101 protein-coding genes are annotated in these 114,333 nt (G+C 61.1%); 71 read left to right on the plus strand and 30 right to left on the minus strand.

The features are described 5' to 3' along the window. Positions 1–598: 598 nt before the first annotated feature. Entirely contained in the window at positions 599–1,066 is a 468-nt protein-coding gene (locus tag FIV38_RS16305; protein ID WP_029296170.1) for a VUT family protein, read from the plus strand. A gap of 69 nt (positions 1,067–1,135) precedes the next feature. After that, positions 1,136–2,317: a formate-dependent phosphoribosylglycinamide formyltransferase gene (gene purT / locus FIV38_RS16310; RefSeq protein ID WP_092233883.1), complete on the plus strand. Its 1,182-nt coding sequence runs from the start codon at positions 1,136–1,138 to the stop codon at positions 2,315–2,317. Between the two features lie 79 nt (positions 2,318–2,396). Here purT and FIV38_RS16315 read toward each other — a convergent pair whose 3' ends face one another. From FIV38_RS16315 to FIV38_RS16325, 3 genes are all read right to left on the minus strand, one after another. Continuing rightward, positions 2,397–3,707: an MFS transporter gene (locus tag FIV38_RS16315; RefSeq protein WP_029296174.1), complete on the minus strand. Its 1,311-nt coding sequence runs from the start codon at positions 3,705–3,707 to the stop codon at positions 2,397–2,399. A gap of 341 nt (positions 3,708–4,048) precedes the next feature. After that, on the minus strand, positions 4,049–5,287 hold the full coding sequence (locus FIV38_RS16320) for an HlyC/CorC family transporter (protein ID WP_029296176.1): 1,239 nt from the start codon (positions 5,285–5,287) through the stop codon (positions 4,049–4,051). Positions 5,288–5,299: 12 nt separating this feature from the next. Beyond that, positions 5,300–6,112 carry a cytochrome C assembly family protein gene (locus tag FIV38_RS16325; protein WP_029296177.1) on the minus strand — a complete coding sequence of 271 codons (813 nt, stop codon included), beginning with the start codon at positions 6,110–6,112 and terminating at the stop codon, positions 5,300–5,302. A gap of 234 nt (positions 6,113–6,346) precedes the next feature. Between FIV38_RS16325 and ffh the strand changes: the two genes are divergently transcribed. The 12 genes from ffh to FIV38_RS16385 all read left to right on the plus strand — a co-directional run bounded on the left by ffh (position 6,347) and on the right by FIV38_RS16385 (position 20,387). Beyond that, on the plus strand, positions 6,347–7,723 hold the full coding sequence (gene ffh / locus FIV38_RS16330) for a signal recognition particle protein (protein ID WP_029296179.1): 1,377 nt from the start codon (positions 6,347–6,349) through the stop codon (positions 7,721–7,723). Between the two features lie 250 nt (positions 7,724–7,973). After that, positions 7,974–8,225 carry a 30S ribosomal protein S16 gene (gene rpsP, locus FIV38_RS16335; protein WP_003175899.1) on the plus strand — a complete coding sequence of 84 codons (252 nt, stop codon included), beginning with the start codon at positions 7,974–7,976 and terminating at the stop codon, positions 8,223–8,225. 5 nt (positions 8,226–8,230) lie between these two features. Beyond that, positions 8,231–8,767, plus strand: a complete 537-nt coding sequence (gene rimM / locus FIV38_RS16340; RefSeq protein WP_092233886.1) for a ribosome maturation factor RimM — start codon at positions 8,231–8,233, stop codon at positions 8,765–8,767. Beyond that, positions 8,749–9,522, plus strand: a complete 774-nt coding sequence (gene trmD, locus FIV38_RS16345) for a tRNA (guanosine(37)-N1)-methyltransferase TrmD (RefSeq protein WP_169852258.1) — start codon at positions 8,749–8,751, stop codon at positions 9,520–9,522. The genes rimM and trmD overlap by 19 nt, the downstream gene beginning before the upstream one ends. 45 nt (positions 9,523–9,567) lie before the next feature. Further along, positions 9,568–9,918, plus strand: a complete 351-nt coding sequence (gene rplS, locus FIV38_RS16350; RefSeq protein ID WP_003175895.1) for a 50S ribosomal protein L19 — start codon at positions 9,568–9,570, stop codon at positions 9,916–9,918. Between the two features lie 82 nt (positions 9,919–10,000). After that, entirely contained in the window at positions 10,001–10,414 is a 414-nt protein-coding gene (locus tag FIV38_RS16355; RefSeq protein WP_070994760.1) for an acyl-CoA thioesterase, read from the plus strand. Positions 10,415–10,522: 108 nt separating this feature from the next. After that, complete coding sequence (xerD, locus tag FIV38_RS16360; protein WP_092233889.1) at positions 10,523–11,419, plus strand: site-specific tyrosine recombinase XerD; 897 nt, start codon at positions 10,523–10,525, stop codon at positions 11,417–11,419. 141 nt (positions 11,420–11,560) lie between these two features. Further along, positions 11,561–12,292, plus strand: coding sequence for a thioredoxin fold domain-containing protein (locus FIV38_RS16365; RefSeq protein ID WP_029296279.1), 732 nt, complete (start codon positions 11,561–11,563; stop codon positions 12,290–12,292). Positions 12,293–12,419: 127 nt separating this feature from the next. Beyond that, positions 12,420–13,724, plus strand: coding sequence for a homoserine dehydrogenase (locus tag FIV38_RS16370; protein WP_029296281.1), 1,305 nt, complete (start codon positions 12,420–12,422; stop codon positions 13,722–13,724). Between the two features lie 66 nt (positions 13,725–13,790). Beyond that, positions 13,791–15,200, plus strand: a complete 1,410-nt coding sequence (thrC, locus tag FIV38_RS16375) for a threonine synthase (RefSeq protein ID WP_029296283.1) — start codon at positions 13,791–13,793, stop codon at positions 15,198–15,200. A 289-nt stretch (positions 15,201–15,489) separates the two neighbouring features. Next, positions 15,490–19,071 carry an ATP-binding protein gene (locus FIV38_RS16380; RefSeq protein ID WP_235860986.1) on the plus strand — a complete coding sequence of 1,194 codons (3,582 nt, stop codon included), beginning with the start codon at positions 15,490–15,492 and terminating at the stop codon, positions 19,069–19,071. Positions 19,072–19,157: 86 nt separating this feature from the next. Continuing rightward, the gene (locus tag FIV38_RS16385; protein WP_092233892.1) at positions 19,158–20,387 is read left to right on the plus strand and encodes an EAL domain-containing response regulator; all 1,230 of its coding nucleotides are present in this window, start codon (positions 19,158–19,160) and stop codon (positions 20,385–20,387) included. A 58-nt stretch (positions 20,388–20,445) separates the two neighbouring features. On the opposite strand, the gene FIV38_RS16390 is transcribed toward FIV38_RS16385, so the two are convergent. Next, positions 20,446–21,108, minus strand: coding sequence for a response regulator (locus tag FIV38_RS16390; protein ID WP_029296289.1), 663 nt, complete (start codon positions 21,106–21,108; stop codon positions 20,446–20,448). 206 nt (positions 21,109–21,314) lie between these two features. Between FIV38_RS16390 and FIV38_RS16395 the strand changes: the two genes are divergently transcribed. Then, positions 21,315–21,599, plus strand: a complete 285-nt coding sequence (locus tag FIV38_RS16395) for a DUF3509 domain-containing protein (RefSeq protein WP_070994768.1) — start codon at positions 21,315–21,317, stop codon at positions 21,597–21,599. A gap of 170 nt (positions 21,600–21,769) precedes the next feature. Here FIV38_RS16395 and FIV38_RS16400 read toward each other — a convergent pair whose 3' ends face one another. Further along, positions 21,770–22,654 (minus strand): TIGR02285 family protein, encoded by an 885-nt coding sequence (locus FIV38_RS16400; protein ID WP_092233895.1) that lies wholly within the window; start codon positions 22,652–22,654, stop codon positions 21,770–21,772. Between the two features lie 25 nt (positions 22,655–22,679). Further along, positions 22,680–23,879: a CaiB/BaiF CoA transferase family protein gene (locus tag FIV38_RS16405; RefSeq protein WP_092233898.1), complete on the minus strand. Its 1,200-nt coding sequence runs from the start codon at positions 23,877–23,879 to the stop codon at positions 22,680–22,682. 147 nt (positions 23,880–24,026) lie between these two features. Between FIV38_RS16405 and FIV38_RS16410 the strand changes: the two genes are divergently transcribed. From FIV38_RS16410 to FIV38_RS16420, 3 genes are all read left to right on the plus strand, one after another. Beyond that, entirely contained in the window at positions 24,027–24,569 is a 543-nt protein-coding gene (locus FIV38_RS16410; RefSeq protein WP_057438005.1) for a YaeQ family protein, read from the plus strand. A gap of 161 nt (positions 24,570–24,730) precedes the next feature. Beyond that, positions 24,731–26,440 carry a single-stranded-DNA-specific exonuclease RecJ gene (recJ, locus tag FIV38_RS16415; protein ID WP_029296300.1) on the plus strand — a complete coding sequence of 570 codons (1,710 nt, stop codon included), beginning with the start codon at positions 24,731–24,733 and terminating at the stop codon, positions 26,438–26,440. Between the two features lie 170 nt (positions 26,441–26,610). After that, on the plus strand, positions 26,611–27,717 hold the full coding sequence (locus FIV38_RS16420; protein ID WP_092233901.1) for an NADH:flavin oxidoreductase/NADH oxidase: 1,107 nt from the start codon (positions 26,611–26,613) through the stop codon (positions 27,715–27,717). Positions 27,718–27,796: 79 nt separating this feature from the next. Here the strand turns inward: FIV38_RS16420 and FIV38_RS16425 are convergent, their stop codons facing one another. Both FIV38_RS16425 and FIV38_RS16430 read right to left on the minus strand, forming a co-directional pair. Beyond that, on the minus strand, positions 27,797–28,975 hold the full coding sequence (locus FIV38_RS16425) for a DUF418 domain-containing protein (RefSeq protein WP_092233904.1): 1,179 nt from the start codon (positions 28,973–28,975) through the stop codon (positions 27,797–27,799). A gap of 2 nt (positions 28,976–28,977) precedes the next feature. Then, positions 28,978–29,574, minus strand: coding sequence for a TetR/AcrR family transcriptional regulator (locus tag FIV38_RS16430; RefSeq protein ID WP_070994765.1), 597 nt, complete (start codon positions 29,572–29,574; stop codon positions 28,978–28,980). Between the two features lie 253 nt (positions 29,575–29,827). Between FIV38_RS16430 and FIV38_RS16435 the strand changes: the two genes are divergently transcribed. Then, positions 29,828–30,013: a hypothetical protein gene (locus FIV38_RS16435; protein WP_029296308.1), complete on the plus strand. Its 186-nt coding sequence runs from the start codon at positions 29,828–29,830 to the stop codon at positions 30,011–30,013. 47 nt (positions 30,014–30,060) lie between these two features. On the opposite strand, the gene FIV38_RS16440 is transcribed toward FIV38_RS16435, so the two are convergent. Then, positions 30,061–31,686: a glucan biosynthesis protein D gene (locus FIV38_RS16440; RefSeq protein WP_070994766.1), complete on the minus strand. Its 1,626-nt coding sequence runs from the start codon at positions 31,684–31,686 to the stop codon at positions 30,061–30,063. A gap of 1,024 nt (positions 31,687–32,710) precedes the next feature. Between FIV38_RS16440 and FIV38_RS16450 the strand changes: the two genes are divergently transcribed. From FIV38_RS16450 to FIV38_RS16525, 16 genes are all read left to right on the plus strand, one after another. Beyond that, a complete protein-coding gene (locus FIV38_RS16450) occupies positions 32,711–33,421 on the plus strand; it encodes a tellurite resistance TerB family protein (RefSeq protein ID WP_029300194.1) in 711 nt (236 codons plus the stop codon). Between the two features lie 147 nt (positions 33,422–33,568). Next, positions 33,569–35,191 (plus strand): methyl-accepting chemotaxis protein, encoded by a 1,623-nt coding sequence (locus tag FIV38_RS16455; RefSeq protein WP_092233910.1) that lies wholly within the window; start codon positions 33,569–33,571, stop codon positions 35,189–35,191. Then, positions 35,191–35,712, plus strand: coding sequence for a chemotaxis protein CheW (locus FIV38_RS16460; RefSeq protein ID WP_092233913.1), 522 nt, complete (start codon positions 35,191–35,193; stop codon positions 35,710–35,712). Before FIV38_RS16455 ends, FIV38_RS16460 begins: the two co-directional genes overlap by 1 nt. Beyond that, positions 35,712–36,977 carry a CheR family methyltransferase gene (locus tag FIV38_RS16465; RefSeq protein ID WP_092233916.1) on the plus strand — a complete coding sequence of 422 codons (1,266 nt, stop codon included), beginning with the start codon at positions 35,712–35,714 and terminating at the stop codon, positions 36,975–36,977. The genes FIV38_RS16460 and FIV38_RS16465 overlap by 1 nt, the downstream gene beginning before the upstream one ends. Next, on the plus strand, positions 36,974–37,672 hold the full coding sequence (locus FIV38_RS16470; protein WP_029300185.1) for a chemotaxis protein CheW: 699 nt from the start codon (positions 36,974–36,976) through the stop codon (positions 37,670–37,672). The genes FIV38_RS16465 and FIV38_RS16470 overlap by 4 nt, the downstream gene beginning before the upstream one ends. Then, entirely contained in the window at positions 37,669–39,966 is a 2,298-nt protein-coding gene (locus tag FIV38_RS16475) for a hybrid sensor histidine kinase/response regulator (protein WP_092233919.1), read from the plus strand. The genes FIV38_RS16470 and FIV38_RS16475 overlap by 4 nt, the downstream gene beginning before the upstream one ends. After that, positions 39,963–40,973 carry a chemotaxis response regulator protein-glutamate methylesterase gene (gene cheB / locus FIV38_RS16480; protein WP_029300181.1) on the plus strand — a complete coding sequence of 337 codons (1,011 nt, stop codon included), beginning with the start codon at positions 39,963–39,965 and terminating at the stop codon, positions 40,971–40,973. The genes FIV38_RS16475 and cheB overlap by 4 nt, the downstream gene beginning before the upstream one ends. Before the next feature lie 51 nt (positions 40,974–41,024). Beyond that, a complete protein-coding gene (locus tag FIV38_RS16485; RefSeq protein ID WP_092233922.1) occupies positions 41,025–42,026 on the plus strand; it encodes a diguanylate cyclase domain-containing protein in 1,002 nt (333 codons plus the stop codon). A 236-nt stretch (positions 42,027–42,262) separates the two neighbouring features. Further along, positions 42,263–43,358 (plus strand): peptide chain release factor 2 gene (gene prfB, locus FIV38_RS16490; protein WP_104911704.1). Its coding sequence is split into 2 segments (ribosomal slippage): positions 42,263–42,334 and positions 42,336–43,358, totalling 1,095 coding nucleotides; the frame shifts between segments, so codons are not numbered across the junction. Positions 43,359–43,451: 93 nt separating this feature from the next. After that, the gene (gene lysS, locus FIV38_RS16495; protein WP_029300176.1) at positions 43,452–44,954 is read left to right on the plus strand and encodes a lysine--tRNA ligase; all 1,503 of its coding nucleotides are present in this window, start codon (positions 43,452–43,454) and stop codon (positions 44,952–44,954) included. A gap of 108 nt (positions 44,955–45,062) precedes the next feature. Beyond that, positions 45,063–45,779: a TetR/AcrR family transcriptional regulator gene (locus FIV38_RS16500; RefSeq protein ID WP_092233925.1), complete on the plus strand. Its 717-nt coding sequence runs from the start codon at positions 45,063–45,065 to the stop codon at positions 45,777–45,779. 155 nt (positions 45,780–45,934) lie between these two features. Further along, entirely contained in the window at positions 45,935–46,483 is a 549-nt protein-coding gene (locus FIV38_RS16505; protein ID WP_092233928.1) for a hypothetical protein, read from the plus strand. A 21-nt stretch (positions 46,484–46,504) separates the two neighbouring features. Then, entirely contained in the window at positions 46,505–47,782 is a 1,278-nt protein-coding gene (locus FIV38_RS16510) for a flavohemoglobin expression-modulating QEGLA motif protein (RefSeq protein WP_029300170.1), read from the plus strand. Between the two features lie 133 nt (positions 47,783–47,915). Continuing rightward, entirely contained in the window at positions 47,916–48,830 is a 915-nt protein-coding gene (locus FIV38_RS16515; protein WP_092233931.1) for an alpha/beta hydrolase, read from the plus strand. Continuing rightward, the gene (locus FIV38_RS16520) at positions 48,827–49,153 is read left to right on the plus strand and encodes a PA3694 family proteiin (RefSeq protein WP_092233934.1); all 327 of its coding nucleotides are present in this window, start codon (positions 48,827–48,829) and stop codon (positions 49,151–49,153) included. The genes FIV38_RS16515 and FIV38_RS16520 overlap by 4 nt, the downstream gene beginning before the upstream one ends. A gap of 98 nt (positions 49,154–49,251) precedes the next feature. Continuing rightward, positions 49,252–49,572 (plus strand): hypothetical protein, encoded by a 321-nt coding sequence (locus FIV38_RS16525; RefSeq protein WP_092233938.1) that lies wholly within the window; start codon positions 49,252–49,254, stop codon positions 49,570–49,572. Positions 49,573–49,664: 92 nt separating this feature from the next. On the opposite strand, the gene lptF is transcribed toward FIV38_RS16525, so the two are convergent. The 3 genes from lptF to FIV38_RS16540 all read right to left on the minus strand — a co-directional run bounded on the left by lptF (position 49,665) and on the right by FIV38_RS16540 (position 51,565). Continuing rightward, positions 49,665–50,447 carry a lipotoxin F family OmpA-related lipoprotein LptF gene (lptF, locus tag FIV38_RS16530; protein WP_029300161.1) on the minus strand — a complete coding sequence of 261 codons (783 nt, stop codon included), beginning with the start codon at positions 50,445–50,447 and terminating at the stop codon, positions 49,665–49,667. A gap of 54 nt (positions 50,448–50,501) precedes the next feature. Further along, complete coding sequence (locus tag FIV38_RS16535; RefSeq protein WP_029300159.1) at positions 50,502–50,927, minus strand: DUF4398 domain-containing protein; 426 nt, start codon at positions 50,925–50,927, stop codon at positions 50,502–50,504. A 293-nt stretch (positions 50,928–51,220) separates the two neighbouring features. Next, positions 51,221–51,565 carry a pilin assembly protein gene (locus tag FIV38_RS16540; protein WP_070996167.1) on the minus strand — a complete coding sequence of 115 codons (345 nt, stop codon included), beginning with the start codon at positions 51,563–51,565 and terminating at the stop codon, positions 51,221–51,223. 201 nt (positions 51,566–51,766) lie between these two features. On the opposite strand from FIV38_RS16540, the gene ppc reads away from it, so the two are divergent. The 7 genes from ppc (at position 51,767) to FIV38_RS16580 (ending at position 59,240) form a co-directional block, all read left to right on the plus strand. Further along, a complete protein-coding gene (ppc, locus tag FIV38_RS16545; protein ID WP_092233941.1) occupies positions 51,767–54,412 on the plus strand; it encodes a phosphoenolpyruvate carboxylase in 2,646 nt (881 codons plus the stop codon). A gap of 293 nt (positions 54,413–54,705) precedes the next feature. Further along, positions 54,706–55,353, plus strand: a complete 648-nt coding sequence (gene adk / locus FIV38_RS16550) for an adenylate kinase (protein ID WP_029300155.1) — start codon at positions 54,706–54,708, stop codon at positions 55,351–55,353. 90 nt (positions 55,354–55,443) lie between these two features. Then, entirely contained in the window at positions 55,444–56,130 is a 687-nt protein-coding gene (gene tsaB / locus FIV38_RS16555; RefSeq protein ID WP_092233944.1) for a tRNA (adenosine(37)-N6)-threonylcarbamoyltransferase complex dimerization subunit type 1 TsaB, read from the plus strand. A gap of 374 nt (positions 56,131–56,504) precedes the next feature. Then, positions 56,505–56,825, plus strand: coding sequence for a hypothetical protein (locus FIV38_RS16565; protein ID WP_029300152.1), 321 nt, complete (start codon positions 56,505–56,507; stop codon positions 56,823–56,825). Beyond that, positions 56,825–57,685 carry a DUF72 domain-containing protein gene (locus FIV38_RS16570; RefSeq protein WP_092233953.1) on the plus strand — a complete coding sequence of 287 codons (861 nt, stop codon included), beginning with the start codon at positions 56,825–56,827 and terminating at the stop codon, positions 57,683–57,685. The genes FIV38_RS16565 and FIV38_RS16570 overlap by 1 nt, the downstream gene beginning before the upstream one ends. A gap of 25 nt (positions 57,686–57,710) precedes the next feature. Beyond that, a complete protein-coding gene (locus tag FIV38_RS16575) occupies positions 57,711–58,538 on the plus strand; it encodes an isocitrate lyase/PEP mutase family protein (protein WP_092233957.1) in 828 nt (275 codons plus the stop codon). A 3-nt stretch (positions 58,539–58,541) separates the two neighbouring features. Then, entirely contained in the window at positions 58,542–59,240 is a 699-nt protein-coding gene (locus tag FIV38_RS16580) for an extensin-like domain-containing protein (RefSeq protein ID WP_092233960.1), read from the plus strand. A gap of 3 nt (positions 59,241–59,243) precedes the next feature. Here FIV38_RS16580 and FIV38_RS16585 read toward each other — a convergent pair whose 3' ends face one another. Further along, positions 59,244–59,864: a hypothetical protein gene (locus FIV38_RS16585; protein WP_029300145.1), complete on the minus strand. Its 621-nt coding sequence runs from the start codon at positions 59,862–59,864 to the stop codon at positions 59,244–59,246. Between the two features lie 95 nt (positions 59,865–59,959). On the opposite strand from FIV38_RS16585, the gene FIV38_RS16590 reads away from it, so the two are divergent. Beyond that, positions 59,960–60,742, plus strand: coding sequence for a class I SAM-dependent methyltransferase (locus FIV38_RS16590; RefSeq protein WP_092233963.1), 783 nt, complete (start codon positions 59,960–59,962; stop codon positions 60,740–60,742). Positions 60,743–60,837: 95 nt separating this feature from the next. Here FIV38_RS16590 and FIV38_RS16595 read toward each other — a convergent pair whose 3' ends face one another. Continuing rightward, the gene (locus FIV38_RS16595) at positions 60,838–61,473 is read right to left on the minus strand and encodes a TetR/AcrR family transcriptional regulator (RefSeq protein ID WP_029300141.1); all 636 of its coding nucleotides are present in this window, start codon (positions 61,471–61,473) and stop codon (positions 60,838–60,840) included. A 92-nt stretch (positions 61,474–61,565) separates the two neighbouring features. Here FIV38_RS16595 and FIV38_RS16600 point away from each other — a divergent pair, with 92 nt between their 5' ends. After that, complete coding sequence (locus tag FIV38_RS16600; RefSeq protein WP_092233966.1) at positions 61,566–62,669, plus strand: efflux RND transporter periplasmic adaptor subunit; 1,104 nt, start codon at positions 61,566–61,568, stop codon at positions 62,667–62,669. Positions 62,670–62,675: 6 nt separating this feature from the next. Then, positions 62,676–65,741, plus strand: a complete 3,066-nt coding sequence (locus FIV38_RS16605) for an efflux RND transporter permease subunit (RefSeq protein ID WP_092233969.1) — start codon at positions 62,676–62,678, stop codon at positions 65,739–65,741. A 446-nt stretch (positions 65,742–66,187) separates the two neighbouring features. Here FIV38_RS16605 and FIV38_RS16610 read toward each other — a convergent pair whose 3' ends face one another. From FIV38_RS16610 to plsB, 3 genes are read right to left on the minus strand one after another with little or no spacing between them, the layout of a single operon-like run. Continuing rightward, positions 66,188–66,874 carry a DUF4197 domain-containing protein gene (locus FIV38_RS16610; protein ID WP_029300137.1) on the minus strand — a complete coding sequence of 229 codons (687 nt, stop codon included), beginning with the start codon at positions 66,872–66,874 and terminating at the stop codon, positions 66,188–66,190. Between the two features lie 25 nt (positions 66,875–66,899). Next, positions 66,900–67,304 carry a YbaY family lipoprotein gene (locus FIV38_RS16615; protein ID WP_092233972.1) on the minus strand — a complete coding sequence of 135 codons (405 nt, stop codon included), beginning with the start codon at positions 67,302–67,304 and terminating at the stop codon, positions 66,900–66,902. A gap of 51 nt (positions 67,305–67,355) precedes the next feature. Next, positions 67,356–69,860 carry a glycerol-3-phosphate 1-O-acyltransferase PlsB gene (gene plsB, locus FIV38_RS16620; protein ID WP_092233975.1) on the minus strand — a complete coding sequence of 835 codons (2,505 nt, stop codon included), beginning with the start codon at positions 69,858–69,860 and terminating at the stop codon, positions 67,356–67,358. A gap of 179 nt (positions 69,861–70,039) precedes the next feature. Here plsB and FIV38_RS16625 point away from each other — a divergent pair, with 179 nt between their 5' ends. Then, a complete protein-coding gene (locus FIV38_RS16625; RefSeq protein WP_003189131.1) occupies positions 70,040–70,249 on the plus strand; it encodes a cold-shock protein in 210 nt (69 codons plus the stop codon). Positions 70,250–70,379: 130 nt separating this feature from the next. Here the strand turns inward: FIV38_RS16625 and FIV38_RS16630 are convergent, their stop codons facing one another. The 4 genes from FIV38_RS16630 to FIV38_RS16645 form a co-directional block, all read right to left on the minus strand. Continuing rightward, the gene (locus FIV38_RS16630) at positions 70,380–70,757 is read right to left on the minus strand and encodes a hypothetical protein (RefSeq protein WP_029300131.1); all 378 of its coding nucleotides are present in this window, start codon (positions 70,755–70,757) and stop codon (positions 70,380–70,382) included. Positions 70,758–70,830: 73 nt separating this feature from the next. Next, a complete protein-coding gene (locus FIV38_RS16635) occupies positions 70,831–71,640 on the minus strand; it encodes a putative RNA methyltransferase (protein WP_029300130.1) in 810 nt (269 codons plus the stop codon). After that, entirely contained in the window at positions 71,640–72,791 is a 1,152-nt protein-coding gene (gene dapE, locus FIV38_RS16640) for a succinyl-diaminopimelate desuccinylase (protein ID WP_029300128.1), read from the minus strand. Before dapE ends, FIV38_RS16635 begins: the two co-directional genes overlap by 1 nt. Positions 72,792–73,035: 244 nt before the next feature. Then, positions 73,036–75,627, minus strand: a complete 2,592-nt coding sequence (locus FIV38_RS16645) for a glycosyltransferase (RefSeq protein WP_092233978.1) — start codon at positions 75,625–75,627, stop codon at positions 73,036–73,038. A 217-nt stretch (positions 75,628–75,844) separates the two neighbouring features. On the opposite strand from FIV38_RS16645, the gene tcdA reads away from it, so the two are divergent. Further along, positions 75,845–76,654, plus strand: a complete 810-nt coding sequence (gene tcdA, locus FIV38_RS16650) for a tRNA cyclic N6-threonylcarbamoyladenosine(37) synthase TcdA (protein ID WP_167362627.1) — start codon at positions 75,845–75,847, stop codon at positions 76,652–76,654. 238 nt (positions 76,655–76,892) lie between these two features. On the opposite strand, the gene FIV38_RS16655 is transcribed toward tcdA, so the two are convergent. The 6 genes from FIV38_RS16655 to FIV38_RS16680 form a co-directional block, all read right to left on the minus strand. Then, the gene (locus tag FIV38_RS16655; RefSeq protein ID WP_092233981.1) at positions 76,893–77,306 is read right to left on the minus strand and encodes a SufE family protein; all 414 of its coding nucleotides are present in this window, start codon (positions 77,304–77,306) and stop codon (positions 76,893–76,895) included. Next, the gene (locus FIV38_RS16660; protein ID WP_092233984.1) at positions 77,303–78,508 is read right to left on the minus strand and encodes an aminotransferase class V-fold PLP-dependent enzyme; all 1,206 of its coding nucleotides are present in this window, start codon (positions 78,506–78,508) and stop codon (positions 77,303–77,305) included. The genes FIV38_RS16655 and FIV38_RS16660 overlap by 4 nt, the downstream gene beginning before the upstream one ends. 70 nt (positions 78,509–78,578) lie before the next feature. After that, a complete protein-coding gene (gene dapD, locus FIV38_RS16665; RefSeq protein WP_092233987.1) occupies positions 78,579–79,613 on the minus strand; it encodes a 2,3,4,5-tetrahydropyridine-2,6-dicarboxylate N-succinyltransferase in 1,035 nt (344 codons plus the stop codon). A gap of 32 nt (positions 79,614–79,645) precedes the next feature. Further along, positions 79,646–80,008: an ArsC family reductase gene (locus tag FIV38_RS16670; RefSeq protein WP_070995735.1), complete on the minus strand. Its 363-nt coding sequence runs from the start codon at positions 80,006–80,008 to the stop codon at positions 79,646–79,648. A 104-nt stretch (positions 80,009–80,112) separates the two neighbouring features. Then, positions 80,113–80,415, minus strand: a complete 303-nt coding sequence (locus FIV38_RS16675; protein WP_070995736.1) for a helix-turn-helix domain-containing protein — start codon at positions 80,413–80,415, stop codon at positions 80,113–80,115. A gap of 10 nt (positions 80,416–80,425) precedes the next feature. Continuing rightward, positions 80,426–80,767, minus strand: coding sequence for a type II toxin-antitoxin system RelE/ParE family toxin (locus FIV38_RS16680; protein WP_092233990.1), 342 nt, complete (start codon positions 80,765–80,767; stop codon positions 80,426–80,428). Positions 80,768–80,958: 191 nt separating this feature from the next. Here FIV38_RS16680 and FIV38_RS16685 point away from each other — a divergent pair, with 191 nt between their 5' ends. Beyond that, positions 80,959–82,602, plus strand: coding sequence for a Na+/H+ antiporter (locus tag FIV38_RS16685; protein WP_092233993.1), 1,644 nt, complete (start codon positions 80,959–80,961; stop codon positions 82,600–82,602). A gap of 58 nt (positions 82,603–82,660) precedes the next feature. Here FIV38_RS16685 and dapC read toward each other — a convergent pair whose 3' ends face one another. From dapC to map, 3 genes are all read right to left on the minus strand, one after another. Beyond that, on the minus strand, positions 82,661–83,860 hold the full coding sequence (gene dapC / locus FIV38_RS16690) for a succinyldiaminopimelate transaminase (RefSeq protein ID WP_092233996.1): 1,200 nt from the start codon (positions 83,858–83,860) through the stop codon (positions 82,661–82,663). Positions 83,861–84,009: 149 nt separating this feature from the next. Further along, entirely contained in the window at positions 84,010–86,712 is a 2,703-nt protein-coding gene (locus tag FIV38_RS16695) for a [protein-PII] uridylyltransferase (protein WP_092234000.1), read from the minus strand. Between the two features lie 68 nt (positions 86,713–86,780). After that, entirely contained in the window at positions 86,781–87,563 is a 783-nt protein-coding gene (map, locus tag FIV38_RS16700) for a type I methionyl aminopeptidase (RefSeq protein WP_029297294.1), read from the minus strand. Between the two features lie 386 nt (positions 87,564–87,949). On the opposite strand from map, the gene rpsB reads away from it, so the two are divergent. The 23 genes from rpsB to ispD all read left to right on the plus strand — a co-directional run bounded on the left by rpsB (position 87,950) and on the right by ispD (position 114,094). Continuing rightward, complete coding sequence (gene rpsB / locus FIV38_RS16705) at positions 87,950–88,690, plus strand: 30S ribosomal protein S2 (RefSeq protein WP_029297291.1); 741 nt, start codon at positions 87,950–87,952, stop codon at positions 88,688–88,690. 191 nt (positions 88,691–88,881) lie between these two features. Beyond that, on the plus strand, positions 88,882–89,745 hold the full coding sequence (tsf, locus tag FIV38_RS16710) for a translation elongation factor Ts (protein WP_092234003.1): 864 nt from the start codon (positions 88,882–88,884) through the stop codon (positions 89,743–89,745). A 211-nt stretch (positions 89,746–89,956) separates the two neighbouring features. Continuing rightward, positions 89,957–90,700 carry a UMP kinase gene (gene pyrH, locus FIV38_RS16715; protein ID WP_003172271.1) on the plus strand — a complete coding sequence of 248 codons (744 nt, stop codon included), beginning with the start codon at positions 89,957–89,959 and terminating at the stop codon, positions 90,698–90,700. After that, positions 90,697–91,254 (plus strand): ribosome recycling factor, encoded by a 558-nt coding sequence (gene frr, locus FIV38_RS16720; protein ID WP_070995741.1) that lies wholly within the window; start codon positions 90,697–90,699, stop codon positions 91,252–91,254. The genes pyrH and frr overlap by 4 nt, the downstream gene beginning before the upstream one ends. A gap of 17 nt (positions 91,255–91,271) precedes the next feature. Next, positions 91,272–92,027 carry a polyprenyl diphosphate synthase gene (gene uppS / locus FIV38_RS16725; protein ID WP_029297283.1) on the plus strand — a complete coding sequence of 252 codons (756 nt, stop codon included), beginning with the start codon at positions 91,272–91,274 and terminating at the stop codon, positions 92,025–92,027. Next, positions 92,027–92,833: a phosphatidate cytidylyltransferase gene (locus tag FIV38_RS16730; protein ID WP_092234006.1), complete on the plus strand. Its 807-nt coding sequence runs from the start codon at positions 92,027–92,029 to the stop codon at positions 92,831–92,833. The genes uppS and FIV38_RS16730 overlap by 1 nt, the downstream gene beginning before the upstream one ends. Further along, a complete protein-coding gene (ispC, locus tag FIV38_RS16735; protein WP_029297278.1) occupies positions 92,830–94,020 on the plus strand; it encodes a 1-deoxy-D-xylulose-5-phosphate reductoisomerase in 1,191 nt (396 codons plus the stop codon). The genes FIV38_RS16730 and ispC overlap by 4 nt, the downstream gene beginning before the upstream one ends. A gap of 35 nt (positions 94,021–94,055) precedes the next feature. Continuing rightward, positions 94,056–95,408 (plus strand): sigma E protease regulator RseP, encoded by a 1,353-nt coding sequence (gene rseP, locus FIV38_RS16740; protein ID WP_029297276.1) that lies wholly within the window; start codon positions 94,056–94,058, stop codon positions 95,406–95,408. A gap of 74 nt (positions 95,409–95,482) precedes the next feature. Continuing rightward, complete coding sequence (gene bamA / locus FIV38_RS16745; protein WP_029297274.1) at positions 95,483–97,870, plus strand: outer membrane protein assembly factor BamA; 2,388 nt, start codon at positions 95,483–95,485, stop codon at positions 97,868–97,870. 45 nt (positions 97,871–97,915) lie between these two features. Beyond that, positions 97,916–98,419 (plus strand): OmpH/Skp family outer membrane protein, encoded by a 504-nt coding sequence (locus tag FIV38_RS16750; RefSeq protein ID WP_003219314.1) that lies wholly within the window; start codon positions 97,916–97,918, stop codon positions 98,417–98,419. A 3-nt stretch (positions 98,420–98,422) separates the two neighbouring features. Beyond that, complete coding sequence (gene lpxD, locus FIV38_RS16755) at positions 98,423–99,478, plus strand: UDP-3-O-(3-hydroxymyristoyl)glucosamine N-acyltransferase (RefSeq protein WP_070995742.1); 1,056 nt, start codon at positions 98,423–98,425, stop codon at positions 99,476–99,478. A gap of 110 nt (positions 99,479–99,588) precedes the next feature. After that, positions 99,589–100,029: a 3-hydroxyacyl-ACP dehydratase FabZ gene (gene fabZ, locus FIV38_RS16760; protein WP_029297270.1), complete on the plus strand. Its 441-nt coding sequence runs from the start codon at positions 99,589–99,591 to the stop codon at positions 100,027–100,029. Further along, the gene (lpxA, locus tag FIV38_RS16765; RefSeq protein ID WP_029297268.1) at positions 100,026–100,802 is read left to right on the plus strand and encodes an acyl-ACP--UDP-N-acetylglucosamine O-acyltransferase; all 777 of its coding nucleotides are present in this window, start codon (positions 100,026–100,028) and stop codon (positions 100,800–100,802) included. Before fabZ ends, lpxA begins: the two co-directional genes overlap by 4 nt. Positions 100,803–100,804: 2 nt before the next feature. Then, entirely contained in the window at positions 100,805–101,944 is a 1,140-nt protein-coding gene (lpxB, locus tag FIV38_RS16770; RefSeq protein WP_092234009.1) for a lipid-A-disaccharide synthase, read from the plus strand. Beyond that, the gene (rnhB, locus tag FIV38_RS16775) at positions 101,941–102,573 is read left to right on the plus strand and encodes a ribonuclease HII (protein WP_029297264.1); all 633 of its coding nucleotides are present in this window, start codon (positions 101,941–101,943) and stop codon (positions 102,571–102,573) included. The genes lpxB and rnhB overlap by 4 nt, the downstream gene beginning before the upstream one ends. 77 nt (positions 102,574–102,650) lie before the next feature. Continuing rightward, entirely contained in the window at positions 102,651–106,172 is a 3,522-nt protein-coding gene (gene dnaE / locus FIV38_RS16780; RefSeq protein WP_029297262.1) for a DNA polymerase III subunit alpha, read from the plus strand. A gap of 139 nt (positions 106,173–106,311) precedes the next feature. Continuing rightward, positions 106,312–107,259 carry an acetyl-CoA carboxylase carboxyltransferase subunit alpha gene (locus FIV38_RS16785; protein ID WP_029297260.1) on the plus strand — a complete coding sequence of 316 codons (948 nt, stop codon included), beginning with the start codon at positions 106,312–106,314 and terminating at the stop codon, positions 107,257–107,259. 159 nt (positions 107,260–107,418) lie between these two features. Further along, a complete protein-coding gene (gene tilS, locus FIV38_RS16790) occupies positions 107,419–108,738 on the plus strand; it encodes a tRNA lysidine(34) synthetase TilS (RefSeq protein ID WP_092234012.1) in 1,320 nt (439 codons plus the stop codon). A 273-nt stretch (positions 108,739–109,011) separates the two neighbouring features. Beyond that, entirely contained in the window at positions 109,012–110,643 is a 1,632-nt protein-coding gene (locus tag FIV38_RS16795; RefSeq protein WP_029297256.1) for a CTP synthase, read from the plus strand. Between the two features lie 5 nt (positions 110,644–110,648). Continuing rightward, a complete protein-coding gene (gene kdsA / locus FIV38_RS16800) occupies positions 110,649–111,494 on the plus strand; it encodes a 3-deoxy-8-phosphooctulonate synthase (protein WP_010212442.1) in 846 nt (281 codons plus the stop codon). Positions 111,495–111,650: 156 nt separating this feature from the next. Next, entirely contained in the window at positions 111,651–112,940 is a 1,290-nt protein-coding gene (gene eno, locus FIV38_RS16805) for a phosphopyruvate hydratase (protein WP_029297253.1), read from the plus strand. A gap of 171 nt (positions 112,941–113,111) precedes the next feature. Then, on the plus strand, positions 113,112–113,390 hold the full coding sequence (ftsB, locus tag FIV38_RS16810) for a cell division protein FtsB (protein WP_029297251.1): 279 nt from the start codon (positions 113,112–113,114) through the stop codon (positions 113,388–113,390). Further along, positions 113,387–114,094: a 2-C-methyl-D-erythritol 4-phosphate cytidylyltransferase gene (gene ispD / locus FIV38_RS16815; RefSeq protein WP_029297249.1), complete on the plus strand. Its 708-nt coding sequence runs from the start codon at positions 113,387–113,389 to the stop codon at positions 114,092–114,094. The genes ftsB and ispD overlap by 4 nt, the downstream gene beginning before the upstream one ends. Positions 114,095–114,333 lie beyond the last annotated feature (239 nt).

The raw sequence follows: 114,333 nt of genomic DNA on the forward strand, positions 1-114,333 counted from the left end.
ACGCCGCATCGCCCGCGCTGGGCTGCGCAGCAGCCCCAATAAAACCTCCGCGGACGTTCAGGTAAACCGCAGCGCCTGTCTTTAGGGCTGCTACGCAGCCCAGCGCGGGGCAAGCCCGCTCGCCACATTAGGTCCAGTGGTCACAACAAGTCCGCTGGCCACAAAAATAACTGTTGAGCTGTCGCCGGCTGGCGCGGTGTGTCTGGAGTACCTAGGGCGCTTGGAGAGGGCCTCTGTGGCGAGCGGGCTTGCCACAATAGGTCCAGTGGTCACAACAAGTCCGTTGGCCACAAAAATAGCTGATGAGCTGTCGCCGGCTGACGCGGTGTGTCTGGAGTACCTAGGGCGCTTGGAGAGGGCCTCTGTGGCGAGCGGGCTTGTCGGAACGCCGCATCGCCCGCGCTGGGCTGCGCAGCAGCCCCAATAAAACCTCCGCGGACGTTCAGGTAAACCGCAGCGCCTGTCTTTAGGGCTGCTACGCAGCCCAGCGCGGGGCAAGCCCGCTCGCCACAATAGGTTCAGTGGTCACAACAGGCCCGCTCGCCACAGGGTTTCTTGTGCAGTACCCTGTGGCCCTTGCCCACAGGTCCATCGCCCCATGCTCTTCCTGATCGCCTATATCAGCAGCGTTGTGCTGATCAACTTCGCCTTTTCCACTGCCCCGCATCTGGATGTCATCTGGTCCGCCTGGGGTGGCCTGGTGTTTATCCTGCGTGACATGGTGCAAACCCGCTTCGGCCACGGGGCGATCATCGCCATGCTCGCGGCGCTGGTGCTGTCCTATATCACCTCCGATCCGTCTATCGCCTTGGCCAGTGCCACGGCGTTCGCGGTGTCCGAGTGCATCGACTGGCTGGTTTTCAGCATCACCAAGCGCCCATTGCATGACCGGCTGTGGATCAGTTCGGCGCTGAGTATTCCCCTCGATACCTTTATCTTTTTTGGCCTGATCGGCGCGTTGACGCCCGCTGTGGTCGGCACCGCCCTGGCCTCGAAATTTGCGGGGGTCACCGTGGTGTGGCTGGCCATGGCCTGGCGTTTGCGTCGCCAGCGTGTCGCCAACTGAGGCCAACGCCTGCGGTTCATGTAAAATGCCGGCCTTTCTCCCCCTGATCCGCTCCCCTGAGGACCTGAGATGACCCGAATCGGAACTCCATTGTCGCCAACCGCGACCCGCGTATTGATGTGTGGCTGCGGTGAGCTGGGCAAGGAAGTGGTAATCGAGCTGCAACGCCTGGGCGTTGAAGTGATTGCCGTGGATCGCTACGCCAACGCGCCGGCCATGCAGGTGGCGCATCGCAGCCATGTGATCAACATGCTCGATGGCGCGGCCCTGCGTGCGGTGATCGAAGCGGAAAAACCGCTTTTCATCGTCCCGGAAATCGAAGCCATCGCCACCGGCACCCTGGTGGAGCTGGAGGCCGAAGGCTTTACCGTGATCCCCACCGCCCGCGCGGCGCTGTTGACCATGAACCGCGAGGGCATCCGCCGCCTGGCCGCTGAAGAGCTGGACCTGCCGACCTCGCCGTACCACTTTGCCGACACCGTCGAAGACTACCGCAAGGCCGTCGAAGACCTGGGTTTCCCATGTGTGGTCAAGCCGGTGATGAGTTCGTCGGGCAAGGGCCAGAGCCTGTTGCGCAGTGCCGATGATGTGCAGAAAGCCTGGGACTACGCCCAGGAAGGCGGCCGCGCCGGTAAGGGCCGGGTGATCATCGAAGGATTTATCGATTTCGACTACGAAATCACCCTGCTGACCGTGCGTCACGTGGGTGGCACCACCTTCTGCGCGCCAGTGGGTCACCGCCAGGAAAAGGGCGACTACCAGGAGTCCTGGCAGCCCCAGGCCATGAGCCCGGCGGCACTGGCTGAATCCGAGCGCGTCGCCAAAGCCGTGACCGAGGCCCTGGGTGGTCGTGGCCTGTTTGGTGTCGAGTTGTTCATCAAGGGTGATCAGGTGTGGTTCAGCGAAGTTTCGCCGCGCCCCCACGACACGGGCCTGGTGACCTTGATCTCCCAGGACCTGTCGCAGTTTGCCCTGCATGCGCGGGCGATCCTGGGCTTGCCGATTCCGTTGATCCGTCAGTTCGGGCCATCGGCATCGTCGGTGATCCTGGTGGAAGGGCAGTCGACCCAAACCGCTTTCGCCAACCTCGGCGCAGCCCTCAGCGAGCCAGATACCGCGCTGCGTCTGTTCGGCAAGCCAGAAGTGAATGGCCAGCGCCGCATGGGCGTGGCGTTGGCGCGGGATGAGTCGATCGAGGCTGCCCGGGCCAAGGCGACCCGTGCCTCGCAGGCAGTGGTTGTAGAGCTCTAAAAGCATCGCGGGCAAGCCCGCTCCCACATTTGGAATACATTCCCAGTGTGGGAGCGGGCTTGCCCGCGATAGCGGTCTATCAGGCGACCTTGTTCAAATCATTATCCCGCGTCTCTTTCAGGCACAGCACCGCAATCAAACTCAGCAACGCTGCCGCCGACACATACCCGCCGACATAACTCAGCCCACCCATTGCCACCAGTTTGGTCGCAAAGAACGGTGCGGCCGAAGCCCCGACGATCCCGCCCAGGTTATACGCCGCCGAAGCCCCGGTATAACGCACGCGTGTCGGAAACAATTCCGGCAACAATGCCCCCATCGGTGCAAATGTCACGCCCATCAGGAACAGTTCCAGGCACAGGAACAACGCCACCGCCCAGGTCGAGCCATGGGTCAGCAACGGTTCCATGGTGAAGCCCGAGAGAATTGCCAGCACCGCACCGACGATCAGCACCGGCTTGCGCCCGTAACGGTCACTGGCCAGGGCCGCCAGCGGCGTGGCGGCGCCCATGAACAGCACGGCAAAGCACAGCAGGGCGAGGAAGGTTTCGCGGCTGTAACCCAGGGTGCTCACACCGTAGCTCAGGGAAAATGCCGTGGTGATATAGAACAGCGCATAACACACCACCATCGCCGCGGCGCCCAGCAGCACCTGCAGCCAATGCTGGCTGAACAGCTCCACCAACGGCACTTTCACCGGTTTTTCCTTGGCCACGGCGTTGGCGAATACCGGGGTTTCGTGCAGTTTCAGGCGTGCATACAGGCCCACCATCACCAGCGCGGCGCTGAGCAGGAACGGAATGCGCCAGCCCCAGCTGCGGAATTGCTCATCATCCAGGTTCATCGCCAGGATCAGAAACAGCCCATTGGCCGCCAGGAAACCAATGGAAGGCCCCAACTGCGGGAACATGCCGAACCAGGCGCGCTTGCCCTTGGGTGCGTTCTCGGTGGCCAGCAGGGCGGCGCCGCCCCATTCCCCGCCCAGGCCCAGGCCCTGGCCGAAACGCAGCACACACAACAGGATCGGTGCCCAGGCGCCAATGGTGTCGTAGCCCGGCAGCAAGCCGATCAAGGTGGTGCACACGCCCATCAGCAGCAACGAGGCCACCAGCGTCGATTTGCGCCCGATGCGGTCACCGAAATGGCCGAACAGCGCCGAGCCCAATGGCCGGGCGATAAACGCGATACCGAAGGTCAGGAACGCCGCCAGCATCTGCGCGGTGCCGGAACTCTGCGGGAAGAACACCGGGCCGATCACCAGCGCAGCGGCCGTGGCGTAGATATAGAAGTCGTAGAACTCGATGGCCGTGCCGATGATGCTCGCGGTCGCGACGCGGCTGGTCGAGTTGGTCGGGGCGGCGGGAGCGGCCTCGTTATAGGTGGTGCTCATTGAGGTATCCCTGATGGTCATTGCGCCTTTGGCGCGGATTATTATTGGTCTTGCACCCATGGATCAGGGCATTGCGCGGCATCGGCTCGGGATGGGAGCGAGTACCGGTCAGACACGATAAAGCGGTGCCTGGACACGCTCAGTGCGGATAGCACGCGGTCGGGCGGGGCTTGGGTAAGCGGGATCGATTATAGGAAGGCGCGCGCGGATACAACAAGAGGTGCGAACGCAGGAGATCAAATGCGGGCTTGCCCGCGATGCAGGCGCCTCGGTGTATCAGTGATACCGAGGTGATGCTATCGCGGGCAAGCCCGCTCCCACACAAGCCCAGCCGCGGTGAGTCAGGTGGCTATCGGTGCCGAGCCTATATGCCAGATCAGTACCTTGCTCACCCGGTTGTCCTCGGTCTCGAGGATTTCCAGGCGATAGCGGCCGATTTTCAGGCACACCGCGCAATCGGGAATGGTTTCCAGCGCTTCGGTCACCAGGCCGTTGAGGGTCTTGGGGCCGTCGCTGGGCAGGTGCCAGCCCAGGCACTTGTTGAGTTCGCGGATCGACACCGCGCCATCAATCACGTAGCGACCGTCTGGCTGGGGCTGGATCAGCGGGTTGTCCAGGCTCTGTTCGCTTTCGAATTCGCCGACGATTTCTTCCAGGATGTCTTCCAGGGTGACGATGCCCAGCACTTCGCCATATTCGTCCACCACCATGCCCAGGCGGCGTTGCTGTTTGTGGAAGTTCAGCAATTGCAGCTGCAGCGGCGTGCTCTCCGGCACGAAGTACGGCTCGTGGCAAGCCGCGAGCAGGGCGTCCTTGGTCAGGCTGGCGTCGGGCAGCAAGTGCTGGATCTGGCGGGTGTTGAGCACCGCCTCGACCTGGTTGATATCGCTGTGGAACACCGGCAGGCGTGTGCGCTGGGAGGTGCGCAGCTGTTCGATGATGTCTTCGATAGGGTCATCGAGGTTGATGCCGTCGACTTCACTGCGTGGCACCAGGATGTCATTGACGGTGATGTTGTCCAGGGCGTGGATGCCGGGCATGCCCGGGGCGCGGTCTTCACTGTCGTCCGTGGCCTGCTCGTCGGAGCGGTCGGGCTGAGGCTCGTCGCTATTCTTGACGATCCCCGACTTGCGGGCGAAAGGGCGCAGCAGCAGGAGGCTGATGCCATTGAGCACCCAGGCCAGGGGGTAGAGGATCTTTAGCGGGATGCCCAGCAGTGTATTGCCAAACCCCAGCACCGCGTGCGGATAGCGGGTGGCCAGGGTGCGGGGCAGGTAGTCGGCCAGTACCAGCAACAGCCCGCTGGAGATCAGCCAGCCGAGCCAGGGACCGTTTTCGGCCCAGACATGGATCGCCAGCAGGGTGCAGAGAATGACCACCACCGCGCGGCACAGGGTGTTGCACAGGATCAGGCTGTTGCGCGGGAAGCTGAGGCGGGCAGCGGCCTTGTCGCCCTGGCGTGTACCAGGGCGCAGGGCCAGCAAATGATGCTGGGCGGCTTCGATGGCGGTAAACAGCGCCGACCACAACACCAGCAGCGCGACTACCGCGAGCATTGGCTCAAGGGGCAAGTTGTCCATGATCGTTGCCCGTCAGATATGCAGGATGAATTCGCGAACCAGCTTGCTGCCGAAATACGCCAGCATCAGCAGGCAGAAACCGGCCAGGGTCCAGCGGATCGCTTTGTGCCCACGCCAGCCCAGGCGATTGCGGCCCCACAGCAGCACGCTGAACACCACCCAGGCCAGGCAAGCCAGCAGGGTCTTGTGGACCAGATGCTGGGCGAACAGGTTCTCGACGAACAGCCAGCCGGAAATCAGCGACAGCGACAGCAGCGTCCAGCCGGCCCACAGGAAGCCGAACAGCAGGCTTTCCATGGTCTGCAGCGGCGGGAAGTTCTTGATCAGCCCCGAAGGATGCTTGTGCTTTAGCTGGTGGTCCTGCAAAAGCAGCAGCAAAGCCTGGAACACCGCGATGGTGAACATGCCGTAGGCGAGGATCGACAACAGGATATGGGCGAGGATGCCCGGCTCCTCATCGATCACCTGCACGGTGCCGGTGGGGGCGAATTGCGCCAGCAGCACCGTCAGCATCCCCAGGGGGAAGAGCAGCAACAGCAGGTTCTCCACCGGGATCCGCGCACAGGCGAGCAGCGTCAAGGCGATGACCGCGGCGGCAATCAGGCTGGCGGCGCTGAAAAAGTCCAGGCCCAGGCCCACCGGCGTCATCAGGTGGGTGAACAGGCTGGCGGCGTGGGCCAGCAAGGCGAGCACGCCAAGCCCGGCCAGCAGGCGTTTGTCCGCCCTGGCGCGTTGAGCCAGGCGGGTGCCCTGATAGAGGGTCGCAGCGGCATACAAGAGTGCGGCGGCGAGACTGGGTAGCAAACTGGGTGACAAAGGGAGCATAAATCCTGTTAGGCAAGCCCGAAAGCCGATGAGTTTGGCACACACCTGCGTTCCACGAAAGACCACCGGGCCAGACAGCGGGTGTGCATGGCGGCAGTCTTCGCTATAATCCGCGACCTGCCCACGCCGCAGGCTCGCCGAGCGCTGTTTTTAATAGCGATTTATCACAGCCTGGGCCGCCATTACCTCGGTCTACCAATGCATTTCGATGAATAGGGCCTGAAAGGATCGCGCATGTTTGAAAATCTGACTGACCGTCTCTCGCAGACGCTGCGCCATGTCACCGGCAAGGCCAAGCTGACCGAGGACAATATTAAAGACACCCTGCGCGAAGTGCGCATGGCATTGCTGGAAGCCGACGTTGCCTTGCCTGTGGTCAAGGATTTCGTCAACTCGGTCAAGGAACGTGCGGTCGGCACTGAAGTGTCCCGCAGCCTGACGCCGGGCCAGGCCTTTGTGAAGGTCGTCCAGGCCGAACTCGAAAGCCTGATGGGCGCGGCCAACGAAGACCTGAACCTCAGCGCCGTGCCGCCGGCCGTTGTGCTGATGGCCGGTTTGCAGGGTGCGGGTAAGACCACCACCGCTGCCAAGCTGGCGCGCTTCCTCAAAGAGCGCAAGAAAAAGTCCGTGATGGTGGTCTCGGCCGACGTATACCGTCCGGCCGCGATCAAGCAGCTGGAAATGCTCGCCGGTGAAATCGGCGTGACATTCTTCCCGTCCGACCTGAGCCAGAAGCCGGTCGACATCGCCAACGCGGCTATTAAAGAAGCCAAGCTCAAGTTCATCGACGTGGTGATCGTCGATACCGCCGGTCGCCTGCACATCGATGAAGAGATGATGGGCGAGATCAAGGCGCTGCATGCCGCGATCAACCCGGTAGAAACGCTGTTCGTGGTCGATGCCATGACCGGCCAGGATGCGGCCAACACCGCCAAGGCCTTTGGTGATGCACTGCCGCTGACCGGCGTGATCCTGACCAAGGTCGACGGTGATGCCCGTGGCGGTGCCGCACTGTCGGTGCGCGCAATCACCGGCAAGCCGATCAAGTTCATCGGTATGGGCGAGAAGACCGAAGCGCTCGAGCCGTTCCACCCTGAGCGTATCGCCTCGCGTATCCTCGGCATGGGCGACGTGCTCAGCCTGATCGAGCAGGCCGAACAGACCCTCGACAAGGACAAGGCCGACAAACTGGCCAAGAAGCTGAAGAAGGGCAAGGGCTTCGACCTCGAAGACTTCCGTGACCAGCTGCAACAGATGAAGAACATGGGCGGCCTCGGCGGCCTGATGGACAAACTGCCGAACATCGGCGGCGTGAACCTGGCGCAAATGGGCAATGCCCAGGGTGCGGCAGAGAAGCAGTTCAAGCAGATGGAAGCCATCATCAACTCCATGACCCCGGCCGAGCGCCGCGACCCTGAGCTGATCAGCGGTTCGCGCAAGCGTCGGATCGCCATGGGTTCCGGCACCCAGGTGCAGGACATTGGTCGCTTGATCAAGCAGCACAAGCAAATGCAAAAGATGATGAAGAAATTCTCGGCCAAAGGCGGCATGGCCAAAATGATGCGCGGCATGGGCGGTATGATGCCCGGTCGTGGCATGCCGAAGATGTAAAGAATTCGCGCAAGAGTTCGCTCTTGTGCAGACCCACAGGGACGTGGGATCTCCAGCAAACCCGCCGTTGGCGGGAGCTGACTCGCCGTTTTAACCGACGGCTCTATAGCAGATCTGAATGGCACGCGGTCAGGCGCCGGAAAAAGACATTTGCAAAAGTCCGGATATTCCTTAGAATATGCGGCCTTTCGGGCACCCATGCCCGCTGTGCATTTAGATTTGCAGCACCGACTACAGGAACGATGTTCACATGCTAACAATCCGTCTTGCCCTTGGCGGCTCCAAAAAGCGCCCGTTTTACCACTTGACCGTAACCGACAGCCGCAACCCGCGTGACGGTTCGCACAAGGAACAGGTTGGTTTCTTCAACCCTGTTGCTCGTGGTCAAGAAGTTCGTCTGTCCGTGAACCAAGAGCGCGTAGCCTACTGGCTGAGCGTTGGTGCACAGCCTTCCGAGCGTGTTGCCAAGTTGTTGAAGGACTCGGCTAAGGCCGCAGCCTGAGCAATATGAACGCGACGCCAGCTGTTGCTGATGATTTGATCGTTATCGGCAAGATTTACTCTGTTCATGGCGTTCGCGGCGAAGTGAAGGTGTATTCCTTTACTGATCCGACTGAAAACCTGTTGCAGTACAAGGCCTGGACGCTCAAGCGCGAAGGTAGTGTGAAACAGGTCGAGCTGGTCAGTGGACGCGGGAACGACAAGTTCCTGGTCGCAAAGCTCAAGGGTCTCGATGATCGTGAAGAAGCACGTCTTCTGGCCGGTTATGAGATCTGCGTGCCGCGCAACCTGTTCCCTGAATTGACCGACGGCGAGTACTACTGGTACCAGCTGGAAGGTCTGAAGGTTATTGATCAACTCGGGCAATTGCTTGGGAAAATCGATCATCTTCTGGAAACCGGCGCCAATGATGTAATGGTGGTCAAGCCTTGCGCTGGCAGCCTGGATGATCGCGAACGCCTGTTGCCCTATACCGAGCAATGTGTGTTGGCCGTCGACCTGGCAGCGGGCGAGATGAAGGTGGAATGGGATGCGGACTTCTAAGCGTGGCTAATTTGCGCATTGAAGTGATCAGTTTGTTTCCCGAGATGTTTTCCGCCATCAGCGAGTACGGCATCACCAGTCGGGCGGTGAAACAAGGGCTCTTGCAGCTCACTTGTTGGAACCCGCGAGACTACACGACGGATCGACATCACACTGTGGACGATCGCCCATTTGGCGGTGGCCCGGGCATGGTGATGAAGATCAAGCCCCTGGAAGACGCCCTGGTTCAGGCCAAGGCAGCAGCAGGGGAGAAGGCGAAGGTAATTTACCTGTCCCCTCAAGGCCGCCAGCTGAAACAGGCTGCGGTACGCGAACTGGCGAATGAGGAAGCACTGATCCTGATTGCCGGTCGCTATGAAGGCATTGACGAGCGTTTTATTGACGCTCATGTCGATGAAGAGTGGTCGATTGGGGACTATGTCCTGTCTGGCGGTGAGCTGCCGGCGATGGTCCTGATAGATGCGGTTACACGACTGCTGCCTGGAGCTTTAGGGCATGCGGACTCCGCGGAGGAAGATTCCTTCACGGATGGTTTGCTGGATTGCCCGCACTACACCCGACCGGAGGTGTATGCGGATCAGCGTGTTCCCGACGTATTGCTAAGTGGCAATCACGCACACATCCGGCGTTGGCGTTTACAGCAGTCCCTTGGTCGGACCTATGAACGACGCGCCGATCTTCTGGAAAGCCGCTCGCTTTCTGGAGAAGAGAAGAAGCTGCTCGAGGAATACATCCTCGGGCGGGACGATAGTTAACAACGTATCGATGGTAGATCCGACGATTTACCTTAGGAGCACAGCATGACTAACAAAATCATCCTTGCACTCGAAGCAGAGCAGATGACCAAAGAGATCCCTACCTTTGCCCCGGGCGACACCATTGTCGTTCAGGTGAAAGTGAAGGAAGGCGACCGTTCGCGTCTGCAAGCGTTCGAAGGCGTAGTTATCGCCAAGCGTAACCGTGGTGTGAACAGTGCTTTCACTGTTCGTAAAATCTCCAACGGTGTTGGCGTAGAGCGTACTTTCCAGACCTACAGCCCGCAAATCGACAGCATGGCCGTTAAACGTCGCGGTGACGTACGTAAAGCCAAGCTGTACTACCTGCGTGACCTGTCCGGTAAAGCAGCTCGCATCAAGGAAAAACTGGCTTAAGTCCAGCTTCCCGATGCAGAAAAAAGCAGCCTACGGGCTGCTTTTTTGTGCCTGAAATTTGCCACTTGCCCGGAACCCGTTCATGACCACCCGTCTCGAAGAAATCCAGCGTCGCACCGACCTGTCCGTGACCCATGTAACCAAGGCCGTATTCCCTCCGACCACCAACCACCACAACACGCTGTTTGGCGGCACTGCATTGGCGTGGATGGATGAAGTGTCATTCATTACCGCCACGCGTTTTTGTCGCTTGCCGTTGGTGACGGTTTCTACCGATCGTATCGACTTCAATCACGCGATCCCGGCCGGTTCCATCGTCGAACTGATTGGCCGGGTGATCAAGGTCGGTAACACCAGCCTCAAGGTAGAAGTGCAAGTGTTTGTCGAGAGCATGAGTGCCGATGGTCGCGAGAAGGCGATCCAGGGTGTGTTCAGCTTTGTGGCAATCGATGCCGACAAGCGTCCGGTGCCGGTGCTGCCAGGGTTTGTAGACTGACCTGAGACCGCGTCGCTGCTCTTGCAGGCAAGGCATGTATTTCCCTGTGGGAGCTGGCTTGCCTGCGATAGGATCTACCAGACACCGAAGTAATCAACCTGAGCCCCCATGCCCGCCATTGACCACCCCCTGATCGACCGTTTCCTTGATGCCCTCTGGCTGGAAAAAGGCCTGTCGGACAACACTCGCCAGTCCTACCGCAGCGACCTGGCTCTGTTCAATGGCTGGCTATTGGAGAGAAACCTCGAGCTCAGCCAAGCCGGGCGCGAGTTGATCCTCGATCACCTGGCCTGGCGCCTTGAACAAAACTACAAACCGCGCTCCACCGCACGATTTCTCTCGGGAGTGCGTGGGTTTTATCGCTATTTGCTCCGGGAAAAGCTGATTGCGGTCGACCCGACCCTGCAAGTCGATATGCCGCAACTCGGCAGGCCATTGCCCAAATCCCTGTCGGAAGCCGACGTTGAAGCCCTGCTGGCCGCGCCCGACCTGAGCGAGGCCATCGGCCAGCGTGACCGCGCCATGCTGGAGGTGTTGTATGCCTGCGGCCTGCGCGTCACCGAGCTGATCAGCCTGACCCTGGAGCAGGTCAACCTGCGCCAGGGCGTGTTACGGGTGATGGGCAAGGGCAGCAAGGAACGCCTGGTGCCCATGGGTGAAGAGGCGATCGTGTGGGTCGAGCGCTATATGCGCGATGCCCGCAGCGAACTGCTCGGCGGGCGCCCCAGTGACGTGCTGTTTCCCAGCCTGCGCGGCGAGCAGATGACCCGCCAGACCTTCTGGCATCGCATCAAGCACCAGGCCAAGGTGGCCGGGATCGGCAAGTCGCTGTCCCCCCACACCCTGCGCCATGCGTTCGCCACCCATTTGCTCAACCACGGCGCGGACTTGCGGGTGGTGCAGATGTTGCTGGGTCATAGCGATCTGTCGACCACGCAGATTTACACCCACGTGGCGCGCGCAAGGTTGCAGGAGCTGCACGCCAAACATCACCCAAGGGGCTGACAGGCCCCAATTTGGCCGCCGGCGTCTGCCCTGGCGCCCAATTGTGGTAGGCTTTGCCGGTTTGCAAAGGGGACGGCCCCGAGCCGTGTTTCCAGATCGGCGTCCTGGCCTTCGTCCCTGCATCTGCCTTCAGGAGTTCCCATGCGCTTGACCCAGATTTTCGCCGCCGCAGCTATTGCGTTGGTCTCAACCTTTGCCGTCGCCGATGACGCCGCCGAGAAGACAATCCGTAAGAGTCTGGAAAGCCTCCAACTCGAAACCCCGGTCGAAAGCATCAGCGCCAGCCCCATGGCCGGCCTGTATGAAGTCAAACTCAAGGGCAGCCGCGTGCTGTACGCCAGTGCCGACGGCCAGTACATCGTCCAGGGCTACCTGTTCCAGTTGAAAGACGGCAAGCCGGTCAACCTCACCGAGAAGGCCGAGCGCCTGGGCGTGTCCAAGTTGATCAACGGCATTCCGGTTGCAGAAACCGTGGTGTATCCGGCCATTGGCGAGACCAAGACCCACATCACCGTGTTCACCGACACCACCTGCCCGTACTGCCACAAACTGCACGCCGAAGTGCCTGAGCTGAACAAAATGGGCGTCGAAGTGCGCTACGTCGCGTTCCCGCGCCAGGGTCTGGGTTCGCCGGGCGACAAGCAGTTGCAAGCGGTCTGGTGTTCGGCTGACAAGAAAGCCGCCATGGACAAGATGGTCGACGGCAAGGACATCAAGGCTGCTGCCTGTGCCAACCCAGTGTCCAAGCAGTTCAACCTGGGCCAGTCGATCGGCGTGAACGGTACGCCGGCCATCGTTTTGGCAGACGGCCAGGTCATTCCGGGCTACCAGCCTGCACCACAAATCGCCAAACTGGCGTTGGGTGCCAAATAAGCAGTATCGTCGAGCCTTTGACGGTCAGACCCGCCGAGCAGTCGACGGGTCATTAATAGCGAGCCGCAGTTGTGCGGCTGTTTTTCACGGCCGACCTTGAGTCGGCCGTTTCATGGGGAGTTCTTCAGTGAAACCGGTCAAAGTAGGCATCTGTGGGTTAGGGACCGTCGGTGGCGGCACCTTGAACGTACTTCAGCGTAATGCTGAGGAAATTTCCCGCCGTGCAGGGCGTGGGATTGAAGTGGCACAAATTGCCATGCGTACGCCAAAGCCTCAGTACCAAACGACCGGTATTGCGATTACCAACGATGTCTTCGACGTGGCCACCAACCCTGAAATCGATATCGTCATCGAGCTGGTGGGCGGCTACACCGTCGCCCGTGAGCTGGTGCTCAAGGCCATCGAAAACGGCAAGCATGTGGTCACTGCCAACAAGGCGCTGATTGCCGTGCACGGCAATGAAATCTTCGCCAAGGCCCGCGAGAAGGGTGTGATCGTTGCGTTCGAAGCAGCGGTGGCCGGCGGTATCCCGGTGATCAAGGCGATCCGTGAAGGCCTGTCGGCCAACCGCATCAACTGGGTAGCCGGCATCATCAACGGCACCGGTAACTTCATCCTGACCGAAATGCGCGAGAAGGGCCGTACCTTCGAAGACGTGCTGGCCGAGGCCCAGGCCCTGGGTTACGCCGAAGCCGACCCGACATTTGACGTCGAGGGCATCGACGCAGCGCATAAGCTGACTATCCTGGCGTCCATCGCCTTTGGCATTCCGCTGCAGTTCGACAAGGCCTACACCGAAGGCATCACCAAGCTGACCACCGCCGACGTGAACTACGCCGAAGCCCTGGGCTACCGCATCAAGCACTTGGGCGTGGCGCGCAGCACCGCGGCCGGTATCGAATTGCGCGTACACCCGACCCTGATCCCGGCCGATCGCCTGATCGCCAACGTCAATGGCGTGATGAACGCGGTGATGGTCAATGGCGACGCCGCCGGTTCGACCCTGTTCTACGGCGCTGGCGCCGGCATGGAGCCGACCGCTTCCTCGGTGATTGCCGACCTGGTGGACGTGGTCCGCGCCATGACCAGCGACCCGGAAAACCGCGTGCCGCACCTGGCCTTCCAACCAGACTCGTTGTCGGCGCACCCGATCCTGCCGATCGAAGCCTGCGAAAGCTCCTACTACCTGCGCATCCAGGCCAAGGATCATCCGGGCGTGTTGGCCCAGGTGGCCAGCATCCTCTCGGAACGCGGTATCAACATTGAGTCGATCATGCAGAAGGAAGTCGAAGAACACGACGGCCTGGTACCCATGATCCTGCTGACGCACCGTGTGCTGGAACAGCACATGAACGATGCCATCGCCGCCCTGGAAGCCTTGCAAGGCGTGGTCGGGCCGGTGGTACGGATCCGCGTCGAACACCTTAACTAACGATAGGTTGCAGAGGCCCCGCAGGTTCGGCGGCCTCTGTTCAAGAATGTTGTAGAGGAGCCAGTCATGCGTTACATCAGCACCCGCGGCCAGGCACCGGCCCTGAATTTCGAAGACGTCCTGCTCGCAGGCCTCGCCACCGACGGCGGTCTGTACGTGCCGGAAAACCTGCCACGTTTCACCCAGGAAGAAATCGCCTCCTGGGCCGGCCTGCCGTACCACGAGCTGGCGTTCCGGGTCATGCGCCCGTTCGTCACCGGCAGCATCCCCGATGCCGATTTCAAAAAGATCCTCGAAGAGACCTACGGCGTGTTCTCCCACAACGCCATCGCTCCGTTGCGCCAACTGAACGGCAACGAATGGGTGCTGGAGCTGTTCCACGGCCCGACCCTGGCGTTCAAGGATTTCGCCCTGCAACTGCTCGGTCGCCTGCTGGACTACGTGCTGGAGAAACGCGGCGAACGCGTGGTGATCATCGGTGCCACCTCCGGTGATACCGGCTCGGCGGCCATCGAAGGCTGCAAGCACTGCGAAAACGTCGACATTTTCATCCTGCACCCGCACAACCGTGTCTCGGACGTGCAGCGCCGGCAGATGACCACTATCTTTGGCGAGAACATCCACAACATCGCCGTCGAAGGCAACTTCGATGACTGCCAGGAAATGGTCAAGGCCAGCTTCGCCGACCAGAGCTTCCTCAAGGGCACGCGCCTGGTAGCGGTGAACTCGATCAACTGGGCGCGGATCATGGCCCAGATCGTTTACTACTTCCACGCCTCGCTGCAGCTGGGCGGGCCGGCGCGTTCGGTGTCGTTCTCGGTGCCGACCGGCAACTTCGGCGATATCTTCGCCGGCTACCTGGCGCGCAACATGGGCCTGCCGATCAACCAATTGATCGTCGCCACCAACCGCAACGACATCCTGCACCGCTTCATGAGTGGCAACCAGTACGTCAAGGAAACCCTGCACGCGACCCTGTCGCCGTCGATGGACATCATGGTCTCGTCGAACTTCGAGCGTTTGCTGTTCGACATGCACGGTCGCAACGGCGCAGCCCTGGCCGGCCTGATGGACAGCTTCAAGCAGGGTGGCGGTTTCAGCGTCGACCAGGAGCGCTGGACCGAAACCCGCAAGCTGTTCGACTCCCTGGCGGTGGACGATGCCCAGACCTGCGAGACCATCGCCGAAGTCTATGCCCAGACCGGCGAACTGCTGGACCCGCACACCGCCATTGGCGTCAAGGCCGCGCGCGAATGCCGCCGTAGCTTGGATATCCCGATGGTCATCCTCGGCACGGCCCACCCGGTGAAATTCCCCGAGGCGGTGCAGAAGGCCGGAGTCGGCAAAGCCCTGGAACTGCCGCCGCACCTGGCTGACCTGTTCGAGCGTGAAGAGCGTTGCACCGTGCTGCCTAACGACCTCAAAGCCATCCAGGCGTTTGTCAGCCAGCATGGCAATCGTGGGAAGCCGCTCTGAGACCAGGAGCGCTACTCGCTTGATGAAAACGGCGCTTGTCCAGAAATGGGCCAGCGCCGTTTTTCTTGGGCGGGGTGCTGACCACCTGTGGCGAGGGGGCTTGTCCCCCGCTGGGCTGCGTAGCAGCCCCAACACCCCCACCTCGGTATATCTGATTAAACTGAGTAGGTCTTAATGGGGCTGCTGCGCAGCCCAGCGGAGGGCAAGCCTCCTCGCCACAGGTGGGAGTTGATCCTTAAGCGCGGTTACCGCAGCACACCCGATAACAACCAACAAGGAAGCCCACAAGGTGCCGTTCACGACCCGATGGCGCCAGTGCCTACTGAGCCTGCTCCTGCTCGGCCAACTGCCCGTCAGCCTGGCCGCCGTCAGCCTGCCGTTCAATCTGGTGCCGGCGTTTATCACCCTGCCGCCCATGACCCTGGCGCCCGCCGAACGGCAGTGGCTGGCACAGCATCGCACCTTGAAAGTGGGGATCTCTATCGATGATTACCAACCCATCGATATCACCCGTGATCACAATCGCTACCAGGGTATCAGTGCCGACTACCTGAGCCTGGTGGGCGCGCGGCTCGGCGTGCCGATGCAAGTGATGGGTTTTGCAGAGCGGGCCCAGGCGGTGGAGGCGTTGCGCAGCGGCGCTATTGATATCCTCACCAGTGCCAACGGCTACGAGCGGGATGTGCCCGGCCTGGCCTTTACCCCGGACTATATGCCGGATCGTTCAGTGGTCGTGGTGCGGACTGACGACGTCCTGCAAGACGATCTCAAGGATAAGAAAGTCGTGTTGCTTGATGGCTACGCCAACGTCAAGAACGTGCATGCGGCGTACCCGCAAAGCCACATCATGCTCGCGCCCAACCTCTACAGCGGCCTGGAAGCCCTGGCCCAGGGCGATGTGGATGCGTTTATCGGCAATGAAGTGATCGTGCGCGCCTACAAGTCCCTGCGCCCCTACCTGGGGATGCAGATCAAGGAGCAGAGCCGCCTGGCGCCGATTGGCTTTGCCTTCGCCACGCGCCAGGCCGACCCCTTGTTGGGCCGGATGATGGACCGCGCGCTGCACAGCATCGATGACTCGGTACGCCGCGAAATTCTCGCTCGCTGGACCACCGGCCTGGGGGTGGACGTTGACGGTGAGCGTATCCCCCTGACCGCCGCCGAGCAGGCCTGGATGCTGCGCCATCCCCAGGTAGTGGTGGCGGCCCAGCAATACTCGCCGTATGTATTCAAGGACAAAGACGGCCGTTGGGTAGGGATGAATATCGACCTGCTTAATCGCCTGTCGCGCATGACCGGTGTGCAGTTTGTCCTCGAGGAAGTGTTTTCTACCGCGCAAACCCTGGAACTCCTGGAAACCCACGGTGCGGACATGAGTACCACGCTCGTGGAAAATACCGAGCGCCGGCGCTTTCTCGATTTCAGCCATGGTTTTGGCGGCGCCGGCTGGGTGTTTGTCGAACGGGTCGATGCGCCGCCGGTGATCAACCTGAGCCACCTCTCGGGCAAGGTCTTGGCGTTGCCCGCGCGGCATGTGCTGGAGGCCTATATCCGTCGCGAATACCCAGAGATCCGCCTGCGCCTGGTGCCCAACTACATCGAGGCCCGCGCCTTGGTCGCCCGGGGAGACGCCGACGCGACCATCCAGAGTGAAGTGGAGGTACAGAGTTACCCGACCGATGAGTTGCGGGTCGGTCGCAGCGTCGATGGCAAGTGGTCCAGTGACAGCCTGGCCGTACGCAAGGACCATCCCGAGTTGCTGAGTATTTTGAACAAGGCCCTGGAGGCCTTGCCGGTGGCCGAACTGAGCGCTTTGCGCTTGCGTTGGATGGGCGCGGTGGCAGTCCCGGTGCCCGCCTGGCAGCGGGTGCCGTCGTGGGCCTACTGGACGGTCGCCACGGCGCTGCTGTTGGTGCTGATGTCGCTCGTCTGGAACAGCCGGCTCAAGCGCCAGATCCGCCAGCGGGTCGAGGCCGAGCGGCGGCTCAATGACCAGTTGGCCTTCAAGCGGGCCTTGCTCGACGGTATTCCCAACCCCGTATTTGTGCGCGATCTTGCTGGCCGCCTGGTCACCTGCAACAAAAGCTATGAGCAACAGATGTCCACCCGGCTGGAGCTGATTCGCGGCCTGACCCTGCCACAGAGCGCAGTGCTGCCTGACACCACGGCCTGGCGCCTGCATATCGGGCATATGGAGCAACTGGCCACACAGCAGTCGTTGTTTGTCGACCGCCAGTTGGAGTTCAACGGCGGCATTGCCCACGTCTATCAATGGACCGTGCCGTTTTATGACGCCAAGGGTCAGTTGCAGGGCTTGCTTGGCGGTTGGGTGGATATCAACGAGCGCAAGGTCCTGGAAACCCAACTGATGGACGCACGGCGCGCCGCTGATGCCGCGAACTACGCCAAGAGCGCCTTTGTGTCGAACCTCAGCCATGAGATCCGCACACCGATGACGGCGATTATCGGCCTGCTCGAACTGGAGCAGGAACGCGCCCTGGCCTCGGGGGCGCCTGTCTCCGAGGCGCTGCAGGTGGCCCATCGTTCGGCACGGGAACTGATCGCATTGATGGGCGATAGCCTGGACCTGGCGAAGATCGAAGCCGGCCACCTGCAACTGGCGCCACAGACCACCGACCTGAAAGGTTTCTTTGAAGGCATCCAGCGACTGTTTGAAGCCACCGCGCAGAAAAAGGGCCTGCACCTGACCCTGGCGTTTGATCCCCAGGCGCAAGGCTTCTATTGGTTCGACCCGCTACGCCTGCGCCAGGTCATGCATAACCTGCTGGGCAATGCGCTGAAATTCACGCAGCACGGAGAAGTGCGCCTGCGGGTGGCCTGCCAGGTGGATGGTGACGGTCACGAATACCTGCACCTGTGCGTCGAAGACACCGGGCCCGGTATCAGCGTTGAACAGCAGGCCCGGGTGTTCAAGCCGTTTATCCAGGGCAGCCCGCTGACAGCGGCCGAGCATGGCGGCACCGGGTTGGGCTTGAGCATCTGCCAGCAACTGGTGGACTTGATGGGGGGGGAGATCACCCTGCACAGTGCCTTGGGCGAAGGCACCACCGTGTGCATCGACCTGCGCCTGGACCGGGTCGGCAGTGACGACCTGCCCGCGCCAGCCGCCGCCGTGCCTGTGCAGGCACCGGGCCGGGCATTGTCGGTGCTGATTGTCGACGACCTGCCGGCCAACCGCCTGGTGCTGGCCCAGCAGTTGCAATTTCTCGGGCATCAGGTGGTGGCCCTCAATAGTGCCGAGGCGGCGTTGCAACGTTGGCGCAGCGAGGCGTTCGACGTGCTGGTGACCGATTGTCATATGCCGGGTATGTCGGGTTATGCCCTGGCCGAGGCCATTCGCCAGATAGAAGCCCAGGAGCAGCGCCCGCGTTGCGCGTTGGTGGGTTGCACCGCCGATGCCCAGGAAGACGAAGGGCAGCGCGGCCGGCAGGCGGGTTTGGATGTGCTGCTGGTCAAGCCGGTGACCCTGGAGCAATGGACCCAGGTATTGGCCCGGGTCACGGCCGTACCTGCCTTCGACCTGCAGGCTCTGCGCAAGATGACCCAGGCCGACGGGCCGATCCTGCAAAGCATGTTGCAGGAGCTGGCGAACAACCTTGAGCACGAGCACCGCTTGTTGGGCAGCGCCATGGCCGAGCGTGACCTGGCGCAGTTGCGGGCCAGCCTGCATCGTCTCAAGGGCATTTGTTGCCTGGTGGATGCGCTGCCATTGGCCAAGGCCTGCATCGCCCTCGAAACCAGTGCCCGGGAGCACCGTGACGATGAACTGGCGCAGCACTGGCAAACCTTGTCCGCGACCATGGGGGTGTTGCAGCAAGAAATCCGGCCTTATCTACAGGCGCAAGAATAATAGGTGAAAGAATAGGACGCGTCCTATGGGGGCTTGCGCGGGTTTTGGCTAATGTAACGATCTTGCACGTAGCCCCAGAGTTTCCCATGCGCTCACTCAAAGTCCTGATTCTCGAAGACCATCCGTTCCAGCTCATGGCCCTGCACCAGATGCTCAATGCTAACGGCGTGTTCAACGTACTCACGGCCGACAGCGTTGAGGTCGCCCGCCAGTCGCTGGCGAGCAAGGGCCCGGTGGATATCGCCATCTGCGATTTGTATCTGGAGCATGGCGACTCACTGGGGCTGATCCGCGAAATGGCTGAACACGGCCAGGCCCAGGTGCTGGTCCTGTTGAGCGACGCCGATCCCGATGTACTGGATGGCGTGGCCAATATGGCGCGCCAGGCGGGGCTCAACGTGCTGGGGTGCATGCCCAAGCCGGCTTCCGCCACTGCCATCGGGCAAATGCTCGAGGCGTGCCGGCAGCGCTTGCGACCTAGCCCGCAGGCGTTGTCCTGGGATCGCGCACGCCAGATGCTGGGGGTGAGTGAGTTCGCAACCGAGCAACTGTGCGCCGAAGTCGGCGAGGCGGCCATCGAGCGCTACGCCAGTGTCTGCTACCAGCCCATCGTCAGCCAGGCCGGTGACCTGCAAGGCGTGGAGGCGTTGGCACGCTGGCAAGACCCGGAGCATGGCCAGTTGATGCCCAGTGAGTTTCTGCCGTTGCTGGAGTTGGCGGGGCTGGAGCAGGCGTTTACCTGGTACGTGCTGGAGCAGGTGTTGCAGCTTTGCGCCCAGGTGACCCGGGACACGGGTCGGGAGCTGCCAGTATCGGTCAACATTCCCGGGCGGCTGCTGGAGCAGGAGCACTTCGCGCTGACCCTGCAAGGGCTGCTGCAACGCTATGCGGTACCCGCGCGCAACCTCACCCTGGAACTGGTGGAAACCTCGCGCTTGAAGACCGACAGCGCCCATGTCACTGGGTTGCTGCGCCTGCGGATGATCGGCTGCAAGCTGTCCATTGGCGATTTCGGCATCGGCGGTACCAGCCTGCAGCGTTTGCTGGAGTTGCCCTTCACCGAGTTGAAGATTCCCCCGGCGTTTGCCAGCGGGATGGCGGGTGACGAGCGCAAATGCTCGGTGGTTGCCGGCGCCATGAGCATGGCCGGGCACCTGGGGGTCGGCGTGGTGGTGACCGGGATTGAAACCCCCGCCGACCGCGACGCGGTGCGCGCGCTGGGGTCGGCATGGCTACAGGGTTGCCTGATTGCCCATCCGATGAGCGCCCAGGTGCTGCAACACTGGCTGGCGCAATCTACCGCGATTGCCCTGTAGGCGCCGGCTTGCCGGCGATAGCGGTCGAAAATCCTGCGCAGGACTTCAGGTGGCAAACCTAAGCCAACCCGTGTTCCTGCACGTAGATGAACAACGCGGCATCACTGATCAGCCCCAGCTTGCGCATGGCACTGACTTTCTGTGCGCTGACGGTCTGCTTGCTGCGATTGAGGTGGGCGGCAATCTCGCCCACGGTCTTGCCGCCTGCCAGCAAGCGGATCACTTCCAGTTCCCTGGGTGACAGCTGATGCTGCGAGTGCAGGCGATCAGCCCCCACTGCGCCTGCCAGGGCCAAGGCCTGTTGGATAGTGCGAGCCACATAGGGCCGCCGCTGGCGTACCTGGGCGATGGCCTCGGGGAGTTCGTCGGCCAGGCTGGCCTTGCTCAACAGGCCCATGACCCCAAGCTCCAGGATCGAGTTGAACAGGCCGGCATTGTTGAGCATGGTCACCACCACCAGGGGCAGGTCGGGGTAATGCCGGCGCAGGTGCTCGATCAGGCGCAGGCCGTCGGCCTGGGGTTCGGCGGGCATCATGAAATCGGTGACCAGTACATCGCAGGGGCAGCGTTGCAGCAGGGCCGCGAGGGCCTGGGGCGAGTTGGCCTCACCGACGATGCGCACCTGCTCATCGCGCTCCAGCACTGCCCGCAAACCGATCAGGAAAATCGGATGATCGTCGGCGATGACAATACGCAAGGGCTGTTCAGACGCGTCTCTCACGGTGGACTCCGGCAATAATCAGGAGATTCTAGCCTGTCAGCGGCTGTTTTCTCTCTGTCATATTTGCCATGCATGCTCGATTGACTCAGCCCAAAGGCGAACTTTGTGCTTTGGACGACGGTCATTTACCTGTAGGAGCGAGCTTGTTTCCGGGCGGCGTTCCTACAGTGGTTATTTCTTTTTCTCATGATTGAGTGGTGATCGAGATGGAAAGTATCAGCCTATTGCTCGGTGAAGCGCTGAGCCCTTATCAGGTCACGCTGACCACCTCGGGTGTACACGGCGAGTGCCTGGTGACGGTGAAGAGCCCGACGGGCGCTATCGTGGTTGAACGCGAGGTGGATCGCGGGCAATTGACCGACAAGCGCGCCCTGGTGGACGTGGTGGATTGCCTGCACCGCGACCTGAAAATCGCCGAAGGGCGCCTGGAACCCTCGGTGATCGCAGCCTTGCGCAACGCCGCCCAGACACGCATCACCGTCCAGGCATGAACAAAGTTTTATCTTTGGAAACTTCCTACAGGAAGGCGAGTCAGACGTTGTAACAGCAGGATCAAGCATTGTGCTCCGGTGCTTGTAGCTTGTTGTACTGGTCTTTGTAGGCCACGTTTAACCCCGAGTTGTCTCCCCACTGCTCGGGGTTTCTTTTTGCCAAAAATTTATCAAGGCAGCGGTGTTTCGCTGAAAAACCGCGGGTTGTCCCTGAGGTATTGCTCGCGCATCAGCGGGTCCAGCCTGTTGGCGTAGGACTCAAGCAGCGCTGTCTGGGGAATATTCTGCAACTCGCGGTTGATATGGCTGATGGCCTGGCGTCCCAGCGCGGTGTTCGAGCAACCGATATGGATCCGCTGATAACGCGGCATGCCCTTGATCGGATAGAACACCAGGTCCTGGGAATCCATGCCTTGTTGCGTGGCCTGGTAGCGGATTTCCGTCCAGTAGCCCAACACCGCTTCCAGCCGCCCCAGGCGCTGCATCTGCAGCAAACTGCCCAGTGCATCGTTGCCGTAGTGGGGGGTCAGCTCCAGTGGATCAGCGTGGATCAACTGTTCGTCAATCCCGGGTCCATAGCTACGCTCGGCGACAATCCCAAGACGTGTCTGCTGCGCACCAAGAAACCGCGCCAGATCGAATTTGCCGTCAACCACATAGCTTGCCAGGGCGTCCTGTCGGTTACGGCGAATCGCGATGCCATTGCTCAACACGGCAAATGCCGGTGTGGAAAAGACAATGTTCTTGGCCCGCGCGGGTGTCCATACCAGCGAGGGATCGCAGGTGAAGGAGGGCGCATTGAGCATTTGGATGCCACGGGCGCGATTGACGTGCAGGATCTGGTGGCGATATTGCGGCAGGCGCTCGATCAATAACGGCAGCATTTTATCAATGCTGCCCTGATCCTTTTGCGGGCCGTCGAAGATAGTCATCGGCGGCAGGTCGCGCACCAGCCAGGTCAACGTTTCCTGTGCCTGGCTCGATAGCGGCAGCGCCACGAGCAGCGGGGCGGTGAGCCATAGGCGCCGTAGCGCCCTGATGAAACGGGCGGCCATTATCTTGAACGTGCTCCGAGCTGCATCAGATCGCGCCCTCCTTGCGCAAATGGGCCACGGCGCTGCTGTCGTAACCCAGGGCTTGCAGAATCACGGCATTGTGCTCACCCAGCTGTGGCCCGACCCACTCACAACTGCCAGGGGTGTCCGACAGCTTGGGCACGATGCCGGGCATCTTGAAATCCTTGCCGTCGGGCAGTTGGGCCTTGAGGAACATTTCCCGGGCCAGGTATTGCGGGTCGCCCAGCATATCTTCGGCGCTGTAGATCCGACTGGCCGGCACTTCGGCCAGGTTCAACTGCTCCACCACCTGCTCCAGTGACAAGCTGTTGACCCAGCGGTCGATCACGCCGTACAGCTCGTCGCGCCGGCTATCGCGGCCATCGTTGCTGGCCAGTTGTGGGTCATTGGCCAGGTCCTCACGACCGACCGCCAGCATGAAGCGCTTGAAGATCGCATCGCCATTGGCGCCAATTTGCACGTGCTTGCCATCGGCGGTGGTATGGATCGATGACGGGGTAATGCCCGGCATGATGTTGCCGGTGCGCTCGCGGATAAACCCGAACACATCGAACTCCGGGATCATGCTTTCCATCATCGCGAAGATGGCTTCATACAACGCCACATCCACCACTTGGCCCAGGCCGCCGTTGATCTCGCGATGCCGCAAGGCCATCAGTGCGCCAATCACCGCCCACAGCGCGGCGATGGAATCGCCAATGGAAATCCCGGTGCGTACCGGCGGGCGGTCCTCGAAACCGGTGATGTAGCGCAGGCCACCCATGGACTCACCGACTGCGCCGAAGCCCGGTTGATCCTTCATCGGCCCGGTCTGGCCAAAACCCGAGAGCCGGACCATCACCAGCTTGGGGTTCAGGGCGTGCAGGGTGTCCCAGTCCAGGCCGAGTTTTTCGAGGACGCCGGGGCGGAAGTTCTCGATCAGGATGTCGGCGTCTGCCAGCAGTTGCTTGAGGATCGCCAGGCCGTCCGGATGCTTGAGGTTCAGGGTCAGGGACTTTTTATTGCGTGCCTGCACGAACCACCACAGCGAGGTGCCTTCATACAGCTTGCGCCATTTGCGCAGCGGGTCGCCGCCGTCAGGGGATTCGACCTTGATCACGTCGGCCCCGAACTCGGCGCAGATGCGCGAGGCGAACGGGCCGGCGATCAGTGTGCCCAGTTCGATGACTTTCAGGCCGGCAAGCGGTTTGGCGGTAAACGACATGAGGTTCCTTACAAGCGCAGGCAGGTGTGTATTGCCTTTTAACATAGGCGAGCGCCCCAGGGATAAGGATGATGCAGCGCAGGATTCGTTGAATGACCCCGCCATCGGTTAGACTGGCCGCCTTTTCCTGTCTCTAGAAGTCCGTTCATGGCCCAGCCGTCCACGACCTACAAGTTTGAACTCAACCTGACCGACCTCGATCGTTCGGTGTACGAGAGCGTCAAGCAAACCATCGCCCGTCACCCGTCGGAAACCGAAGAGCGCATGACCGTGCGTCTGCTGGCCTACGCCCTTTGGTACAACGAGCAGTTGTCGTTTGGTCGCGGACTGTCAGATGTAGACGAACCAGCGCTATGGGAAAAAAGCCTGGATGATCGGGTCCTGCACTGGATCGAAGTCGGCCAGCCCGATGCCGACCGCCTGACCTGGTGTTCGCGTCGCACCGAACGTACCAGCCTGCTGGCCTACGGCAGCCTGCGGGTGTGGGAAGGCAAGGTGGTGCCGGTGGCCAACAACCTGAAAAACGTACATATCGCCGCCGTGCCCCAGGAAATCCTGGAGACCCTGGCCAAGGACATGCCACGGGTGATCAAGTGGGATGTGATGATCAGCGAAGGCACGATCTTCGTCACCGATGACCGCGGCCAGCATGAAGTGCAACTGCAGTGGCTGGTCGGCGAACGCGGCTAGAACCCAACACCGCCCTCTGTAGGAGCGAGCTTGCTCGCGAAGGGCGTCCACGATAACGCGGGCATTCAGAATTATTGCGGTGCCCATGCGTTTTTCGCGAGCAAGCTCGCTCCTACAGGGTGAGCATTTTTATCTATAGCTAGAGAAGCCCCCATCACCCCATGCGTATCGATCCCCGCCCATTGCCCGCTGTCCTGCCGTTCCTCGGTGAATTGCCACCGTTGCTGACCCGTCTCTACGCCGCCCGTGGCGTGACCTCGCAGGATGAGCTGGATAAGAGCCTGGCGCGGTTGATTCCGTATCAGCAGCTCAAAGGGATCGATGCCGCCGTGGACTTGCTGGTGACTGCCCTGGAACAACGCCAGCGGATCCTGATCGTCGGCGACTTCGATGCCGATGGCGCCACAGCCAGTACCGTGGGCACCCTCGGCCTGCGCTTGCTCGGGGCCGCCCATGTCGATTACCTGGTGCCCAACCGCTTCGAATATGGCTATGGCCTGACCCCGGAAATCGTCGCCGTGGCCTTGCAGCGCGAGCCGCAGTTGCTGATCACCGTAGACAACGGCATCTCCAGTGTCGAAGGCGTGGCGGCGGCGAAGGCGGCGGGGCTCAAGGTGCTGGTCACCGACCACCACTTGCCCGGCGATGAACTGCCGGCGGCCGATGCCATCGTCAACCCGAACCAACCCGGCTGCACATTCCCTAGCAAGGCACTGGCCGGCGTGGGGGTGATTTTCTACGTGTTGATGGCCTTGCGCGCGCGTTTGCGCAGCCTGGGTTGGTACGACAAACAGCCACAGCCCAATATCGGCGAGTTGCTCGACCTGGTGGCCCTGGGCAGTGTGGCCGACGTGGTACCGCTGGATGCCAATAACCGCATCCTGGTCTACCAGGGCCTGGAACGGATCCGCGCCGGGCGTGCGCGGCCGGGCATCAAGGCGATCCTCGAAGTGGCCAAGCGCGACGCTGCGCGTATCACCTCCACCGACCTGGGCTTTATCCTCGGCCCGCGGCTCAACGCGGCCGGGCGCCTGGATGACATGAGCCTGGGCATCGAATGCCTGCTCACCAGCGACTTCGCCCAGGCCCGGGAAATGGCCGCGCAACTGGATGGCATGAACCAGGACCGCAAGGCCATCGAGCAGGGCATGCAGCGCGAAGCCCTGGCCCAGCTCAAGGACTTGCCGGTGGAGTCGATGCCATTCGGCCTGTGCCTGTTCGACCCGGAGTGGCACCAGGGGGTCATCGGGATCCTCGCCTCGCGTATGAAAGAACGCTATTTCCGCCCGACCATTGCCTTTGCCGATGCCGGTGATGGCCTGCTCAAGGGCTCTGGGCGTTCGGTGCCGGGGTTCCACATCCGCGACGCGCTGGCGGTGGTGGCCAGCCAGCATCCGAACCTGATCGCCAAATACGGCGGCCACGCCATGGCGGCGGGCCTGACCTTGCCTGAAGCGAACTTCCCGCTGTTCGCCGAAGCCTTCGACGCCGAAGTGCGCCGACAACTGCGTGAAGAAGACCTCACCGGGCGCCTGTTGTCCGATGGCACCCTGGCCGTGGAGGAATTCCACCTGGAATTGGCCCGCGCCCTGCGCAATGCCGGGCCCTGGGGCCAGCATTTTCCCGAGCCGTTGTTTCACGGGGTATTTCAACTGGTGGAGCAACGGGTGGTGGGCGAGCGTCACCTCAAGGTGGTGCTCAAGAGTGAGTGTGGTGCGGTGAAACTCGATGGCATTGCCTTTGGCATCGACCGCGAAGTGTGGCCCAACCCGACCATTCGCTGGGTGGAGCTGGCCTACAAGCTGGACGTCAACGAATTCCGCGGCCAGGAAACCGTGCAATTGATGATTGCCCACATCGAACCGCGCTGAACCCTGTGCAATCCCCGGTTGTCGACTAGTCTCTAAGCACTGTGTGATTGGTCTTGTGACCTTGTCTGTTTTTTAGCCCGAAGGGGACGGGCCTTTCATCTTTTCGTCACGCGCACCGGTCAGACAGAACCCTGGAGCCAATGCCCACCGGATACGAGAAGAGGTGCCCCATGAGTCTGTTGCTTGAACCCTATACCCTGCGCCAATTGACCCTGCTCAACCGCATTGCCGTCTCGCCGATGTGCCAGTACTCCGCCGTCGATGGCCTGGCCAATGACTGGCACCTGGTGCACCTGGGCAGCCGCGCTGTAGGCGGCGCTGGTCTGATTTTCAGCGAAGCCACCGCCGTGACCGCTGATGGCCGCATCACCGCCCAGGACCTGGGCCTGTGGAATGATGCCCAGATTGAACCGTTGCAGCGCATCACCCGCTTTATCAGCGCCCAAGGCGCGGTGGCAGGCATTCAACTGGCCCACGCCGGGCGCAAGGCCAGCACCCATCGGCCGTGGATCGGCAAGCATGGCAGCGTCAAGCTCGAAGATGGCGGCTGGGTGCCGGTAGGCCCGTCGCCCATCGCCTTCGACCCACAGCACACCGCGCCACGGCAATTGGATGAAGGGCAAATCCGGCAGGTGATTGGCGATTTTGTGGCCGCCGCCAAGCGCGCCCTGACCGCCGGTTTCAAAGTGGTGGAAATCCACGCCGCCCATGGATATCTGCTGCATCAGTTTCTGTCGCCCCTGAGCAATCAGCGCCAGGATCAATATGGCGGCTCCTTTGAGAACCGTATTCGCCTGGTGTTGCAAGTCACCGAAGCGGTGCGTGAGGTGTGGCCGCAAGAGCTGCCGTTGTTTGTGCGCGTTTCAGCCACCGACTGGGTGGAAGACGGCTGGAACCCGGATGAAACCGTGGAACTGGCCCGTCGCCTGAAAGACCTGGGCGTGGACCTGATCGACGTATCCTCCGGTGGCACTGCGGCCAACGCAGAAATCCCTACGGGGCCCGGTTATCAAACGCGCTTTGCCGAGCGTGTGCGCAAGGAGTCCGGCATGGCCACGGGCACGGTGGGCATGATTACCGAGCCGGCCCAGGCCGAACATATTCTGCGCACCTGCCAGGCCGATATCATCTTCCTTGCCCGTGAACTGCTGCGTGATCCGTATTGGCCGCTGCACGCCGATGACGACCTGGGCGGGCGCAAGGCGATCTGGCCGGCGCAATACCAGCGGGCGACCCACCGCGACCAGCCGATTCATGAGTCTGACTTGCGCGACTGATTGTTTACATTTGGCACCCAGACCCACCGCTGATCACGGTGGGTTTGTGCCTGTCGCCGGGGAGTGACGATCCTGGTGTTTATTGGCTGCGCCGCCAGTTCGGCCAGGCCAGTAGCGTCGCGGCGCGCAACAACCACTCGAACGGCCCATAGGGATGGCGGCGTAGCCAGTGCGCGCTCAGCCACATTTGCAGGATAAAAATCGCCGCCGCCATGGGTAACAGCAGCCAGGGTTCGATCTGGTTGATCCAGCCAGCGCCGTAGCCGGTGAACAACAGCCCGAGCAGCATCGATTGCATGAGGTAATTGCTCAAGGCCATCTTGCCCAGCGGCGCCAGGCGCGCGCACAGCCTGGCGCCGGCGGTGGTGTTGAACAGCGCCAGCATCAATAGGCAATAGGCAGCTGTCAGCAGCGGTGCCGTCAGTTGGCCGAGGCCGAAGGCAAAGGTTTCCAGGCCGCCGCCTGGTTTGAAAGCGGCGGTCAGGGCGTAGACCAGCGCTCCGAGCAGGCCCAGTGGGGCAGTGATTAGCAGCAGGCGCCGGGCACGGGGATCCCAGGCCTGTGGCGACGCCAGCCACTGCTGTCGCCCGGCGGCGTAGCCGAACAGGAACATCGCCAGCGCGCTGGGGCCCTGCAATAGCCATAACGCAGGCACCGTGGCCCACACCTCCCGACTATGAAATTGCAAGGTCTGCAGGGCACCGGCGGAAAACGCCGCGAGTTTTGCCTGGCCTTCGCCATGACCCGTGCCGACCCATTCACCTCCCAGCCCCTGCAACACACCCAGCACCATCCACAGTGCACAGGCGACCACCACCAGGCCGATTGCCCACCGCCGGGCGCGGGCCGCTGACAGGTTGCGGGCGGCCAGCAGCACCAGGCCCAGCAGGGCATAAGTCGAGAGAATCTCCCCGTAGTACAACAGGGCTCCATGGACCAGGCCCAATGCTAGCAGTGCCAGTTGCCGGCGCAGCATGCGCGGGACGAACGCGGCCTTGGCACGCTCGGCGGCGGCCATTTGCAGGGTGAAGCTGTAGCCGAACAGGAAGGAAAACAGCAGGTAGAACTTGGTCTCGAACAACAATGCCACCAGCAACCGCACCCCGTGATCGAGCACGCTGGCGTAGGCCGGATTGCTGGTCGTCGAGGCGTAGAAGGGGTCGGCAAAGGCCCAGATATTGACGCTGAGAATGCCGAACAAGGCAAACCCACGCAGCGCATCGACCTGGACCAGGCGCGCATTGGCCGCTGCTGACATGTTCAACGCCCCTGCAGCAGGTGAACCACCAGGCCCTGCAGGACCGTGGTCTGCTGCTCGGGGTGGAAGTCCGGGTCGGCGGCCACGCGGGCGAACATGCCATCGATCAAGGCGGCCAGCCAGTTGGCCGCGTCGGGCACGCTCAATGCGGTGTGCAATTGCCCGGCCTGGTCGGCGGCCCTTACCAGTGCTTCCAGGCCGTCACGCAAGGAACGGTCATTGGCCTTTACCAACCGCGCCACGGCTTCGTCGCGATGACCCAGGGCCGAGATCTCCAGCGCCAGGCCAGCATAGTGGCGGTCGCAGGCCAATTGGCAGACCTGATCAAGGAAAGCCAGCAACTGCGCCATTGGATCAGCCGCCTTGGCCAGCGGCGCCATGGCCTGTTGGATCTCGGCACCTTCGCGGGCCACCAGCGCCAGCAACACCTCGTGCTTGCTGGCGAAATAGTGGAACAGATTGCCCGCGCTCATACCGGCCCGGGCGCAGATATCAGCGGTGCGCGTGGCGACAAAACCAGCCTCGGCAAAACACTGGGACGCGGCATCCAACAGGGCCATGCGTTTGCTTTCGCGTTGTTGGGGATCACTGGTGCGCATGCCGGCCTCATTGATTAATTGAGTAGTCAGTCAATTTATGAGGCGTAAGAATTTTCCGCAAGCTTTTTGCTTCAATCGAATTATTTAAGTGAATACTCTAAAAAAATCTCACAGGCGCCAGGATAGTTTCTACGCTTGAAGTAAGGCGGCTTCTGGCCCAGGAAGTCAGTCTGTTTGCTCGCTGAGGCATTGCACTTCGCGGACAGGGTTATGGGCATTAGGAGTTGTTGTTTATTACACGGAGAAACATTCCATGGCCAAGTCCATTGGTGTAACAGGGGTTCTGGTGCTTTTTTTCAGCCGCAGGCTGTCGTTGCATGGCCGTCGGTTGAGCTCGGATGAGGCACAACTGCTGGAGCAATACCGCGCGTTGACCGAAAACGATCAAGTTGCAATGCGCTACTTGATTGGCGCGATGAAAAGCATTTCACGCTTTTGACCCGGCCACGGCGTTCCCACGCACTCAGTGCGTGGGAACGTTTGGCATCAGCTGTACTTGCGTTTGTCCGGTGCGGGTGGGAAGTACTGGTACAACCAGGTTTCACTCAAGGTCCGGTCATTGGTGCGAATGAACAGGCGCATTTCCACCGGCTCAACGCTGTCGCTGGTCGGGTACCAGTCGAAGAGGATGCGGTAGCCCTTGATGTCATCGAGCACCAGCACACTGAAATCTTTCACTTCGCCATGGGAGCAGGTCACCACTGGCTCGATGCCGGTGCCTGCGGGCAGACGGTCGAGGCCACCGCCCTTGAAATCCACGGCAAAACGGCGGGCCCAGACCGGCGGGTAGTGCTCGCCCGGTGCCCAGCCTTCGGTGAAACCGCCCATGCCGGAACGGGTGGCATTGACCTGCGCCAGCGGCGTGCTGACCGGGGGCAGGGCGCTCCAGTAGAGCTTGTAGCCAAAGTTCAGGGAGTCGCCGGCGGCCACCGGTTTCTTTGGGGTCCAGAAGGCGACGATGTTGTCCATGGTCTCGCCGGTGGTAGGGATTTCCAGCAGGTCGACAGAGCCTTCGCCCCACGCAGTGGTCGGTTCTACCCACAGGCTCGGGCGCTTGCTGTACCAATCGACAGTGTCCTGGTAGCTGGCGAATTCATGGTCGGTCTGCACCAGGCCGAAACCTTTCGGGTCTTTATCGGCGAAGGCATTGAATTGCAGCTTGGCCGGGTTGTTCAGCGGGCGGCAGATCCACTCGCCGTTGCCGCGCCACATCGCCAAGCGGTCGGAGTCGTGGATCTGCGGGTGAATGGTGTCGCACATGCGCCGCTCATGGGTGCCGCAACTGAACATGCTGGTCATGGGCGCGATGCCCATCTGCTGGATCGCGGTCCGCGCGTTGATATGGGCGTCGATGGCCATCACCACCTGGGTGGCCTGGCAATCGATGTCGAAGCGGTAGGCGCCAGTGGCGCTCGGTGAGTCGAGCAGGGCGTAGACCACGAAACGGGTGCTGTCCTTGTCCGGCGTCTCGAACCAGAACTGGGTGAAGTCGGGGAACTCTTCGCGTTTGCTGGCGTAGGTATCGATAGCCAGGCCGCGTGCCGAAAGACCGTACTGGCCGGTGTTATCCACCGCACGGAAATAGCTGGCGCCGAGGAAAGACACTACATCGTGGCGGTCCAGCTCCGGGGCCTTGAACAGCTTGAACCCGGAAAAGCCCAGGTCGCCCTTGAGCTGCTGGGTATCGACCGTGGTTTTTTCATAGTTGAACAGCGATGGACGGAAATGCACCTCCCGCGCCTGACGGGTCTTGGGGTCGACACTGTGCATGCGCACCGGGGTCTTGAAGCCCATGCCGACGTGGAAAAACTGCACGTCCAGCTGGCCTTTGAGGTCTTTCCACAACGAATGATTGGCGTCGTAGCCAATGGCATTGAAATTCTGCGGGGTCATCGTCGCCAAGGTCGGCGGCAGCACCTGGCGCGTGTCCTGATACTGTTTGCCAGCCAGTTGCTTGGCTTGCAGCTTGAGCCAATCGAAGTCGAACGCCTTGGCGTCGCCATCGGCTGCACGATTCCCGGCCCAGGCCTGAGCGGCGAGCAGGCCACTGGCCGACAGCCCGGTGTAGGCCGCGATGGCCATGGACGCTTTGAGCAAATTCCTGCGGTGCATAAATACAACCTGTGGTGAGCAATCCCGTGCCGTTCCTGGCGCGTGCTGGATCAGAAATAACGGTTCGGACATGCCTTCGGCCAAACGCAACGGACAGTAAACAGATGCCAGATAGCTTAAGGGGTTCGGTGGGGAAGGAAAATTGATTGATGGCGGGATGATGGCGTTGCATGTGAAACAAGACGTGTCAGCAGTGGGGCCTGTATAGGAGTACATATCCGTTTGCTGCGGTAACGGCGGCTATGGGTTCCGCCCTTACGGCGGGTCACTTTGGAAAAGAGCCCCAAAGTAACCAAAGGGCTCTTGCCCCACCACTCGGTGCCTCGCCTAGGCTCGGCATGCCCGCAGTCAGGCATTGCTCCGTGGGCCCGCCGCGATCGGCCATCCATGGCCGTGTCGCGGCTACCCCGGCATCCTGCCGGGGTGCCCACTGCGCAATACCTGCCTGCGGCCATCGTGGTTTGACGGGGCGCCTAAGATCAAAAGCCAGATCAAAAGCAGAGCAACAGCAACAACAAAGCCAGAGCGCGAAGCTGCATTCCCTTGTGGGAGCAGGCAAGCCAGCTCCCACAAGGGGTACGCGCACGCTTCGACGATCAGGTCGGCTGTCAGGCCGCCTCGCTCTGCTTGTGATTTTGATCTTAGGCGCCCCGTTAAACCACGCTGGCCGCAATCCGATATTGATTTGGGGGGTAAACCGGCAGGACGCCGGTTTAGCCGCGCTGGGCCATGGATGGCCCATCGCGGCGGCCCCCCAAATCAATGTCGGATTACGGGCATGCCGAGCCTAGGCGAGGCACCGAGTGGTGGGGCAAGAGCCCTTTGGTTACTTTGGGGCTCTTTTCCAAAGTGACCCGCCGTAAGGGCGGAACCCTAAGTGGCCGTAACCGCAGCAACGGATATGTACCCAACCCCAACCCCAGTTGAGTTACATCTGGAAGCACTCTATATCCAGGAATATTGGCACTTAGTTTTACGCTGACAGCCTATTAAACCTATGAACCCAAGTTTCTGGAGGCTATGAATGAATACCCGTGGATTGCTTGATCAGTTGCTCAAGTCCGGCCAGGACATGCTGCAAAAAAAGGCGGGCGGTCAACGTAAAGGCGATGACAAAGGCGCACTGGGCGGCCTGCTCGGCGGTGGTGGACTCGGCAGTCTGTTGGGCGGCGCGGGTGGCGGGGCGTTGGCCGCCGGGGCCATGGGCCTGCTGCTGGGCAACAAAAAAGCCCGCAATTTTGGCGGTAAAGCCCTCACCTATGGCGGTCTCGCAGCACTAGGCGTAATTGCCTACAAGGCCTACGGCAACTGGCAGGCACAACAGGCCGGCGCACCTAAAGGCGAACCACAGACCCTCGACCGCTTGCCTCCGGCCCAGGTCGAGCTGCACAGCCAGGCAATTCTCAAGGCCCTGGTGGCCGCGGCCAAGGCCGATGGCCATGTGGACGAGCGCGAGCGCACCTTGATCGAAGGTGAGTTCGTCAAGCTCGACAACGACCAGGAGCTGCAACACTGGCTGCATGCCGAGCTCAACAAACCCCTGGACCCTGCCGATGTAGCCCGCGCCGCCAGCACCCCGGAAATGGCCGCCGAAATGTACATCGCCAGCGTCATGCTGGTGGACGAGGAAAACTTCATGGAGAAGTCCTACCTCGACGAACTGGCCCGCCAGCTCAAGTTGGAACCGGGGCTTAAGACGGAACTGGAAAAACAGGTACGCCAAGCCACGCTCTGACCCGCCCCGCACAAAAACACACCCCGCAGCCGGACAGGTTGCGGGGTGTTTTTGTATTCCTTGAGACTTGGGCCACAACCCATTGATAAATGATGGCACGGCCTCAGCTATACTCCCCGGCATTTGATCGGCCCTCGAGGAAATACTGTGAAGAACTGGACCTTGCGCCAACGCATATTGGCGAGCTTTGCGGTCATTATCGCCATCATGCTGCTGATGGTTGTGGTCTCGTATTCACGGTTGCTGAAGATCGAAACGAGTGAAAACTCGGTGCGCGACGACGCCGTGCCGGGGGTGTTTTTCAGCTCGATGATCCGCAGCGCCTGGGTCGACAGCTACCTGCAGACCCAGGAATTGATCGGTTTGCGCGAGCACCAGGGCATTTCCGATGCTGACCGGCAGGATTACAAGACGTTCGAGGCGCGCCTGGAGCAGCATATGGCCAGTTACGTCAAGACCATCAATATCGACCAGGATCGTACCGAGTTCGACACCTTCGAAACCCTGCACCAGAAGTACAACCAGGTGCTGGCCCAGGTGCTGGAACTGCACCAGGCCAACAAGGAGGCCGAGGCCGTCAAGATGTTCGACGAGCAACTGACCCCGGCCTGGACCGCAGGCCGTATGAAGCTCAACGACATCATCAACGAGAACAAAAAAGTTGCGGATGACGCCACCGCCGCCATCGATGACGCCGTGGCCGCGGCGAAAATCAGCATGGGCGTTTCGCTGCTCCTCGCGATCCTCGCCGCCGCCCTGTGCGGGCTGTTGCTGATGCGCGCGATCATGGCGCCGATGAAACGCATCGTCGATATCCTCGAAACCATGCGTACCGGCGATCTGAGCAAGCGCCTGAACCTGGACCGCAAGGACGAGTTCGGTGCCGTCGAGACCGGCTTCAACGACATGATGACCGAACTCACCGCCCTGGTCTCCCAGGCCCAGCGGTCGTCGGTACAGGTCACCACGTCGGTGACCGAGATTGCCGCCACCTCCAAGCAGCAACAGGCCACCGCCACTGAAACCGCCGCCACCACCACCGAAATCGGTGCCACTTCGCGGGAAATCGCGGCCACGTCCAAGGACCTGGTGCGCACCATGACCGAAGTGTCCACCGCTGCCGACCAGGCCTCGGTGGCCGCCGGCTCCGGCCAGCAAGGCCTGGCCCGCATGGAAGAAACCATGCACTCGGTGATGGGCGCCGCCGATCTGGTGAACGCCAAGCTGGCGATCCTCAATGAGAAGGCCGGCAACATCAACCAGGTGGTGGTGACGATCGTCAAGGTGGCCGACCAGACCAACCTGCTGTCCCTCAATGCCGCCATCGAGGCCGAGAAAGCCGGTGAGTACGGACGCGGCTTTGCCGTGGTGGCCACCGAAGTACGGCGCCTGGCAGACCAGACCGCCGTGGCCACCTACGATATCGAGCAGATGGTGCGCGAGATCCAGTCCGCCGTATCGGCTGGGGTAATGGGCATGGATAAGTTCTCCGAAGAAGTGCGTCGCGGCATGTTCGAAGTGCAGCAAGTGGGCGAGCAACTGTCGCAGATCATCCACCAGGTCCAGGCCTTGGCGCCGCGGGTGCTGATGGTCAACGAGGGCATGCAGGCCCAGGCCACGGGTGCCGAGCAGATCAACCATGCGCTGGTGCAGTTGGGCGACGCCAGCAGCCAGACCGTGGAGTCGCTGCGCCAGGCCAGCTTTGCCATTGATGAATTGAGCCAGGTTGCGGTGGGTTTGCGCAGCGGCGTGTCGCGTTTCAAAGTCTGATGAGTGATCCAGCGGCGAAACGCGGCGTGGCGGCGGCAGCCAAAAAAGCCTTGTTCCTGGTGTTTCATATCGGCAGCGAGCGCTACGCCCTCAAGGCCACGGAAGTGGCCGAGGTGTTGCCGCGCCTGCCGCTCAAGCCCATCGCCCATGCGCCGGTGTGGGTCGCCGGGATCTTTGCCCATCGCGGCAACATGGTGCCGGTGATCGACCTCAGCGCCCTGACCTTTGGTAAGCCGGCCCAGGCCCGCACCAGCACACGGCTGGTACTGGTCAACTATCGTCCAGAGGCTTGGCTGGAGTCGCGCTGGCTGGGGCTGATCCTCGAACAGGCGACTGACACCCTGCGCTGCGATCCGGCGGATTTCCAACCCTATGGCCTGGACAATCGCCAAGCGCCGTACCTGGGGCCGGTGCGCGAAGACGAGCAGGGCCTGACACAGTGGATCGGCGTCGCCGACCTGCTCACCGCCGAGGTCCGCGCCTTGCTGTTTGCCCCCGACCTGACTGCTGGGGAGGTGTAATGAGCAATGACCAACGCTTTTTCGACTTCCTCAAGGAGCGAATCGGCCTGGATGTCGCCTCGGTGGGCGAGGCGATTATCGAGCGCGCCGTGCGCCAGCGAAGCCAGGCGTTGCAGGGGCTGAGTGCCGATCAATACTGGCAGCGCCTGCAAACCAGCGGCGATGAACAACAGGCGCTGATCGAAGCGGTCATCGTCCCCGAGACCTGGTTTTTTCGTTATCCCGAATCCTTTGCCACCCTGGCGCGGCTAGCGGTGGCGCGGCTGGGCGAGATCAAGCACATGCGCGCCCTGCGCATCCTCAGCCTGCCGTGCTCCACCGGTGAAGAGCCTTATTCCATCGCCATGGCCCTGCTCGATGCGGGCCTTTCGCCTCACCAGTTCAAGGTGCAAGGCATGGACGTCAGCCCACTGTCGGTGGAGCGGGCGCGACGTGGGGTGTATGGCAAGAATTCCTTCCGTGGCCAGGACATCGAATTCCGTGAGCGGCATTTCAGCGCCGAAGAGGATGGCTACCGTGTCTGCGACCGGGTGCGTGAACAGGTGCGTCTGCAGGTGGGCAACCTGCTGGATCCGCAGCTGTTGGCCAACGAGCCCACCTATGATTTTGTGTTCTGCCGCAACCTGCTGATCTACTTCGACCAGCCGACCCAGAAGCAGGTATTTGAAGTGCTCAAGGGCCTGACCCATGTCGACGGCGTGCTGTTTATCGGCCCGGCCGAAGGCAGCCTGCTGGGACGCCTGGGCATGCGCTCGATTGGTGTGCCGCAGTCATTTGCCTTCAGCCGTCATGCCGAAGCGGTACCCGATCCGGTCTACATCCCTGTACCGCCTGCGGTGCCCCAGCGCAGCGCCGCGCCGATTCCGAGCAAGCCCCGACCCTTCAGCGCATTCGCGGCGCCGGTGGTGCCGATCAAGCCTGCGCCCGTGCACTCGGATGCGGCGCAGTTGCTCGGTCAGATCGCGACCCTGGCCAATGAAGGCAAAAGCCTTGAGGCCCGCGCTGCCTGCGAGCGTTACCTGCAAAACCATCCACCGGCGGCCCAGGTCTTTTACTGGCTGGGCCTGCTCAGTGACGTGGCGGGTAGCGCCCTCGAAGCCCAGGGGTATTATCGAAAAGCCTTGTACCTGGAACCCCAGCATCCGCAGGCCTTGATGCACCTGGCCGCGCTGCTCGAATCCCAGGGCGATACGGCGGGGGCGCGGCGCTTGCAAGCCCGTGCTGCCCGCAGCGAGCGAGCCGCTGACAGTGAGCGTAAACGATGAGTAGCTCTGCATCCCCGGATACCGACCTGGACCTGACGGTTGCCGATACCCAGGCTATCGATGATTGCTGGAACCGCATTGGGATCCATGGCGACAAGTCCTGCCCGTTGCTGGCCGAGCATATCCACTGCCGCAATTGCGCGGTGTATTCCGCAGCCGCCACCCGCCTGCTGGATCGTTATGCCTTGGCGCAGCAAGACCATCGTCATGCCGTCGCCGCGCAGGCCGATGATGAGGTCGCCACCCGTTCATTGCTAATGTTCCGCTTGGGCGAGGAGTGGCTGGGCATCGCCACCCGTTGCCTGGTGGAAGTGGCGCCCCTGCAGCCGATCCATTCCTTGCCCCACCAGCGCTCCCGGGCGCTGCTCGGGGTCGCCAATGTGCGCGGTGCGCTGGTGGCCTGCCTGTCCCTGGTGGAGCTGTTGGGGCTCGACAGCACCGCCGGCGGCCCCAGCGGTGGGCGGATCATGCCGCGCATGTTGATCATTGCCGCGCAGGATGGCCCGGTGGTGGTGCCGGTGGATGAAGTGGATGGCATCCACGCCATTGATGAGCGCACCCTCAAAGCGGCATCTGCCTCCGGCACCCAGGCCAGTGCCCGCTATACCCAGGGTGTGTTGCAGTTCAAAGGCCGCAGCCTGCGCTGGCTGGACGAGGCGCAACTGCTGTCTGCCGTGACCCGGAGCCTGTCATGACCCCCGACCAGATGCGCGACGCCTCGCTGCTGGAACTGTTCAGCCTGGAAGCCGATGCCCAGACCCAGGTGCTCAGCGCCGGCTTGCTGGCCCTGGAGCGCAACCCGACCCAGGCCGACCAGCTTGAAGCCTGCATGCGCGCGGCGCATTCGCTCAAGGGCGCGGCGCGGATTGTCGGGGTCGACGCCGGCGTCAGCGTTGCCCACGTGATGGAAGATTGCCTGGTCAGCGCCCAGGAAAGCCGCTTGTACCTGCAACCCGAACATATCGACGCGTTGTTGCAGGGCACTGACCTGCTGATGCGCATTGCCACACCGGGCAATACCGTGGGCCCGGCCGATATCGAGGGGTACGTGGCGCTGATGGAGCGCTTGCTGGACCCCTCGCAACCCACGGCCAAAGTGGTTGCACCGCCGCCTGTGCCGGAGCTGCTTGCGCCGCCGCTGCCGTCCCTTGAAGAATCGCTGCTGTTGCCCCCGGAACCAGAGGCCGCGCCGCCCCTGGGCAGTGAAGCGCCGCGCCAGAACAAGCGCATGACCGAAGGCGGCGAACGGGTCTTGCGGGTCACGGCCGAGCGCTTGAACAGCCTGTTGGACCTGTCCAGCAAGTCCCTGGTGGAAACCCAGCGACTCAAGCCGTACCTGTCCAGCCTGCAACGCCTCAAACGCATTCAAAGCAACGGCGCCCGGGCCCTGGACAACCTAGATGGCCAACTCAAGACCCTCGACCTGAGCCTTGAAGCCCAGGAAGCCCTGGGCGATGCCCGCCGCCTGCTGGGCGAAGCGCAGTTGCTGCTGGCAGAAAAGACCGCCGAGCTCGATGAATTCGGCTGGCAAGCCGGCCAGCGTGCCCAGGTGCTGTATGACACGGCGCTGGCGTGTCGCATGCGGCCGTTTGCCGATGTACTGGCGGGGCAGGTGCGCATGGTGCGTGACCTGGGCCGCAGCCTGGGCAAGCAGGTGCGTCTGGAAATCGAAGGCGAAAAGACCCAGGTGGACCGCGATGTCCTGGAAAAACTTGAAGCGCCGCTGACCCATTTGCTGCGCAATGCCGTCGATCACGGCATCGAAATGCCCGAGCAGCGCCTGCTGGCGGGCAAGCCGGCCGAGGGCCTGATCCGCCTGCGCGCCTCGCACCAGGCTGGCCTGCTGGTGCTGGAATTGAGCGATGACGGCAACGGCGTCGATCTGGAGCGCCTGCGCGCCAGTATTGTCGAGCGCAATCTGTCGCCGCTGGAAACGGCCTTGCGCCTGAGCGAAGAGGAATTGCTGACCTTCCTGTTCTTGCCGGGCTTCAGCCTGCGCGACAAGGTCACTGAGGTCTCCGGGCGCGGCGTTGGCCTGGACGCGGTGCAGCACATGGTCCGCCAATTGCGCGGCGCGGTGGTGCTGGAGCAGACGGCGGGGCAGGGCAGCCGCTTTCATCTGGAAGTGCCGTTGACCCTGTCGGTGGTGCGCAGCCTGGTGGTGGAAGTCGGCGAAGAAGCCTACGCCTTCCCCTTGGCCCATATCGAACGCATGTGCGACCTGGAACCCGACGAAATCGTGCAACTGGAAGGCCGCCAGCATTTCTGGCACGAGGGCCGGCATGTCGGCCTGGTCGCGGCCAGCCAGCTGTTGCAGCGCCCGCCGGGGCAGAGCAGCCAGGACACCCTCAAGGTTGTGGTGATCCGTGAGCGCGAAGCGGTGTACGGGATTGCCGTGGAACGCTTTATCGGCGAGCGCACCCTGGTGGTGTTGCCGCTGGATGATCGCCTGGGCAAGGTGCAGGACATTTCTGCCGGGGCGCTGCTCGATGACGGTTCGGTGGTGTTGATCGTCGATGTCGAGGACATGCTGCGCTCGGTGGACAAGTTGCTCAACACCGGCCGCCTGGAGCGCATTGCCCGACGCGCCCAGCAAACCGTCGAGGCTGCGCGCAAGCGCATCCTGGTGGTGGATGACTCACTCACCGTGCGCGAACTGCAGCGCAAGCTATTACTTAACCGTGGATATGACGTGGCGGTCGCCGTCGATGGTATGGATGGCTGGAATGCTCTGCGCTCCGAAGACTTCGACCTGCTGATCACTGACATTGATATGCCCCGCATGGACGGTATTGAATTGGTCACACTGTTGCGCCGTGACACTCGCCTGCAGTCGCTGCCGGTGATGGTGGTGTCTTACAAGGATCGCGAAGAAGACCGGCGTCGTGGCCTGGATGCCGGCGCCGACTATTACCTGGCCAAGGCCAGCTTCCATGATGACGCCCTGCTTGATGCGGTGGTGGAACTGATTGGAGGGGCGCGCGCATGAAGATCGCCATCGTCAATGACATGCCCCTGGCGGTCGAAGCATTGCGCCGGGCCTTGAGCCTCGAACCGGCCCATGAGGTGGTGTGGGTCGCCACTAACGGCCTGGAAGCCGTGCAGCGCTGCGCCGAGTTGACCCCGGACCTGATCCTGATGGACCTGATCATGCCGGTGATGGATGGGGTCGAGGCGACCCGGCAAATCATGGCCGAGACGCCATGCGCTATCGTTATCGTTACGGTGGATCGCCAGCAGAATGTCAGCCGCGTCTTCGAAGCCATGGGCCATGGCGCCCTGGATGTGGTGGACACCCCGGCGCTGGGGGTTGGCGATGCCAAGGAGGCGGCCGCGCCCTTGTTGCGCAAGATCCTCAATATTGGCTGGCTGATCGGCCAGCGCGGCAGCCGGGTGCGGGCGGAACCGGTGCCCGCACGGGGTACCGGCAAGCGCCAGAGCCTGGTGGCGATCGGCTCTTCGGCAGGCGGTCCGGCGGCGCTGGAAATCCTGCTCAAGGGCTTGCCTCGGGACTTTGCGGCAGCCATTGTGCTGGTGCAGCATGTGGACCAGGTATTCGCCGCCGGCATGGCCGAGTGGCTGAGCAGTGCCTCGGGCCTGCCGGTGCGCCTGGCGCGTGAGGGGGAGCCCCCGCAGAGTGGCGTGGTGTTGCTGGCCGGCACCAATCATCATATCCGGCTGCTGAAAAACGGCACGCTGGCCTACACGGCGGAGCCCGTGAACGAAATTTATCGGCCGTCCATCGACGTGTTTTTCGAGAGCGTCGCCAGCCATTGGAACGGCGATGCGGTCGGCGTCTTGCTGACCGGCATGGGACGCGACGGAGCCCAGGGACTCAAATTGATGCGTCAGCAGGGCTATCTGACCATCGCTCAGGATCAGCAGAGCTGTGCAGTTTACGGCATGCCCAAAGCGGCAGCGGCGATTGATGCCGCTGTTGAGATTCGCCCATTGGACAGAATTGCGCCACGATTGCTGGAGGTATTCGCAAAATGACCGATATGACTCGCTGTCCTGGCCTGCACGTAGTAACTCAGGTGACCGCAAATGAATGATTTACAGCTCGACGACTTCAAGACCGACGAAAACGCCGCCATGGTGTTGCTGGTGGACGACCAGGCGATGATCGGCGAAGCCGTGCGGCGCGGTCTGGCCCATGAGGACAATATCGACTTCCACTTTTGTGCCGACCCCCACCAGGCGATCTCCCAGGCGATCCGCATCAAGCCGACAGTGATCCTTCAGGACCTGGTCATGCCCGGGCTGGACGGCCTGACCCTGGTGCGCGAATACCGCAACCACCCGGCGACCCAGAACATTCCGATCATCGTGCTCTCCACCAAGGAAGACCCGCTGATCAAGAGCGCCGCGTTTGCCGCCGGGGCCAATGATTACCTGGTGAAACTGCCGGACAACATCGAGCTGGTGGCGCGTATCCGCTACCACTCGCGTTCCTACATGACCCTGCTGCAACGGGACGCGGCCTACCGTGCGCTGCGGGTCAGCCAGCAACAGTTGCTGGACACCAACCTGGTCCTGCAACGCTTGATGAACTCCGATGGCTTGACCGGGCTGTCCAACCGCCGGCATTTCGACGAGTACCTGGAACTGGAATGGCGGCGTGCCATGCGTGACCAGACCCAGCTGTCGTTGCTGATGATCGACGTGGATTTCTTCAAGACCTACAACGACAGCTTTGGCCACCTGGAAGGCGATGAAGCGTTGCGCAAGGTGGCGGCGACTATCCGCGATGCCAGCAGCCGTCCTTCGGACCTGCCGGCGCGCTACGGCGGCGAGGAGTTTGCCCTGGTGCTGCCCAATACTTCGCCGGGTGGAGCGCGGTTGGTGGCCGAGAAACTGCGCCAGGCCGTTGCCGCGCTGAAGATACCGCACATAGCCCCGGCCGATGGTGCAAGCCTGACCATCAGTATTGGCCTGGCGACCATGACGCCGCTGCTGGGCACCGATTGCCGGCAATTGATCTCGGCGGCGGACAAGGGGCTGTACCTGGCCAAGCATAACGGGCGCAACCAGGTGGGGATCGAATAACCGGCAGAACACCGCCAACCCAATGTGGGAGCTGGCTTGCCTGCGATGGCGTCGCCTCGGTCTACTTGATACACCGAGGCGTCTGCATCGCAGGCAAGCCAGCTCCTACATTTGCTCTTTATCGGCCTGTGGATATCACACAAACCCCGCCTTTTCGGCCAAGCGGACTGCCGTTTCCGGCCTTTTGCCGTTATACTCGCCGGCTTTCAAAAGTTCGCCAACGAGTGCTGCCCGCCATGGAAATCAACCCGATCCTTAACACCATCAAGGACCTGTCCGAGCGCTCCGAAACTATTCGGGGGTATCTTTGACTACGATCAAAAGCATGAGCGTCTGACCGAAGTCAATCGCGAGCTTGAAGATCCGGCTGTCTGGAACAAACCTGAATACGCCCAGGAACTGGGCCGCGAGCGCGCTGCGCTGGCGCAGATCGTCGACACCCTCGACGAATTGAACACCGGTCTGGGCGACTGCCGCGACCTGCTGGACATGGCCGTCGAAGAAAACGACGAAGGCGCAGTGGGCGATGTCGTCGCCGAGCTGGCCCGTCTCGAGGACAACCTCGCCAAACTCGAATTCCGCCGCATGTTCAGCCACGAAATGGACCCGAACAACGCCTACCTGGATATCCAGGCCGGTTCCGGCGGCACCGAAGCCCAGGACTGGGCCAACATCCTGCTGCGCATGTACCTGCGCTGGGCTGACAAACGCGGTTTCGAAGCAACCATCATGGAACTGTCCGCCGGTGAAGTCGCCGGTATCAAGGGCGCGACCGTGCATATCAAGGGTGAATACGCCTTTGGCTGGCTGCGGACCGAGATCGGCGTTCATCGCCTGGTGCGCAAGAGCCCGTTCGACTCCGGCAACCGTCGCCACACCTCGTTCTCTGCAGTGTTCGTCTCGCCAGAGATCGACGACAAAGTCGAAATCGAGATCAACCCGGCCGACCTGCGCATCGACACCTACCGCTCCTCCGGTGCCGGTGGTCAGCACGTAAACACCACCGACTCGGCCGTACGTATCACCCACGTACCGACCAACACCGTGGTCAGCTGCCAGAACGAACGTTCCCAGCACGCCAACAAGGACACCGCCATGAAAATGCTGCGGGCCAAGTTGTACGAGCAGGAGATGCAGAAGCGCAACGCTGCTTCCCAGGCGCTGGAAGACACCAAATCGGATATCGGCTGGGGTCACCAGATCCGTTCGTATGTGCTCGATGCGTCGCGGATCAAGGATCTGCGCACTAACATCGAACGCAGCGATTGCGACAAGGTGCTCGACGGCGATATCGACGAATACCTGGAAGCCAGCCTGAAGTCAGGCCTGTAATACGCTGACAAACCGCGATCCCTGTAGGAGCCGGCTTGCCGGCGATCCCCGGCCTACGCCTGGGACAACGAACCAGATGGAATATTTAAAGACATGAGCGACCAACAACTCGATCCGCAGGCCCTGCAACAGGAAGAAAACTCTCTGATCGCCCTGCGCAAGGAAAAGCTTGCTGCCGAGCGCGCCAAGGGTAACGCCTTCCCCAACGACTTCCGCCGCGAAAACTACTGCGATGCCTTGCAGAAGCAATACGCGGACAAGACCAAGGAAGAGCTGGCAGAAGCTGCGATTCCGGTCAAGGTTGCAGGTCGCATCATGCTCAACCGTGGCTCGTTCATGGTGATCCAGGACATGACCGGGCGCATCCAGGTCTACGTCAACCGCAAGACGCTCTCGGAAGAAACCCTGGCCTCGGTGAAAACCTGGGACATGGGCGACATCATTGCCGCCGAAGGCACCCTGGCCCGTTCGGGCAAGGGCGACCTCTACGTGGAAATGACCAACGTGCGCCTGCTGACCAAGTCGCTGCGCCCGCTGCCAGACAAGCACCACGGCCTGACCGACACCGAGCAGCGTTATCGCCAGCGCTACGTCGACCTGATCGTCAACGAAGAAGTGCGCCAGACTTTCCGTGTGCGTTCGCAAGTGATCGCGCACATCCGCAGCTTCCTGATGGCACGTGACTTCCTCGAAGTCGAGACGCCGATGCTGCAGACCATTCCGGGCGGCGCGGCAGCCAAGCCGTTCGAAACCCACCACAATGCCCTGGACATGGAAATGTTCTTGCGCATCGCCCCGGAGCTGTACCTCAAGCGCCTGGTGGTCGGTGGCTTTGAGAAAGTGTTCGAGATCAACCGCAACTTCCGCAACGAAGGTGTCTCGACCCGTCACAACCCAGAATTCACCATGTTGGAGTTCTACCAGGCGTACGCCGACTACGAAGACAACATGGACCTGACCGAAGAACTGTTCCGCGAGCTGGCGCAGCTTGTTCTCGGGACTACCGACGTGCCGTACGGCGACAAGGTATTCCACTTCGGCGAGCCGTTCGTGCGCCTGTCGGTGTTCGATTCGATCCTCAAGTACAACCCTGAGCTGACCGCTGACGACCTCAACGACATCGACAAGGCCCGTGCCATCGCCAAGAAAGCCGGGGCCAAGGTCCTGGGCTTCGAAGGCCTGGGCAAGCTGCAGGTGATGATTTTCGAAGAACTGGTGGAGCACAAGCTGGAACAGCCGCACTTCATTACCCAGTACCCGTTCGAAGTGTCGCCGCTGGCCCGTCGCAACGATGACAACCCGAACGTCACCGACCGTTTCGAGCTGTTCATCGGTGGTCGCGAAATCGCCAACGCCTACTCGGAGTTGAATGACGCCGAAGACCAGGCTGAGCGCTTCATGGCCCAGGTGGCTGACAAGGACGCCGGTGACGACGAAGCCATGCACTACGACGCCGACTTTGTTCGCGCGCTGGAGTACGGCATGCCGCCAACGGCTGGTGAAGGTATTGGTATCGACCGTCTGGTGATGCTGTTGACCAACTCACCGTCGATCCGCGATGTGATCTTGTTCCCGCATATGCGGCCACAAGCGTAGTCTTAGCGAATGCCGAAGCCGCCTTTTATAAGGCGGCTTTTTTGTGTGGCCTGTACTAACGTCAAGCGTACGGCGCCAGACTTTTGTTGAGTGAGAGGACGATCTTTCGTGAAGCGCGTAATGGCTCAAGAAGGCGCCGCTGGCATCGCTGCCGCCGTGGCAGAGAGTGTTCAGTACCAGGGCCGCAAGGCCAGCCGCCAGGGCAGCGAGCAGCGTCGCCAGGATATTCTCGACGCGGCCATGCGTATTGTCGTGCGCGATGGCGTGCGGGCCGTGCGCCATCGGGCGGTGGCGGCAGAGGCCGGTGTGCCGCTGTCGGCCACCACCTACTATTTCAAGGATATCGACGACCTGCTCACCGACACCTTTGCCCAGTATGTGGAGCGCAGTGCCGCGTTCATGGGCAAGTTGTGGGTGCGCAACGAAGGCTTGTTGCGAGAAATGGTGGCCTACGGAGATGGCAGTGCCGAGTCGCGCTCGCAACTGGCCGATGATATTGCGCGCCTGACCGCCGATTACGTCCTGCGCCAACTGCTTAACCGTCGCGAATACTTGATGGCCGAGCAGGCGTTTCGCCAGGAGGCCTTGTTGAACCCGCGCCTGGCCGAGCTGGTCCGTTCTCACCAGCAGATTTTGTTGCAGGGCACTTGCCAGTTTTTCCAGGTGCTGGGTTCCCGTGAGCCGCAACAGGATGCCAAAGTGTTGACGGCGATTATCAGTCGGATGGAATATCAGGGCCTGTTGTTTGAGCCCGAGGCGCTGACCGGTGAAGAAATGCTCGAGATTCTCAAACGTTACATGCACCTGGTCCTGGCCTCGGTCTGAGGTTTTAGCAGCACTATGGACCTGCCCATGTAGGAGCGAGCTTGCTCGCGAAGGGCGTTAACGATGACGCGGGGAACCTGACTCCCCGCGTTGCCCTCAGGCTTTTCGCGAGCAAGCTCGCGCCTACAGAAGATCGCTCATTGCTGGAGTGTCCGATGAAAGCTTGGCGTGTACTGGTAGTCGCAATGTCGTTCCTGTTGCTCAGTGGTTGCTTGGTGACTTTCAAGGAGCCCTTGCCGGCCAGCGAGGCTGCGCCTGAGGCGCTGTTGGGCAAGTGGGCCAGCAAGAACGCTTGGGGCGAACCGCTCAACCTGCAGATCAGCCGCGCGGGCGAGCGTCGCTACAAGGCGGTGAGCACCTCGCAGACCAAGCCGGTCAAGCGCGACGAATATCTGTTCAGCGTGTCCCGCCACGGCAACCGCTGGTACCTGTCGGCGCCGCTGCCGGACAAGCTCGGCGGGCACTTTATCCTGGCCGGCTTCGAATTCAATGGTGCCCGCGAACTGCTGGTCTACAACCTCGATCCCGAGGCGATCAACCAGGCCATCGCGCAGAAAATCCTGACGGGCAGCAGCGTAGAGACGGTCGAGGGCGACGGGACATTGGTCGACAGCCCCATGAATCAGGTCCTGGCTTACCTGGATGATCCGGCCAACGCCGATGTGTTTGTCGAAGCCGTGCGCTATCAGCGCGTGGGCAAATAACGTTTAAAGAGGAAGCACCGGGTGGACGATTACCAGCAGACGATACGCACCTTGTCCGATCGCATTGTGCTGGCGCAAACACCGATTCGCGTCCTCGACGCTGTGAAGTGGGACGACAACATTCGCAAGGGCTTCCTCCAGGGCAAGGGCAAGCACATGCCGGCGGTGGACCGCGATTATTACTTGAACCGGCCACTGTCGTTCGATTCGAGCAAGGTGAAGCTGGAGTTCCAGAACATCGAGCGCGATATCACCCGCCAGTTGGGCCAGTTCAATCCGGTCGGGCAGATCATGCGGCGCATGTGCAAGGAATACCGCATGGTGGTGCGCATGCTCGAAGCCCGTGGTACCGAGGACTTCGGCCTGATTTCCCAGGAGCTGTACGGCGCCGCCTCCGATGCATTCCATGCCGGCGACCCGACCCTGGCCGACCTGGGCCTGATGCTTTCCGACTACCTGAACAACATCGACGGGCGTGGCGACCTCAAGGACGAAGCCAAGACCTTGACCGCCAAGGACGCCGTGAGCCTGCTGCAAAGCCGCCTGAACAAGGTGTTTGGCGAGGCCGAGGAAACCATCCGCGTATTTGAGTCCGACGGCATCGTGGCCGACGCAGCGGCGGGGGCCGACTACATCAAGATCCGCGCCGATGCGATGTTCAACGAGCGCGATGTGCGGGCCCTGGAAGTCCACGAGGGGCTGGTCCACGTGGGCACCACCCTCAATGGCCAGAACCAGCCGATCTGCACCTTCCTGTCCAAGGGGCCACCGTCGTCGACCGTGACCCAGGAAGGCCTGGCGATCCTGATGGAGATCATCACCTTCGCCTCCTACCCCAGCCGCCTGCGCAAGTTGACCAACCGCACCCGTGCGATCCATATGGTGGAGGAGGGCGCCGATTTCCTGCAGGTGTTCGAGTTCTTCCGCGAGCAGGGCTTTGAAATGGCCGAGAGCTACGGTAATGCCAGCCGGGTATTCCGCGGCTCGACCCCGACGGGCCTGCCGTTTACCAAGGATTTGTCCTATCTCAAGGGCTTTATCATGGTCTACAACTACATCCAGCTGGCCGTGCGCAAAGGCAAGTTGGAGCAGGTGCCGCTGTTGTTCTGCGGCAAGACCACCCTGGAAGACATGCGCACCTTGCGCCAGTTGGTGGACGAAGGCCTGGTGGTGCCGCCTAAATACCTGCCGGACCAGTTCCGCGACATGAACGCGTTGTCGGCGTGGATGTGCTTCTCAAACTTCCTCAACCACCTGAGCCTGGATCGGATCGAGGCGGATTACTCCAACATCCTCTGACCCACCCCATCAACTGTTGGAGCCGGCTTGCCGGCGATAGCGATCCGCCAGACAAGGCTGTATCACGGGTAGACTGCGATCGCCGGCAAGCCGGCTCCTACAGTGTCCTCACCCACTTACGAGGTTTCAACGGATGAGACTGCTCGCCATTCTATGCCTGCTTCTGACCCTCAATGGCTGCAGCTCGCTGTTGTTCTACCCCGAGCCCGGCCTGCCCTTTACCCCGCAACAGGCGCGCCTGGAATACCGTGACGTTACCCTGATCACCGCCGACGGCGTGCAACTGCGGGCCTGGTGGCTACCGGCCAAGCCCGGCGTGCCGCTCAAGGGCACGGTGCTGCACCTGCACGGCAACGGTGGCAACCTGTCCGGGCACCTGGGGGGCAGTTGGTGGTTGCCGGCCCAGGGCTATCAAGTGCTGATGCTGGACTACCGCGGCTATGGCGTATCGCAAGGCAAACCTTCGTTGCCGGCCATCTACCAGGACCTGGATGCCGCTTTCCAGTGGCTCGACCAGGCGCCCGAAGCCCAGGGCCAGCCGCTGGTCGTCCTGGGCCAGAGCCTGGGCGGGGCGTTGGCGGTGCATTACCTGGCGGCTCACCCTGCGCGCCAACCCCGGCTCAAGGCGCTGGTGCTGGACGGGGTGCCTGCCAGTTATCGTGATGTAGGGCAATTCGCCCTGAGTACTTCCTGGCTAACATGGCCGTTTCAGGTGCCGTTGTCATGGCTGGTGCCGGACGCCGACAGCGCGATCCACGGCATGCCACAGCTGACCGGCGTGCCAAAACTGCTGTTCCACAGTCTGGATGATCCGATCGTGCCGCTTTCCAACGGCATCCGTCTGTATCAAGCTGCGCCGCCGCCCAGGGTGCTGCAACTGACCCGGGGTGGGCATGTGCAGACCTTTGCCGACAAGACCTGGCAAACCGTGATGCTGCGCTACCTTGACGACCCGCAGCATTTCAATGGCCTGCGCCGCCTGGGGGAGATCCCCAATTACCCGGCGGCCGCCAATCCTCAAGTTGAACCATCAGAGAGCCCGCAATGAGCGAAGAACGCAACATGATCCCCCTGATCTTCACCGGCATCGGCACCATCATCGGCACCGTGGGTTGCCTGTGGTACTACGGTTACCTGCACTTCGCCAAGCCCGAGGATGCGTTGCTGCTCAGCGACTACACCATGCTCAAGACCGTGCCCGGCGAAGACTATAAAGTCTCCCTGACCCCGGCACCCCAGGTGGCGCAATGCGTTGATGGCGTGCTGGTGTTGTTCGACACCGAGCAAAAGGGGCTGACGGGTGTGCTGGTAAACAGCAAGAAGCAGGCAGTGCGCTGCATGGGCCAGGAAACCCCGCAGTTGGAGCAGTAAGCAAACCGGTAATTTTTGGAACCACATCCTGTATGAAGCCACTGATTGGGGGGGCAGCACTGCTGACAAGCAACCCTTAAATTATGTGGAGTATCGCGATGAGTATTGGTGGAATAGGCGGTTCAAGCGGCTTTGGTAACTTTGGCGGCGGCGGTCTTGGTGATGCCGGCAACATGGTCGGCAAGGACGTGGGCGGCGCTCAGCAGCAGGGCAAAACGGATCCTGAAGCCTTGAAAAAGCTCCTGGAGATGCTGTTGGCCAGTGCCGGTGGTGCAGGCGGCTCTCAGGGCGCTGGCGGCAGTGGCGCCGGCGGAGGGGATGAGCAAGACTCGCCACGCAATCAGATGAATGGCGAAAAACAGCAGGGTATGCAGAACATGATGCCGCAGGAGAACAACAATCCGGTCAACTTCGGCTAACCGCAAGCAACCGGTCGGCAGGTGTTTCTTTTGCAAAAAAAAGCCCTGCCTGGAACTCAGGCAGGGCTTTCAGACCGGTAGACGTCAGGCGGTTATTGCACCGAAGAACGTGGCTTGACCGGCTGGTTGTCGTTGGAGATGGTCACTTCAACGCGACGGTTCATGGCACGGCCCGAAACGCTGCCGTTATCGGCAATCGGGTATTCCTTGCCATAGCCTGCGGTTACGATGCGGCTTGGGTTAACGCCCATCTTGATCAGCGCAACCTGTACCGAAGTGGCACGGCGCTCAGACAGGGTCTGGTTGTAGGCCGCGCTGCCGGTGCTATCGGTGTAGCCTTCGACGATTACTTTGCGATCCGGGTTTTCCTGGAGGAATTGCGCCAGTTTGTTGATGTTCATCAGACCGCTGGATTTCAGGTCGGCCTTGTTGGTAGCGAACAGCACGTCACCGAAAGTCACCAGGGTACCGCGTTCGGTCTGCTTGGCATTCAAGCTGTTTTGCAGTTGCTTGATCTGCGCGTCACGGGCCTCGAGCAAGGCGCGGGCACGTTCGTCACCGGCATTTTTCAGCTTGGCTTCGGACTCGCGCAGGGCGATGGTGTCCTTGGCGACTTCAACGCGCTGGTTGGTCAGGTAGGCCAGTTGGTCGACCTTCTTCTCGTCTTCCTTGTCACGATAGGCCTTGTCGGCCTTGTCCAGCCATTCGCTGGCGTCCTTGGTTTCCAGGGCGGCGATTTTGGTCGCTTGCGGGTTGGCTTGCAGGGCCGAGAAATTGGTCCGTGCATTTTCCAGGTTGGCGTTAGGCGGTGTGGAGCAGGCCGCCAGTGCAACGCTCATCGCCAGCAGGGCAGGGATCATCAATTGTTTACGCATAATGGTGTCGTCCTTTCAATTCGATTTCGGGTGCGATGCAAACAAGGGCGCTGCTTACTTCTGCTGGATCACAGCAGGACGCATGCCTTCGTTACGCAGCTCCTGAACAGCCTTCTGGGAATCCTTGAGCGCCAGATCAGCTTTGGCAGCCTGGGCCTTACGCTCTGCAACGCGAGCGTCCCACTCAGCCTGTTCGGCCAGACGACGGGCTTCGTCGTACTTCTTATCATGCATGGCCAGCTCGGCTTGCTTGAGCTTGTCCTGGGCAGCTTTCATTTCCACGGCAGCGTATTCGGTACCGCCAGCGCTGACGGCGCTGTTCACGGCCGATTGGGTCACCGCGTACTGCTCGGTCGGCGGGTTGCCGGCGCAGCCCGCGAGGACGAAGCTGGTGCCGATTGCCAACGCGGCCAATTTAAGCCCGCGCAGGTGGTTAAACGAGGATTTGGCAGTGCTGGTCTTCATCGTCTTCAACTCCATTGGATAACTCCTGAAAAACATCAAATCCATCTACGGTGTTCAGCGTCTGCGTTTTGGCGGTGAAGCTCAGTTTGCCTTTTCAAACGCCTGTTCCAAGTGATGGCTTACTGGCTGTGACCCGAGGCTTTTTTGAATAGTTCAGCCAAAGATGGCGATTTGCCCGAAAAAACATCTGAACAAATCTGACTGAAGGGTCAGCGTTTAAAAATCGGAACTTTTGCCATGCGCAGAGGTATGCCGGGCCTATAAAAGGCCCGGTAGCCGGGGGGATGGTGTTTTTCAGCGGATGTTTATCAGTGTTTCTGATCGTCAGGCATGCCCGACATATCCTGCAGGTAGCGTCGTGAAAGCGACAGGAAGCGCGGGGTTGGGCCCACGTCCTCATACAAAGGATCGCCCTCTTCATCGGTGGCAATCACATGCTGGCCCCGGATATAGGGAAAGCTGGCTTCCAGCTCTTCGAGGGCGGCGCCGATCAGCTCACCGAGCAATTCCTCGGTGCTGCGCTTGGGGTACATCTCGCGGATGGCCGCCAGCCGTGCGGCGGCCTCTACATCCAGGTGGATGGCATATTCGGTCTTGGTCAGGCGACCCTTGGCGGTTTCTTCCCATTGCTGGGCCAGTTCTCGGATTTTCATGGCAACCTCAGTTATGCCCAGGGTAGCGGGCGGTGATGAGTGACCGGTCGCGGCGTGGATAACGCCACGACGTACCCTTGAGACTAGCTGCAACCCACAAAGTTGTAAGCGCGTCGCTGCCGAACATCGCTTGTAAGACCGCGCCTTGATCGGCACTCTTGCAGATCAAAGCGTCCCGGATTCCTGGCTGGAGATTGGCTGATGAGCGATATCGATGCACGTTTGCGTGAAGATGTTCACCTGCTGGGTGAGCTGCTGGGCAACACGATTCGAGAGCAGTACGGTGATGAGTTCCTCGACAAGATCGAGCAGATTCGCAAAGGCGCCAAGGCCGATCGCCGGGGTGGCGCCACGGAGGCGGCGGCCGGCGAAGAGCTCAGTGCCAGCCTCAACCAGTTGCAAGAAGACGAGTTGCTGCCGGTGGCGCGTGCGTTCAACCAGTTCCTCAACCTGGCCAATATCGCCGAGCAGTATCAACTGATTCACCGGCGCGATGAATCACAGCCGGCCCCGTTCGAATCGCGGGTACTGCCCGAGTTGCTGGCGCGCTTGCAGCGTGAAGGCCATAGCAGCGAATCCCTGGCCCGGCAGTTGGCGCGCCTGGAAATCGAGTTGGTGCTCACCGCCCACCCGACCGAGGTTGCGCGCCGCACGCTGATCCAGAAATACGACGCTATCGCCGCACAATTGGCCTTGCAGGATCACCGTGACCTGACCAGCGCTGAGCGCGAGCAGATTCGCCAACGTTTGCAACGGCTGATCGCCGAAGCCTGGCACACCGAAGAAATTCGCCGCACCCGGCCCACTCCGGTGGACGAGGCCAAGTGGGGATTCGCGGTGATCGAGCATTCGCTGTGGCATGCCATCCCCAACTACCTGCGCAAAGCCGATCAAGCCTTGTACGCCGCCACCGGCCTGCGCCTGCCCTTGGAGGCGGCACCGATCCGCTTTGCCTCGTGGATGGGCGGTGACCGCGACGGCAACCCCAACGTGACGGCACCCGTGACCCGCGAAGTGCTACTGCTGGCGCGCTGGATGGCTGCGGACCTGTACTTGCGCGATATCGATCACCTGGCATCCGAACTGTCGATGCAGCAGGCCAGCCCTGAGTTGCAGGCCAAGGTCGGTGACAGCGTCGAGCCTTACCGGGCCTTGCTCAAGCAACTGCGCGAACGCCTGCGCGCCACACGCAATTGGGCGCATGCAGCGTTGACCAGCAGCACCCCGGCGCCGGCCGATGTATTGCAAAACAACCGCGACCTGCTGGAGCCGCTGGAGTTGTGCTACCAGTCCCTGCACGCCTGCGGCATGGGGGTGATTGCCGACGGCCCGCTGCTTGATTGCCTGCGCCGTGCGGTAACGTTTGGCCTGTTCCTAGTACGCCTGGACGTGCGCCAGGACTCCAGCCGGCATTCGGCGGCGATGACCGAGATCACCGACTACCTGGGCCTGGGCCGCTATGAAGACTGGGACGAAGACGCGCGCATCACCTTCCTGATGAAGGAGCTGGCCAACCGTCGCCCGTTGTTGCCAGGCTACTTCAAGCCTTCGGCCGACACCGCCGAAGTGCTCAATACCTGTAAGGAAATTGCCGCTGCGCCGGCGGCGTCCCTCGGTTCCTACGTCATCTCCATGGCGGGCGCGGCATCCGATGTGTTGGCGGTGCAGTTGCTGCTCAAGGAGTCCGGGGTGCAGCGGCCGATGCGCGTGGTGCCGTTGTTCGAGACCCTGGCCGACCTGGACAACGCCGGCCCGGTGATCGAACGCCTGTTGCTGTTGCCCGGCTACCGCGCGCGGTTGCAAGGCCCGCAGGAAGTGATGATCGGCTATTCGGACTCGGCCAAGGACGCTGGCACCACCGCTGCCGCCTGGGCCCAGTACCGGGCCCAGGAGCGCCTGGTGGATATCTGCCGCGAGCAGCAGGTGGAACTGTTGTTGTTCCATGGGCGCGGTGGCACCGTTGGCCGTGGCGGCGGCCCGGCCCACGCGGCGATTCTGTCGCAGCCGCCGGGTTCGGTCGCCGGGCGTTTTCGCACCACCGAGCAAGGCGAGATGATTCGCTTCAAGTTCGGCTTGCCGGATATCGCCGAGCAGAACCTCAATCTGTACCTGGCCGCGGTGCTGGAGGCGACCTTGTTGCCACCGCCGCCACCGGAGCCGGCCTGGCGGCATTTGATGGATGAGTTGGCGGCCGATGGCGTCAGCGCCTATCGCGCCGTGGTGCGGGAAAATCCGCAGTTCGTCGAGTACTTCCGCCAGTCCACGCCCGAACAGGAGCTGGGCCGCTTGCCCCTGGGCAGTCGCCCGGCCAAGCGCCGTGCGGGAGGCATCGAAAGCCTGCGGGCGATCCCGTGGATTTTCGGCTGGACCCAGACCCGCCTGATGCTGCCGGCCTGGCTGGGTTGGGAAGCGGCCTTGAGCAAGGCCCTAGAGCGTGGCGAAGGCGAGTTGCTGGGGCAGATGCGCGAACAGTGGCCGTTTTTCCGCACCCGTATCGACATGCTGGAAATGGTCCTGGCCAAGGCCGACGCCGATATCGCCCGCCTGTATGACGAGCGTCTGGTGCAGCCTGACCTGCTGCCACTGGGGGCGCATTTACGCGACCTATTGTCGCAGGCGTGCGCGGTGGTGCTTGGCCTGACCGGGCAATCGCAGTTGCTGGCGCACAGTCCCGACACCCTGGAGTTCATCCGCCTGCGCAACACCTACCTCGACCCGTTGCACCTGTTGCAGGCCGAACTGCTGGCCCGGTCCCGCCAGCAGGAAGCGACACAGGACAGCCCTCTGGAACAGGCGCTGCTGGTGTCCGTGGCCGGTATTGCCGCCGGGCTGCGTAATACCGGCTGACATTTCTGACGTGTTCTCAAGGGCTTGCATACAAAACCGCCGGTTGACCCGAAAGGGCTCTGCCGGCGGTTTTGTGTCGGGGTTGCACCAAGGGATACCGCGACCAAAAGGCTTGTGTGGTGCGGGTTCTTCCGACTTTTGGCGGCTTGTGTGGTTAGGGCTCGCTGTGTATCTTGATCAGCCTTTGGCCGTTTGGGCGGCCTGGATTCGTATTTTTACGAGCATATTCTACGAGATTGGCCCCACGCGGCGAATCCGAGCGTCATCTCTATAAAAAATTGAGGAGCACATCGATGCGCGTCATTCTGCTGGGAGCTCCCGGGGCCGGTAAAGGTACTCAGGCAAAGTTCATCACTGAAAAGTTCGGCATTCCACAAATCTCCACTGGCGACATGCTGCGCGCTGCCGTCAAGGCCGGCACCGAGCTGGGCCTGATCGCCAAGAGCGTGATGGACAGCGGTGGCCTGGTCTCCGATGACCTGATCATCAACCTGGTCAAGGAACGCATCAGCCAGGAAGACTGCAAGAACGGTTTCCTGTTCGACGGTTTCCCACGCACCATTCCCCAGGCCGAAGCCCTGGTGAAGGCGGGCGTTGAACTGGACGCCGTGGTCGAAATCGCCGTTGAAGATGAAGAGATCGTCCAGCGTATTGCCGGTCGCCGCGTTCACGAAGCGTCGGGCCGCGTCTACCACATCGTCTACAACCCGCCAAAAGTGGCTGGCAAGGATGATGTAACCGGTGACGACCTGGTACAGCGCAAAGACGATACCGAAGAAACCGTGCGTCATCGCCTGTCGGTCTACCACTCCCAGACCAAGCCGCTGGTGGAGTTCTACCAGAAGCTGTCGGCTGCCCAGGGCAAGCCGAAATACAGCCACATCCCAGGCGTTGGTTCGGTTGAAGCCATCACCGCCAAGGTGCTGCAAGCGCTGAACTGATCTGACGATCGGCTTGATGTTCAACGGCCCGCTTGCGGGCCGTTGTTGTTTATACTGGCGCACTTTTTTTCGATTTGGACACCCACACCGATGAGCACCCTGCTGGCCCTGGACACCGCGACTGAAGCTTGCTCCGTTGCCCTGCTGCATGACGGCAAGGTCACGAGCCACTATGAGGTGATCCCCCGCTTGCACGCGCAAAAGCTGCTGCCGATGATCAAGCAGTTATTGCTCGATGCCGGCACCACCTTGTCGGCGGTGGACGCCATCGCTTTTGGCCGTGGCCCGGGTGCGTTCACCGGTGTGCGTATCGCCATTGGTGTGGTGCAGGGCCTGGCGTTCGCCCTGGAGCGGCCGGTGTTGCCGGTGTCCAACCTGGCAGTGCTGGCACAGCGTGCCCTGCGTGAGCATGGCGCGTCGCAGGTCGCGGCAGCCATTGATGCGCGGATGGATGAAGTCTATTGGGGCTGCTACCGCGAAACCGGTGGTGAGATGCGCCTGGTCGGTGTCGAAGCCGTGCAGCCGCCCGAGGCCGCTGCCTTGCCGGCGGATGCCAGCGGTGACTGGTTTGGCGCCGGTACGGGGTGGGGGTATGGCGAGCGTATCGCCGTGCCCACGGTCGGCCAGGATGCCACGATGCTGCCCCATGCCGAAGACCTGCTGACCCTGGCGCGTTTTGCCTGGGAGCGCGGCGAGGCAGTCCCCGCCGATCAAGCCGCGCCGGTTTACCTGCGCGATAAAGTGGCGCAGACCAAGGCCGAACGCCAACAATCCTGACCCCATGTAGGAGCGAGCTTGCTCGCGAAGGTCGCTAACGATAACGCTGTGAACCTGACTCCCCGCATTGCCCTGAGGTTTTTCGCGAGCAAGCTCGCTCCTACAGTGGGCGGGGTTGGACGCCTGCCGGTATTTTGTAGGAGCGAGCTTGCTCGCGAAGGTCGTTAACGATAACCCGGGGAACCTGACTCCCCGCGTTGCCCTGAGGTTTTTCGCGAGCAAGCTCGCTCCTACAGGGGAGTGCATCGCCAATCGTCAGAATTTGCCCCGGGGTTTAAACCTTTACCCGTTTATGTGTTCTAGTTATCACCAGAGCATTTGCGCGCCAAGGAAAGTGCCGCTAAATTGCCATCATTGATCACGGATCTGCATGCATGCGTATAGACGGTTTCTCCTCCCAGTCCTACCCCCTCAAGCGCAAGCCTCGCAAGGCGAACGTGAAGGTAGACGAGTCCGTCGAAGAATCCCCCGATTTTATTGAAGTCCAGCCCGAAACATCCCAGGGTGCGGCGGTTTCGGCCCGCTCCCAAGGTGCCAGTGGCGCGCGGATCGGCGGCGTTCCGGCCCGCCAGCAAGACATGATCTTCCCGCGATCCATGAGCAAGAACGTCGCCACGGCCCTGGCCAGCTACCTGACCACTGCCGGCTTTGTCGAATGGGATATGGAAGTGCTGGGTCTCGATATCCACATCTGATGCTGTTGCCTTATTTTCTCGGTTGCCCGTCCTGGAGCGAAAACGCCTGGCGCGAGTACCTGTATCCGCAAGACGCCCGCGCCACGGATTTTCTTGGTCTGTATTGCCAGGTGTTCAACGCCTGCGAGGGCAACACCACGTTCTACGCGCGGCCCTCAGTCGCTACAGTGCAACGTTGGGCCGAGATCATGCCCGCGCACTTTCGCTTTACCGCCAAATTCCCCGGGGATATCAGCCACAGCGCTGACCTGCGCGAACAGTTGCCCGCCGCCGAAAGCTTCCTCGGCTTGATGAGCCCGCTGGGCGAACGGGTTTCGCCACTGTGGTTGCAACTGCCCGCCAGCTTCACCCCGCAGCGCCTGGGTGAACTGGCAGGCTTTATCGACGGCCTGGAGCGCCCGTTGGCGGTCGAAGTGCGGCACCGTGAGTTCTTCGCCAAGGGCGACGCCGAGCGCAGCCTCAACCGCCTGCTGCGTGACCGTGGTGTCGAGCGCATCTGCCTCGACCCGCGGGCTCTGTTCAGTTGCACGTCAACCTCGGCGGCGGTGCTCCACGCCCAATCGAAAAAGCCCAAGGTCCCACCCCGGCCCGCGGCGTTGACCCAGTTTCCCCAGGTGCGTTTTATCGGCCACCCGGAGCTGGAAGCCAACGACTCATTCCTGGTGCCGTGGGTGGAAAAAGTCGCTGTCTGGATCGAAGAAGGGCGCACGCCCTACGTGTTCCTGCACACGTCGGACAACCGCCTGGCGGCCCAACTGGCCATGCGCTTTCATCAACAATTGATGGCGCGCTTGCCGGGGTTGCCTGCATTGGCGCAGTTGCATCGGGAACCCGCGGTGGAGCAACTGGGGTTACTCTAGGGTTCTTTTGTGCCTGGAGTCAGTCATGGATGCCCAAACCCTTCGCGCCGAATCCTTTAAAGCTCTGCACGAGCGTGATCGTGCATTCGTCATGCCCAATCCGTGGGACGCCGGCTCCGCCAAGATGCTCGCCAGCCTTGGCTTTGAAGCCTTGGCCACCACCAGCGCGGGGTTTGCCTTCAGTCTTGGGCGCCCTGATGCCGAAGGTGCGCTGTCGCTGGAGGATACCCTGGGTAACGCTGGGATGATCGTCCAGGCCACCGCGCTGCCGGTGGCGGCGGACCTGGAAAACGGCTTCAGCGATACGCCTCAAGGTTGTGCCCAGAGCCTATTGCGCGCTGCCGCTACCGGCATCGTCGGCGGTTCTATCGAAGACGCTACCGGGATTGCGGTCGACCCGATCTACCCCTTTGATCTGTCTGTTGAACGCATCGAGGCTGCCGTCGCTGCGGCACGCAGCTTGCCATTCCCCTTCATGCTGACGGCCCGTGCGGAAAACCTCCTACATGGTCGCCTGGATCTGCCCGACACTATTCGCCGTTTGCAGGCCTACGCCGAAGCGGGCGCCGACGTGTTGTATGCGCCGGGCCTGCGCAGTGCTGAGGAAGTACTGGCGGTGGTGCAGGCTGTGGCGCCAAAGCCGGTGAATGTGTTGATGTCAGGTGGCCTCAAGCTCTCGGTGGCGCAACTGAGCGAGATGGGCGTCAGGCGCATTAGCGTCGGCTCGGCCATGGCCCTGGCGGCCTATGGGGAGTTCTTCAGGGCCGCGCGGGAGGTTCAGGAACTGGGAACCTTCACTTTTACCGAGCGCTCGATGCCGTTCAGCCAGGCCAATCAGTTGTTCAAGGGTTGAGTCGTGGCTTTTTTCAAAGTGTTGGGGGTGTTGCTGCTACTCGCCGGCGGCCTACTCGTGGGCATCTGGCGCGGCTGGGTGCCGGTGCCGGCCGAGTGGAACCCCTGGGCGCCGCTGGACGTGCAGGCGGCTCCCAACGTGCTGACGCGGTTCAAGCTCGGGCGTTTGCAGGGCGATCCCGCGCTGTGCGACCTGGTGCTGAAAACCTCCGGGCTGCGGGTCAGCCATCAAGCGGACAGCCCGGTGGATGCGGCGTGCCCACTGCGCAACGTCCTGCGGGTACAGGGTGCGGAGGTGGGGTTGAGTAGCAGTTTTCTCGCCAGTTGCCCGTTGGCGGTGGCGTTTGCCCTGTTCGAGCGCCACAGCTTGCAGCCGGCCGCCCAGGCAGTGTTTGGCCAGGCGGTGACGCGGGTCGATCACTTGGGCAGTTTTGCCTGTCGCAATATGTATGGGCGTGAGCAAGGGCAACTCAGCCAGCATGCTTCGGCCAATGCCCTGGACATCGCCGGGTTCCGCCTGGCGGACGGGCGCAGTATCAATGTATTGAAGGATTGGCCAGGGGAGGGGGCCAGCGCGCGCTTTCTGCGCCAGGTGCGCGACAGTGCATGCAACGATTTCAACGTGGTCTTGAGCCCGGACTACAACGCCGCCCATCGCAACCATTTCCATCTGGATATGGGCCGTTGGTGGGTGTGCCGCTAAAGGTCAGGCCGCCAGGCGCAGGTTGTTGAGGATCAGTGGGCGCGCCCAGCCGCAATCGAAGTCCAGGGCCTTTTGCTGCTGCACCCGTTCTTCTTCGGGGTAAGGTTCGGCTGCCGGTGGCAGCAGGTCCAGTTCGAATTCGGCGATCGGCAGGAACAACGGCTTGGGTTGCGGCGCCGGGCCTGGCTCGGGCAGTGGCTGGCCGGCGGTCAGGACGATCGGCCGTACCCAGCCACTTTCGAAATTCTGCTGGCGCTGCTGGGCGACGATTTCATCCTCTGGGAACGGCACCGCCGCCGGGGGCAGCAGCTCCAGTTCGAACTCGGCAATCGGCAGGAACAGCGGCTCAGGCGGGGCGATCTCGGTGTCCTGTACATCGCAGTGACGCTGGGTAACGATTTGCGTCAGCAGGTCGCTGCCGGCGCTGGGTTCGACTGAGGCATCCACCGGCACCGGATCTGCGGCCACCTGCGCACCTGGCTCCTGGCCAAGTTGCTCGGCCAACGCCCGGGCGAAGAAGTCCTGCCACACATGACTGACGCCGGCCAGCGCTTGGGTATTGCGCAGGCCGAAGTGGTTGTGGGTCGGCAGTACACCGGTGAATAGGGAATGAATGTCTGACATTTCTCTCGGTCGACGCTCAGGGTCTGGCAAAATGCCTGATCCTTTTTTATCGGCCGCTTTCTGCCGATCCTTAATATTTTTGAGCGTAGTAAACGATGAGCGAACAACCCGCGGCCAGCCGCATTCGGGTCGAGGCCTTGGCCGACGGTTTCCAGGCCCGCGCCCAGCAGTGGGCCGAGCAGCTTGGCCTGCCTTTGCAGTTGGCAGACGCCGATTTTGCCCTGCAAGTGGGTGAGCATGGCCTGCAACTGCAACAGCTGGGGCCTGATGCGCCTGGCCCGGTGCGGGTGGACTTTGTCGAGGGCGGCGCGGCCCATCGCCGGCTCTACGGCGGTGGCAGCGGGCAGATGATTGCCAAGGCGGTTGGCGTGTCCCAGGGTGTGCGGCCCCGGGTGCTGGATGCCACGGCCGGCCTGGGCAAGGACGCGTTCGTATTGGCCAGCCTGGGCTGTGAGATGAGCCTGATCGAGCGGCAACCGTTGATTGGTGCCTTGCTCGAAGATGGCCTGGCGCGCGGTGCTGATGATTTTGAAGTAGCGCCGATTGTCGCGCGAATGACCTTGCTCAAGGGCAACTCCATTGACGTGATGCGCAATTGGGAAGGTGAGCCGCCGCAGGTCATCTACCTGGACCCGATGTTTCCCCATCGTGAGAAAACCGCCCTGGTGAAGAAAGAAATGCGCCTGTTTCGCCCGCTGGTGGGCGACGATCCGGATGCCCCGGCGTTGCTGGCGGCGGCCTTGGCCCTGGCCAGCCACCGGGTGGTGGTCAAGCGCCCGCGCAAGGCACCGTGCATTGATGGGCCCAAGCCGAGCCACGCGCTGGACGGCAAATCCAGCCGGTACGATATTTACCCTAAAAAAGCGCTCAAGGCCTGAGGGCCTCATCGCCGGCAAGCCGGCTCCTACAATAAACGCAATCACCTTGTAGGAGCCGGCTTGCCGGCGATGGCGTCAGATCGATCAACGACTGTTCAAGGTCGATACGCCCGCATAAACAACCCCACCACTTCCTGCACATGCTCCTCGGCGGCCGCTTCGCTCAAGCGTTCACCGCAGCCATACAGCAAGCAGAAATTCGCCGTGCCCTTGAGCAGGCAAAAGAAGTGCTCGGCGGCGGTAAACGGCTTGTCGATGCTCAATGCACCACTCTGGTTGATCTTGCCCAGCAAGCGCTCCATCCCCTGCAGCATCCGCATGGGGCCGGCTTCGAAGAAGATCTGTGACAGCTTCGGATCCTGATTGCCCGACGTCATCATCAACCGGTGCAGGTTCACCGACTCCTCGCTGTTGATCAGCAGATGAAAACCACGGGCGATGTTCAGCAACACCTTCTCCACCGGTACGCCGTCGGGCAATTCGAAATACATCACCGGCAACTGGGCTTCGCACTTGGCTTCGACGGCGGCGGTGAACAGCGTTTCTTTGTCGGTGAAGTGGCTGTAGACCGTCAGTTTCGACACGCCAGCCTCAAGGGCTACTGCATCCATGCTGGTACTTGCGTAACCGTTGCTCAAAAACAGGACTTTTGCCGCGTCGAGGATTGCCTGGCGTTTTGCCATGTCCTTGGGACGCCCGGGGCTATTGGTGTTTACAGGATTGTCGGACATTTTCACTTTAATACTGGACTGGTGAGTTTGGTATTAATAACATACCGGCCAGTATAATTATTCCAAGCACCATTTGCGAAAGGTCCTTCAGCATGCGCAGCATTTTCCTGCCCCTCGCGTTGCCTGTCAGCCTGGCTTTCTTGTTGGCTGGCTGTGGCCATGAAGAAGCGGCCCAAACCACCGTCCGTCCGGCCATGGTGGTGCAGCCACAGCCTTCGGCGCTGGCGATGGACAGCTATCCTGGCGAGGTTCGCGCCCGTTATGAGCCTGACCTGGCCTTTCGCATTGGGGGCAAAGTCAGCCGACGGCTGGTGGAGGAGGGCGAGCGCGTCAAGGCCAACCAGCCGCTGGCAGAGCTCGACCCCCAGGATGTGCGCCTGCAACTGCAGGCCACCCGCGCCCAGGTTACGGCGGCTGAAGCCAATCTGAGCCTGGTGCGGGCCGAGCGGGATCGCTACAAGACCCTGATGGACCGTCAGATGGTCAGCCGCTCCCAGTACGACAATTCCGAAAACCTCTACCGCTCAGGTCTCGCACGCCTGCAACAGATCAAGGCCGAATTCGACGTGGCCAACAACCAGGCCGGCTATGCCGTGCTGCGCGCGCCCCAGGACGGCGTGGTGGCCAAGCGTGCGGTGGAAGTCGGGCAAGTGGTAGCTGCCGGGCAGACCGTGTTCACCTTGGCCACCGATGGCGAGCGTGAAGTGTTGATCAGCTTCCCGGAGCAAAGCTTCGGCCGCTTCAAGGTTGGCCAGCCGGTCTCCGTGGAATTGTGGAGCCAGCCCGACCAGCGTTTTGACGGGCGCATTCGCGAGCTGTCACCGGCGGCGGACCCCAAGTCGCGCACCTTCGCCGCCCGCGTGGCCTTCAACGCCGGCAAAGTACCAGCCGAGCTGGGGCAGAGTGCACGGGTATTTATTCAGGCTGACGGCGTGATCCCGCTGTCGGTCCCGCTATCTGCCCTCAGCGCAGAGAACGGCGCGTCCTACGTCTGGTTGGTCAAGCCGGATAACACCCTCAAGCGCACAGCGGTGCGGATTGGTGCCTTTGGCGAAAAAAGCGTCCCGGTGCTCGAAGGCCTGAACCCTTCCGACTGGGTGATTGCCGCCGGTGTCCATGTGCTCCATGAGGGCCAGCAAGTACGCCCGGTGGATCGCTCCAACCGGGTGGTGAATCTGGCGGCCAACAAGGAGTAGTCCCCGATGGGTTTCAATCTTTCCGAATGGGCGTTGCGTAATCGCCAGATCGTGCTGTTCCTGATGTTGTTGCTGGCGGTTGTCGGTACGTTGTCCTACACCAAGCTAGGGCAAAGCGAAGACCCGCCGTTCACCTTCAAAGCCATGGTGATCAAGACCAACTGGCCAGGCGCCACGGCCCAGGAAGTCTCGCGTCAGGTCACCGAGCGTATTGAAAAGAAACTGATGGAGACCGGCGAGTACGAGCGCATTGTCTCGTTCTCCCGCCCCGGCGAATCCCAGGTCACGTTTATCGCCCGGGACTCGATGCACTCGGCGCAGATTCCCGACCTCTGGTACCAGGTACGCAAGAAGATCAGCGATATCCGCCAGACCCTGCCACCGGATATCCAGGGCCCGTTCTTCAACGATGAATTCGGCACCACCTTTGGCAATATCTACGCCCTGACCGGCGAGGGTTTTGACTACGCGGTGCTCAAGGACTACGCCGACCGCATCCAGATCCAGCTGCAACGGGTACCGGATGTGGGCAAGGTCGAGCTGCTGGGATTGCAGGACGAGAAGATCTGGATCGAGTTGTCCAACCTCAAGCTCGCCACCCTCGGCCTGCCCCTGGCGGCAGTGCAGCAGGCGCTGCAGGAGCAGAACGCGGTGTCTACCGCCGGCTTCTTTGAAACCCCGAGCGAGCGTGTGCAACTGCGGGTGTCGGGTAACTTCAAGACGGTGGAAGAGATCCGCAATTTCCCGATCCGCGTGGGCGACCGCACCTTCCGCATCGGCGATGTGGCCGAGATTCACCGTGGCTTCAATGATCCGCCCGCGCCGCGTATGCGTTATATGGGGGACGACGCCATCGGCCTGGCCGTGGCCATGCGCGATGGTGGTGACATCCTGGTACTGGGCAAGGCTCTGGAAGGTGAATTCGCACGCCTGCAGAAGAACCTTCCGGCCGGCATGGAACTGCGCAAGGTGTCGGATCAGCCTGCGGCAGTGAAGACCAGCGTGGGCGAATTCGTGCAGGTGCTGGCCGAAGCGTTGGCGATTGTGTTGCTGGTGAGTTTTTTCTCCCTTGGCGTGCGCACCGGCATGGTGGTGGCACTGGCGATTCCGCTGGTGTTGGCGATGACCTTTGCCTGCATGTATTACCTGGGGATCGGCCTGCACAAGATTTCCTTGGGCGCCTTGGTCCTGGCCCTGGGCTTGTTGGTGGACGACGCGATCATCGCCGTGGAAATGATGGCGATCAAAATGGAGCAGGGCTACGACCGCCTCAAAGCCGCCAGTTTCGCCTGGACCAGTACGGCGTTTCCGATGCTGACCGGTACGTTGATCACTGCGGCCGGCTTCCTGCCGATAGCCACCGCGCAATCGAGCACCGGCGAGTACACCCGGTCCATCTTCCAGGTAGTGACCATTGCGCTGCTGGCCTCGTGGGTGGCTGCCGTGGTGTTTGTGCCCTATCTGGGGGAGAAACTCCTGCCGGATCTGGCGAAGATTCATGCCGCCAAGCACGGCACCGATGGCCCGGATCCCTACGGCACGCCGTTCTATCAGCGTGTACGACGCTGGGTGGAATGGTGCGTGCGCCGCCGCAAAACCGTGATCGTGCTGACGGTGCTGCTGTTTATCGGCTCGGTGGCACTGTTCCGCTTTGTCCCGCAACAGTTCTTCCCGGCGTCCGGGCGCCTGGAGCTGATGGTCGACCTGAAACTGGCGGAAGGTGCTTCCCTGAGCAACACCGCCGATCAGGTCAAGCGCCTCGAAGGTTTGCTCAAGGAACACGCAGGGATCGACAATTACGTGGCCTATGTCGGCACCGGGTCACCGCGCTTCTACCTGCCGTTGGACCAGCAACTGCCGGCGGCCAGCTTTGCCCAGTTCGTGGTGTTGGCCAAGACCATCGAGGAGCGCGAAAGCCTGCGCACCTGGTTGATCGAGACCCTCAACGAGCAGTTCCCCGACCTGCGCTCGCGGGTCACGCGCCTGGAGAACGGCCCACCGGTTGGTTATCCGGTGCAGTTTCGCGTGACCGGCGAGCACATCGAAGAAGTGCGGGCCCTGGCGCGCAAGGTCGCGGCCAAGGTGCGTGAGAATACCCACGTGGTCAACGTGCACCTGGATTGGGAAGAGCCGAGCAAGATCGTCTACCTCAATGTCGACCAGGATCGCGCCCGCGCCTTGGGCGTGAGCACTGCCAACCTGTCGAAATTCCTCCAGAGTTCCCTGACCGGTTCCAGCGTCAGCCAATACCGGGAGGACAACGAGTTGATCGAGATCCTCCTGCGCGGCACCGTGCACGAGCGCACCGAGCTGTCGCTGTTGCCGAGCCTGGCAGTACCGACCGACAACGGTACCAGCGTGGCGCTGTCGCAGATCGCCACCCTGGAATATGGCTTCGAGGAGGGCATTATCTGGCACCGCAATCGCCTGCCGACGGTGACGGTGCGCGCGGATATCTACGGCAAGGAGCAACCCGCGACCCTGGTCCAGCAGATCTTGCCGACCCTGGCCGAGGTGCGCTCCGAACTGCCGGACGGTTATCTGTTGGACGTAGGCGGCACCGTCGAGGATTCCGCCCGTGGGCAGAATTCGGTGAAGGCCGGTGTGCCGCTGTTCATTGTGGTCGTGCTGACCTTGCTGATGCTGCAACTGCGCAGCTTTTCGCGCACGGCCATGGTGTTCCTGACTGCGCCGCTGGGGCTGATCGGTGTGACGCTGTTCCTGCTGGTATTCCGCCAGCCGTTCGGTTTTGTGGCGATGCTGGGGACTATCGCGCTGTCCGGGATGATCATGCGCAACTCGGTGATCCTGGTGGATCAGATCGAACAGGACATCAAGGCCGGCCTGGATCCGTGGCAGGCAATTATCGAGGCCACCGTGCGGCGTTTCCGGCCGATTGTGTTGACGGCGCTGGCGGCGGTGCTGGCGATGATCCCGTTGTCGCGTAGCGTGTTCTTCGGGCCGATGGCGGTGGCGATCATGGGTGGGCTGATTGTGGCGACGGCGTTGACCCTGCTGTTTTTGCCGGCACTGTATGCGGCGTGGTTCCGGGTCAAGCCGAAGTCGGCTTAAGTCAGGGTCAATCGGCTACAAGGTGCGGGAACTGTTTCTGGCGCACCTGCCACTCAGGGCAAACCTGGGATGCAGGTGCCTTCTCCGTGCAACGGTTGTTTGCCGGAAAGGCTTCATTGAGCCATGAGGACTGATCTATGTTTATGCCGATCCGGATGTATCTGGGACCTTTGTCGATGCTTGGACTCAAATCGCTGATGTCCGGGGCCAATGGCCAACCCGCGTCGAAACCGCCATGCCCGGCCAAGCCTGAGCCATGCCATGCCAAACCCGACCCATGCCACGCCAAGCCTTGCGGTAACACCATGAAGTTCGAAGGGAAAATAACCTACGGTCACTGAAGGGAAGGGGCCTGAGTTTCAGGCCTGTCCAGAGGCGGCCCAGTAACAAAAACGCCCCGATTATTCGGGGCGTTTTTTGTTGTACAGCGGGGTGAACGAGGTGCCCTAGAGGGCGCCGAAGACTTTCTTCGCCAGGCTGGTCGCGGCGGCTGCCGGGTTCTGGCGAATGCTTTCTTCCTGCTGGGCAATCATCTTGAACAAACCGTCCAGCGCTTGTTCCGTCACATAGTTTTCGACGCTGTCGGCCTTGCCACCGAGCAAGCCCATCGGGGCCTTCTTGGCGAGCGCGTTGTACTGCTGGGCGACACCGACCTTGTCCGTGGATTGCTTGACGATCGGCAGGAACTTGGCGCGGATCTGCTCGCGGCTGCTTTTGTCCAGATACTGGGTTGCCGAATCCTGGCCGCCGCTGAGAATGCCCTTGGCATCGGTCACGCTCATGTTTTTCACGGCATTCACCAGAATCGGCTGGGCCTGGGTCACGGCGGATTCGGCAGCTTTGTTCATGCTGTCTTCAAGTTGGGTGATTTGATCGCCCATGCCGAGCATTTTCAGGGCGCCGGCGGCTTTTTCCAGCTTGCCTGGCAAGCCGATCTTGACCTCGGGGTTGTTGCTGAAACCACCGGGAGTCCCCAGTTGTTTGACGGCAATCTGCGCGCCTTGGGTCAGTGCGTCCTTGAGGCCACCCGTGGCGTCGCCCTGGGACAGGTCACCAAGGGACAGGGCCATGGCGTTGGCACCGAGCAGCAGGCCGGCGCACAGGGCGCTGAGGCGAAGAGAGTTACGGAGCATGGGCGCTTCCTTTTAATCGACTGGATCAGTGGGCAACGGCGTCAACGCGCAGGCGAAGCGGCTGGGGATCCTGGCCGTTCAACTGCACCGAATGGCGTTCGGTGGTGATAAACATTAGCTTGCCATCCAGCTCGATGCGAGCGCTGACCGAATAGCTGTGGCCAGGCTTGACCTGTGCCGGGTCGTAGCTCAGGTGGAAGGGCAGCGGTGCCTGCTTGCCATCGACCGGGCCTTTTTGCTCGGCCAGGGTGACGGCGGGCGCATCGGCCAGGGACACGTCCTGCAGGCTGACGCTCAAGGTAGCGGTAGGCGGCAGGGCGATGCGTTGCAGGTAGAACACTTCGCCATCAAGGCTGGCCTTAGGGGCAGGATTCATCGAGTGGCAGGCTCCCAGCAGGGCGGTCAGGCCCAGGAGAATAATCTTTTTCATGGTGCAGCTCCTTGTCAACGGCGCCAGAAACACCCTGGCGCCTTGGTAAATCTAGCGGGTTTCGTCCGATTCGGTGTCTGGGGCTGGCGCTTCGTCGTTGCGGTGCAACGCCACCTGGCGGATCGACAGGCGAATCTCCGCGGGCAATACCCGTTTGGCTGCGCCTTCGGCCAACTCGCCGAGCAGGTCGTGGTAACTCAACTTGCCGGCTTCATCGCGGCGCAGCACATCTTGCTCGAGCAACGTCTGAATAAAATGTCGGAAAAGGCTTTTGTCGAAGAACTCTGGGGCATTCAGGCCATGCAGGATCGACAGGCGCTGGGCCATGACCGTGCACAAGTCTTCCAGTTCTTCGGCGCTGATACTGTTCTGGCCGCTATTGAGCAGCAGGGAAATGGCCATATAGAAGCGTTGCAGGGTCTGGGCAATGCTCTTGGACAACAGGGTCAGCAGCACAAAATTGCGCGAGCTGGGCGCCGGGCGCAGGTAGATGTTGTTTTCAAAGCGCAGCAGGCCTTGTTCCACCAGGGCTTCAAGCCACTGGTCGACCACCGCGTCCAGCTCGTCCAGGGACCAGCGGATAAACAACTCCGATTGCAGGTACGGATAGAGCGCGCGGGTGTAGCGCAGGATCTGTTCGCGGCTCATGCGCGAGCTGCTCTGGAAGAAACTGGCGAGCAGCGCCGGCAGGGCGAAGATATGCAGCACGTTGTTGCGGTAATAGGTCATCAGGACGGCGTTTTGCTCGTCCAGATACAGGATCTTGCCCAGGGCATCGCTCTGTTCCGACAGCAGGTTCATGTCCTTGACGTGCTTGATCAGCGCCTGGCCGTCGCCCTCGGGCAGCGTGGTATGGGGCGAGTAGGGCACCCGGCGCAGCAGCGCCAGGTACAGGTCCAGCACCCGTGCCATGGCCTGGTCGTCCAGGGCCAGGCGGCTGGTTGAAAGCAGCGCCAGCGCCACCAGGTTCACCGGGTTGATCGCAGCGGCCTCGTTGAGGTGCTGGGCCACACGCTCGCCGAGGCGGTTGGTGGTTTCATTGAGCCAGGCCGGTTTGTAGTTCGGCCCCAGGTCCTGGGCGCGCCAGTCCGGTTGCTCCTGGTCGAGGAACTCAGCCAGCTTGATCGGCTCGCCGAAGTTGACCGCCACCTGGCCAAAACGCTGTTTCAAGGCGCCAATGACCTTGAAGATATCGAAGATCGACTCTTTCTTTTTCGTCGCGCCGCGCAGTTCGCCCAGGTAGGTGCGGCCTTCCAGCACCCGTTCGTAGCCGATATACACCGGCACAAACACGATGGGCATGCGCGAAGAGCGCAGGAAACTGCGCAGGGTGATCGCCAGCATCCCGGTCTTGGGTTGCAGCATGCGCCCGGTGCGCGAGCGGCCGCCCTCGACGAAGTACTCCACCGGGAAACCCTTGGTGAACAGGGTGTGCAGGTATTCGTTGAACACCGAGGTGTACAGCGGGTTGCCCTTGAACGTGCGGCGCATGAAAAACGCCCCGCCACGGCGTAGCAGGCTGCCGATCACCGGCATATTGAGGTTGATCCCGGCGGCGATGTGCGGCGGGGTCAGGCCATTCTTGAAGAGCAGGTACGACAGCAGCAGGTAGTCGATATGGCTGCGGTGGCAGGGCACGTAGATCACTTCGTAGCCCTGGGCGACCTTTTGCACACCTTCGATATTGTTGACCTTGATCCCGTCGTAGATCTTGTTCCAGAACCAGCTCAGCACCACTTCCAGGAAGCGGATGGCGGTGTAGGTGTAGTCCGAGGCGATCTCATTGCCATAGCGCAGGGCCTGGGCCTTGGCTTTTTCGGCCGTGATGTTCTCGCGCTCGGCTTCGTCGAGGATCGCCTGGCGTACCAGCGGCATGTTCACCAGGCCCTTGACCAGGTTGCGCCGGTGGGACAGGTCGGGGCCGATCACCGCCGTCTTCAGGTTGCGAAAGTGTACCCGCAGGATCCTTTGGGCCATGCGCACCGTACGTTCGTGACCTTTATTGTGCTCGATCAATTCACGCAGGTTGATTGGCGCAGAGAATTGCACACGGGTCTTGCGCCCCAGGATCAGGATGCTCAGCAGCCGGCGCAGGCGCCCGGTGACGGCCCAGCTGTCGGCGAACAGCAGTTTCCAGGGGCTCGACTCGCTGGCCGGTGACTGGCCCCAGAACACGCTGACCGGGATGATCTGGGCGTTTTCTTCGGCGTGCTCGGTCAGGGTATTGACCAGGCGCGTCAAGGTCGGCGGCGCGCCGCGCTTGTCCTGGCGGCCGAGCCAGTCCGGGTCGGGCGTGAGGTAGAAAAACGCCGCCGGCTCCATCAACGGGCCGACCGACACCGGCAGCACCGGGCGCGGCAAGCCAGCCTTGGTGCACTCGGCATCCACCACGGCCAGTTCGGTCAGGGAGGGCGATTGCAGGACGTAGAACACCGGCCGGCTGCGGTCCAGGTTAAGGGTGAGGGACGACTGGTTGATCGTCTCCGAGCGAACCCAGAGGTACAACAGTCGGCGCAAGGTGCCAAATACCAGACGGCGGAACGGGGAGCGGGTCATAGGTGTGCTGCTTTGAGTGGAAAAAACCGAGCAGGCGCTCGGGCGGGTAGTGTGCCGTATTCGCCGAAAATCGGCAAAAAAGCGGCGAAGTAAAGTTGAGTTGATCGTTTTTGAGCCTGTCTTATACTCGGCAGTTCAATGCGACTGACTCAACAATAAAAACCAGTGGGAGCAAATAGATGACAACGCGCGAAACCGGCAATGTGAAGTGGTTCAACGACGCCAAGGGCTATGGCTTTATCCAGCGGGAAGACGGCAAGGATGTGTTTGTGCACTACCGCGCCATCCGCGGTGAAGGCCACCGCTCCCTGGCCGAGGGCCAGCAGGTGGAATACGCCGTGGTGACCGGCGAGAAGGGCTTGCAGGCGGAGGATGTGGTGGGCCTGTAACGCGGGTTGTTGCATGGGGGAGCTGGCTTGTGTGGGAGCTGGCTTGCCTGCGATAGCATCACCCTGGTCTGGCTGATGGACCGAGGTGCCTGTATCGCAGGCAAGCCAGCTCCCACACTGACCGGCTGGATCAGGCGGTTTTCCAGGTGATCTGTTCTTCACCGTCTGTGCTGATCCGAATCCAGGTGTCGGCGCTTTCTTCACCTTCCTCTTCAACCCACGTCCCCGGCGCGCAGCGCACTTCAACGTTCAGCGCGGCAAAGGCGGCGCGGGCGCAGGCGATGTCGTCTTCCCACGGGGTCTGGTCGCTTTCCAGGTACAGGCTGTTCCATTTGCCCACGGCCTTGGGCAGCCAGGTCACGGGTACGTTGCCGGCCTTGCACTTGTAGGTCTGGCCCTTTTGTACCCAGTCGGTACACGGCCCCAGGGCGGCGCCGAGCCAGGCAGCGATAGCCTTGTGGTCGACGTCGGCGTCCTTGAGGTAAATCTCGATATCGGGTTGGCGCATGGATGTTCCTCGTTGCGGGATTCGAAAATCCATTCGCGGATTCAGGGTGGGCGCAAATGCCCGGAAAAGTCGGTTATTGAAGCACGAAATAGTCGTAGCGCATCGACACGGTGACCAGCAGCGGTTCGGCCTGTTCGATCACCTGGGCGCGCCGCTCGGCACTGGCGCGCCAGCCGTGGGGCGTCATCGCCAGCAGGTTGGCGCGGTCCTTGGGCTCGGCCAGGCTGAGCTGGAACTCCAGGACTTCGCTGTGTTGCAGGCTCATGCCGTCCGGCACCAGGGCCAAGTGCTTGTCGTCGGTGTACTCACGCACTTCGTCGTACAAGCGCTCGCGCAGCTCCATCAGGTGGCCGCGAGTCGGGCCGACCTTCATCAGGCCGCCGCCAGGGCTGAGCAGGCGCTTGGCTTCCTGCCAGTCCAGCGGGCTGAACACGCTGGCGAGGAACTGGCAACTGCCGTCGGCCAACGGTACGCGGGCCATGCTGGCGATCAGCCAAGTCAGCGTCGGGTTGCGCTTGCACGCGCGCTTGACCGCTTCCTTGGAGATATCCAGGGCATAACCATCGGCGCGCAGCAGGGCATCGGCGATTTGTGCGGTGTAATAACCTTCGCCGCAGCCGATATCCAACCAGCGCTGGGGTTTGCGTTCCGCAGCCAGTGCCGCCAGGCGCCTGGCCACCGGCGCGTAGTGCCCGGCATTGAGGAAGTCGCGGCGCGCCTCCACCATCGCCAGGTTATCGCCCGGGTCGCGGCTGTTCTTGTGCTGCACCGGCAACAGGTTCAGATAACCCTGGCGGGCCCGGTCGAAACGGTGTCCGGCGGGGCACACCACGCCATTGTCCACCTCATTGAGTGGCGCGCTGCAAATGGGGCAGGCGAGCATCAGGCGAGCAACTTGATCAGGGTCTGGTAGTAGATTTCGGTCAGCACATCGAGGTCGCTGGCCAGGATGCGTTCGTTGACCTGATGGATCGTCGCGTTGACCGGGCCCAGTTCCACCACTTGGGTACCGAGGGTCGCGATAAAGCGCCCGTCGGACGTGCCGCCGCTGGTGGACGCCTTGGTCTCGCGCCCAGTGATGGCCTTGATGCTGGCAGACACCGCATCGAGCAGTGCGCCGGGTTCGGTGAGGAACGGCAGGCCCGACAGCGCCCATTCCACATGCCAGTCCAGGCCATGCTTGTCGAGAATCGCCGCGACCCGCTGCTGCAGGCCTTCGACGGTGGACTCGGTGGAGAACCGGAAGTTGAACACCGCCGTCAGGTCGCCGGGGATCACGTTGGTGGCGCCGGTGCCGGAGTTGAGGTTGGAGATCTGGAAGCTGGTCGGCGGGAAGAAGGTGTTGCCGTCATCCCAATGCTCGGCGGCCAGTTCCGCCAGCGCCGGGGCGGCCAGGTGGATCGGGTTCTTAGCCAGGTGCGGGTAGGCCACGTGGCCTTGCACACCGCGCACGGTCAAGGTCGCGCCGAGGGAGCCACGACGGCCATTCTTGACCACGTCGCCCACCAGGGTGGTGCTCGACGGCTCGCCAACGATGCACCAGTCCAGGCGCTCCTTGCGCGCCGCCAGGCGCTCGATCACCGCTTTGGTGCCGTGGTGTGCCGGGCCTTCTTCGTCGCTGGTGATCAGGAAGGCTACCGAACCCTTGTGGTCCGGGTAGTCCTTCACAAAGCGTTCGGACGCCACCAGCATGGCGGCCAGGCTGCCTTTCATGTCGGCTGCGCCACGCCCGCACAACATGCCGTGTTCGTCGATCAGCGCGTCGAACGGATCATTCTGCCAGGCCTGCACCGGGCCGGTCGGGACCACGTCGGTGTGGCCGGCGAAGCACAGTACCGGACCTTCATGCTTGCCGTGGGTGGCCCAGAAGTTATCCACATCTTCGATACGCATCGGCTCAAGCGCAAAGCCGGCGTCGCCCAGGCGTTGCATCATCAGCTTCTGGCAGTCAGCGTCGACAGGCGTTACCGACGGGCGACGGATCAGGTCGATAGCGAGTTGGAGGGTCGGCGAAAGGTCGGCGTGGGCCGTCATGGGGAAGCTCCGAAAGCGTGTTATGGGCGCAGGACGAGTGTGCAACAGCAGCGCGATTCCAATGTGGGAGCGGGCTTGCTCGCGATTGCGGCGGATCAGTCAGTGCATCGGTTACTGACAGACCGCTATCGCGGGCAAGCCCGCTCCCCCATAAAGCATGGCCTGGGCCATGCTCTGCAAAAGGGCCGTTATCTTATAGCAAAACGGCGACCAGAGGCCGCCGTTTAGTGGATTGCGCAAGTTTTTACGCCGCTGGGGCGGGCTCCACCACCGCTGCCGGTTTAGGCAGTGACGAGAGGAACGCCATGATCAACGCCGCCACATACGGCAACGATTGCACCAGCAACATCACCACCCAGAAGCGCATGTCATTGCTCGGCAGGCCTTGCACCAGGTAAATCCCCAGCGCTGCGCCCCACAGCAGCAACATGATGAACATCTCCTCCCGAGCCTCGGAAATCGCTACCCAGAAGCCGTGGTTATCCGCGTTTTTCGGTGTACGAAAGAACGGAATACTGGTGGTGAAGAAACCATACAGCACCGCCTTGGCGATGGTATGGGACAACGCCAACCCGGCCAGGGCCGCGCAGAACGCATCCTTGAGGTTCACACCCACGGCGCGACGGTAGAGGAAGATGATCTTGCCGACCTTGAACACGAATAGCGCCAACGGCGGGATTGCGAAGATCAGCAGGGGCGGATCGACCCGGGTCGGCACAATGATCATCGCCGCCGACCACAACAAGGCACCGACGGTGAAGAAGATATTCATGCCGTCCGCCACCCACGGCAGCCAGCCCGCGAGGAAGTGGTAGCGCTGGCCACGGGTCAGTTCCGTGTCCTTGCCACGCAACAGGCTGGCGGTGTGGCGCTTGATGATCTGGATCGCGCCGTAGGCCCAGCGGAAGCGCTGCTTCTTGAAGTCGATAAAGGTATCGGGCATCAAGCCCTTGCCGTAGCTGGTGTGGTAGTAGGCAGCCGACAGACCTTTCTCGAACACCCGTAGGCCCAGTTCCGCATCTTCACAGATACACCAGTCGGCCCAGCCCAGCTCTTCGAGCACCGAGCGGCGGGTCATGGTCATGGTGCCGTGCTGGATGATGGCGTCGCGGTCGTTGCGCGTGACCATGCCGATATGGAAGAAGCCTTTGTATTCGGCGTAGCAGAGCTTCTTGAAGGTGCTTTCGTTCTGGTCGCGGTAATCCTGGGGCGATTGCACCACGGCGATTTTCGGGTCGGCGAAGTGCGGCACCATGTGTTTGAGCCAGTTGGGCGACACGCAGTAGTCCGAGTCGATCACCGCGATCACTTCGGCGTCCTTGGCGGTGTGCGGGATCAAGTAGTTCAGCGCGCCGCCCTTGAAACCGGCCAGGGGCGCGACGTGGAAGAACTTGAAGCGCGGGCCCAGCGTCTCACAGTAGTCGCGCACCGGTTCCCACACGGCCGGGTCCTTGGTGTTGTTGTCGATGATCAGGACTTCGTAGTCCGGGTAGTCGAGGGCGGCCAGGGCGTCGAGGGTCTGTTTGACCATTTCCGGTGGCTCGTTGTAGCACGGCACATGGATCGACACTTTCGGGCGGTAGTCCGAATCGCCCTCCACCGGTAGGAATTCGCGGCGGCGCTTGTGGGTCCAGACCGCTTCCGCCAGCTCATGGGCCTCGGTCAGCAGCACAATAAACACCCCAAGTGCGCCGAGGGCCAGCAAGAAGCCCACCGTCAGGCTGAACCACGTGCTGTATTGCTGGCTGTAGTCGTAGCCGATCCATACCAGCACCGAGCCACACAGGAACGCAATAAAGGTCAGGAAGGTACGGCCACGCTGGCGCAGGGCCGAGCCGTCGATCATCAGCAGGGTCAGCGACAGCAGGGCCAGCACCACCGAGCCGATGGCCAGCACCCGCCATTGCGGAATCGCTACCACCGGGCCTTCAAAATTGAATTTCTGCTGGCGCGCGGCGTTGAACACACCCCAATAGGCGCCCACCGAGCCTTCGTCACTGGCCTTCCAAGGTTGGTCGAAGGCTTCGATCACGAAGTAGTTGTAGCCCTGGCGGTTCAGTTTGTTGACCAGGGTACGCAGGTAAATGGCCTGGTCGGCAGGCGACGCGTCCGCGCCACCGCGCATGCGGCCATTGCTCGGCCAGCCGACTTCCGACAGCAGCAGCGGCTTTTTCGGGAAGGTCTTCTTCAGATCCTTGGCGCGGTCGAGGACGAATTGCCCGGCCTGGGCCATGGGAATATGTTCCCAGTACGGCAGGACGTGCGCGGCGATCAGGTCGACATGCTTGCCCAGTTGCGGGTTGTGCTCCCAGATATGCCACTGCTCTGAGGTGGTCACTGGCACTTTGACAGCGGCGCGCACCCGGTCCAGCAGCACAATCAGCTCGTCGGCGGTGATTTCCTTGCGGAAGATCGCCTCGTTGCCGACCACCACACGTACCACGCTGCGCGAGGTGTTGGCGATCTCGATGGCACGCTGGATCTCACGCTCGTTGCGCTCCAGGTCCGGGCTGATCCAGATCCCCAGGGTCACGCGCAGGCCGAATTCTTCCGCCAGCTTGGGGATGTCCCCCAGGGTGCCGTCGACCGAATAGGTACGGATGTTGTCCGTCAGCTTGCTCATGATCGCAAGGTCCTGACGCATCTGTTCGTCGGTCGGGTACTGGTCTTTCTGCGGGTACTGGCCTTGCTGGAACGGCGAGTACGAAAACCCGGAGATCTGCTGTGGCCAGTTGGGAGTAGTGACCGGGCGGTTGATCAGCGCCCAGAAACCGGTGAACAGCGCGGCAATCGCCAGCACTACCACCAGGTTGAGTCCAAATTTACGCGATGACATAGCTATTTCGGGTTCCAAAGGGTGCGGAACGAAAAGAGGTGTTGGCCTGCGCCGAACGGCGCGCATCCTACACTGGCCCTTCCATGAGCGTACAGCAAGCTGGGAAAAACCGGAGTTTAGTCAGCGAAACCTCTGCGGAGTTCTTTACTTGTAGCTGGAAGCTTCGAACTTGTCGCCGCGTAGTCCATAATGCGCGCCGGTTTTTGGGGTAATGGTCATGAGCACAGAAGATCCACGGTTTGCCGGCGTCGCCCGTTTGTATGGCATTGAAGGCCTGGAGCGTTTGAAAGCGGCCCATGTGGCCATCGTCGGCGTGGGCGGTGTCGGCTCGTGGGCGGCGGAAGCCATGGCCCGCTGCGGGGTGGGCGAGATTTCGCTGTTTGACCTGGACGACGTGTGCGTCAGCAACAGCAACCGTCAGTTGCACGCCCTGGACAGCACGGTAGGCAAGCCCAAGGTCGAAGTGATGGCCGAGCGCCTGCGTGCGATCAACCCCGATTGCACCGTGCATGCGGTGGCGGACTTCGTGACCCGCGACACCATGGCCGAGTACATCACGCCTGACATTGACTGCGTGATTGACTGCATCGATGCGGTCAACGCCAAGGCGGCGCTGATCGCCTGGTGCAAGCGGCGCAAGATCCAGATCATCACCACCGGCGGCGCCGGCGGGCAGATTGACCCGACGCTGATCCAAGTGTGCGACCTGAACCGCACCTTCAACGACCCACTGGCCTCGAAAGTGCGTTCCACTTTGCGTCGTGACTACGGCTTTTCACGCACCGTGACCCGGCACTACAGCGTGCCTTGCGTGTTCTCCACCGAACAGCTGCGGTATCCCAAGCCCGATGGCAGCATCTGCTTGCAGAAGAGTTTTGTGGGGGATGGCGTGAAGCTGGACTGCGCGGGTGGGTTTGGCGCGGTGATGATGGTGACGGCGACCTTTGGCATGGTGGCGGCGACCAAGGCCGTGGACAAGATCGTGGCCGGAGTGCGCAGGCCGTCCGAACGGGTCAAGCCCACCTGAATCTCACTGCTGGGCATAAACAAAATGTGGGGCTTGCCCGCGATGGCGGTGTGCCAGGCAATACATCTGGCACTGATCCACTGCTATCGCGGCATCGGTATCTACACAACTTTGCCGCAACGCCTAAATCCAGGCAGATAGCGCAGTTCCGACAAGCCCGCTCGCCACAGGGAAGATCGTCAGTTTCTGAAAGTTGTGTAGATACCTATGGCTATCGCGGGCAAGCCCGCTCCTACGGTTAGTTTTGCGTATGGCTCAAGTCGCGCATGCGCTGCAGGACTGCGTTCAGGCCATTGCTGCGCGACGGCGACAGCTGGCGGGAGAGGCCCAGTTGGTTGAACCAGTCAGGCAGGTCGACCGCCTGTAACGCGTGCGCCGATAGGCCATTGACCCGCGCCAGCAACAACGCCACCAACCCGCGAATCAAGCGCGCGTCGCTGCTGGCGGCAAACTGCCAGTGGCCCTCGTGCAAGCGCCCCACCAGCCACACCAGGCTTTCACAGCCCTGTACCAGGTTGGCGTCGATCTTGTCCTCAGGCACCAATGCCGGCAGCCGCTCGCCCCATTGCATCAGCAGGCGGGCGCGTTGCTCCCAGCTGCCGACAGCCTGAAAGGCCTGCAGCGCGGCCAGCGCATCCGCTGGCAGGCTCATCGCAGCATGTCCAGCGCCTGGTCCAGCGCTTCAAAAAAGCGCTCCAGGTCATCGGAGTCGTTGTACAGCGCCAACGAAACCCGGATTGCGCCGGATAAATGCAGGCTCTTGAGCAGGGGCATTGCACAGTGATGGCCGGCGCGTACCGCGATGCCTTGCTCGGTCAGCAGGTGGGCGAGGTCGGCGCTGTGTATACCGTCTACCACGAAGCTGGCCAGGGCCACGTGTGGCGAGCCCAGCAGGCGCACGCCATTGCGTGCCCGCAAGCCGCGCAATAGATAGTCATGCAGCGCCGCTTCATGGGCGAGCACCGCCGCTTGATCCAGGGAATTGAGGTAGTCCAGGGTCGCCCCCAGGCCAATCACGCTGGCAATCGGCGGGGTGCCCGCTTCGAAACCCAGGGGCGCGGGGCGAAAGCTGGCGCTGTGGTAGTCCGCCTGTTGCACCATCTCGCCGCCAAACTGCCAGTGACGCAGCAGATGCAGGCCTTCGGTGCGGCCGTAAAGCACGCCGACGCCGTCCGGGCCGTAGAGCTTGTGGCTGGAAAACACGTAGAAGTCGCAGCCCAGGGCCTGCACGTCATGGCGCCCGTGGACGATGCCCTGTGCGCCATCCACCACGGTCAAGGCGTCGTGGGCCTTGGCCAGTGCCAGCAACTGCGGCAACGGCTGCCAGGCGCCCAGCACGTTGGATAACTGGCTCACCGCCAGCAGGCGGGTGCGTGGCCCGATCATCGTGGCGGCGGCGTGCAGGTCGATCAAGCCGGCGTCGTCGAGGGGCAACACCACAAGCGTGAGCTCGCGGCGTTTGGCCAACTGCTGCCAGGGCAAGAGGTTGGCGTGATGTTCCAGGGCGCTGATGACAATCTCATCGCCCGGGTTGAAAAGGTGCTCAAGGCCATAGGCCAGGAGGTTCAGCGCTGAAGTTGCGCCGTGGGTGAAGATGATTTGCCCGCTGTCACCGACGTTGAGCCATTGCGCCACTTTGCTGCGACTGTCCTCGAACGCCTGGGTCGCATGGGCGCCCGGCAAATGCTGGGCACGGTGCACATTGGCTGCGCCATTGGCGTAGTAATGGCTGAGGGCGTCCAACAGGGCTTGAGGTTTTTGCGTGGTAGCGGCGTTGTCCAGATAGGTCTGGTCTTGCCGTTGCAAGGTAGCGATGGCCGGGAAATCGGCGCGCCAGGGCGAAGGCACAAGCATGGGGTTCAAGACTCATATGAACCGGCCGCGCTGAATAACGCGGCCGGTTCCGGTGGCATCGAGTCGCTGCTTAGTTGTGAGCGTGCAGCGCTGCGTTCAGTTCGATCGCCGACTTGTGGGTTTTGCACTCCACGGCACCGGTTTCGGAGTTACGGCGGAACAGCAGGTCCGGCTGGCCAGCCAGTTCGCGAGCCTTGACCACCTTGACCAGTTGGTTCTGCTCATCGAGCAGTGCCACTTTGGTGCCAGCGGTCACGTACAGGCCCGATTCCACGGTGTTGCGATCACCCAACGGGATACCGATACCGGCGTTGGCGCCGATCAGGCAGCCTTCGCCCACCTTGATCACGATGTTGCCGCCGCCCGACAGGGTACCCATGGTGGAGCAACCGCCGCCCAGGTCCGAACCCTTGCCGACGAAGACACCCGCCGATACACGGCCTTCGATCATGCCAGGGCCTTCGGTGCCTGCGTTGAAGTTGATGAAGCCTTCATGCATCACCGTGGTGCCTTCGCCCACATAGGCACCCAGGCGCAGACGCGCAGCATCGGCGATACGCACGCCGGCCGGCACCACGTAGTCGGTCATTTTCGGGAACTTGTCCACCGAGAACACTTCCAGCAGCTCGCCACGCAGGCGTGCTTCCAACTGGCGCTCGGCCAGCTCGCCGATGTCGATCGCACCCTGGCTGGTCCAGGCCACGTTCGGCAGTTGCGGGAACACACCGGCCAGGCTCAGGCCATGGGGCTTGACCAGGCGGTGGGACAGCAGATGCAGCTTGAGGTAGGCCTCTGGGGTGGAGGTCAATGCCGCGTCCTCGGCCAGCAGCGTGGCGACCAACGGCTTGTGGCTTTCGGCCAGGCGGGTCAGCAGGGCGGCTTGGGTGGCATCTACATTTTTCAGTGCATCAACCAGCTGCGAGGCTTGGGCAATGGTGAAAGTGATGGCGTGGTTGCCTTCGGTGTAGCCGAGGATAGGCGCGATGGCGGCAACGATCTCGGCCGAAGGGTTGAGCAATGGTTGGGCGTAAAACACTTCCAGCCAAGCACCTTGGCGGTTCTGGGTGCCGACGCCGAAGCCCAGGCTGAACAGGGAATTGGACATGCTGTTACCTCTACAAAAATGAAGTGGCTGGCCTACTTGAGGGCCGCCGAATAACTATCTGGCTTGAAGCCAATCAGGGTTCTGTCACCGAGATCGAGCACCGGGCGCTTGATCATCGAGGGTTGTGCGAGCATCAGTTCAATCGCTTTCGCCTGGTCGAGATCGGCTTTCTGTTCGTCTTCGAGTTTGCGAAAGGTCGTGCCTGCACGGTTCAAAACCACTTGCCAACCGTGCTCATTGCACCATTGGGTCAAGTGTTCGCGGTCGATACCGGCCGTCTTGTAGTCATGAAACGTATAGCTGATGGCATTTTCATCGAGCCAGGTACGCGCCTTTTTCATGGTGTCGCAGGCTTTGATGCCGAAAATCTGTAACTGCTTGTTTTTATTGGGCATATTTCATTCCTAAAAATCTCCCCAATAGGGTCGCAAAAATTCAGCCAAGGATTATGCCACGTAGAGCCCCTGCGCGCAGGCTACCCGACCCAAAGGTGGGCAAGTCATGCGTGGGCTGCTTGATCCTCTGGAACCAGGCGGATTTCCACACGTTGGCCAAGGGCCCTGGCAGCGCTGGCTAAAGTCGCGAGGGTCATGCCTGAGTCATTTTGATCAAGTGCGCGGTCCACGGCGGTTCTGCTGGTGTGCATCCGCTCTGCCAGCGCTTTTTTACTGACTCGCTGGTGCTTCATCGCCTGCGCAATCTGCCACGCGATGACACGTTTGAGGGCGGCTGCGCAGACTTCTTCACCGAGCCCTTGCTCGGCGAGGAAATCATCGAAGTCAGAACCGATATGTTTGTTCATGTGTTGTACCTCATAACCTTGCCTTGCGCTGCTTGGCGGTTGCCATGTCGTGCACCGGTGTCTTTTGGCTTTTCTTGATAAAACCGTGAAGTAGCACCCTGTTGCTGCCGACCACCGTGAAGATAATGCGGGCGATGGTGTCCTCCAGATCAACCCTGACTTCCCACAGCCCGGAGTCGAGCTTTCGCACTACGGGCATGCCGATTGGCCACCCCAGTTGCACGGTTTTTATTTCAATCCCAATGAGTCGCCTGTGTTCACGGGGCAGATCGGTCAGCCATTCACGTACCGGCTCGTTACCTGCGTCAGTGCGAAAAAAGCTCACATGTAAAGTGAGTGAGTTTTTACTCATCTGTTGGAGTGTACCTAAAATGGTGCTCTTTTCAATGTGTCGCTCTACAGTCCGCCATCCATTGGTCCGAGTCCTGGCTGCGACTTATGTGCAACGGTCAGCCAGCAGCATAGGTGGCTAATATGGCACTTCAAAGGCGCGCTGCTGCCTGATATGTGTCGTAGTACGTCGATTGTCCGGGAACCCGCTTTATGCAAACCGCCTACACCGTTCTTATCCTGCTGATGCTGGTCAGCGTTTCGCGTCTGGTCGGGCGTGTCATCCCCTTGCCGTTGCCGTTGGTGCAGATTGCCGCCGGTGCCCTGTTGGCGTGGCCGACCCTGGGGTTGCATGTAGCGCTGGACCCGGAGCTGTTTCTATTTCTGTTCCTGCCGCCGCTGCTGTTCTCCGATGGCTGGCGCATGCCCAAGCGTGAGTTGTGGCGCTTGCGTGGTCCCATCCTGACATTGGCGGTAGGGCTGGTGCTGTTTACCGTGGTGGGCGCCGGTTACTTTATCCATTGGCTGCTGCCAAGCATTCCCTTGCCTGTGGCGTTCGCCCTGGCGGCTGTGTTGTCGCCGACGGATGCGGTGGCGGTGTCGGCGATTTCCCAGAACCGCTTGCCCACACCTTTGATGCATATGCTCCAGGGCGAGGCCTTGATGAACGATGCGTCGGGCCTGGTGACGTTCAAGTTTGCCCTCGCGGCGGCGTTGACCGGGGTGTTTTCCCTGGCCGATGCCAGCCTGACGTTTGTGCTGGTGGCGCTCGGAGGCCTGGCCATCGGCGTGGCGTTGAGCTGGCTGGTGGGGCGCCTGCGGGCCTGGATGATTGCCCGGGGTTGGGATGACCCGGCCACCCATGTGGTGTTTATGTTGCTGCTGCCCTTTGCCGCTTATGTGCTGGCCGAACGCCTGGGCGCGTCGGGGATTCTCTCGGCGGTGGCGGCGGGCATGATGCAAAGCTGGCTGGACCTGCTGCCACGCCAGACCAGTACGCGGTTGCTCAATCGCAGTGTCTGGTCGCTGCTGGAGTTTGCCTTCAACGGGCTGATCTTCCTGCTGCTGGGCCTGCAATTGCCCGACATCATCAAGGCGGTGACCAGTCACGAAGCTACGCTGTGGCCGACCTTGTTCTATCGCGTCCTGGACGTGATCGCGATCTTCCTGGTGTTGTTGGTGCTGCGGTTTATCTGGGTACAGAGTATCTGGCGCCTGTCCGGCCTGCTGCGGCGCCTGCGTGGTAAAAGCGAGCTGACCCTGGTGCCAACCGCGCGGTCTTGCTGGCTTTTGACCGTCGGTGGGGTGCGCGGGGCGGTGACGCTGGCCGGTGTGATGTCAGTGCCGTTGCTGTTTGCACCGGGCCAGGCGTTTCCTGAGCGTGACTTGCTGATCTTTATCGCCGCCGGGGTGATCCTGCTGTCGTTGGTGGCCGCCTGTATTGCCTTGCCGCTGTTGCTACGGGGGATTGAGAAAAGCCCGGATGACAAGCGTCGCGGTGAGGTGCGCGATGCCTGGAAGAAAACCGCCGAGGCGGCGATTCATGCCCTGGAGGCAGAGGAGGCCGCCGAGGTGGCGCCCCTGGACGCGGCGCAGGCCGCATTGGCGACGGAGCTCAAGGCGCGGATCATGTCGGAGTACCGTCACCAACTGGAGGTGTTCAATGACTCGGCCGAAGCCCAGGCGCTGGCGCTGCAGATGGATCAACTGGAGCGCAAGTTGCGGCTCAAGGCTCTGCGCGCGCAGCGCCTGGAGTTGTACAGCCTGAGCCGCCACCACCAGATTGGTGATGATGTGCTGCGCGAAGTGCTGGCGGACCTGGATATGAGTGAGGCTAACCTGGGGACCCAGAAATAGCCGCGTGGGTTAATTCACCCCTACGCAGGCCGCTCCCAGGCGGGAGCGGCCCCGGTCATCAACGACGGCGCTGGATGAAGTTGCGCATCCGTTCAGCGGCTTCAACGCATTCGGACAACGGTGCCACCAGTGCCAGGCGCACCCGCCCGGCACCTGGATTGAAACCGTCCACTTCCCGCGACAGGTACGAGCCCGGCACCACGGTCACGTGTTCTTCCACGAACAAGTCGCGGCAGAACGCGGCGTCGTCGCCCTCGACGTTCGGCCACAGGTAAAAACCACCGTCAGGGTTCTGTACGTCCAATACCGGCTTGAGAATCGCCAGGACCGCGGCGAATTTTTCCCGGTACAGATCACGGTTGGCCAATACATGAGCCTCATCCTGCCAGGCGGCAATGCTCGCCAGCTGGGTTTGCACTGGCATGGCACAGCCGTGGTAGGTGCGGTACAGCAGGAAGGCCTTGAGGATCTCGGCATCGCCGGCCACAAAACCGGAACGCAGGCCCGGCAGGTTGGAGCGCTTGGACAGACTATGGAACACCACGCAGCGCTTGAAATCCTCGCGACCCAGTTCGACACAGGCGCTGAGCAGGCCAGGCGGCGGGGTTTGTTCGTCGAAGTACAGTTCGCTGTAGCACTCGTCGGCGGCGATCACGAAGTCGTACTGGTCGGCCAGGGCGATCAGTTTTTTCAGGGTGGCGACGGGGATCAGTGCGCCGGTCGGGTTGCCGGGGGAGCACAGGAACAGGATCTGGCAGCGTTGCCAGATATCTGCCGAGACGGCGTCGAAATCCGGATTGAAGCCGTTCTCATCCAGGCACGGCAGGTAATGCGGCTTGGCTCCGGCGAGGAACGCTGCGCCTTCGTAGATCTGATAGAACGGGTTCGGGCTGACCACCAGGGCATCGTCGCCACGGTTGACCACGGTCTGGGTGAACGCGAACAGCGCTTCGCGGGTGCCATTGACCGGCAGGATATTGCGCGCCGGGTCCAGCCAGCCCTTGGGCACGTTGAAGCGTCGTTCGCACCAGGCGCCAATGGCCTCGCGCAGGGCCGGGATGCCCAGGGTGGTGGGGTACACCGCCATTTGGTCGAGGTTATTGGTCAGGGCCTGGGCGACGAAATCCGGGGACTTGTGCTTGGGCTCGCCGATGGACAGGGCAATCGGGCGCTTGTCCGGGTTTGGCGTGACACTGCCCAGCAGCGCGCGCAATTTCTCGAACGGGTAGGGTTGCAGCTGGTTCAGGGCGTTGTTCATTGGGGGCCTCTATCGTTGAACGCGGCCCCTGTAGGAGCTGGCTTGCCTGCGATGTAGGCGCCGCGGTGTATCTGTTACACCGCGGCGATGCCATCGCAGGCAAGCCAGCTCCTACAAGGGCGCGCGGCCACAGGGAAATAAAATTCAACTCAAATGGTCAGTCGGAACCCTTCTGCCCCGGGCTCCTGGTTCACGCTCAATTGCGCGACGATAGCGTCCTGCAAGCGGCGGCACAGTTCCGGGTCGGACAGGGGGTGATTGTCGGCGTCGGTAATAAAAAACACGTCTTCGACCCGCTCGCCCAGGGTGGCAATCTTGGCGTTTTGCAATGACAGGTCGAACTCCAGAAAGATCCCGCCGATCCGTGCCAGCAGGCCTGGCCGATCCGGTGCGCTGAGTTCCAGCACCGTTACCGGGCGCTGGGCGTCATTGTGGATGGTCACCTGGGGCGCAAAGGCAAAATGCTTGAGCTGGCGCGGCACCCGGCGCTGGATGATGGTCGGGTAGTCGTCAGGGTTGCGCAGGGCTTCGGTCAGGCCTTCGCGGATTTTTTTCACGCGCTCGGGGTTGTCGCCGATGGACTCGCCTTCGGTGTCGAGCACGATATAGGTGTCGAGGGTGAACTGGCTGCTGGAAGTAATGACCCGCGCGTCATGGATGTTCAGGTTGAGCTGGTCCATCGCGGCCACGGTCACGGCGAAGAAGTCGTGCTGGTCCGGGGCGTAGATAAAGATCTGCGTGCCGCCTTCGAATTCGCGCTGGGTCGTTTCCTTGATCAGCACCAGCGGGCCACCGTCAGCCGGCTGCTGGAGGATCGCGTCGGTGTGCCAGGCCACGTCGCCTGCGGTGTGGCGCAGGAAATAGTCATCACCCAATTGCGACCAGAGTTGCTCCACATCGTCCGGGTCGTTGCCGCCGCGCACCAGGATATCCAGGGCCGCGCTCTGGGTGCGGCGGATCTGCTCTTCGCGGTCCACCGGGTTTTCCAGGCCGCGGCGCAACGCGCGCTTGGTCTCGGTATAGAGCTGGCGCAACAGGCTGGCGCGCCACGAGTTCCAAAGGGTCGGATTGGTGGCGTTGATGTCGGAGACGGTCAGCACATAGAGGTAGTCGAGACGGGTTTCGTCGCCGACGGCCTGCGCGAAATCATGGATTACCTGTGGGTCGGACAAGTCCTTGCGCTGGGCGGTGGTGGACATGACCAGGTGGTTCTGTACCAGCCAGACAATCAGGCGGCTGTCCCACTGCGGCAACTGGTGGCGCTGGCAGAAGGCTTGCGCATCCACCGCGCCGATTTCCGAATGGTCGCCGTGTCGGCCCTTGCCGATATCGTGGTACAGGCCGGCCAGGTAGATCAGTTCAGGCTTGGGTAGCTTGGCCATCAGCTTACTGGCCAGCGGGAATTTCTCTGACACCTGGGTGTACTGCAGCTTACGCAGGTGCTTGATCAGGTTCAGGGTGTGGGCGTCGACCGTATAAATGTGGAACAGGTCGTGTTGCATCTGCCCGACGATAAAGCCGAACTCCGGCAGATAGCGCCCGAGGATGCCGTAGCGGTTCATGCGCCGCAGGTTGCGGTGGATGCCGATCTTGCACTTGAACAGTTCGATAAACAGGCTGGTATTGCGGATGTCGTTACGGAATTCGTCGTCGATCAGGTGGCGGTTTTCCCGCAGCAAGCGGATGGTATCGGCGCGCACGCCCTTGATTTCCGGTTGCTGGGCCATCAGCACGAAGATTTCCAGCATGGCAAAGGGGGTGCGCTTGAACACGTTGTCGTGGCGCGCCTCGATATAGCCGTCGTGCAGTTGGAAGCGCGCATTGATCGGTTGCTGTGGCGCTTCGTCTTCGGGGGCCAGGATCACTTCTTCAAAGTGCTGGATGATCAGGTCGCTGAGCTGGGCAATACTCATGACCACCCGGTAGTACTGCTGCATGAAGCTTTCGATGCTGGTCTTCGCGTCTTCGCCTTCAAAGCCCAACAAGGCGGCGATGGAGCGCTGGTGGTCAAACAGCAGGCGGTCTTCGGAGCGTCCGGCGAGCATGTGCAGGGCGTAGCGCACCTTCCACAAAAACTCCTGGGACGAGGCCAGCAGGGCGTTTTCGCTCTCTACCAAAAAGCCTTCGCCGGCCAGGGCCCGCAGGTTCAGGGTGCCGTACTGGCGCCGGGCCACCCACAAGATGGTCTGGATGTCCCGCAGCCCGCCAGGCGAGCCCTTGACGTTGGGTTCCAGGTTGTATTCGGTGTCGTTGTACTTGTGGTGCCGGGCTTTCTGCTCGGCGCGCTTGGCGAGGAAGAACTCCTTGCTCGGCCACATATGCGCGGTGCTGGTGACTTCCAGCATGCGCTGGCGCAGGCGTTCGGGGCCGCAGATGGTGCGGCTTTCCATCAGGTTGGTGACCACGGTGAGGTCGGCGCGGGCTTCTTCGGCGCATTCATCTACCGAACGCACGCTCTGACCGACTTCCAGGCCGATGTCCCACAACAGCGTCAGAAAACGCTCGATGGAATCACGAAAGATCTCGTGGTCGGCGCTGTCCAGCAGGATCAGCAGGTCGATATCGGAGTAGGGGTGCAGTTCGCCCCGGCCATAGCCGCCGACGGCCACCAGGGCGATATCGGCATCTTCGCTCCAGTCGAACTGCTCCCAGGCCTTTTGCAGGATGTTATCGACGAACCAGGCGCGATCCTCGATCAGCCTGCGGATCTCCCGGCCGCTGCGAAAACGCCCGTCGAGCACCTCGCGGGCCTGGCGGATGGCCTTCTTGAAGGCGGCAATCGGGCTTGCCTTCAGCGCCAGTTCCGCCTGGAACTGGCCACGGTCGAAGAGTTCGGGATCCACCTGGGGCATCGATCGGCTTTCCTTTCTATCTATGTGTAGGTCGCAACGTTGCTAATCCGGAAAGCCCGCTGCAAACATCAGGCCGAAACGCGGGGGATCGTGTCGTCGGCGCGCAGGGTGAAGATCTCATAGCCGGTGTCGGTGACCAGCAGGGTGTGTTCCCACTGTGCCGAGAGCTTGCGGTCCTTGGTGATGGCGGTCCAGCCGTCGCCCAGTACCTTGGTGTCGGCCTTGCCCTGGTTGATCATCGGCTCGATGGTGAAGGTCATGCCTGCCTTGAGCTCCATACCGGTGCCGGCACGGCCGTAGTGCAGGATCTGTGGCTCTTCGTGGAACACTTTGCCGATGCCGTGGCCGCAGAATTCGCGGACCACCGAAAACCCGTTCTTTTCAGCGTGCTTCTGGATCACTTCGCCGATGTCACCCAGGCGGCAGCCCGGCTTGACCAGTTCAATGGCCTTGTACATGCATTCCTGGGTGACCTGGGACAGGCGCTCGGCCCAGACCGGGACGTTGCCGACGTGGAACATACGGCTGGTGTCGCCGTGGTAGCCGTCCTTGATCACGGTGACGTCGATGTTCAGGGTGTCACCGTCTTTGAGCGGCTTGTCGCCCGGGATGCCGTGGCAGACCACGTGGTTGATCGAGGTGCAGATCGACTTGGGGAAGCCTTTGTAGTTCAGCGGCGCGGGGATGGCTTTCTGCACGTCGACAATATAGTCATGGCAGATGCGGTCCAGGGCTTCAGTGGTCACGCCGGGCTTGACGTGTTCGGCAATCATTTCCAGCACGTCTGCAGCCAGTTTGCCGGCAACGCGCATGCCTGCGATATCTTCGGCGGTTTTCAGGGTAACGGTCATACAGGCTCTCTCTAGCGCGACGCGCTGAAATCAATACGGTTTACGGGCGTGCGACAAAAAGGTGCAGCGTTCGCACAAGCCCAAAAAACGCGATTCTAACAGACGCAAGGTATAAACCATGAGTGTCTGGCTATCGCTTCTCTCTATAAGGTGCGGGTATTTTCACCCGATTCAATGGCTTGGGTGGCAGTGACGGCAAGCAAATGCGATTGCGGGTTTCGTTTTTGTCGTTGCTGTGGTATAAAATGCGCCGCTTTCCGGGGATACCCCGCAAAGCTTAAATCCACACACGTGTCGACACGATGACCTGGGTGCCGGAGGCCTTGAAGCCGCTGGTTGGTCATTGGGATACGTGGAGGCCAAACCCGACTTATTAAGGAACTATCATGTCCCAAGTCAACATGCGCGATATGCTGAAGGCCGGTGTGCACTTCGGTCACCAGACCCGTTACTGGAACCCGAAAATGGGTAAATACATTTTCGGCGCGCGTAACAAGATCCACATTATCAACCTTGAAAAAACCCTGCCAATGTTCAACGAAGCTCTGACTTTCGTAGAGCGCCTGGCCCAGGGCAAAAACAAGATTCTGTTCGTCGGCACCAAGCGTTCCGCTGGCAAGATCGTTGCTGAAGAAGCAGCACGTTGCGGTTCGCCGTACGTCGATCACCGCTGGTTGGGCGGCATGCTGACCAACTTCAAAACCATCCGTGCTTCCATCAAGCGTCTGCGTGACCTTGAAGTGCAAGCCGAAGACGGTACTTTCGCCAAGCTGACCAAGAAAGAAGCGCTGATGCGCTCCCGTGACCTGGAAAAGCTCGATCGTTCCCTGGGTGGTATCAAGGACATGGGCGGTCTGCCTGACGCACTGTTCGTTATCGACGTTGATCACGAGCGCATCGCGATCACCGAAGCCAACAAGCTGGGCATCCCGGTTATCGGCGTAGTCGATACCAACAGCAGCCCGGAAGGCGTTGACTACATCATCCCAGGCAACGATGACGCAATCCGCGCTATCCAGCTGTACATGGGTTCGATGGCTGACGCTGTAATCCGTGGCCGCAACAATGTTGGCGGCGGCACCGTAGAGTTCGCTGCTGAAGAAGCACCGGTCGCTGCAGCTGAGTAATTGACGCCCTGGCGTTGACTCAGTAAGCAAAAAGGGGGCTTGGCCCCCTTTTTGCCACCTCGAAAACCATTTGTGAGCGGCACAGCTACAGCATCTGTAACGTGCAGCGGTTAACAAGGGTGGTTCGGGAAGAATTGATCGCCCGTTTGATCGGGTGGAATGGTTGAAAACCTATCCAAGAGGATTTTGAAATGGCAGAGATTACTGCAGCGTTGGTTAAAGAACTGCGTGAGCGTACCGGCGAAGGCATGATGGATTGCAAAAAGGCCTTGACCAAGGCCGGCGGCGACATCGAAAAAGCCATCGACGACATGCGTGCTTCGGGCGCGATCAAGGCTGCCAAGAAAGCAGGCAACGTAGCTGCTGAAGGCGCTATCGCTTTGAAAGAAGACGGCAAGTCCGCCGTTCTGCTGGAAGTGAACTCGCAGACCGACTTCCTGGCTCTGCAGGACGACTTCAAGGCATTTGTTGCTGCTAGCGTTGAAAAAGCGTTCGCCGACAAACTGACTGACGTCGCTCCGCTGATCGCCGCTCAAGAAGCCGATCGCCTGGTACTGGTCGGCAAGGTTGGCGAAAACGTCAACATCCGTCGCCTGGTACGTGTTGAAGGTGATGTTGTTGGTGGTTACCTGCACGGTAACAAGATCGGTGTTGCAGTTGTCCTCAAGGGCGGCAACGTTGAGCTGGCCAAAGACATCGCTATGCACGTAGCGGCCAGCAACCCTGAGTTCCTGCTGCCTTCGGAAGTTTCTGCCGAAGCGATCGAGCGTGAAAAGGCTGTGTTCCTGCAGCTGAACGAAGAAAAAATCAAAGGCAAGCCAGAAAACATTGTTGAGAACATGGTCAAAGGCCGTATCAGCAAGTTCCTGGCCGAAGCAAGCCTGGTTGAGCAGGCGTTCGTCAAGAACCCTGAAATCAAGGTTGGCGAACTGGCCAAGAAAGCCGGTGCTGAAATCGTTTCCTTCACCTACTTCAAAGTAGGCGACGGTATCGAGAAGCCGGTCGACAACTTCGCTGAAGAAGTTGCTGCCCAGCTGGCTGCCGCCAAGCAATAAGACAGTTTTCAACTGTCGCCCAAGAGAGGCTGCCCGCTCACGCGCGCAGCCTCTTTTCAAATGGGATGCTCAATTTTATTTGGCTTCCCTTTGGAACTGGCTTACAAAGCCGTGTTCCGATGGCGCTGTGACAGCGTCCAGCTAGAGTGAACGCAAGCCGTAAACGGCTCGCCAAGAATTTTTTAAAAATACGCCGCAGGAGAGATTCGCAATGGCTCAGCAGGGCAGTGGTTATCAGGCTCGCTATAAACGCATTCTACTCAAGCTTAGCGGCGAGGCCCTGATGGGCTCGGAAGAGTTCGGGATCGATCCCAAAGTGCTTGACCGCATGGCATTGGAAGTCGGCCAACTGGTCGGCATCGGTGTCCAGGTCGGCCTGGTGATTGGTGGTGGCAACCTGTTCCGTGGTGCAGCGCTCAGTGCGGCTGGCATGGATCGGGTCACAGGCGACCACATGGGCATGCTGGCCACTGTGATGAACGCCCTGGCCATGCGTGATGCCCTGGAGCGTGCCAATATCTCGGCCATTGTGATGTCGGCCATCTCGATGGTTGGTGTGACCGATCATTACGACCGTCGCAAAGCCATGCGTCACCTGAACGCCAAAGAGGTGGTGATCTTTGCCGCCGGTACCGGCAACCCGTTCTTCACCACCGACTCGGCGGCCTGCCTGCGCGCCATCGAAATCGATGCTGACGTGGTGCTCAAGGCCACCAAGGTTGACGGTGTCTACACTGCCGACCCATTCAAAGACCCGCATGCCGAGAAGTTCGATCATCTGACTTATGATGAAGTACTGGATCGCAAGCTGGGTGTTATGGATCTGACGGCAATCTGCCTGTGCCGCGACCACAAGATGCCGCTGCGCGTATTTAACATGAACAAGCCCGGCGCCCTGCTGAATATCGTACACGGCGGCGCAGAAGGGACTCTGATCGAGGAAGGCCAACAATGATCAACGAAATCAAGAAAGACGCCCAAGCGCGTATGCACAAATCCCTGGAGTCTCTGAGCCATGCATTCGGCCAGATTCGTACCGGCAAGGCCCACCCAAGCATCCTGGGTAGCGTGATGGTGCCTTACTACGGTTCCGACACTCCGCTGAGCGGCGTGGCCAACGTGACCGTGAAAGACTCGCGCACCCTGCAGGTCGTGGCGTTCGAGCGCAATATGCTCGCTGCCGTCGACAAGGCCATCCAGAGCGCCGGCCTGAACCTCAACCCGACCAACCTGGGCGAGCTGCTGCTGATCTCCATGCCTGCGCTGACCGAAGAAACCCGTAAGGGCTTCACCAAGCAGGCGCGTAGCGCTGCGGAAGATGCTCGTGTTGCCGTGCGTAACATTCGCCGTGACGCCTTGGGTGACCTGAAAAAACTGGTCAAGGACAAGGAAATCAGCGAAGACGAAGAGCGTCGTGCAATCGCTGATATCGATAAGCTGACCAAGGAATCCGAGGCCCTGATCACCAAGGCCACGGAAGAGAAAGAAAAGGACCTGATGGCCGTATAAGGGGTCAGGACGCTTTCATGGAAAAGACCAAGCAGACTGTGCCCTCCGTGGTGCCGCGCCATGTCGCGATCATCATGGATGGGAATAATCGCTGGGCGAAAAAACGCTTTATGCCGGGTGTCGCCGGGCATAAAGCGGGTGTCGATGCGGTACGGGCCGTGATCGAGGTGTGTGCCGAGGCCAAGGTCGAGGTATTGACCTTGTTTGCCTTCTCCAGTGAAAACTGGCAACGGCCGGCCGACGAAGTCAGCGCCTTGATGGACCTGTTCTTCAAGGCCTTGCGTCGCGAGGCCAAGCGTCTCAACGACAACAACATCAGCCTGCGTATCATCGGCGACCGCTCGCGGTTCCATCCGGAACTGCAGGCGGCCATGCGTGAAGCCGAGGCGATCACCGCCGGTAGCAATCGCTTTGTCCTGCAAATCGCTGCCAATTACGGCGGGCAATGGGATATCGCCCAGGCCGCACAGCGTCTGGCGCGTGAAGTGCAGGCCGGCCATCTGCGACCGGAAGACATCACGCCCGAGTTGTTGCAAACCTGCCTGGTGACGGGTGACCTGCCGTTACCGGATCTATGCATCCGTACCGGGGGTGAACACCGCATCAGCAATTTCCTGTTGTGGCAGTTGGCCTATACCGAGCTGTACTTCTCCGACCTGTTCTGGCCGGACTTCAAACACGATGCCATGCGTAATGCACTGGCCGATTTCGCTTCCCGTCAGCGTCGCTTCGGTAAAACGAGCGAGCAGATCGAAGCTGGAGCCCGGGTTTAATGCTTAAACAACGAATCATCACGGCACTGATCCTGCTGCCGATCGCCCTGTGCGGGTTTTTCCTGCTTGAAGGCGCAGGCTTTGCGCTGTTCATTGGCCTGGTCGTGACCCTGGGCGCCTGGGAATGGGCGCGCCTGGCAGGGTTTGCCGAGCAGTTGCCGCGGGTGGTGTATGCCGCCGTGGTCGCGTTGCTGCTGTTCCTGATGTACATCCTGCCGGATGTTGCACCCTGGGTACTCGGGGCGGCGGTACTGTGGTGGGCGTTGGCAACATTCCTTGTATTGACCTACCCGCGCACCAGTGGCAAGTGGTCCAGTGTCGCCTGCAAGCTGGTGATCGGCCTGCTGATCCTGCTGCCAGCCTGGCAGGGCCTGGTCTATATCAAGCATATGGCCTTGGGCAACTGGTTGATCATGGCGGTGATGGTGCTGGTCTGGGGCGCGGATATCGGTGCGTATTTCTCCGGCCGTGCCTTTGGCAAGCGCAAGCTGGCCCCGGCGGTCAGTCCCGGCAAGAGCTGGGAAGGGGTGTACGGCGGGCTGGCGTTGACGTTGTTGATTACCTTGGTGGTCGGCGTTGTGCGCGAGTGGGAAACCAAGCAAATCCTCGTGGCCCTGATCGGCGCGGCAGTGGTGGTGCTGATCTCGGTGGTCGGCGACCTGACCGAAAGCATGTTCAAGCGCCAGGCTGGCATCAAGGACAGCAGTAACCTGCTGCCGGGCCATGGCGGCGTGCTGGACCGCATTGACAGCCTGACGGCGGCGATCCCGGTATTTGCCGTGCTGTTGTGGATGGCTGCTTCGTGAGCCGCCTACAGCAGGTGACAGTGCTGGGCGCAACCGGCTCGGTGGGCTTAAGCACCCTGGACGTGATTGCCCGTCACCCCGAGCGCTACCAGGTATTCGCCCTGACCGGCTTCAGCCGCTTGAGCGAGCTGCTGGCGCTGTGCGTGCGGTACGTGCCGCAGTTCGCAGTGGTACCGGATGCCGTTGCTGCCCGTGGCTTGCAGGACGACCTGCGGGCTGCCGGCCTGGGCACCCAGGTGTTGGTCGGCGAGGAGGGCTTGTGCCAGGTGTCCGCTGCGCCTGAAGTGGATACCGTGGTTGCCGCCATTGTCGGTGCCGCGGGCCTGCGGCCAACCCTGGCGGCGGTCGATGCTGGCAAGAAGATCCTGTTGGCCAATAAAGAGGCGCTGGTGATGTCCGGCGCGCTGTTTATGCAGGCGGTGCGCAAAAGTGGCGCCGTACTGTTGCCGCTGGACAGCGAGCACAATGCGATTTTCCAGTGCATGCCGGGCGACTTTGCCCGCGGCCTGAGCCAGGTGGGTGTAAGGCGCATCCTGCTGACCGCGTCCGGTGGTCCGTTCCGCCAGACACCGTTGGCCGAGCTGGAACACGTTTCTCCCGATCAGGCCTGTGCCCATCCCAACTGGTCGATGGGGCGCAAGATCTCGGTGGATTCGGCGAGCATGATGAATAAGGGCCTTGAGCTGATCGAAGCCTGCTGGCTGTTTGACGCCCGGGCCGAGCAGGTCGAGGTGGTGATTCATCCGCAAAGCGTGATTCACTCCCTGGTCGACTATGTGGATGGTTCGGTGCTGGCCCAGTTGGGCAACCCGGACATGCGCACGCCGATTGCCAATGCCCTGGCATGGCCCGAACGCATCGACTCAGGTGTGGCACCCCTGGATCTGTTTGCCATTGCACGCCTGGATTTCGAAGCGCCGGATGATCAGCGTTTCCCTTGCCTGCGCCTGGCGCGTGAAGCGGCAGAGGCGGGCAACAGCGCTCCGGCGATGTTGAATGCGGCCAATGAGGTCGCGGTTGCCGCGTTTCTTGATCGGCGCATCCGCTTCCCACAGATCGCGAGTATCATCGAGGAAATTTTAAGTCTCGAGCCGGTGGTTGCCGTGAATGATTTGGGCGCCGTGTTCGAGGCCGATGCCAAGGCCCGGGTCTTGGCCGAGCAATGGTTGAAACGCCACGCAGGTTAGTCGGCAGGCGCGGGATTGGAATGCGGAGAAATTAGATGAGTGCGCTCTACATGATTGTCGGCACCCTGGTTGCTCTGGGTGTGCTGGTCACTTTTCACGAGTTTGGTCATTTTTGGGTGGCGCGTCGTTGTGGCGTCAAAGTCCTGCGTTTTTCCGTGGGTTTCGGCATGCCGCTGCTGCGCTGGCATGACCGGCGTGGCACCGAATTCGTGATTGCCGCGATTCCTCTGGGCGGCTACGTCAAGATGCTCGACGAGCGCGAAGGCGAAGTACCGGCCGATCAGTTGGATCAATCTTTCAATCGCAAGACCGTTCGTCAGCGTATCGCTATCGTGGCTGCCGGCCCGATCGCCAACTTCCTGCTGGCCATGGTGTTCTTCTGGGTCCTGGCAATGCTGGGCAGCCAGCAGGTACGCCCGGTCATCGGTGCGGTGGAGGCGGGCAGTATTGCCGCCAAGGCCGGCTTGAGCGCCGGCCAGGAAATCGTCGCCATTGATGGTGAGCCGACCACGGGTTGGGGCGCGGTCAATCTGCAATTGGTCCGGCGCCTGGGCGAAAGTGGCACGGTGCAGTTGGTGGTGCGCGAACAGGACTCGACAGCCGAGACGCCGCGCGAGCTGGTGTTGGACAAGTGGCTCAAGGGCGCCGACGAGCCTGACCCGATCAAGTCCCTGGGTATTCGTCCGTGGCGCCCGGCACTGCCGCCGGTATTGGCAGAACTCGATCCCAAGGGCCCGGCCCAGGCTGCCGGCCTGAAGACCGGTGACCGCTTGCTGGCCCTTGATGGCCAGGCACTGGGTGACTGGCAGCAAGTGGTCGATCTGGTTCGTGTACGTCCTGATACGAAAATTGTGCTGAAAGTCGAGCGCGACGGTGCTCAAATCGACGTCCCTGTCACCCTCGCGGTGCGCGGGGAGGCCAAAGCAGCCGGCGGGTATCTGGGGGCCGGGGTCAAAGGTGTCGAATGGCCGCCATCGATGGTGAGAGAGGTCAGTTTCGGGCCATTGGCGGCAATTGGGGAGGGTGCGCGACGCACTTGGACCATGAGCGTACTGACCCTCGATTCGCTGAAGAAAATGTTGTTCGGCGAGCTCTCGGTAAAAAACTTGAGTGGACCGATAACCATTGCTAAAGTGGCGGGCGCTTCTGCCCAGTCGGGTGTTGCTGATTTCCTGAATTTCCTGGCTTATCTGAGTATTAGCCTTGGGGTTCTGAATTTGTTGCCCATTCCAGTATTGGATGGGGGGCATCTGTTGTTTTATCTCGTCGAGTGGGTGCGTGGTCGCCCCTTGTCGGATCGGGTGCAGGGTTGGGGGATACAGATCGGTATCAGTTTGGTGGTCGGGGTGATGTTGTTAGCTCTGGTCAACGATCTGGGACGTCTGTAACGCTTCGCTGAATTGCGAATCTGCCGCATTTTGCGGCAGTTTGTTTATTGCCAGTTGGAATAAGAAAGGACTTCATGAAACGTCTGCTGCTAACTGCGGTTCTCACCGTATTGATGATCGCCGAAGTTCACGCCGAGTCCTTCACCATCTCCGATATTCGCGTCAACGGCCTCCAGCGGGTTTCCGCGGGTAGCGTGTTTGGCGCCTTGCCGTTGAACGTTGGGGAACAGGCTGACGACCGTCGCCTGGTGGAATCCACTCGTGCGCTGTTCAAAACCGGCTTCTTTCAAGATATCCAACTGGGTCGTGAAGGCAACGTCCTGGTCATCACTGTCGTCGAGCGACCTTCTGTCGCCAGTATCGAGATCGAAGGCAACAAGGCGATCTCTACTGAAGACTTGATGAAAGGTCTCAAGCAATCCGGCCTGGCCGAAGGCGAGATCTTCCAGCGAGCCACCCTCGAAGGCGTGCGTAACGAACTGCAGCGTCAGTACGTGGCCCAGGGCCGCTACTCCGCCTCCGTGGAAACCGAAGTGGTGCCGCAGCCGCGCAACCGTGTCGGCCTGAAGGTCAACATCAACGAAGGCACCGTGGCGGCGATCCAGCACATCAACGTGGTGGGCAACACCAAGTTCGCTGACGAAGACCTGATCGACCTGTTCGAACTCAAGACCACCAACTGGCTGTCGTTCTTCAAGAACGACGACAAGTACGCCCGTGAAAAGCTTTCCGGCGACCTGGAGCGTCTGCGCTCCTACTACCTGGACCGCGGCTATATCAACATGGATATCGCTTCGACCCAGGTGTCCATCACCCCGGACAAGAAGCACGTGTACATCACGGTCAACGTCAACGAAGGCGAGAAGTATCGCGTTCGTGACGTGAAGCTCAGCGGCGACCTGAAAGTGCCTGAAGACCAGGTCAAGTCCCTCCTGCTGGTCCAGAAGGACCAGGTGTTCTCGCGCAAGCTGATGACCACCACTTCCGAATTGATCACCCGTCGCCTGGGTAACGAAGGCTATACCTTCGCCAACGTCAACGGCGTGCCGACCCCACATGATGATGACCACACCGTGGACATCACCTTTGTCGTCGATCCAGGCAAGCGTGCCTACGTCAACCGCATCAACTTCCGTGGCAACACCAAGTCCGAGGACGAAGTGCTGCGTCGCGAAATGCGCCAGATGGAAGGTGGCTGGGCTTCGACCTACCTGATCGACCAGTCCAAGACCCGTCTTGAGCGCCTGGGCTTCTTCAAGGAAGTGAACGTCGAGACCCCGGCCGTACCGGGTGTGGATGACCAGGTCGATGTGAACTACGCCGTCGAAGAGCAGGCATCCGGCTCGATCACCGCCAGTGTCGGTTTTGCACAGAGTGCTGGCCTGATCCTCGGTGGCTCGATCACCCAGAACAACTTCCTGGGTACCGGTAACAAGGTTTCCATTGGCCTGACTCGCAGTGAATACCAGAGCCGCTACAACTTCGGTTATGTGGACCCCTACTGGACTGCTGACGGTGTGAGCCTGGGCTACAACGCCTTCTACCGCACCACCGACTACAAAGACCTCGACGTCGACGTTGCAAGCTATGCGATCGACAGCCTGGGTGCCGGTGTCAACGTGGGCTACCCGATCAGTGAGACCTCGCGTCTGACCTTCGGCCTGACCGCGCAGCAGGATGAGATCAAGACCGGTGTCTACACCGTGGACGAGATCTTCGACTTCACCCGCCGCGAAGGTGACAAGTTCCTCAACTTCAAGGCCTCGGCCGGTTGGTCCGAGTCCACGCTGAACAAAGGCGTGCTGGCCACCCGTGGTCACTCCCAGAGCTTGACCCTGGAAGCCACCACCCCAGGTAGCGACCTGTCGTTCTTCAAACTCGACTACCGTGGTCAGTTGTTCACGCCGTTGAGCGATAACTACACCATGCGCCTGCACACGGAATTGGGCTATGGTGATGGCTACGGCTCGACCGATGGCCTGCCGTTCTACGAGAACTACTACGCCGGTGGCTTCAACTCCGTACGTGGCTTCAAGGACAGCACCCTGGGTCCTCGTGGTACGCCGAGCCGTGGTGTTGCCGAAACCGGTAACGTCGGCACTGTGCGTGACTCGGACAATGACCCGCTGCCGTTCGGTGGTAACGTGTTGATTCAAGGTGGTGCGGAAATTCTCTTCCCGCTGCCGTTCGTCAAGGACCAGCGCTCCCTGCGGACCTCGGTCTTCTGGGATGTGGGTAACGTATTCGACTCCAAGTGCGAGCAGATTCGTAACCCGAGTGGCTTGAAGTCCAACACCCAGTGCAACGACGTCAGCCTGAGCAATCTGGCCAGCTCCGTGGGTGTAGGTGTGACCTGGATTACTGCCCTGGGTCCATTGAGCTTCGCCTTGGCGATGCCAATCAAGAAACCGGATAACGCTGAAACCCAGATTTTCCAATTTTCCCTCGGCCAGACGTTCTAAGCGTCCGACCCAAGATAACGACAACGGATTCTGTAGGAGTGCATCGTGCGTAAGTTGACTCAATTGGTTCTTCTGGCAACCGTGCTGGTCGCAACCCCGGCGTTTGCCGAAATGAAAATCGCCGTCCTGAACTATCAGATGGCCCTGCTGGAATCCGATGCGGCCAAGAAGTACGCCGTGGATGCCGAGAAAAAATTCGGTCCGCAACTGACCAAACTCAAGACCCTGGAAAGCAGTGCCAAGGGCATCCAGGATCGCCTGGTCGCCGGTGGTGACAAAATGCAGCAAGGCGAGCGCGAGCGTCTGGAGCTTGAGTTCAAGCAAAAGGCCCGTGACTATCAGTTCCAGTCCAAGGAACTGAACGAGGCCAAGGCTGTTGCTGACCGTGAAATGCTCAAGCAACTGAAGCCAAAACTCGACAGCGCTGTGGAAGAAGTCATCAAGAAAGGTGCCTTTGACCTGGTCTTCGAGCGTGGCGCCGTGATCGACGTCAAGCCTCAATACGACATCACCCGCCAGGTGATCGAGCGCATGAACCAGCTGAAGTAAGCCATGACCGCGACTATCAAACTCGGCGAGTTGGCCGAGTTCCTGGGGGCCACCTTGCGTGGCTCCAAGGAGAAGGAAATCACTGGGCTAGCCACCTTGCAGGAGGCTGGCCCAGCTCAGTTGAGCTTCCTTGCAAATCCCCAATACCGTAAATACCTGGGCGACAGCCAGGCTGCAGCAGTATTGCTGAAGGCCGCTGACGCCGAGACGTTTGCCGGGGATGCGCTGGTGGTGCCCGACCCTTACGCTGCTTACGCGCGGGTTTCCCATCTGTTCGACCCCAAGCCCAAGGCCGCCCCAGGCATTCATCCGTCTGCGGTGATTGCCGACGACGCACAGGTTGATCCTGCGGCGAGCATTGGTGCTTTCGCGGTGATCGAGAGCGGTGCGCGCATTGGTGCAGGCGTGACGGTTGGTGCCCATTGCTTTATCGGTGCCCGCAGCGAAATCGCCGCAGGTGGCTGGCTCGCACCACGCGTGACCCTTTACCACGATGTGCGTATCGGGCAGCGGGTGGTGATTCAGTCGGGTGCCGTGATCGGTGGCGAGGGCTTCGGCTTCGCCAACGAGAAAGGCATCTGGCAGAAGATTGCCCAGGTCGGCGGTGTGTTGATCGGTGATGATGTGGAGATTGGCGTCAACACTGCCGTTGATCGCGGGGCCCTGGCCGATACCGTGATTGGCAATGGTGTGAAGCTCGACAACCAGATCCAGATCGCCCACAACGTGCAGATTGGCGATCACACGGCCATGGCGGCGTGCGTCGGCATCTCCGGCAGCACCAAGATCGGCAAGCATTGCATGCTGGCCGGCGGTGTCGGTTTGGTGGGCCATATTGAAGTCTGCGACAACGTATTCATTACCGGCATGACCATGGTGACCCATTCGATTACCGAGCCTGGGGCCTATTCTTCCGGTACGGCGATGCAACCCGCGGCTGAGTGGCGCAAGAGCGCGGCCCGTTTAAGGCAGCTCGACGACATGGCGCGGCGCCTGAAACATCTGGAAAAGCGTGTTGGGGACGTGACCCCTGGCAGTAATGTTTCATCAGATGGCTGATACCATTTCCATATCAAGTGTGCACAGCAGCTAGACTGCCTTCTTGATTTGCTAGAGGGGCGTGCCTTAGTCCGCGCGCCCCCAATCTTTATTACAGGCTTCCCCCCGAAATGATGGACATCAACGAGATTCGCGAATACCTGCCTCACCGTTACCCGTTCCTGCTGGTGGACCGTGTAGTGGAGCTGAATGTTGAGGAAAAGCGCATTCGTGCCTACAAGAATGTCAGCATCAATGAACCATTTTTCAATGGTCACTTCCCCGCGCATCCAATCATGCCGGGCGTATTGATCATCGAGGCGATGGCGCAGGCCGCTGGCATCCTGGGTTTTAAAATGCTCGACCTGAAGCCTGCCGATGGCACGCTTTACTATTTCGTGGGCTCCGACAAGCTGCGTTTCCGCAACCCGGTCACCCCAGGCGACCAGTTGATCCTGGAAGCCAAGTTCGTGAGCTGCAAGCGCCAGATCTGGAAATTCGAATGCCAGGCCTCCGTTGACGGCAAGCCTGTGTGCTCCGCCGAAATCATCTGTGCGGAACGCAAACTATGAGTTTGATTGACCCTCGCGCAATCATCGATCCGACGGCCGTGCTGGCCGCCGACGTTGAGGTCGGCCCTTGGTCGATCATCGGCGCAGGTGTGGAAATCGGCGAGGGGACAGTCATCGGGCCACACGTGATCCTCAAGGGTCCGACCCGCATTGGCAAACACAACCGCATCTACCAGTTTTCCTCGGTAGGCGAAGACACGCCGGACATGAAGTACAAGGGTGAAGAAACCCGCCTGGTAATCGGTGATCACAACATCATTCGTGAAGGCGTGACCATTCATCGTGGCACTGTGCAGGACCGGGCAGAAACCACCCTGGGCGATCACAACCTGGTGATGGCCTACGCGCACATCGGCCACGACAGCGTGATTGGCAACCACTGCATCCTGGTCAATAACACCGCGCTGGCCGGCCATGTACATGTTGACGACTGGGCGATCCTGTCCGGTTTCACCCTGGTGCATCAGTACTGCCATATCGGCGCTCACAGCTTTTCCGGCATGGGTACTGCTATTGGCAAGGATGTCCCGGCGTTCGTCACGGTATTTGGCAACCCAGCCGAAGCCCGCAGCATGAACTTCGAAGGCATGCGCCGACGTGGTTTCAGCGAAGAAGCGATCCACGCCCTGCGTCGCGCCTACAAGGTGGTCTATCGCCAGGGGCTGACGGTTGACCAGGCCCTGGGCGAGTTGGCCGAGCCGGCGGCGCTGTTTCCCGAAGTTGCCATATTCCGTGATTCGATCCAGGCATCGACTCGCGGCATCACCCGCTGATCATGGCCACGCTGCGTATAGCATTGGTGGCCGGAGAAGCTTCCGGCGATATCTTGGGCGCGGGCCTGATGCGCGCTATCAAGGCGCAGCATCCAGCGGTGGAATTCATCGGGGTCGGTGGCCCATTGATGCAGGCTGAAGGTCTGACTTCCTACTTTCCCATGGAGCGGTTGTCGGTCATGGGGCTGGTGGAAGTATTGGGGCGTCTGCGCGAGCTACTGGCTCGGCGCAAACTGCTGATCCAGACCCTGATTGCAGAAAAACCGGACGTCTTTATCGGTATCGACGCCCCGGACTTTACCCTCAATATCGAACTCAAACTGCGTCAGGCCGGAATCAAGACCGTTCATTACGTCAGCCCCTCCGTGTGGGCATGGCGGCAGAAGCGTGTCTTGAAAATCCGCGAAGGCTGCGACCTGATGCTGACCCTGTTGCCTTTCGAGGCGCGATTCTACGAAGAGCAGGGCGTGCCGGTAAGGTTTGTCGGCCATACCCTGGCCGATACCATCCCGCTGCAGGCTGACCGTGCCGCCGCCCGCGCCGAATTGGGGCTGCCCGACGGGCCGTTGGTGGCGTTGATGCCTGGCAGTCGTGGCGGTGAAGTCGGGCGCCTGGGCGCATTGTTTTTCGATGCGGCCGAGCGCCTGTTGGCCTTGAAGCCGGGTGTGCGGTTTGTGCTGCCGTGCGCCAGCCCGCAGCGGCGCGCACAGATCGAAGCCTTGCTGGTGGGGCGCGACCTGCCGTTGACGCTGCTCGACGGCGGTTCGCACCTGGCCCTGGCTGCGTGTGATGCGGTGTTGATCGCTTCCGGTACGGCCACGCTGGAAGCGTTGCTCTACAAGCGCCCCATGGTCGTTGCCTATCGATTGGCACCGCTGACCTACTGGATTCTCAAGCGCATGGTCAAAAGTCCCTACATCTCCTTGCCCAACTTGCTTGCCCAGCGTTTGTTGGTACCGGAGTTGCTACAGGACGCTGCGACGCCCGAAGCATTGGCCCAGACCATTGCGCTGTTGATCGACGGCGGCGAAGAGCAGACCCGTGGGTTTGACGAAATTCACCGTACCTTGCGCCGTGATGCGTCGAACCAGGCAGCAGATGCTGTATTGACGTTGATCGGCCGCCAGCAGGAAACCCTATGAAGACGCAAATGGGCCTGGATTTCAGCCTGGTCGCTCAAACACACGAATTGGTCGCCGGTGTCGATGAAGTAGGGCGCGGCCCGCTGTGTGGCGCGGTGGTGACTGCGGCGGTGATTCTTGACCCGAGTCGCCCGATTCTCGGCCTCAACGATTCGAAGAAGCTCACCGAAGCCCGTCGTGAAAAGCTTTTTGACGAAATTTGCGAAAAGGCCCTTAGTTGGCATATCGCCAGGGCTGAGGTCGAGGAAATCGACGAGCTGAATATTCTCCATGCCACGATGCTGGCCATGCAACGCGCCGTCGAGGGCCTGCACATCACCCCGAAGCTGGCGATGATCGACGGTAATCGCTGCCCGAAGTTGGCGATGCCCGCCGAAGCAGTGGTCAAGGGGGATAGCAAGGTTCCGGCGATTGCCGCCGCATCGATCCTGGCCAAGGTCAGTCGCGACCGTGAAATGGCGGCGTTCGAGTTGATCTATCCGGGCTATGGCATCGGTGGCCACAAAGGCTACCCGACGCCCGTTCATCTGGAAGCCCTGGCGCGATTGGGCCCGACACCGATCCACCGCCGCTCGTTCGCCCCGGTCCGCCAGGCTTACGAGGTGCGCGAAAGCCTGGTCGAGATTTAGGCGCAGGCTGATGTTTTACTCAAGGCCCGGTACAATCCGGGCCTTGTTGTTTTCACACGTATCTAGACAGGATCACTATGCCGGCTTCATTCGTTCACCTGCGCCTGCACACTGAATACTCCCTGGTCGACGGCCTGGTACGGATCAAGCCGCTGGTCAAAACCCTGGTGGGCATGAACATGCCTGCCGTTGCGGTCACTGACCAGAACAACATGTGTTCCCTGGTCAAGTTCTACAAGAATGCCATGGGCGCCGGGATCAAGCCGATCTGCGGCGCCGACTTGTGGCTGTCCAACAAAGACCCGGACAACGCCCTGAGCCGTATCAGCCTGTTGGCGATGAATGGCGTGGGCTATCGCAACCTGACTGAACTGATTTCCCGTGGTTTCATCGACGGCCAGCGCAATGGCTCGATCATCATCGAGCGCGAATGGGTCGCCGAGGCCAGCGAAGGCCTGATCATGCTATCGGCGGCTAAAGAGGGCGAGATCGGGATCGCCCTGCTCGGCGGTAATCCGCACGAGGCACAAGTGCTGGCGAGCGAATGGATGCAGGTCTTCCCAGGTCGCTTCTATCTGGAAGTGCAGCGCACCAACCGCCCCAACGACGAAGAGCACTTGCATGCCGCCGTGGCCCTGGCCGAAAAGCTGGGTGCACCGCTGGTGGCTACCAACGATGTGCGCTTTATCAAGAAGGAAGACTTCGAGGCCCACGAAACCCGCGTGTGCATCGGTGAGGGGCGGGCGCTGGACGATCCGCGTCGCTCGAAAAACTACAGCGAAGAGCAATACCTCAAGAGTGCCGAGGAAATGGCCGAGCTGTTCAGTGACCTGCCCGAGGCGCTGGAAAACTCCGTCGAAATTGCCAAGCGCTGCAACATTGAAGTGAAGCTGGGCAAGCACTTCCTGCCCAACTTCCCGATTCCCGATGGCATGACCATCGATGAGTATTTCCGCAAGGTGTCCTTTGATGGTCTGGAGGAGCGTCTATCCGTTCTGCTGCCCAAAGACACGACTGAGGATTACGAAGCCAAGCGCCAGGTGTATGTCGACCGGCTGAATTTCGAGCTGGATATCATCATCCAGATGGGGTTCCCGGGTTACTTCCTGATCGTAATGGACTTTATCCAGTGGGCCAAAAGCAACGGCGTGCCGGTGGGGCCTGGCCGGGGGTCGGGTGCCGGGTCGCTGGTGGCCTATGTGCAGAAGATCACCGACCTCGATCCGTTGGAATATGACCTGCTGTTCGAACGGTTCCTGAACCCGGAACGGGTATCGATGCCCGACTTCGACGTCGACTTCTGCATGGATGGTCGCGACCGGGTTATCGAATATGTGGCCGAAAAATACGGTCGCAACGCGGTAAGCCAGATCATTACCTTCGGTTCCATGGCCGCCAAGGCGGTAATCCGCGACGTGGCGCGGGTGCAGGGCAAGTCCTACGGCCTGGCGGATCGTCTGTCGAAGATGATTCCTTTCGAAGTCGGCATGACCCTGGAAAAGGCCTACGAACAGGAAGAAATCCTGCGTGACTTCATCAAGGTCGATGAAGAAGCCGCCGAAATCTGGGACATGGCCCGCAAGCTTGAAGGCGTGGTGCGTAACGTCGGCAAGCACGCCGGTGGTGTGGTAATCGCGCCGACCAAACTCACAGACTTTTCGCCGATCTATTGCGACGAAGAAGGCGGTGGCCTGGTAACCCAGTTCGACAAGGATGACGTGGAGGCCGCCGGCCTGGTGAAGTTCGACTTCCTCGGCCTGCGAACCCTGACGATCATCGACTGGGCGCTCAAGACCATCAACCGCGAGCGGGCCAAGGTCGATGAGGCACCGCTGGATATCGCCTTTATCCCGCTGGACGACAAGCCGACCTACGCCCTGCTGCAAAAGGCCGAGACCACCGCGGTGTTCCAGCTTGAGTCCCGCGGCATGAAGGAGCTGATCAAAAAGCTCAAGCCCGACTGCCTGGAAGACTTGATCGCACTGGTGGCCCTGTTCCGTCCGGGCCCGCTGCAATCGGGCATGGTTGACGACTTTATCAACCGTAAGCACGGGCGCGCCGAACTGGCCTACCCGCACTCCGATTACCAGTACGAGGGCCTCAAGCCAGTACTGGCACCGACCTACGGCATCATCCTGTATCAGGAACAGGTGATGCAGATCGCCCAGGTCATGGCCGGCTACACCCTCGGCGGTGCAGACATGCTGCGTCGCGCCATGGGTAAGAAAAAGCCCGAGGAAATGGCCAAGCAGCGCGGCGGTTTCATTGAAGGTTGCGCCACCAACAATATCGACGCTGACCTTGCCGGTAACATCTTTGACCTGGTAGAAAAATTCGCCGGTTATGGCTTCAACAAATCCCACTCCGCCGCCTACGGCCTGGTGTCATACCAGACTGCCTGGCTGAAAGCCCACTACCCGGCGCCGTTCATGGCAGCGGTGCTTTCGGCGGATATGCACAACACCGACAAGGTCGTGACCTTGATCGAAGAAGTGCGGACCATGAAGCTGCGTCTCGACGCGCCGGACGTGAACGCCTCGGAGTTCAAGTTCACCGTGAACGACGAAGGCCGCATCATCTACGGCCTGGGCGCGATCAAAGGCGTGGGCGAGGGCCCGGTCGAGGCGATCACCGAGGCGCGCCAGGACGGTCCTTTCAAGGATCTGTTCGACTTCTGCGCTCGGGTCGACCTCAAGCGCATCAACAAACGTACCCTCGATGGCCTGATCCGCAGCGGTGCACTTGACCGCCTCGGGCCGTATTTCCATGACGAGCCGAAGGCCTACCAGGCCAATATCGACCGTAATCGCGCGGTACTGCTGACCGCCATGGAAGAAGCGATCAAGGCTGCCGAACAAACTGCCCGGACCCACGACAGTGGGCATGCCGACCTGTTTGGCGGGCTGTTCGTCGAAGAAGACGCCGATGTGTATGCCAACCACCGCAAGGCCAAAGAGCTGACCCTCAAGGAGCGGCTCAAGGGTGAAAAAGACACCCTGGGCCTGTACCTCACCGGTCACCCGATTGATGAATATGAAGGCGAGATCCGCCGATTTGCCCGCCAGCGCATCATCGACCTGAAGCCGGCGCGCGATACCCAGACTGTCGCCGGGATGATCATTGCCTTGCGGGTGATGAAGAACAAAAAGGGCGACAAGATGGGTTTCATCACCCTCGACGACCGCTCCGGGCGTATCGAAGCGTCGCTGTTTGCCGACGCCTTCCACTCCGCGCAGTCGCTGTTGCAGACCGACGCGATGGTGGTGGTGGAGGGGGAGGTCAGCAACGATGACTTCTCCGGCGGCCTGCGCCTGCGGATCAAGCGGGTGATGAGCATGGAAGATGCCCGTACCAACCTGGCCGAAAGCCTGCGCCTGAAGGTCAAGACCGAGGCGCTCAAGGGCGATCAGCTACGCTGGCTGGGGGATCTGCTCAAGCGTCACCGTGGCGCGTGCCCGGTGACCATGGAGTACACCGGCAACGACGCCAAGGCGATGTTGCAGTTCGGCGAGACGTGGCGAATTGACCCGGCTGATGGCTTGATTCAAGCATTGCGTGACCAGTTCGGGCGTGACAACGTCTTCCTCCAATACCGTTGACGGTCAGGGCTGCCCTTGTACCCCTGACCTCGACTCAACATTTAATCTCGACCTTGACGCGCCTCTCCCTTAAGGTAGGGCGCGAATAGACAACCGGCTGGCCAGGCACTCCCTGGCCGTCGACCCAAGACGGACGCTTATGAACCCGAATTTTCTTGATTTCGAACAGCCGATCGCTGACCTGCAAGCCAAGATCGAAGAGCTGCGCCTGGTCGGCAATGACAATTCGCTGAATATCGGCGATGAAATCTCCCGCCTGCAAGACAAGAGCAAGACGCTCACCGAAGACATCTTCGGCAAGCTGACCAGCTGGCAGATCGCGCGCCTGGCCCGCCACCCACGCCGTCCGTATACCCTGGACTACATCGATCACATCTTCACCGAGTTTGACGAGTTGCACGGCGACCGTCACTTCTCCGATGACGCGGCGATTGTCGGCGGTATTGCCCGCCTCGACGACCAGCCCGTGATGGTGATCGGTCACCAGAAAGGCCGCGAAGTGCGCGAGAAAGTGCGTCGCAACTTCGGCATGCCGCGTCCAGAAGGCTACCGCAAGGCTTGCCGCCTGATGGAGATGGCTGAACGCTTCAAGATGCCGATCCTGACCTTTATCGACACCCCGGGTGCCTACCCAGGTATCGACGCTGAAGAGCGCAACCAGAGCGAAGCGATTGCCTGGAACCTGCGGGTGATGGCACGCCTGAAAACCCCGATCATCGCGACCGTGATTGGTGAAGGCGGTTCCGGCGGTGCGTTGGCCATTGGCGTCTGCGACCAATTGAACATGCTGCAGTATTCCACCTACGCGGTGATCTCGCCGGAAGGTTGCGCCTCGATCCTGTGGAAAACCGCAGAAAAGGCTCCGGATGCTGCCGAAGCCATGGGTATCACCGCTGATCGCCTCAAAGGCCTGGGCATTGTCGACAAAGTAATCGCCGAGCCCCTGGGCGGCGCCCATCGCGACCCGGCTGCTGCGTCGGCCACCATCCGCGCTGAGCTCTGTGCGCAGCTGGACATGCTCAAGAAGTTCGACAACGAGGCACTGCTGGCCCGTCGTTACGAGCGCCTGATGAGCTACGGTCTCTAAGCCACTGCGTTACCCATGTGGGAGCGGGCTTGCTCGCGATAGCAATGTGTCAGTGCCAGATTGGTTGACTGGTACACCGCTATCGCGGGCAAGCCCGCTCCCACATTTGCTTTGTATATGCTTGGTTAACGTATTCCAGTTTTGTGGCGGTAACGTGCGATGAAACCAACCCTAACCGCCAAACTTCTGCAAACCCTCGCCCCGTGGCGCAACGCCTCTGCCTGGCATATCGCTTTCTCCGGCGGACTCGACTCTACGGTCCTGCTGCACCTTCTCGCCGATCTGGCAAAAAACCAGTCCCTGCCGCCCCTGCAGGCGATCCATGTTCACCATGGCCTCCAGGCTGCGGCTGACGCGTGGCCAGCTCATTGTCAGGCGGTCTGTGATGCCGCAGGTGTGTCGCTGCGGATCATGCCTGTGCAAGTGCAGGCAGGTGCAAGCCTCGAGCGTGCGGCCCGTGATGCGCGCTACCAGGCGTTTGCCGAAGCGATCGCTCCAGGGGAATTGCTGCTCACAGGCCAGCACCGTGACGATCAGGCCGAAACCCTGTTGTTCCGCCTGCTGCGGGGCGCCGGGGTGCGGGGCCTCACTGGCATGCCAGTACAGCGTCCCTTGGGCGAAGGCTGGCTGGCGCGGCCGCTGTTGGACGTGTCGCGGGCCGAGCTGGAAACCTACGCTCGCGAACAGCAACTGAGCTGGATCGAAGACCCGTCCAACGGTGACTCACGTTTCTCTCGCAATTATCTGCGTCATCAAGTGTTCCCGCAGCTCACTGCGCGCTGGCCCCAAGCGGTAAATACCCTGGCGCGGACCGCAGGGCATCTGGCGCAGGCCCAAGAGCTGCTTGATGAGCTGGCGCAATTGGATGTGCAGGCCGCCCAGTTGCCATCGGCATTTCCCTGGCTGGCGCTGCCCTCGTTGGCGCTTGCGCCGTTACGTGATCTTTCCGACGCCCGGCAGCGCAATGCCCTGCGTTACTGGCTGGCGCCCCTGACGCCCTTGCCCGACAGCGAGCACTGGGTCGGCTGGAATACCCTGCGTGATGCCAAGGCTGACGCACAGCCGGTTTGGCGTTTGGCCGACGGCCAATTGCACCGTTGCAACGATCGCATCTGGTGGGTGCCTGCCGCTTGGTCGGAATTTTCCGACACTGCGCTAAGCTGGCCGCACCCGCAAAACCCACTACAGTTACCTGGCAACGGCCAGCTGTATTTCAGCGCAAATGCCCCTGAAGGCCCTTTGAGCATCGGCTACCGCCAGGGCGGTGAAGTCATGGAAGTGCCAGGTCGTGGCCGGCGTGACCTCAAGCGTTTGCTCAACGAAAGTGCGGTGCCGGGTTTTATCCGTGGCAGATTGCCGCTGCTGTACCAGGGCTCCCGGCTACTGGCCGTGGCCAACCTGGCGAGGGCCTCGACAGGGCAGGGGGATGACTGGCAATTACATTGGGCGCCACCAACCTGCGATCAAGGTTTGAGCTGATAGCGCCTTTCCGGTAGACTACGCTCCCTTCTTGATACAACTTCTGTGGATTCTCCTGAAACACAGTCGTTGCCGATTACCAAGCAGTCTTTGCTGGGCGATTCCAAAAAATGTGTAGCGATCAACGTACCGGTGTTCCATTGCTGGTCTGTCACAACGCGGCGGTTTTTTTGAAAGGTGCACTGTGATTAATGCAGGTGATCGGGGGCTTCGGCCTTCCTTCGCTTTCCCCGGCGGCTCCGACCGCTTTAACGCAGACTTCTAGGGTTTTTCATGACGCGCTACATATTCGTCACGGGCGGTGTTGTTTCTTCATTGGGGAAAGGCATTGCCTCCGCTTCGTTGGCGGCCATCCTGGAGGCGCGGGGACTTAAGGTCACCATGCTCAAGCTGGACCCGTACATCAACGTCGACCCGGGCACCATGAGCCCGTTCCAGCACGGTGAAGTGTTCGTCACCCATGACGGCGCCGAGACCGACCTGGACCTGGGCCACTACGAGCGGTTCATCCGCACGACCATGACCCAGAACAACAACTTCACCACTGGCCGTGTCTACGAGCACGTGCTGCGCAAAGAGCGCCGTGGTGACTACCTGGGTGCAACCATCCAGGTGATCCCGCACATCACCGACGAAATCAAGCGCCGCATCATCAAGGGTGCAGGCGATGCCGACGTGGCGATGGTCGAGATCGGTGGCACCGTGGGTGACATCGAATCCCAGCCGTTCCTCGAAGCCATCCGCCAATTGCGTTTCGAAGTCGGCGCCAAGCGCGCGATGCTGATGCACCTGACGCTGGTGCCGTACATCGCCACTGCCGGCGAAACCAAAACCAAGCCAACCCAGCATTCGGTCAAGGAACTGCGTTCCATCGGCCTGCAGCCGGACGTGCTGGTGTGCCGCTCCGATCACCCGATCGACATTTCCTCGCGTCGCAAGATCGCCCAGTTCACCAACGTTGAAGAACGTGCGGTGATTGCCCTGGAAGACGCCGACACCATCTACAAGATCCCGGGCATCCTGCATTCCCAAGGCCTGGATGATTTTGTGGTCGAGCGTTTCGGCCTGCAGTGCAACGGTGCGGACCTGTCCGAGTGGGAAGCGGTGGTCGACGCCAAGCTCAACCCTGAGCACGAAGTGACCATCGCCATGGTCGGCAAGTACATGGAACTGCTGGACGCGTACAAGTCGCTGATCGAAGCGATGAGCCACGCGGGCATCAGCAACCGGACCAAGGTCAACCTGCGCTACATCGATTCCGAAGATATCGAGAACCAGGGCACCGCCCTGCTCGAAGGTGTCGACGCGATCCTCGTACCAGGCGGTTTCGGCCTGCGTGGCGTGGAAGGCAAGATCACTGCCGTGCAGTACGCTCGCGAGAACAAGGTGCCGTACCTGGGTATCTGCCTGGGCATGCAAGTGGCCGTTATCGAGTTCGCCCGTAACGTGCTGGGCTGGAAAGACGCCAACTCCACCGAGTTCGATCACACCAGCGGCCACCCGGTCGTGGGCCTGATCACCGAGTGGGAAGATGCCACCGGCGCTGTCGAAACCCGCACCGAAACCTCCGACCTGGGCGGCACCATGCGTCTGGGCGCACAGGATTGCCTGCTGGAGTCCGGTTCGCTGGTGCACGACTGCTATGGCAAGGATGTGATTGTCGAGCGTCACCGTCATCGTTATGAGGTGAACAACAACCTGCTGCCGCAGATCAAGGAAGCCGGCCTGAAAATCTCCGGTCGCTCCGGTGACGGCAAGCTGGTTGAAGTGGTCGAAGCCCCGGATCATCCATGGTTCGTCGCTTGCCAGTTCCACCCTGAGTTCACGTCGACCCCGCGCGACGGTCACCCGTTGTTCAGCGGTTTCGTCAAGGCTGCACTGACGCAACATCAGAAGAAGGCGTAAACCTGATGGCCCAGAAGATCATTCGCGTAGGCGACATCGAGATTGCCAACGACAAGCCCATGGTGCTGTTTGGCGGCATGAACGTGCTGGAAAGCCGCGACATGGCGATGCAGGTCTGTGAAGAGTACGTAAAGGTTACCGAGAAACTGGGTATCCCTTATGTATTCAAGGCCAGCTTCGACAAGGCCAACCGTTCGTCCGTGACCTCCTATCGCGGCCCGGGCCTTGAAGAAGGCATGCGGATCTTCCAGGACATCAAGCAAGCCTTCGGCGTGCCGATCATCACCGACGTCCACGAGCCTGAGCAGGCGGCCGTGGTCGCCGAGGTGTGCGACATCATCCAGTTGCCGGCCTTCCTGTCGCGCCAGACCGACCTGGTGGTCGCGATGGCCAAGACCGGCGCTGTGATCAATATCAAGAAAGCCCAGTTCCTCGCGCCCCAGGAAATGAAACACATCCTGAACAAGTGCGTGGAAGCGGGTAACGACCAGTTGATCCTCTGCGAGCGTGGTTCGAGCTTCGGCTACAACAACCTCGTGGTGGACATGCTCGGTTTCGGCATCATGAAACAGTTCGAATACCCGGTATTCTTCGACGTGACCCACGCGCTGCAAATGCCCGGTGGTCGCGCAGATTCTGCCGGTGGGCGACGTGCCCAGGTGCTGGACCTGGCCAAGGCCGGTATCAGCCAGTCCCTGGCTGGCCTGTTCCTGGAAGCCCACCCGGACCCGGACAACGCCAAGTGCGACGGTCCTTGTGCCCTGCGCCTGGACAAGTTGGAGCCATTCCTGGCCCAGCTCAAGCAATTGGACGAACTGGTCAAGAGTTTTCCGACAGTAGAGACCGCGTAACCCGCGTTTCTCCGGTAAACTTTCCGCGCTTTATGCTCAGGTCCCAGGGCCTGGGCCTTGTCGCCTGCAAGCCTGCCCCGTTGTTCCACCCTTGCGGTCGGTCAAAAGATTTCCTTCAGCTGCGTCGTTTTCGTCAACTTTGGAGTGTTTACAACAATGGCAAAAATCGTCGACATCAAAGGTCGTGAAGTTCTCGACTCCCGTGGCAACCCCACCGTCGAAGCCGACGTGCTTCTCGATAACGGTATCATCGGCAGCGCCTGCGCGCCGTCCGGTGCTTCCACCGGTTCGCGCGAAGCGCTGGAACTGCGTGATGGCGACAAGAGCCGTTACCTGGGCAAGGGTGTCCTCAAGGCGGTAGCCAACATCAACGGTCCGATCCGCGACCTGTTGCTGGGCAAGGACCCGCTGGACCAGAAAGCCCTGGACCACGCGATGATCAAGCTCGACGGCACTGAAAACAAAGGCAGCCTCGGCGCCAATGCGATCCTCGCCGTATCCCTGGCGGCTGCCAAGGCCGCTGCACAGGATCAAGACCTGCCGCTTTACGCGCACATTGCCAACCTGAACGGCACTCCGGGCGTGTACTCCATGCCGGTGCCGATGATGAACATCATCAACGGTGGCGAACACGCGGACAACAACGTCGATATCCAGGAATTCATGGTGCAGCCAGTCGGCGCCAAGACCTTCTCCGAAGGCCTGCGCATGGGCACCGAGATCTTCCATCACCTCAAAGCTGTGCTGAAGGCCCGTGGCCTGAGCACTGCTGTGGGCGACGAAGGTGGTTTCGCACCGAACCTGGCGTCCAACGAAGATGCACTGAAAGTGATCTCCGAAGCGGTGGCCAACGCTGGCTACAAGCTGGGCACCGACGTGACCCTGGCCCTGGACTGCGCGGCCAGCGAGTTCTATGAAGATGGCAAGTACAACCTGTCTGGCGAAGGCCAGGTGTTCAACTCCGAAGGTTTCGCGGAATACCTGAAGGGCCTGACCCAACGCTACCCGATCATTTCGATCGAAGACGGCTTGGACGAGTCCGACTGGGACGGTTGGAAAATCCTCACCGACAAGATCGGCGAGAAGATCCAGCTGGTTGGCGACGACCTGTTCGTGACCAACACCAAGATCCTGAAAGAAGGCATCGATAAAAAGATCGCCAACTCGATCCTGATCAAGTTCAACCAGATCGGCACCCTGACCGAAACCCTGGAAGCTATCCAGATGGCCAAGGCCGCGGGCTACACCGCCGTGATCTCGCACCGCTCCGGCGAAACCGAAGACTCGACCATTGCCGACCTGGCCGTGGGTACCTCCGCGGGCCAGATCAAAACCGGTTCCCTGTGCCGTTCCGACCGCGTTTCCAAGTACAACCAACTGCTGCGTATCGAAGAGCAATTGGGCGGTAAAGCCAAATACAACGGTCGCGGTGAGTTTCGCGGCTGAGTAGTTGATGGTAAAAAGACAACGGATTGTGTCGGAAAACTCGCTGAAGAGTGAATTTGCGCACTAATCTGATGCCTATCAAGCACAAGCCTGGTTCTTCCAGGCTTCGTGCTATCAGTTGCTTCAAAAGTTTTGCATGGCTGTCTTTTTTCACTGGATACCCGATATTCGATGCGCAGTCCCAATTGGTTGTTCCTCGTCTTGCTCTTGCTGCTGGCTGGCCTGCAGTACCGCCTTTGGGTGGGCAATGGCAGCCTGGCGCAGGTAACCGACCTGACCCAGCAAATTGCCGCGCAGCACGCCGAGAACGAGGTGTTGCTGGAGCGCAACCGTGTACTCGATGCCGAAGTGCTTGAGTTGAAAAAAGGCATGGAGACCGTCGAAGAGCGGGCTCGTCATGAGTTGGGCATGGTCAAGGAGGGCGAAACCCTCTACCAGTTGGCCCAATGAGTTCCTGTTTGCCGGCCTTCTGGGCCGTGATTCCTGCCGCGGGCGTCGGTGCCCGTATGGCCGCAGACCGTCCCAAGCAGTATCTGCAGTTGGGCGGGCGCACTATTCTTGAACACAGCCTGGGCTGTTTCCTCGACCATCCGAGCCTCAAGGGGCTGGTGGTCAGTCTGGCTGTGGATGATCCTTATTGGCCAAGCCTGGCGTGTGCTGGCGACCCGCGCATCCAGCGCGCGGACGGTGGTTCGCAGCGTTCAGGCTCGGTACTCAATGCGTTGCTGCAACTCAATGCCTTGGGCGCCAGCGATGACGACTGGGTGCTGGTGCACGATGCCGCACGGCCGAACCTGAGCCGCGAGGACCTCGACACGTTGTTGGCAGAGCTGGCGCACGACCCTGTGGGCGGCTTGCTGGCTGTGCCGGCCCGCGACACCCTCAAGCGTGTCGACAAGCACGGGCGGGTCGTGGAAACCATTGACCGCAGCCTTATCTGGCAAGCCTACACGCCGCAAATGTTTCGCCTGGGTGCGCTGCATCGTGCCTTGGCCGATAGCCTGGTGGCCGACGCAGTTATCACCGACGAAGCCTCGGCCATGGAATGGTCCGGCCAGGCGCCGCGTCTGGTGGAAGGGCGCGCGGACAATATCAAGGTGACCCGGCCAGAGGACCTGGAGTGGCTCAGGTTGCGATGGGCCAATCGCAGCTAATCAGTTACACCGAGTTGACTCTATCGCAGGCAAGCCAGCTCCCACACTTGACCGCATTCCAGCAGGTATATGCGGCCAAGTGTGGGAGCTGGCTTGCCTGCGATGAGCATAGGTATCTACACAACTTTGCCGCAACGCCTAAATCCAGGCAGATAGCGCAGTTGTGGCGAGCGGGCTTGCCCCGCGCTGGGCTGCGAAGCAGCCCCAGTAAGCCGTATGCGGTGTATCAGATACTCCGT

It is taken from the genome of Pseudomonas proteolytica (assembly GCF_007858275.1).
Taxonomy (GTDB): domain Bacteria; phylum Pseudomonadota; class Gammaproteobacteria; order Pseudomonadales; family Pseudomonadaceae; genus Aquipseudomonas; species Aquipseudomonas proteolytica.

Bases quoted from the DNA above. Each gene is read 5' to 3' on its own strand.
- FIV38_RS16305 (WP_029296170.1), top strand. From the start codon at position 599: ATGCTCTTCCTGATCGCCTATATCAGCAGCGTTGTGCTGATCAACTTC.
- purT (WP_092233883.1), top strand. From the start codon at position 1,136: ATGACCCGAATCGGAACTCCATTGTCGCCAACCGCGACCCGCGTATTG.
- FIV38_RS16315 (WP_029296174.1), bottom strand. From the start codon at position 3,707: ATGAGCACCACCTATAACGAGGCCGCTCCCGCCGCCCCGACCAACTCG.
- FIV38_RS16320 (WP_029296176.1), bottom strand. From the start codon at position 5,287: ATGGACAACTTGCCCCTTGAGCCAATGCTCGCGGTAGTCGCGCTGCTG.
- FIV38_RS16325 (WP_029296177.1), bottom strand. From the start codon at position 6,112: ATGCTCCCTTTGTCACCCAGTTTGCTACCCAGTCTCGCCGCCGCACTC.
- ffh (WP_029296179.1), top strand. From the start codon at position 6,347: ATGTTTGAAAATCTGACTGACCGTCTCTCGCAGACGCTGCGCCATGTC.
- rpsP (WP_003175899.1), top strand. From the start codon at position 7,974: ATGCTAACAATCCGTCTTGCCCTTGGCGGCTCCAAAAAGCGCCCGTTT.
- rimM (WP_092233886.1), top strand. From the start codon at position 8,231: ATGAACGCGACGCCAGCTGTTGCTGATGATTTGATCGTTATCGGCAAG.
- trmD (WP_169852258.1), top strand. From the start codon at position 8,749: ATGGGATGCGGACTTCTAAGCGTGGCTAATTTGCGCATTGAAGTGATC.
- rplS (WP_003175895.1), top strand. From the start codon at position 9,568: ATGACTAACAAAATCATCCTTGCACTCGAAGCAGAGCAGATGACCAAA.
- FIV38_RS16355 (WP_070994760.1), top strand. From the start codon at position 10,001: ATGACCACCCGTCTCGAAGAAATCCAGCGTCGCACCGACCTGTCCGTG.
- xerD (WP_092233889.1), top strand. From the start codon at position 10,523: ATGCCCGCCATTGACCACCCCCTGATCGACCGTTTCCTTGATGCCCTC.
- FIV38_RS16365 (WP_029296279.1), top strand. From the start codon at position 11,561: ATGCGCTTGACCCAGATTTTCGCCGCCGCAGCTATTGCGTTGGTCTCA.
- thrC (WP_029296283.1), top strand. From the start codon at position 13,791: ATGCGTTACATCAGCACCCGCGGCCAGGCACCGGCCCTGAATTTCGAA.
- FIV38_RS16385 (WP_092233892.1), top strand. From the start codon at position 19,158: ATGCGCTCACTCAAAGTCCTGATTCTCGAAGACCATCCGTTCCAGCTC.
- FIV38_RS16395 (WP_070994768.1), top strand. From the start codon at position 21,315: ATGGAAAGTATCAGCCTATTGCTCGGTGAAGCGCTGAGCCCTTATCAG.
- FIV38_RS16400 (WP_092233895.1), bottom strand. From the start codon at position 22,654: ATGGCCGCCCGTTTCATCAGGGCGCTACGGCGCCTATGGCTCACCGCC.
- FIV38_RS16405 (WP_092233898.1), bottom strand. From the start codon at position 23,879: ATGTCGTTTACCGCCAAACCGCTTGCCGGCCTGAAAGTCATCGAACTG.
- FIV38_RS16410 (WP_057438005.1), top strand. From the start codon at position 24,027: ATGGCCCAGCCGTCCACGACCTACAAGTTTGAACTCAACCTGACCGAC.
- recJ (WP_029296300.1), top strand. From the start codon at position 24,731: ATGCGTATCGATCCCCGCCCATTGCCCGCTGTCCTGCCGTTCCTCGGT.
- FIV38_RS16420 (WP_092233901.1), top strand. From the start codon at position 26,611: ATGAGTCTGTTGCTTGAACCCTATACCCTGCGCCAATTGACCCTGCTC.
- FIV38_RS16425 (WP_092233904.1), bottom strand. From the start codon at position 28,975: ATGTCAGCAGCGGCCAATGCGCGCCTGGTCCAGGTCGATGCGCTGCGT.
- FIV38_RS16430 (WP_070994765.1), bottom strand. From the start codon at position 29,574: ATGCGCACCAGTGATCCCCAACAACGCGAAAGCAAACGCATGGCCCTG.
- FIV38_RS16435 (WP_029296308.1), top strand. From the start codon at position 29,828: ATGGCCAAGTCCATTGGTGTAACAGGGGTTCTGGTGCTTTTTTTCAGC.
- FIV38_RS16440 (WP_070994766.1), bottom strand. From the start codon at position 31,686: ATGCACCGCAGGAATTTGCTCAAAGCGTCCATGGCCATCGCGGCCTAC.
- FIV38_RS16450 (WP_029300194.1), top strand. From the start codon at position 32,711: ATGAATACCCGTGGATTGCTTGATCAGTTGCTCAAGTCCGGCCAGGAC.
- FIV38_RS16460 (WP_092233913.1), top strand. From the start codon at position 35,191: ATGAGTGATCCAGCGGCGAAACGCGGCGTGGCGGCGGCAGCCAAAAAA.
- FIV38_RS16465 (WP_092233916.1), top strand. From the start codon at position 35,712: ATGAGCAATGACCAACGCTTTTTCGACTTCCTCAAGGAGCGAATCGGC.
- FIV38_RS16470 (WP_029300185.1), top strand. From the start codon at position 36,974: ATGAGTAGCTCTGCATCCCCGGATACCGACCTGGACCTGACGGTTGCC.
- FIV38_RS16475 (WP_092233919.1), top strand. From the start codon at position 37,669: ATGACCCCCGACCAGATGCGCGACGCCTCGCTGCTGGAACTGTTCAGC.
- cheB (WP_029300181.1), top strand. From the start codon at position 39,963: ATGAAGATCGCCATCGTCAATGACATGCCCCTGGCGGTCGAAGCATTG.
- FIV38_RS16485 (WP_092233922.1), top strand. From the start codon at position 41,025: ATGAATGATTTACAGCTCGACGACTTCAAGACCGACGAAAACGCCGCC.
- lysS (WP_029300176.1), top strand. From the start codon at position 43,452: ATGAGCGACCAACAACTCGATCCGCAGGCCCTGCAACAGGAAGAAAAC.
- FIV38_RS16505 (WP_092233928.1), top strand. From the start codon at position 45,935: ATGAAAGCTTGGCGTGTACTGGTAGTCGCAATGTCGTTCCTGTTGCTC.
- FIV38_RS16515 (WP_092233931.1), top strand. From the start codon at position 47,916: ATGAGACTGCTCGCCATTCTATGCCTGCTTCTGACCCTCAATGGCTGC.
- FIV38_RS16520 (WP_092233934.1), top strand. From the start codon at position 48,827: ATGAGCGAAGAACGCAACATGATCCCCCTGATCTTCACCGGCATCGGC.
- FIV38_RS16525 (WP_092233938.1), top strand. From the start codon at position 49,252: ATGAGTATTGGTGGAATAGGCGGTTCAAGCGGCTTTGGTAACTTTGGC.
- lptF (WP_029300161.1), bottom strand. From the start codon at position 50,447: ATGCGTAAACAATTGATGATCCCTGCCCTGCTGGCGATGAGCGTTGCA.
- FIV38_RS16535 (WP_029300159.1), bottom strand. From the start codon at position 50,927: ATGGAGTTGAAGACGATGAAGACCAGCACTGCCAAATCCTCGTTTAAC.
- FIV38_RS16540 (WP_070996167.1), bottom strand. From the start codon at position 51,565: ATGAAAATCCGAGAACTGGCCCAGCAATGGGAAGAAACCGCCAAGGGT.
- ppc (WP_092233941.1), top strand. From the start codon at position 51,767: ATGAGCGATATCGATGCACGTTTGCGTGAAGATGTTCACCTGCTGGGT.
- adk (WP_029300155.1), top strand. From the start codon at position 54,706: ATGCGCGTCATTCTGCTGGGAGCTCCCGGGGCCGGTAAAGGTACTCAG.
- tsaB (WP_092233944.1), top strand. From the start codon at position 55,444: ATGAGCACCCTGCTGGCCCTGGACACCGCGACTGAAGCTTGCTCCGTT.
- FIV38_RS16565 (WP_029300152.1), top strand. From the start codon at position 56,505: ATGCGTATAGACGGTTTCTCCTCCCAGTCCTACCCCCTCAAGCGCAAG.
- FIV38_RS16570 (WP_092233953.1), top strand. From the start codon at position 56,825: ATGCTGTTGCCTTATTTTCTCGGTTGCCCGTCCTGGAGCGAAAACGCC.
- FIV38_RS16575 (WP_092233957.1), top strand. From the start codon at position 57,711: ATGGATGCCCAAACCCTTCGCGCCGAATCCTTTAAAGCTCTGCACGAG.
- FIV38_RS16585 (WP_029300145.1), bottom strand. From the start codon at position 59,864: ATGTCAGACATTCATTCCCTATTCACCGGTGTACTGCCGACCCACAAC.
- FIV38_RS16590 (WP_092233963.1), top strand. From the start codon at position 59,960: ATGAGCGAACAACCCGCGGCCAGCCGCATTCGGGTCGAGGCCTTGGCC.
- FIV38_RS16595 (WP_029300141.1), bottom strand. From the start codon at position 61,473: ATGTCCGACAATCCTGTAAACACCAATAGCCCCGGGCGTCCCAAGGAC.
- FIV38_RS16600 (WP_092233966.1), top strand. From the start codon at position 61,566: ATGCGCAGCATTTTCCTGCCCCTCGCGTTGCCTGTCAGCCTGGCTTTC.
- FIV38_RS16605 (WP_092233969.1), top strand. From the start codon at position 62,676: ATGGGTTTCAATCTTTCCGAATGGGCGTTGCGTAATCGCCAGATCGTG.
- FIV38_RS16610 (WP_029300137.1), bottom strand. From the start codon at position 66,874: ATGCTCCGTAACTCTCTTCGCCTCAGCGCCCTGTGCGCCGGCCTGCTG.
- FIV38_RS16615 (WP_092233972.1), bottom strand. From the start codon at position 67,304: ATGAAAAAGATTATTCTCCTGGGCCTGACCGCCCTGCTGGGAGCCTGC.
- plsB (WP_092233975.1), bottom strand. From the start codon at position 69,860: ATGACCCGCTCCCCGTTCCGCCGTCTGGTATTTGGCACCTTGCGCCGA.
- FIV38_RS16625 (WP_003189131.1), top strand. From the start codon at position 70,040: ATGACAACGCGCGAAACCGGCAATGTGAAGTGGTTCAACGACGCCAAG.
- FIV38_RS16630 (WP_029300131.1), bottom strand. From the start codon at position 70,757: ATGCGCCAACCCGATATCGAGATTTACCTCAAGGACGCCGACGTCGAC.
- FIV38_RS16635 (WP_029300130.1), bottom strand. From the start codon at position 71,640: ATGCTCGCCTGCCCCATTTGCAGCGCGCCACTCAATGAGGTGGACAAT.
- dapE (WP_029300128.1), bottom strand. From the start codon at position 72,791: ATGACGGCCCACGCCGACCTTTCGCCGACCCTCCAACTCGCTATCGAC.
- FIV38_RS16645 (WP_092233978.1), bottom strand. From the start codon at position 75,627: ATGTCATCGCGTAAATTTGGACTCAACCTGGTGGTAGTGCTGGCGATT.
- tcdA (WP_167362627.1), top strand. From the start codon at position 75,845: ATGAGCACAGAAGATCCACGGTTTGCCGGCGTCGCCCGTTTGTATGGC.
- FIV38_RS16655 (WP_092233981.1), bottom strand. From the start codon at position 77,306: ATGAGCCTGCCAGCGGATGCGCTGGCCGCGCTGCAGGCCTTTCAGGCT.
- FIV38_RS16660 (WP_092233984.1), bottom strand. From the start codon at position 78,508: ATGCTTGTGCCTTCGCCCTGGCGCGCCGATTTCCCGGCCATCGCTACC.
- dapD (WP_092233987.1), bottom strand. From the start codon at position 79,613: ATGTCCAATTCCCTGTTCAGCCTGGGCTTCGGCGTCGGCACCCAGAAC.
- FIV38_RS16670 (WP_070995735.1), bottom strand. From the start codon at position 80,008: ATGCCCAATAAAAACAAGCAGTTACAGATTTTCGGCATCAAAGCCTGC.
- FIV38_RS16675 (WP_070995736.1), bottom strand. From the start codon at position 80,415: ATGAACAAACATATCGGTTCTGACTTCGATGATTTCCTCGCCGAGCAA.
- FIV38_RS16680 (WP_092233990.1), bottom strand. From the start codon at position 80,767: ATGAGTAAAAACTCACTCACTTTACATGTGAGCTTTTTTCGCACTGAC.
- FIV38_RS16685 (WP_092233993.1), top strand. From the start codon at position 80,959: ATGCAAACCGCCTACACCGTTCTTATCCTGCTGATGCTGGTCAGCGTT.
- dapC (WP_092233996.1), bottom strand. From the start codon at position 83,860: ATGAACAACGCCCTGAACCAGCTGCAACCCTACCCGTTCGAGAAATTG.
- FIV38_RS16695 (WP_092234000.1), bottom strand. From the start codon at position 86,712: ATGCCCCAGGTGGATCCCGAACTCTTCGACCGTGGCCAGTTCCAGGCG.
- map (WP_029297294.1), bottom strand. From the start codon at position 87,563: ATGACCGTTACCCTGAAAACCGCCGAAGATATCGCAGGCATGCGCGTT.
- rpsB (WP_029297291.1), top strand. From the start codon at position 87,950: ATGTCCCAAGTCAACATGCGCGATATGCTGAAGGCCGGTGTGCACTTC.
- tsf (WP_092234003.1), top strand. From the start codon at position 88,882: ATGGCAGAGATTACTGCAGCGTTGGTTAAAGAACTGCGTGAGCGTACC.
- pyrH (WP_003172271.1), top strand. From the start codon at position 89,957: ATGGCTCAGCAGGGCAGTGGTTATCAGGCTCGCTATAAACGCATTCTA.
- frr (WP_070995741.1), top strand. From the start codon at position 90,697: ATGATCAACGAAATCAAGAAAGACGCCCAAGCGCGTATGCACAAATCC.
- uppS (WP_029297283.1), top strand. From the start codon at position 91,272: ATGGAAAAGACCAAGCAGACTGTGCCCTCCGTGGTGCCGCGCCATGTC.
- FIV38_RS16730 (WP_092234006.1), top strand. From the start codon at position 92,027: ATGCTTAAACAACGAATCATCACGGCACTGATCCTGCTGCCGATCGCC.
- rseP (WP_029297276.1), top strand. From the start codon at position 94,056: ATGAGTGCGCTCTACATGATTGTCGGCACCCTGGTTGCTCTGGGTGTG.
- bamA (WP_029297274.1), top strand. From the start codon at position 95,483: ATGAAACGTCTGCTGCTAACTGCGGTTCTCACCGTATTGATGATCGCC.
- lpxD (WP_070995742.1), top strand. From the start codon at position 98,423: ATGACCGCGACTATCAAACTCGGCGAGTTGGCCGAGTTCCTGGGGGCC.
- fabZ (WP_029297270.1), top strand. From the start codon at position 99,589: ATGATGGACATCAACGAGATTCGCGAATACCTGCCTCACCGTTACCCG.
- lpxA (WP_029297268.1), top strand. From the start codon at position 100,026: ATGAGTTTGATTGACCCTCGCGCAATCATCGATCCGACGGCCGTGCTG.
- lpxB (WP_092234009.1), top strand. From the start codon at position 100,805: ATGGCCACGCTGCGTATAGCATTGGTGGCCGGAGAAGCTTCCGGCGAT.
- rnhB (WP_029297264.1), top strand. From the start codon at position 101,941: ATGAAGACGCAAATGGGCCTGGATTTCAGCCTGGTCGCTCAAACACAC.
- dnaE (WP_029297262.1), top strand. From the start codon at position 102,651: ATGCCGGCTTCATTCGTTCACCTGCGCCTGCACACTGAATACTCCCTG.
- FIV38_RS16785 (WP_029297260.1), top strand. From the start codon at position 106,312: ATGAACCCGAATTTTCTTGATTTCGAACAGCCGATCGCTGACCTGCAA.
- tilS (WP_092234012.1), top strand. From the start codon at position 107,419: ATGAAACCAACCCTAACCGCCAAACTTCTGCAAACCCTCGCCCCGTGG.
- FIV38_RS16795 (WP_029297256.1), top strand. From the start codon at position 109,012: ATGACGCGCTACATATTCGTCACGGGCGGTGTTGTTTCTTCATTGGGG.
- kdsA (WP_010212442.1), top strand. From the start codon at position 110,649: ATGGCCCAGAAGATCATTCGCGTAGGCGACATCGAGATTGCCAACGAC.
- eno (WP_029297253.1), top strand. From the start codon at position 111,651: ATGGCAAAAATCGTCGACATCAAAGGTCGTGAAGTTCTCGACTCCCGT.
- ftsB (WP_029297251.1), top strand. From the start codon at position 113,112: ATGCGCAGTCCCAATTGGTTGTTCCTCGTCTTGCTCTTGCTGCTGGCT.
- ispD (WP_029297249.1), top strand. From the start codon at position 113,387: ATGAGTTCCTGTTTGCCGGCCTTCTGGGCCGTGATTCCTGCCGCGGGC.